The sequence below is a fragment of the Salinicola socius genome, from assembly GCF_001937195.1.
In the GTDB taxonomy this organism is placed as follows: domain Bacteria; phylum Pseudomonadota; class Gammaproteobacteria; order Pseudomonadales; family Halomonadaceae; genus Salinicola; species Salinicola socius.
Map to the genome: position 1 here is coordinate 1 of NZ_MSDO01000012.1, position 115,343 is coordinate 115,343.

Consider the following 115,343-nt stretch of genomic DNA (forward strand, 5'->3'; position numbering starts at 1 on the left):
AGCCGAAGGGGACAGGCCGCGCGCGCGCGCGACACGATCGACCTGGATGGCTGCCGCTTCGGGGCTGATGGCCGGGTCGATGCCTGAGCCAGAAGCGGTCAGCAGGTCCACCGGTATCCGGCCCGGCTCGACGCCGTCGCGGGCGGTGATCTGCCCGGCGTCGGCCTCGGCGCGTTCCCGCAATGCCGGGTTGCTCGGCGCCAGGTTGGAACCGCCAACCGCGCCGGCCGCGTAATCCACCGCCGAAGGTCGACCCTGGAAATAGCGTTCGCTGGTGAATCGCTGACCCACCAGCGACGAGCCGATGACCCGACCCTCCGCATCGGCCAGCAGACTGCCGTTGGCCTGATGCGAAAACCCCAACTGGCCCAATCCGACCACCACCAGCGGATAGAGCAGACCGAGCACCACTGCCATGAGCAGGCTGAAGCGGACTGCCGTCAGCCAGCTGCCGTTGCCGGCGGACCGTTGGGCAGCGTGAGAGGCCTCATGGGGATCACCCTGGGCACCATGAGCGGAAACGTCGTGACGGGAATCAGTGACTGACATGGCAAGTCTCCAGAAATCTCAGAACAGCGGACCGATGAGCAGATCGATCAGCTTGATGGCAGGGAACGGCAGCAACAAGCCACCGAGACCGTAGATCAGCAGGTTGCGTCGCAGCATGGCGCTGGCGGATGCCGCGTGGACGCGAACGCCACGCAGGGCGAACGGAATCAGCGCGGGTATCACCAGCGCATTGAAAATGACCGCCGACAGCACCGCGGACTGCGGCGAGTGCAGGTGGAGCACGTCGAGACCGCCCAGCGCCGGCACGCTGGCGGCGAAGATCGCCGGCAGAATCGCGAAATACTTGGCGACGTCGTTGGCCAGCGAGAAGGTGGTCAACGCCCCGCGGGTGATCAGCAGCTGCTTGCCGATCTCCACCGCGCTGAGCAGCTTGCCGGGATCGGAATCGAGATCGACCATGTTGGCCGCTTCCCGCGCTGCCTGGGTGCCGGAGTTCATCGCCAGCCCCAGATCGGCCTGGGCCAGCGCCGGGGCATCGTTGGTGCCGTCGCCCATCATCGCCACCAGCCGACCGGCGGCCTGCTCCTCACGGATCAGTTCGAGCTTGCGCTCCGGCGTCGCTTCGGCGATGTAGTCGTCGACGCCGGCTTCGGCGGCAATCGCGGCGGCGGTGATCGGGTTGTCGCCGGTGATCATCACCGTCTTCACGCCCATCTCGCGCAGTTGCTGGAACCGCTCGGCGATCCCCGTCTTGATCACATCCGACAGCGCGATCACGCCCAGCAACACGTTGCCCTCCAACACCGCCAGCGGCGTGGCACCATGTCGCGAGATGCGTTCGACCAGCGCCTCGAAACCCCCCGGCACGCGGCCTCCCGCTTCCTGTACCAGCCGGGCGATGGCGTTGGGCGCGCCCTTGCGCCAGCATCGACCATCGGCGAAGTCGAGACCGGACACCCGACTCATCGCGGAAAACGGCACGACCTCGGCGTTCTGCGGCGAATCCAGTGTCGCGCCCTGATCGCGCGCCAGCACGACGATGGAGCGCCCTTCCGGGGTCGGATCCTGCAGCGAGCAGACACCGGCGATCTCCCGCAGTCGTGTCAGGTCGACCCCCTGACACGGCGCGAATTCGGTGGCACGACGATCGCCGAGCGTGATCGTGCCGGTCTTGTCGAGCAGCAGGGTGTCGATGCTGCCGGCAATCTCCACCGCCTTGCCCGATTTGGCGACCAGATTGGCACGCATGGCACGCTCCATGCCGGCGATGCCGATGGCCGGCAGCAGCCCGCCAATGGTGGTGGGGATGAGACACACCAGCAGCGCCACCAGCATCACCGTCGAAGTCTCAATCCCCACGAACAGCGCCATCGGTACCAGCGTGACCACGACGATCAGGAATATCAGCGTCAGCGTCGACAGCAGCACGGAGAGTGCCAGTTCGCTGGGCGTCTTCTGGCGGCTGGCGCCTTCCACCAGCGCGATCATGCGGTCGAGCAGCGACTCGCCGGGGTCGACGCTGACCTCGATGAGCAACTCGTCGGAGAGCAGCTTGGTGCCGGCGCTGACGCCGCTGTTATCGGTGCCCCCCTCACGCAGTACCGGTGCCGACTCGCCGGTGACGGCGGACTCGTTGATCGAACCGGCACCCTGGATGATTTCACCGTCGGCAGGAATCAGCTCTCCGGCGATCACCCGGATCCGATCGCCCCGGCGCAGCTGATCGGCGGCGACCGTCTCTTCGCCGCTCTTGGTCACACGCCGTGCCTTCAATGCACCGCGGGTGGCGCGCAGGCTACCGGCGTGGGCCTTGCCGCGCGCTTCGGCCATCGCTTCGGCCGCGTTGGCGAACAGCACCGTCGCCAGCAGGACCAGGGTCACGATCAGCGCGAACGTTCCCTGACCGCCATCCTCGGCAAACGCCATGCCGGTATAGAGCGCGCAAACCAGGGTGCCGATGGCGACCACCGCCATCACCGGATTGCGCGCGAGACTGCGCGGGTTCAACCGGCGCAGGGATTCCCCCAGCAGGGTCAGCGGTCGAACGCGCAGACCTTGGGAGGCTTCGTGTGTTTGCATCATTGCCATGTCTCTTTCCTCGATCCCGTTTCCACCAGTCCCGCTCCGTCAATTCCGTTTCCGTCGACGCGATTCATCAGGGCAGGGTCAACTGCTCGGCGATCGGACCCAGCACCAGCGCGGGCAGGAAACCGAGCAGGTTGACGATGACGATGACACCCGCGGTCAGGCCGACGAACGCACCACCCTCCAGCGACAGGGTGCCGCGCCCTTGTGGCGCCGTGCGTTTTTCCATCAACCATCCGGCCACCGCCAGCGGCACCAGCATCGGCAGGAAACGGCCGACCGCCAGCGCCAGCACGCAGGCCAGGTTCCACCATGGCGTACCGTCGCCGAGTCCCTCGAAGCCGGAGCCGTTGTTGGCGAATGCCGAGGTGTATTCGTAGAGCACCTGCGAGAGCCCATGAAAGCCAGGATTGGAATTGCCGGTCAGCGCGGGAAACGCCACGGTGATGGCGGTCAATCCGAGGATGATCAGGGGTTGCGCCAGAATCGCCAGCGAGATCCAGCGCATCTCGCGGGTCTCCAGCGGCTTGCCGAACAGCTCCGGCGCGCGGCCGATCATCAGCGACCCGATGAACGCCGCCAGCATCAGATAGAGCAGGTAGCCGATCATCCCCACCCCGATGCCGCCGAAGGTGACATTGACGAACATGTCCATCAGCAGGCCCAGCCCGCCCAACGGATTGAAGCTGTCATGCATGGCATTGACGGACCCGTTGGAGGTCTGCGTCGTCCAGCTGCCCCAAAGGGCAGAGAGATCGCTGCCGAAACGCACCTCCTTGCCTTCGAGATTGGGACTGCCGGCGACGGCGAGTCCGGCCAGCGCGGCGTTGGGCTGGCGTTCCGACACCACGATCAGGGTGGTGGTGATCAACGAGAACGCGATCATCACCGCGCCAATACCCATCATCAGCCGGCGACGGCCGCTGATGACGCCGACGGCGATCAGCGTTGCGACCGGAATCAGCAGCAGCGCGATCGTCTCGACGAGATTCGCCAATCCGGTCGGATTCTCCAGCGGCACGGTCGAATTGGGGCCATACCAGCCGCCACCGTTGGTGCCCAACTGCTTGATCGCCACCATCGGCGCCACCGGGCCGCGTGGAATGACCTGTACCGCGCCTCCATCGAGCATCGTCACGCTCTGCGCTCCCTGATAGGTGGCCGGCACGCCCTGCCACACCAGGACCAGCGCCACCACCAGCGATAGCGGCAGCAGCACCCGCACCACGATCCGCGTGAGGTCGACGTAGTAGTTACCGACCGAGTAGTTACCGACCGAGTCGCGTCCCACCCCGCGCCCGGCGGACGTTGTGGACGTGTTGGTGCTAACGGTCGCGTTGGTGATAACGGTCGCGTTGGCGCCAATCGTCGTGTTTGTGCCAACGATCGGGTTGGTGGTCTGGCGCTTGAGCAGCGTGCGCGTGATGGCGAGCAACACCGCCAGTCCGGTCGCCGGGGTCAGAAACTGCAGCGTGACGATGGCAAGCGTCTGGCTCAGGTAGGAGAGCTGTGCCTGGCCTGAATAGTGCTGCTGATTGGTATTGGTGGCGAACGAGACCGCGGTGTGCAGCGCCGTATCCCAGTTCATGCCGGGGATGCCATCGGGGTTGAGCGGCAGCAAGCCCTGGCTCATGAAGACGATCCAGGCAAGCCCGATCAGCAGCAGGTGAAGTTTCAACACGGCCAGCAGATAGGCCGACCACGTCATCGACGCCCGTCGGTCGACGCCGGCCAGGCGCATCAGGACCGATTCCACCGGCCCGAAGAGACGATCCATCACGGTGGATCGATCCGTATCCAGCGCGCGGCCCATGTAGAGACCCAGAGGCAGCGCCAATCCGATCAGCAGGGCATAGCAGAGCATCATCGCATTCATGGCTAGAATCGCTCCGGCCAGCACAGTGTTGCCAGCAAGTAGACGGCGGTCACCAGGGCGATCGCCAGCATCAGGTAGGACATGAGTCACCTCCTCGTTCGAGAGGCGCTCAGTGTCGAGTCGAGGGGCGTAAAAATGCGATGCGGAAATTCACGCGAAGGCGTAAAGAAAGCGTAAAAGCGGGAATCGACGACGGCGGTGGTGGCATTGCGCGGTGGGGGTCGGCATCATCATCACGATGAGCACGTATTCAGAGGGTATTTACAAATTCGGCGAGCGAAGGCAAGACAAGGCGAAATCGGCTGAAAAAGCGGAGTTTACCAGGGGTAAATGAGCATTTTGATGTCGATTTCAACGCCGTATTGTCGAGCGCAGACATTTTGTAAACACCCTCTCAGCGACAACGACAATCCGGTGACAGGTGGGCCGACCGCATCATGACCAGTCAGGAACTTCTCGGGAAACTCGTCAGCTTCGATACCGTCAGCCGCGAGTCCAATCTCGCGCTGATCGAATTCGTCCGCGATTACTTGAGCCAGCACGGCGTCGACAGCGAACTGATTCATAACGACGAGGGCAGCAAGGCCAATCTGTGGGCAACCATTGGCCCGACCGACCGTGGCGGCGTGGTGCTCTCCGGCCACACCGACGTGGTGCCGGTGGACGGCCAGCCGTGGACAGTGCCTGCATTCGAGATGACCGAGCGCGATGGCAAGCTCTACGGTCGCGGCACGACCGACATGAAAGGCTATCTTGCCTGCGTGCTGGCGGCGGTGCCGAGCCTCAAAGCGGCCGAACTCGAGACGCCTGTACACCTGGCGTTCTCCTACGACGAAGAGGTGGGCTGTCTCGGCGTACGCTCGATCATCTCGATGCTGGAGGACAGACCGCACAAGCCGCTGGCCTGCATCATCGGCGAACCCACCGAGCTCAAGCCGGTACTGGGTCACAAGGGCAAGCTCGGCGTGCGCTGCCGCGTGCATGGTGCGCCCTGCCACTCCGCCTACGCGCCGGAGGGGGTCAATGCCATCGAGACCGCGGCGAAGATGATCACCAGGCTCACCCAGATCGGCGAGCGCCTGGCCGATCCCGCCCATCATGACGAGCGCTTCTATCCGCCGTTCTCGACCGTTCAGACCGGGGTGATAGAGGGCGGTCGCGCGCTCAACATCGTGCCGTCGGAGTGCCGCTTCGACTGGGAAGTGCGCTCGCTACCGGGCTTCGATGCCGGCGAGGTGGAGCGCGAAATGCGTGACTACGCCGACAGCGAGTTGCTCCCCCGCATGCGCGCGGTCGAGGCGAACACCGATATCGTGTTCGAACCGCTGCAAGCCTATCCGGGGTTGACCACCGAGGCCTCGAGCGAAGTGGCGCGCTTGATTGCCATCCTGGCGGACCGCGATGACTTCGGCACCGTCCCCTACGGTACCGAGGGCGGGCTGTTTCACGAAGCCGGCATCCCCACCGTGGTCTGCGGTCCGGGCTGCATGGACCAGGGCCACAAGCCGGACGAGTTCATCGCCATCGAACAGCTCGAGCGTTGCGACGCGATGATGCAGCGGCTGGTGGAGCATCTGAGCGCATGAGGACATTCACGATGATTGCCGGACTTCGCTGGGCACCGGTATTGGGCCTGGCGCTGCTGGTCGGCTGTAGCACCCAGGCACCGCAGCCCGGCTTCGAGCAGCGCCCGGCGAGCGTGAAAAGCGAGCTGGTGACACTCATTCCGGCGAGCGCCGAGGACCGTGACGGCTGGGCGACGGATATCACCGCCGCGTTTTCGGCCCAGAATCTGCCCGCAACCCGGGACAATCTCTGTTCGGTGCTGGCGGTGATCGAGCAGGAGTCGACTTACCGTGCCGATCCCAGCGTGGCGAATCTTTCGACCATCGCCCGGGAAGAGATCGAGCGTCGCGCCAGTGCGCTGCATATTCCGGGCTTTCTGGTCGATGCCGGCCTGAACCTCGAATCGCCCACCGGCGAGACCTACGAGGAGCGCCTCGATCACCTCACCACCGAGCGCGAGATGAGCGAGATCTTCGAGGATTTCATCGATATGGCGCCGCTGGGCCGACAGCTTTTCGGTAGCCTCAACCCGGTGCACACCGGCGGCCCGATGCAGGTCAGCGTCGATTTTGCCGAAGACTATGTCAGAAAACACGCCGACAGCTATCCCTACCCGATCGACGGCTCGATCCGTCACGAGGTGTTCACCCGGCGCGGCGGACTCTATTTCGGCATCGCCCATCTGCTCGGCTATCCCGCGAATTACGACGAGCCAATCTACCGTTTCGCCGACTTCAACGCCGGCTGGTATGCCAGCCGCAACGCCGCGTTCCAGGCCGCGGTGACCCAGCTTTCCGGCATTCCGCTGGCGCTCGACGGCGACCTGATCATTCCCGGCTCGCGCGAGGCCGGTCAGACCGAACTGGCGGTGCGCACCTTGAAGCGTCAACTGAATATGGACGACGGCGAGATTCGCGGTGCGCTGGAGAAAGAGGATGCCCTCGACTTCGAACGGACCGCCCTCTACGAGAAAATCCGTTCATTGGCGGCTCGGCAGGAAAATCATCCGATTCCCTACGCGCGCCTGCCGGGAATCAAGCTCGAGAGCCCCAAGATCACCCGCAACCTGACCACGGCGTGGTTCGCCAAGCGGGTCGACGACCGCTGGCAGCAGTGCATGGGGCGTTGATGTCCAATATTTGAATTCTGAACGGCAAGTTTCTCCAGTCGCCGGAAAGAAACCACCCGATAGCGCCTTCCAGGCTCAACCCGAGCGATCTTCGGCGAGCCGGGTCTAGCGACATGGGTGAGGCGAACCAGACATCTGAGTGATGTCTGGTTCGCCGAACGAGCTGGCCATGGATGGCCAGCTCCGGCCCTGCAAGCGGGACAGGATGTTTTAGCGAAGCAGGACGCTAGAGGCGCGCCGGGACAGGGACGTCCTTGCGCGCCGACCCGAAGCGCTGACGAAAATCGCTCGGGATTTCTTGAGCCTGTGGCGCGAAAAAGGGGAGCGCGAGGGGCTTGCCCCTCGCAATAACGACGACAAGGGTCGTAAGGATCTCGTCAGTCGTGAGCTCTTTTCACTCGAATGAGCGCCAAAGACAATGAATCAAGACTTCGGCATCTTCACTGGCCGCTGCCAGCCCTGCTTGACGACCTGACGACTCCGCCCGATGGCCAGCTCGTCGTCTTTCACCTCGCGCGTGATCGTCGAACCCGCGGCGATGGTCGCGCCGTTGCCGATGGTGACCGGCGCGACCAGCGAGCTGTTGGAGCCGATAAAGACGGCCTCGCCGATCCGGGTGCGATGCTTGTTGGCGCCATCGTAATTGCAGGTAATGGTACCGGCGCCGATGTTGGTGTCGCGGCCGATCTCGGTATCGCCGAGATAGCTCAGATGTCCGGCCTTGACCCCGTCACTTAGGATGGCGTTCTTGGTCTCGACGAAGTTGCCCACATGGGCTCTGGCGCCTAAGCGAGTACCGGGGCGCAGTCGGGCGAACGGGCCGCAGTCGCTGCCCTCTCCCATCTCCGCGCCTTCCAGATGACTGTTGGCCTTCACCACCGCGCCGCGGCGCAGGATAGAGTCCTTGATCACGCAGTTGGGGCCGATCACGACATCGTCTTCCAGCGTCACCTGCCCTTCCAGAATCACGTTGACGTCGATCTGGATGTCCCGACCGACAGTGACGTCGCCGCGCAGATCGAAACGTGCCGGATCCGCCAGACTGACGCCCGCGGTCATCAAACGCTCGGCCTGGCGCCGTTGATAGGCGCGCTCGAGTGCCGCCAGCTGGCGCCGGTCGTTGATCCCTTCGACCTCGACCGGCGAGCTCGGCTGAGTCGCCTTGACCTCGATGCCATCGGCCGCGGCCATGGCGATCACGTCGGTCAGGTAGTACTCGCCCTGGGCGTTCTCGGAGGAAAGCTCGGGCAGCCAGCGACGCAGCCGCTCGGCCGTCATCGCCATGATGCCGGTGTTGCACTCGCGGATGGCACGCTGGCCGGCGTCGGCGTCCTTTTGCTCGACGATAGCGACAACGGCGTCCTTGTCATTGCGTACGATCCGACCGTAGCCGGTGGGGTCGTCGAGCGTCACCGTCAACAGCGCCATGTGCGTATCGTCGACGCCGTCCAGCAGCGTCTCGAGGGTTCGTGCCTGGATCAGCGGCACATCGCCGTAGAGCACCAGCACCTTGCCGTCACCGAGTCCGTCGAGCGCCTGGGCTACCGCATGGCCGGTGCCCTTCTGTTCGGCCTGCTCGCAGAAACCCAGCTGCCGGCCGGGGCCGGTGGCGTTCGAAAGCGCCTCGCGCACCGTCTCGCCGCCGTGGCCGACCACCACGTGCAGCCGGGCATTCTCCAGCCCCGCCGCCGTGTCGACGACGTGTCGAACCAGCGGGCGGCCCGCCAGCTTGTGCAGCACCTTCGGCGTCTTCGAGCGCATGCGGGTGCCTTGGCCGGCGGCCAGTATCACGACGTCGAGGGTCATGGCGTTTATCCTTTTGATCAATGAAAACCGGACGTCATTCTAGCGCGCGAGGAGGTCACGGACAGATCCCTCGAACGCGCTTTCCTGACGACCATAAAAAAGGCGACTCCGGAGAGTCGCCTTTCGGGTCTTGCACGGCGATGCCGTTAGCCGCGACCGCCCTTGCGACGCAATTGCTGCAGCGTGCGCAGCTGAGCGGTGGCTTCGGCAAGCTCCGCCGAGGCTCGCGCGTAGTCGAGCTCGGTCTGCTTCTCGTTGAGCGAGGCCAGCGCATGCTGACGTGCCTGCTCGGCTTCCGCTTCATCGAGATCGCTGGCTCGGGTGGCAGTATCCGCCAGCACCGAGACCACGTCCGGCTGCACCTCGAGGAAGCCGCCGGTGACGTAGTAGAGCTCTTCTTCACCGTTTTCCTGAATCACACGCACCGGACCGGGCTTGAGCTCGGTCAGCAGCGGCGCGTGACCGCGCAGGATACCCAGATCGCCGGCCACGCCGGCAGCGATAAGCTGCTCGACGCTGCCCGAGAAGATCTCCTTCTCGGCACTGACGATGTCACACTGAAATGTGGCCATAGCGATATCTCCCGGGAGTCTGCAGGCTTACTTCATGTTCTTGGCTTTCTCGACGGCTTCGTCGATGGTGCCGACCATGTAGAAGGCCTGCTCCGGCATGTCGTCGTAGTCGCCGTTGAGAATGCCCTGGAAGCCACGAATGGTTTCCTGCAGCGACACGTACTTGCCGGGCGCGCCGGTGAAGACCTCGGCGACGAAGAACGGCTGCGACAGGAAGCGCTGGATCTTACGCGCTCGTGCCACGGCCAGCTTGTCCTCGTCGGACAGCTCGTCCATCCCCAGGATGGCGATGATGTCCTTGAGTTCCTTGTAGCGCTGGAGCACGTTCTGGACACCGCGGGCGGTGTTGTAGTGCTCGTCACCGACGACCAGCGGATCCAGCTGACGCGAGGTGGAGTCGAGTGGATCGACGGCCGGGTAGATCCCCAGCTCGGCGATCGAACGCGACAGCGTCACGGTCGAATCCAGGTGGGCGAAGGTGGTCGCCGGCGACGGGTCGGTCAAGTCATCCGCCGGCACGTAGACGGCCTGGACGGAAGTGATCGAGCCGGTCTTGGTCGAGGTGATGCGCTCCTGCAGGGCGCCCATCTCTTCCGCCAGCGTCGGCTGATAACCTACCGCCGACGGCATACGACCCAGCAGCGCCGACACTTCGGTACCGGCCAGGGTATAGCGGTAGATGTTGTCGACGAACAGCAGCACGTCGCGACCTTCGTCACGGAAGTTCTCGGCGATGGTCAAACCGGTCAGGGCGACACGCAGACGGTTGCCCGGCGGCTCGTTCATCTGGCCGTAGACCAGCGCGACCTTGTCGAGAACGTTGGACTCCTTCATCTCGTGATAGAAGTCGTTACCTTCACGAGTACGCTCGCCGACACCGGCGAACACGGAATAACCGCTGTGCTCGGTGGCGATGTTACGGATCAGTTCCATCATGTTGACGGTCTTGCCGACACCGGCACCGCCGAACAGACCGACCTTGCCGCCCTTGGCGAACGGGCAGACCAGGTCGATGACCTTGATGCCGGTCTCCAGCAGATCGCTGGAAGCGGCCTGATCCGCGTAGCCGGGCGCCTGACGGTGAATCGGCATGCGCACGGCATCGGCGCCCCCGTCTCCACCAATGGGGCCGGCTTCGTCGATCGGCTCGCCCAGCACGTTCATGATACGGCCCAGCGTCTGCGTGCCGACCGGCACGGAGATGGCAGCACCGGTGTTCACCACCTCGATGCCACGCTGAAGCCCTTCACTGGAGCCCATGACGATGGCGCGAACCACGCCGTCGCCGAGCTGCTGTTGCACTTCGAGAACGGCCTCTCTACCCGAGACCGTCAGCGCGTCGTAGACCTTGGGAACGTTGTCCCGCGGAAATTCTACGTCAACCACCGCGCCGATGATTTGTACGATACGTCCGCTCATAGTGGTTCCTCGTATACCTGCAAATGAAACCTGTACGACGCCGCGTGAAGTGACTTCATTCGCGCAACGCCTGGCCAAGCCGTACTCGAGACCGCCGCCGATCGGGCGACGAGGTCGTCATACCGCCGCGGCACCACCGACGATTTCCGAAATTTCCTGGGTAATGGCCGCCTGACGCGCCTTGTTGTACACCAGTTGAAGATCGTCAATCAGATCGCCGGCGTTGTCGGTCGCGTTCTTCATCGCGATCATGCGCGCGGCCTGCTCACAGGCCGCGTTCTCCACCACGGCCTGATACACCTGGGATTCGACGTAGCGAACCAGCAGATGGTCGAGCAGGGTCTTGGCATCCGGCTCATACAGGTAGTCCCAGCTCTTGTGCGTATCACCGGGACTCGGTTGTTCTTCCCCGTCGCCCTCGTCCGCGACTGCCTCGAGAGGCAGCAACTGACGCACGACGGGTTTCTGGCTCATGGTGTTGACGAATTCGTTGTACACCACGTAAAGCCGATCCAGACTGCCTTCATCGAAGGCGTCGAGCATCACCTTGACGCTACCGACCAGATCCTGGGCTTCCGGCGCATCGCCGAGACCTTTCTTGGCTGCCAGCAGATTGCCACCGCGCTTGCGAAAGAAACCACCGGCCTTGCTGCCGATGGCCGCGAAGTCGGCACCGACGCCCTTCTGGTCCCAGTCCCGCGCATGCTTGACCACCGCCTTGAACATGTTGACGTTCAAGCCGCCGGCCAGCCCGCGGTCACTGGAAACGACGATATAACCGACGCGCTTGACGTCGCGCTCGATCATGTAGTCGTGACGGTATTCCGGGTTGGCCTTGGCGACGTGGCCGACCACCCGGCGGATCAGTTTGGCATAGGGCTGACTGGCCGCCATGCGCTCCTGAGCCCGACGCATTTTCGACGCAGCGACCATTTCCATGGCGCTGGTGATTTTCTGCGTGTTCTTGATGCTCCCAATCTGGGACTTGATCTCTTTTCCAGCTGCCATCTCGGATCACCCTGATTCATGCCACTCAGTCGAGCACGGCGACCCGCTCACATCGCATCGCGAAAGAACGGGTCGCGCCGCTTACCAGGTCTGAGTGGACTTGAACGACTCGAGACCCGACTTGAGACCTTTCTGGATCTCGTCGTCGTAGCCGCCGCTCTGGTTGATCTTGTCGAGCAGATCGGCGTGCTCGGACTTCATGTAGTCGTGCAGCGCACGTTCGAAGTCCAGCACCTTGTCGACCGCGACATCGTCCAGGAAGCCTTCGTTGGCGGCGTAAAGCGTGACGCCCATCTCGGCCACGGACAACGGCGAGTACTGTTTCTGCTTCATCAGTTCGGTAACGCGCTGACCGTGCTCGAGCTGCTTGCGGGTCGCCTCGTCGAGATCGGACGCGAACTGCGAGAACGCCGCCAGCTCGCGATACTGGGCGAGGGCCAGACGGACACCGCCACCCAGCTTCTTGATGATCTTGGTCTGCGCCGAACCACCGACACGCGATACCGACAGACCGGCGTTGATCGCCGGACGGATGCCGGAGTTGAACAGGCTGGTCTCGAGAAAGATCTGACCGTCGGTGATCGAGATCACGTTGGTCGGAACGAACGCGGAGACGTCGCCACCCTGGGTCTCGATGATCGGCAGGGCGGTCAGCGAACCGGTCTTGCCTTTCACTTCACCATTGGTGAACTTCTCGACATAGTCGGGATTGACGCGGGCCGCACGCTCGAGCAGACGCGAGTGGAGATAGAACACATCACCCGGATAGGCTTCACGACCCGGCGGACGACGCAGCAGCAGCGAGATCTGACGATAAGCGACGGCCTGCTTGGAAAGGTCGTCGTAGACGATCATCGCGTCTTCGCCGCGGTCGCGGAAATACTCGCCCATGGTGCAGCCGGCATACGGCGCCAGATACTGCATCGAGGCCGGATCGGCAGCGCCGGCGGCCACCACGATGGTGTGCTCCATGGCGCCGTGCTGTTCGAGCTTGCGCACCACGTTGGCGATGGTCGACTGCTTCTGGCCAATGGCGACGTAGATACAGGTGACGCCCTTGCCCTTCTGGTTGATGATCGCGTCGAGCGCCACCGCGGACTTGCCGATCTGGCGGTCGCCGATGATCAGCTCGCGCTGACCGCGGCCGATCGGCACCATGGCGTCGATCGACTTGAGGCCGGTCTGGATCGGCTGGTCGACGGATTGACGCGTGATGACGCCCGGTGCGACTTTCTCGATCGCATCGGTCATCTTGGTGTCGATGTCGCCCTTGCCGTCGATCGGATTACCCAGCGCATCGACCACACGGCCGATCAGCTCCGGGCCTACCGGAACTTCGAGGATACGACCGGTACACTGCGCGGTCATGCCCTCTTCGAGCTCCAGGTAGTCGCCCAGGACCACGGCGCCGACGCTGTCGCGCTCGAGGTTGAGCGCCATGCCGAAGACGCCACCGGGAAACTCGATCATTTCGCCCAGCATCGCATCGGCCAGGCCGTGGATGCGAACGATGCCGTCAGCGACGCTGACGACGGTGCCCTGATTACGGGCTTCGGACGCGACATCCAGCTTTTCGATACGCTGTTTGATGATGTCGCTGATCTCGGAAGGATTCAGTTGCTGCATGCCATGTCCCTCGAACTCAAGCGGTGAGCGCTTCGCGCAGACGTTGCAATCGACCGCGTACCGACCCGTCGATGACGGTGTCGCCGGTACGCAGGATCACGCCGCCTAGCAGCTCGCGGTCCACTTGAGTGGTAATGGAGATTTCACGATTCAGGCGCTTCTTCAGAGCCTCGACGAGGACGTTCTGCTGCGCGTCATCCAGTTCGAAGGCGGAAACGATGGTGACATCGACCCGCTTCTCTTCCTGGGCGCGCAGCGCCTCGAACTCGTCATAGATGTCAGGCAACGCAGCCAGACGTCCCTTTTCGCCGACGAGGTGCAGGAAGTTACCTACTCCCTCGTCGAAGGGTTCGTCACCGCAGACTTCCAGCAGCAGACGCGTCTTGTCGTCAGCCGTCAGCCGCGGGTTGCCGAGAATGCGTTCACGGACATCGATGTCACCGGCCACCTGGGCAACCAGCGACAGACTCTGGGACCACGCTTGGAGCGCCTTTTGATCGCGCGCGAACTCGAACGCCGCTTTGGCGTAGGGTCGAGCGACGGTAGACGATTCAGCCATGGTGCGCCTCCTTAGAGCTCGGCAGCGAGCTTGTCGACGAGCTCACGATGCTTGGCTTCGTCGATGGAGGACTCCAGGATGCGCTCGGCGCCGGCCACGGCCAGCAGCGACACCTGGGCACGCAGCTCTTCCTTCGCGCGATTGATCTCCTGATCGATTTCGCTGCGAGCGCCTGCAATGAGGCGCTCGCCTTCGGCTCGTGCGTTGTCACGGGCTTCTTCGACGATCTGATTGGCCCGCTTGTTGGCCTGTTCCAGGATCTGCTGCGCCTGCTCCTTGCTTTCCCGCAGTGTCTCGTCGGCTTTTTCCTGAGCCAGTTCGAGATCACGGGTCGCACGGCTGGCTGCATCCAGTCCATCGGCAATCTTCTTCTGTCGTTCCTGCAGGGCCTGCATGACCGGCGGCCATACATACTTCATGCAGAACCAGACGAAGACTGCAAAGGCAATGGCCTGACCAATCAGTGTAAGGTTCAGATTCACGCCAGCACCTCTCGCGTCACGGGTTTGGGGTTAGGGTCACCGGAGGCCACGCGGGCCGGGAGGCGACGTTAACCGACAAACGGATTGGCGAAGGTGAAGAACAGAGCGATACCGACACCGATCATGGTCACGGCGTCGAGCAGGCCGGCGACGATGAACATCTTGACCTGCAGCTGCGGAATCATTTCCGGCTGACGCGCAGCGCCTTCCAGGAATTTGCCACCGAGGATACCGAAGCCGATGGCGGTGCCGAGGGCACCCAGGCCGATCAGCAGAGAAACGGCAATTGCGGTCATGCCCAGAACTTGTGCTTCCATGGTTCTCTCCAGTTTCAGTCGAGTCTTGCTCAGTCGAGTTTTACAAGGGTCAGGGGTTAACGGGAAACGCTACTCAATGCTGCTCTTCCGTCGCCATACTCAGGTAGACGATGGTGAGCATCATGAAGATGAAGGCCTGCAGCGTGATGATCAGGATGTGGAACACCGCCCACGGGAAGTGCAGCGGGAGCTGCCACAGTCCGACCATGGCTATCAGGATGAAGATCAGTTCGCCGGCATAGAGGTTGCCGAACAGTCGCAACGCCAGCGAAACCGGTTTGGCCAACAAGGTAACGAGTTCAAGCAGTAAATTGACCGGAATCAACAAGATCTGGGCGAATTTGTTGGGCGTATTGAACGGGTGCAGCGTCAACTCCGCGATAAAACCGGACAGGCCCTTGGAACGAATGGAATAGAAGAGAATCAGTGCGAAAACCGACAGCGACATGCCAAGCGTGGCGTTGATGTCGGTAGTCGGCACGACCTTGAAATAGACATGCGCCGGATCGGCGCCGAACCAGGCACCGACTTTCTGCGCCAGCATCGGCAGAAAGTCCACCGGCACCAGATCCATGATGTTCATCAGGAAGATCCAGCAGAAGATCGTCAGCGACAGCGGCGCGATCAGGCGGCTCTTGCCGTGGAACGTCTCGCGCACGGAGCCGTCGACGAATTCGACCATCATCTCGACGAAGTTCTGCAGCCCGGTAGGAACACCGGTGGAGGCACGCTTGGCTACCGAGCGGAACAGCCACAGGAATACGACCCCGAGTCCGATCGACCACAACATGGTATCGACGTGGATGGCCCAGAACCCCATCGCCTTGGCATCGGCAGCGGAATGAGCCATCGACCAGCCACTCTCCGGATGCAGACCGAACGTCATGTTCTGCAAATGGTGCTGGATGTACTCCGTACTCGTCATGTTGTTGCCAGCCATGGTTCAGCCTCGAGATTGAATGTGTGACGGACGGCGCAGGAGCAAAGGCCCCATCCAATGCGCCAGCAGCGTCACCACATAAGCGCCAAAGAAGAAAGCGGGGTTTGAGGGGGGCACGGCCACGAACACCAGCGTGAACAGTACCGCCGTCAAACCGAACTTGCCGGCCTCGGCGTGGTAGAAACTCTTGACGATGTATCTGGCCTGCGCCGCACCCTGATAGCGAAAGGCACGCCAGGCAAAGAAGGCGTTGGGGATAGCGGCAACAAGGCCACCGGTCACGGCGGAAAACGCCGTTCCTCGATCCCAGACACCCCAGCCGATGAGGGTCAGCCCCATCACCACGCCGCACTGTAACAGGATCAACCCCGCGATTCGCGGTCTTGGAAGCTTGGCCGGTGCCGCTGGTTGCATGGCGTCGGTCTCGCCGTTGATTCCTGGAACGTTCTTGTCGTTGCTAATTCGATGTCTGCGTTTGGCGTCAGCCAGGCAAATCTCGGCGGATTATAGAGAAGCGGTCATGTCGCTTCAACCGAACCTGCACCGAACTGAAGCGTCTTTTCGAGTAAACGATCACGAAAAGCGCGTAAATTCCGTTAACGCGCTAAATGTTTTGACAGCTCGAAACGCCAACGGTCAGTGGTGATTCAACGAATGTGGCCGAGTATGCCATCCAACTCGTCGAGACTGGTGTAACGAATGGTGACGCGCCCTTTGCCGGACGAGTTGTGATGAATCTTGACCGGCGCACCGAGCAGATCGGCCAGGCGATTCTCGAGCCGTCCGACATCCGCCGGCGGCCGCTTGCCTTCAGCCCGGTTCTGGCCGCTGGCAATCTGCTTGACCAGTGCCTCGGTCTGGCGAACGGTGAGTTCTCGGGCCACGACTTCATGCGCGGCATGGCGCTGCTTGGGGGCCGGCAGGCTGAGCAGGGCGCGGGCGTGCCCCATATCCAGGTCACCGCGTTCGAGCAGGGTCAGCACCTGCGGATCCAGCGCCAGCAGGCGCAGCAGGTTGGCGACCTGGGCACGCGACCGCCCCACTGCGTCGGCGACCTGCTGCTGGGTCAGTTCGAACTCGTCGAGAAGACGCTTGAGCGCCATCGACTCTTCGACCGGATTGAGATTCTCGCGCTGGATGTTTTCGATCAGGGCCAGCGCCAATGCGACCTCGTCGCTGACGTCGCGGATGACCGCCGGGATCGTCTCGAGCTCGGCCAGCTGCGACGCTCGCCAGCGCCTTTCGCCGGCGATGATCTCGTAACGCTCTGCGCCAATTTGTCGCACCACGATCGGCTGCATGACGCCCTGCGCCCGGATCGAATCGGCCAGTTCTTCCAGCGCTTCGGGCTGGATATCGCGTCGCGGCTGATACTTGCCTCGAGTCAACTGACGCAATGGCAGGCGTTCGAGCCGCTCTTCGGCAGCTTGGGATTCCGGGGGAACCTGGGCAGGTGACGGCGTCGTCGAACCGGCTTCCGACGACAGGCTGTCGCGGCGACGGGCACTGGAACCGATCAAGGCATCGAGGCCGCGACCCAGGGGGCGTTTGCGCGTCGTCATGGGGTGTTCCTCGCAGCAGTCATCGTCATTACAGCGCCAGCCGGCGAATCAGTTCCTTGGCCAGTACGCGATGCGCCTGGCTGCCGCGCGAGAGTCGCGCATACTTGGTCACCGGCACGCCGTGACTGGGCGCTTCCGCCACGCGAACGTTGCGCGGGATGGTGGTCTTGAGCAGGGAATCGCCGAAATACTGACCGAGCTGCTTGCTGACGTCTCGAGTCAGGCTGTTGCGCGGGTCGTACATGGTTCGCACGATGCCGAAGATCTCGAGCGCAGGATTCACGCTCTCCTGAATCTGTTCGACGGTATCGAGCAGCGCCGACAGCCCTTCGAGCGCATAGAACTCGCACTGCACCGGAATCAGCACCCCATGAGCGGCAGTCAGGGCGTTGACCGTCAACATGTTGAGCGAGGGCGGGCAGTCGATCATGACCACGTCGTAATCGTCGGCGACGCTTTCGATCGCGCTCTGCAGCACCCGCTCGCGGCCATCGCGATCGAGCAGATCGACCTCGGCGGCGGTCAGATCGCCGTTGCCCGGCAACAGCGCGTAACCGGCCACGGCGCAGTCGACGATCACCTCGGCGGCGCTCTTGTCGCCAAGCAGCACATCAAGCACGCTGCCGTCGAGATCATGCTTGTCGACGCCACTGCCCATGGTGGCATGGCCCTGCGGATCGAGATCGATCAGCAGCACGCGGCGATCGAGTGCCGCCAGGCAAGCCGCCAGATTGACCGCGGTCGTGGTCTTGCCCACGCCGCCCTTCTGATTGGTCAATGCGATGATTCTGGTCACTGGCGACTCCCTTCGTCGAGACTGATCCTGTGGATCGCGAGCGATCCGCTAGCGCTAATCCGGCATGGCGTCGCCGCCGCGGTTCATCACCCCTTTGCGGGTGACGAGCGTGCCAAGCCGAGCCTACTGCCGATACTCCGCATCATCGACCCGCCCGAGGCGAAGCAACTGACGTTCGACGTCATCGACACCGGGTACCGCCAACGCGAGCCGTTGATGGACCACGACGGCGGCCGGCAGCGATTCGAGCTCGCGGGCTTCGAGCCCCCCTTTCATCGCCAGCCACTCACCGCCTCTGGCCAGCAACGGCTCGGTGAGTCCGATGAAGTCGCCGAGTGCCGCGAAAGCGCGCGAGATGATCTGATCGAACGAGGCATCGAAAGATTCGACCCGAACCTGCTCGCAGCGCACGTTGTCGAGCCCCAGTTCCATTACCGCCTGACGCTGGAAACGGACTTTCTTGCCATTGCTGTCCAGCAGCGTGACCTGAAGTTCGGGATCGAGAATCGCCAACACCAGGCCCGGAAAACCCGGCCCGGCACCCACGTCCAGCAAGGTGGGCCCTGTTACCGCAAACGCGACGCTGGCACTGTCCAGCAGATGGCGGCTGACCATCGCCTCGGGCGAGCGCACTGCGGTGAGGTTATAGGCGCGATTCCACTTGTGCAACAGCGCGAGCAGCGCAAGCAACCGCTCACGCTGCTGGCGCTCGACATCGACGTTCAGCGTCGCCAGACCCTCGTCCAGCAGGCGTTCGCAGATCGGCGTCATGCGCGCAATGCCTGGCTGTCGTCGATCAGCCGCCGCTTCTTGAGGTGGATCAGCAGAATCGAGACGGCAGCCGGGGTCACGCCGGAAATCCGCCCGGCCTGACCGAGCGTCTGCGGTCGCACCTGTTCGAACTTCTGACGGATCTCGTTGGAGAGCCCATCGACCTTGGCGTAATCCAGCGATGCCGGCAGCGGTGTCGCTTCGTGGCGCCGCAGGCGGTCGATCTCATCCTGCTGACGCGCGATATAACCCTCGTACTTGGCTTCGATCTGGACCTGTTCGGCAACCGGCTCCTCGCTGACGGGCTCGCCCTTGAGCGATGCCACTTCGGCGTAGGTAAGCTCGGGACGCTTGAGCAGCTCCATCAGGCTGTACTCATGCGACAGCGGCTGGCCGAGCTTCTCGGCCACGCGCTCTCCTGCCGGCGTCTTCGGCTGAATCCAGGTCGAACGCAGTCGCGCGCTCTCCTGCTCGATCCTGTCTCGCTTGGTGGCGAAGGCCGACCAGCGATGATCGTCGACCAGACCCAGTTCGCGACCGGTCGGCGTCAGCCGCAGATCGGCGTTGTCCTCGCGCAGCAGCAGGCGATATTCGGCGCGCGAGGTGAACATCCGATAGGGCTCCTGCGTGCCCATGGTGATCAGATCGTCGACCAGCACACCGAGATAGGCCTCGTCGCGGCGCGGCCACCAGGCATCCTCACCTAGCGCCCGCCGAGCGGCGTTGAGTCCCGCCAGCAGCCCCTGGGCACCGGCTTCCTCGTAGCCTGTGGTGCCATTGATCTGACCGGCGAAAAACAGGTTGTGGATAAATTTGGTTTCCAGCGAGTGCTTGAGATCGCGCGGATCGAAATAATCGTATTCGATGGCATAGCCGGGCCGCGTGATATGGGCATTTTCCAGACCGACGATCGAACGCACCACCTGCAGCTGGACGTCGAACGGCAGCGACGTGGAAATCCCGTTCGGGTAGAGCTCGTGGGTATCCAGGCCCTCCGGCTCGACGAAGACCTGATGGCTGGTCTTGTCGGCAAAGCGGTGAACCTTGTCCTCGATCGACGGGCAGTAACGCGGCCCGACGCCTTCGATCACGCCGGAATACATCGGCGAACGGTCGAGATTGGCGAAGATGATCTCGTGGGTGCGTTCGTTGGTATGGGCGATATGGCAATCGACCTGACGCGGATGCTGGTCGCGGCTGCCCAGATACGACATCACCGGCAAAGGCGTATCGCCAGGCTGGCGTTCGAGCTTCGAGAAATCGACGCTCTTGGCATCGATCCGCGGCGGCGTCCCGGTCTTAAGCCGATCGACCCGGAACGGCATTGCCCGCAACCGGTTTGCCAGCGCATTGGCCGGCGGATCGCCGGCTCTGCCACCCGCATGATGATCCAGTCCGATGTGGATCACGCCACCCAGGAAAGTTCCCGTGCACAGCACCACGGTATCCGCCATGAAGCGAATCCCGGTCTGGGTCCTGACGCCAACGACGGTCTCGTTTTCCACAACCAGATCGTCGACACCCTGCTGGAACAGCGTGAGATTGGGCTGGTTTTCCAGCATGCCGCGAATGGCGGCCTTGTAACGAACCCGATCGGCCTGGGCTCGAGTGGCACGAACCGCCGGTCCCTTGCGTGAATTGAGCACGCGAAACTGGATACCGGCCAGATCGGTTGCCTGAGCCATGGCGCCACCCAGGGCGTCGATCTCCTTGACCAGATGGCTCTTGCCGATCCCGCCGATGGCGGGGTTGCAGGACATCTGGCCCAGCGTCTCGATGTTGTGCGTCAACAGCAGGGTGCGGGCGCCGCCGCGGGCCGCTGCCAGAGCGGCTTCGGTGCCAGCGTGACCACCGCCGATCACGATGACCTGAAAACGGTCTGGATATTCCACGTTTTACCTCACGAGGTGCTGAAACGATTAGCTCGAACTGGCACCCGACAGGGAATGGATCTCGAAAAGCCGCCCAGTATAAACCTCCTGTGGGTAACCGTCAGGGGTTTTCCACACCCGATTGGCTGTGAGCCACTGGTCGACAGAGTCATTATTAATAAATGAGAAATATATAAAGAAGTTCTGTTGTGGTAGTAACTAATGGTGTGGACATTTTCAGTGGATAAGTCGAAATACTCTATAGATTCCGAAAGCTTGCATTGTTATTCGATTGCTTGACAAGCATGGGGCATGCTGCTGACAGAGGCGTTGATTCCTGTGGACAGAAGCTCGCTTTGTGCACAGCCCGGTCTGCACACGTGTTATCCACCGCTGCGTACGTTACCTGTTACCGCGGTGGTCAACACCCCCCCGATCGTTCGCCAGCGTCGCGTGAGTCGGGGCTGCAGCAAGATCGTCAAAAAAACTATCCACAGGCGGAAAAAGCCGTTCTGGATAACCTGAAACGACAAATATCGATCTTTCCGAACGGATTTTCTGGTTCTGGAAAGCGGGAATGAGCATCCCGGGTTGGCTGGAAGGTCCAGAATCGGCCCAATCGATGAAGAACGGCGAGTCGGACAGTCGAAGGAAAAGACGGAAATGTGAACGGAAAATGGTTCGAGTCCGAATCGGACTGCAAACGGAACGGAAGGGCGATCGACATCAGGGGACGGCGCTGAGAAAAGCGCCAGGGAAAGGCGAGCGCGAGAAGCGAGACAGGCAGCGTTGCGGCGAGCAGGCAGCGGTCGTGACTCGGTCGTCAAATAGGTATTTGCGGAACTCGATGGAAGGATCGATCCATCAAACAGCGTACAGCGGGCAGGCGGCTTGAAGAGAACCCTCAAGCCGCGCACGGCCCGGTTAATCGATTAGTGCTTGAGAACCCGTGAGAGGAACGCTTGAGTGCGTTCATGCTGGGGCTGATCGAACAGTCGATCGGGCGGCCCCTGTTCGACGATCTGGCCTTCATGCACGAAGACCACGCGGTCGGCGACTTCCCGGGCAAAGCCCATCTCGTGGGTGACGATCATCATGGTCATGCCGTCATTGACCAGTTCGCGCATGGCGTCGAGAACCTCGCCGATCATCTCCGGATCCAGCGCCGAGGTCGGCTCGTCGAACAGCATCAGCCGCGGCTCCATCGCCAGCGCCCTGGCGAGCGCCACGCGCTGCTGCTGGCCCCCGGAGAGCTGCGTCGGATACTTGTCGGCCTGATCGGAGATGCCGACCCTTTCGAGTAGCTTGTCGGCGGTGACCTCGGCCTGCTGACGCGTCATGCCACGGACCTTGCGGGGCGCCAGGGTGACGTTGTCGCGGATCGACAGATGCGGGAACAGATTGAACTGCTGGAACACCATGCCGACTTCGGTGCGCACGGCCTGCAGCGATTTGCCGCTGGCGCCATTGGGCATCAGCGTCTTGCCGTCGACCTCGATGCGGCCGGACTGGAACGGCTCGAGTCCGTTGACGCAGCGAATCAGCGTCGATTTTCCCGAGCCGCTGGCACCGATGATCACGACCACCTCGCCCTGGGCGACGCTGAGATCGATCTCCTTCATCACGTGCAGGTTACCGAAGTGTTTGTTGACCCTGTCGAGCCGCACGATCGGCGATGCCTCGGCCGTCTGAGCGGTGCCCTGGTTGCTTACGCGATCGTTCATCCCACCAACCCCTTGCGTTCGAGCAGACTCAGAGCCAGTGACAGACTCAGAGTGATCGCCAGATAGAGCAGCGCGATCATGAAATAGACCTCCAGCGCGGTGAAGGTATTGGCGATATAGACCTGACCCTGGCGTACCAGCTCACCGACGCCGATCACCGAGAACAGCGAGGTATCCTTGATGCTGACGATGCCTTGATTGCCGAGTGCCGGGATCATGCGGCGCAGCGCCTGTGGCCAGATCACGTAGCGAAAGGTCTGGGGCGGGGACAGCCCCAGCGACAGGCCGGCTTCGCGCTGGCCACGCTCGATCGACTGTACGCCACCGCGCACGATTTCGGAGATGTAGGCGCCGGCATTGAAAGCAATGGCCGCGATACCGGCGGTCAGCGCGTTGATGGGGCCACCGAGCAGCGTGGGCAGGCCATAGAAGATGAACAGCACCTGGACCAGCACCGGCGTACCGCGGAATACTTCGATATAGACCACGGCGGGGAATCGCAGCCAGCGTGTCGGGCTGATCCGCATCAATCCGAAGACGATGCCGACGACAAAGCCGATGGCCAGGCCGGCGAAGGAGATGAGCAGGGTGTAGGGCAGGCCCTTGAGAAGAAAAGGCAGCGAGTCGATCGCCGCCTGCCAGTCGAACTGGAAGTTGAACTCCACGAGGTGTCTCCGTTGGCAACGAGAGCAAAGACCTCAGTGCCGCGCGCCGAGGTCTTTCATGACGGTTTTTGCCGTCAAGGTATCCAAAAACATCAGGGGCCGACGCTGATGGCGCCGGCCCCCGATCAGACATGATCGATCATTCGGCGTCCGGCGCCGCGCCGAACCACTTCTCGTGGATCTCGTCGTAGGTGCCATCCTCGTGCATGGCTTCCAGCGCCTTGTTGGCAGGCTCGACCCATTCGCTGCCCTTGGCGAAGGCGATACCGTACTGCTGGCCTTCATACAGCGGGCCGACGGTCTTGACCTTGCCCTGGCCCTTGGTCTGGGCAAAGTAGCCGACGTTGGGCGCATCGTAGAAGACGGCATCGGCACTACCGCCCATCAGAGCCATGTACATGTCGGAGCTGCCCGGGTATGGCGTGATCTCGGCGTCGTCGCCCAGCTTCTCCTGCAGGTAGTCGTAGCTGGTGGAACCGATCTTGGTGGCGATGCGCTTGCCTTCGAGATCATCCAGCGAGGCGACGTCGCTGCCATCGGATACCAGAATGCGAAGACCGGAATCGTAGTAGGGATCGCTGAAATCGACGATCTCCTGACGTTCGTCGGTGATGGTGATGCCGGCAATGGCCAGATCGACGTTGCCGGTCTGCACCGCCGGGATGATGCCGTTGAAGTCCATGGTGTTGAGGTCGACCTTGAAGCCGGCGCGGTCGGCGATCTCGTGGAGGATGTCCATATCGAAGCCGACCATCTCGCCACTGTCCTGATCCATCATTTCGAACGGCACGAAGCTGGGATCGGTGACGGCCTTGAGCGTGGTGTCCTGGGCAAAGGCCAGGCTCGAAGCGCCCAGGGAGAGGGCGAGGGCGGGAATGGCGAGCCAATGGCTCAGGGTGATGTTGTTTTTCATAAGTTCCTCAGATCTCTGATCGATTAGGACAATCGACGACTACCTTGAGGAATCTTGTTACTGAACGTCAAGTCGACCTAGGTTTCGTTCGACAATGCCTGCGCCCGGCCAGATCGCGTCGGCAATCCACTCGAGAGGCGCATTTACCCCTCGTTGACGCCGATTTTTAACCCCGTATGGGCGAACTCAGGCAGTTTTCAGACAGTGCCTAGACCGAGAACGAGGCCCCGCAGCCACAGGTGGACTGGGCGTTGGGATTCTTGATGATGAATCTGGCCCCGGCCAGGCCTTCTTCGAAATCCACCGTCGAGCCGACCAGATACTGGTAGGAGAGCGAGTCCACCACCAGGCTGACGCCGTCGTTGTCGATCACGGTGTCGTCTTCGGCGGCTTGGTCGCCGAGATCGAAGCCGTACTGAAATCCCGAACAGCCACCGCCGGTGACGTAGACCCGCAGCTTGAGGCTCGAATTGTTCTCTTCGGCAATCAATGCCTTGACCCGCCTGGCGGCGGCGTCGGTGAAGAACATCGGGGTTGGAGCGAAAGACTCCACTGTGCTCATCGTCACGCTCCCGTGCGTGCCGGCCCTGGAATGCGACCGATCTGTCGAAAATGAAATGGGGCGGAAATCCACCCGGTTGGCGACCATTATCGTTAATACCGAGTAAAAGGGTCAACTAATCGCTTGCCTGACGGCGAGTGTCGTTTCGGTAGTGCCGTTTTCATCGTTCCTGCGTTCCCGTCTTGCCAGTCCCCCGTCTGGCAACGCCCGACCCCGATCGGTGTATGATGACATTCCCGTTAACCGCTCGAACGGTATGGCTATCCGTCTGGATGGCCGTCGTGCACGAAGGACGACATGGCGATGTATCGCGCACGAAAGACGAGCGATCCGGATCGGGCAAGGAGATGGGTTTGTCACGCGTGCCGCGGTTCATCCCCCGACGTCCCAGCCTCGAACGCTTTCGGCGTCAGCTGGCGAGCGTCGATGCCATGCCGCAGCTGTGCCTGCTGGGTATTCTTGCCGGTATTCTGACCGGCACCGTCATGGTCGTCTTCCGGCTGTTGCTGGAATTCGGCGCGCTGTTTTTCATCCCCGGCGACAATCCGGAAGCCTTCGAGACCCTGTCGCCCGCGTTTCGTGCGGCATTGCCGCTGGTCGCCGTCACCCTGATCGGTATCTGGCTATGGCCGCAACCCAGCCGCGCGCTGAAGATGGGAATCGGCCATGTCATCGAGCGGCTGGCCTACCATCAGGGCAAGATGCCGCTGCGCAACTGGATCAATCAGTGGTGGGTCGGGGTGATCTCGGTGATCGGTGGGCTGTCGGCCGGGCGTGAAGGGCCGGCGATCCATCTCGGTTCGGCGGCCTCGAGCTGGATCGGATCGCGCCTGCGTCTGCCTCATAACAGTCTTCGCGTGCTGGTGGCGTGCGGTACCGCGGCGGGCATTTCTGCCTCGTTCAATACCCCGATCGCCGGCGTCATCTTCGCCATGGAAGTGGTGATGATGGAATACACCATTGCCGGATTCCTGCCGGTGATTCTCGCCGCCACCATGGGTGCGCTGGTCTCGTGGGCGGTCTACGGGGCCGAGCCGGCGTTCAGCGTGCCGCCGCTGCAGCTCAACTCGCTGCTGGATCTGCCCTGGATCGTGCTGACCGCGCTGGTGGTGGGCATGCTGGCCGGCGGATTCGTTCGTCTTTCGCGGGGGCATCCAGCGATCGTTCGGATTCCTTTTGCCCTGCGCCTGGCGATCATCGGTCTGCTGACCGGCGCCGTGGCGTGGTGGTATCCCCAGGTTCAGGGTATCGGCTACGACAGCCTGGAACAGATGCTCAACGGGCCGATGGCGCTGGATGTGCTGCTGGTGCTGGCGGTGGGCAAGCTGGCGCTGACCGGGCTCTGCATGGCGGGCGGCGTGCCGGTGGGCGTGATCGGACCGATGCTGGTCTCCGGCGCCGCCGTGGGGGCGGTGATGGGGATGATCGGCGGAACGCTGCTGCCAAGCGTGGTCACGACGCCGGACCTGTATGCCGTGCTCGGCATGGCCGCGATGATGGGAGCGGCATTGCAGGCACCGTTGGCCGCATTGCTGGCGCTGCTGGAGCTGACCCGTAATTCGGCGATCATGCTCCCCGGCATGCTGGCGGTGGTGGTGGCGGTACTCACGGCGCGTCAGCTCTGTCGTTGCCAGGGATTTTTCCTGTCCAGCCTCAATCAGCAGGGACTTCACCCGCTGCAGCAGCCACTGATGCAGGCGCTGTCACGAGTCGCCGTGCCGGCCGTGATGGAGCGCAATCTGGTGCGTACACCGCGAGTCATCGATCACGACCGGGCCAAGGCGCTGCTCGATTCCAAGCCGACCTGGCTGGTGATCATCCAGGAGGGCAAGGACAAGCCGCCGCTGGCGATGAAGGCCGCCCATCTGGCACGGGTGCTGCACGACGACGCATGGCTTGCCGAGCACGAGCAGATCGATCTCGAGGAGGTTCCGGGTCAGCGCCTCGATCTGGCGCCGGTTCATCTGGAAGCGACGCTATCCGAGGCCTACGACACGCTCAATGAATCCGGCCTCGACGCGCTCTACGTCGAGCACACCACGGCGCCGATGATCCGCAAGATTTCCGGTATCATCACTCGCGAGGCGATCGAGAACTATTATAGACGTAAACGTTGATATAGACGTAAGCGTTGATATAGACGTAAGCGTTGATATAGACGTAAGCGTTGATATAGACGTAAGCGTTGATATAGACGTAAGCGTTGATATAGACGTAAGCGTTGATATCGACGTAAGCGTTGATATCGACGTCAACGCTCCAGCCGCACAGATGCGACGTCCGAATGCACGTCGTGCAGCGGCTCTGCAGGCCGAACCGGACGTCATACCGAGCGATCGACGAGGAGAGCTTCCATGCGAGAAATGACCGGCTACCTCGCCACAAGGCCCCTGGCGGAGACAGACGTCCCGGGGAGGGGAGCATGATTCGCTATGCCGACAAGCCCGTGGTAATGGTTCTGGCAGGCCACGACCCCACTGGCGGTGCGGGACTGGTCGCGGATGCCGAGGCCGTTCGAGGTTGCGGCGGCTGGCCGGTGACCGTGCCTACCGCGATGACCGTGCAGTCGACCCGCGACGTGATCAGCGTCGAGCCTTCCCGTGGGGATTTCATTCGTCGGGCTGCGCGAGCCCTGTTCGACGATTTCCGCATTGCCGCGATCAAGGTCGGGCTGATTCCCAATCTCGAGGTGCTGGAGGCGGTGATCGATGTCGCGCGCATGAGTCCGGGCACGCCGTTGATCGTCGACCCGGTTCTCCGGAGCGGCGGTGGCTCCGAGTTATCCACACCCGGATTGCTCGAACCCATTCGTCTTCGTCTGCTACCCCTTGTGGATATCCTGACGCCCAATCGACGCGAGTTGACGCTGCTTGCCGCCATCGGCGATACCGATGAAGTGGCGAAGGTGGTCGAGGTGATGTCACTGGGTTGCGCTGCCGTGCTGGTCACCGGCACCGACCCGCTGGACGATGAGTCGATGTCGGGTAACGTGGTGCATACCTTGCATACCCCGGAGCTCAATCGTCAGTGGCAGTGGCCCCGGTTGCCAGCCGACTATCATGGCTCGGGATGCACGCTGGCATCGGCGCTGGCCACTCGGCTGGCCGTTGGCGAAGGGCTGGCCGCGGCCTGTGCCCAGGCTCAGCGATTTACCTGGGATACCCTCGACAACGGTCTGGCGCTGGGTCAGGGCCAGTACCTGCCGGACCGGGTCTGGCGTGCGCCCGACTTCGATGCCACGCTGGAATGATGCAACGGCTTATGAATCAGGGACTTTACGCGATCACCGACAACCACCTGCTGCCGGATGATCGAACCCTGCTCGGGGCCTGCGAAACGGCGCTGGAAGCCGGTATCGTGCTGTTGCAGTATCGCGACAAGTCCTCGGACGCGGATCGTCGTTGGCGCCAGGGGGATGCGCTGGCGGCGCTCTGCCAACGCCATGCGGTGCCGTTGATCGTCAACGATGACCTCGAACTGGCGTTGCGACTGCAGCAGCGCTGGGGCGCGATTATCGGCCTGCATGTCGGGCAGGATGACGTGTCGTTGGCGACCGCGAGACACCGTCTGGGCGAAGGTGCCATCATCGGTGCTACCTGCCATGACGCCCTGGCCCTGGCGAATGCGGCGGCCGACGCCGGTGCCAGTTATCTGGCGTTCGGGCGTTTTTTCGCCTCGCGAACCAAACCGGGGGCGCCGCCGGCGTCGTTGACGATACTCGATGCGGCAGCGCCGTTGGGGCTACCCCGAGTGGCGATCGGCGGTATCGACGCCACCACCGCGGGTCGGGCTCGCGCCGCGGGTGCCGAGATGCTGGCGGTGGTCCATGCTATTTTCGGTATGCCGGATATCGCCCGGGCGGTGCGTGAGCTCAATGTCATTGTTGCCGACGCATCCCACTCGAATTCTGCCATCGATGGCACATCTGTCATCGATCCATGCTAGAGAGAACACCATGACGACATCCGCCGAACTGTTCGAACGCGCCTGCCGACATATTCCCGGCGGCGTCAATTCCCCGGTCCGTGCCTTCAAGGGCATGTTGCAGCCGCCGGTCTTCGTCGAGCGTGCGCAAGGCGCTTATCTGTTCGACGTCGAGGGCAAGCGCTACATCGACTACGTGGGTTCCTGGGGACCGATGATTACCGGTCACGCCGATCCTGAGGTGTTGAACGCGGTTCGCGAGCGACTGGACAACGGCCTCTCCTTCGGCACGCCGACGGCGATCGAGACCACCATGGCCGATCTGATCTGCGACATCATTCCCTCCATCGACATGGTGCGAATGGTCAATTCCGGCACCGAGGCAACGATGTCGGCGATCCGTCTGGCACGCGGCTATACCGGCCGCGACAAGATCGTCAAATTCGAAGGCAACTATCACGGTCATTCAGACTCGCTGCTGGTGAAAGCGGGCTCCGGGGCGCTGACTCACGGCGAGCCCAGTTCCCCCGGCGTGCCTGCCTCGCTGGCGGAGCACACCATCACGCTGGCCTACAACGACATCGAAGCCGTGCACGAATGCTTCGAGGCCATGGGCGAGCAGATCGCCTGTATCATCGTCGAACCGGTCGCCGGCAACATGAACTGCATTCCGCCGCAGCCCGGCTTCCTGGAGGCGCTGCGCGAGGTGTGCGATGGCCACGGCAGCGTGCTGATCTTCGATGAGGTCATGACCGGTTTCCGCGTGGCACTGGGCGGGGCCCAGGCGCATTACGCCATCACGCCGGATCTGACCTGCCTGGGCAAGATCGTCGGTGGCGGCATGCCGGTGGGTGCCTTCGGCGGCAAGCGCGACATCATGGAGCAGATCTCGCCGCTCGGTCCGGTGTACCAGGCCGGCACGCTATCGGGCAATCCGCTGGCCATGGCCGCGGGTATCACCCTGCTCGGCAAGATACGCCAGCCCGGTTTCCATGCGGCGCTCTCCACTCGCGTGGAAACCCTGTGCGAGGGCCTCGAGGCGAGGGCTCACGAGGCCGGTATCGACTTGATCACGCAGCGTGCCGGTGGCATGTTCGGGCTATTCTTCACCGCCCAGCAGCGGGTCGACAATTTCGCCCAGACCATGGCCTGCGACGCGCAGGCCTTTCGCGATTTCTTCGCGCACATGCTGGAATCCGGCGTTTACCTGGCACCTTCCGCGTTCGAAGCCGGATTCATGTCGAGCGCGCACACGCATGACGATATTCAGACGACCTTACTGGCCAGCGAACGCGCGTTCGCCGCCATGCGTCAGCAATGAAACACGAACGCGACTGACAGGGAGACGACGCATGAGCCGAACGCTGATACAGGCGCTCAAGGAGGGTGACGGGTTCGATCATCCGGTGGGCGCCGTCGAAGTGTTCGAAACCCCCATTTCGTGGGTGGTATCGACGGGTGACTACGCCTACAAGATCAAGAAGGCGCTGGATTACGGCAGCTTTCTCGATTTCTCGACCCTGGAGAAACGGCGTCGCCTTTGCGAGCAGGAAGTCGCGCTGAATCGGCGTGTCGCGCCAGCGCTCTACCTCGGCTACGTGGCGATCTCGGGGTCCGAGACGTCGCCGCGGGTCAATGACGACAGCGCGCCGATCGAGTATGCCGTCAAGATGCGCCAGTTCAGCAGCCGCCATCTGTTGAGTTCGCTGCAGGCCAGCGGCGAGCTCTCGGCCGAGCTGATCGACGACTTGATCGATCAGCTCGTGGCGCTGCACGAGTCGGCTGCCAGTGCTTCCGGCGATAATCCGCTGGGTTCGCCGCCGAGCATTCGCGACATGCTGGTCGACGAGTTCGATACGATCGAACCGCTACTGGAAGCGCCGCAGGACCGGGAGCAACTGGCCCAGGTCAGAACGCTGACGCTGGAGAGCTTCGCTCGCCTCGAACCGCTTCTCGAAGAACGTTGGAAAGGCGGTTTCATCCGCGAGAGTCACGGTGACATTCATCTCGGCAATGCCGTGCGCTTCGAAGGCAAGGCGACGCTGTTCAACGGTATCGAGTTCAACGATCGCCTGCGCTGGTGCGACGTCGCCTGCGAACTCGCCTTTCTGATCATGGATCTGGAAGCCCGTGGCGAACACGAGTTTGCCCATTACGCGCTCAACCGATATCTCGAGCTTTCCGGGGATTATCAGGCGGTTCGTCTGCTCAATTTCTACAAGCGTTATCGTGCCCTGCTGCGCGCCAGGATCGAACTGGTCAGGGATCATGACGCGGGGGTCATCGATGACCTGCCCGGGGGCGAGCCGATCGAGGTCTTCCGCCGTTATCTGAGCCTGGCTCAGGCGTACAGTGAATTCCGCTTCCCCTATCTGATTCTGGCGGTCGGCGTTTCCGGCAGTGGCAAGAGCCGATTCACCGAGGAGATCGTGCGCCGTCTGGGTGGCGTACGGATTCGCTCCGATGTCGAACGGAAACGGCTCTTCGACTTCACGGCAGCGCCCGACGAAGCCGATGCCGTCTATAGCGAACAGGCTACCGACCAGACCTATCGCCGTCTCGCCGAGTTGACGGGTACCGTCCTCGAAGCGGGTTTACCGGCTTGCATCGATGCGACCTCGCTGTTGCGGGAGCAGCGCAAGCGACTTCGGTTCGAGGCCGAAAAACGTGGGCTTCCGGTGTTGATCGTCAGTTTCGAAGCGGACAGGGCGACACTGCGAGCCCGCATCGTCAAACGTGCCAGGCGCAGTGGGGAGCCTTCGGAGCGGAGTCTGTCGATTCTGGAGCAGCAACTGGGGCGCTTCGAGCCGTTCGCCAGCGACGAGACGACGCATCTGGTGCATCTGGACACCACGGCGCCGGATGCCAATCTGACGCTGGCATCGTTGATTCAGGAACGGATGCGTCTTAACTGAGAATCCCCGGGGAAACCGCGTTCCAGCGGTTTCCCGGGGATCGAATCAGGGGTTGCCGACCGACCTTTGGCTGGTCTCAGCGGCGTCCGCTGGCGTAACGGGACGCCATGACGGGAATCGTGCCCAGATTCTGTCGCGCCCAGTTGGTGGCTTGGATGCGGTTGTGGACGTTGATTTTGCGGAACAGGTTGTAGAGGTGAGACTTGACCGTGTGCTCGCTCACGAACAGCTTTTCCGCAATTTCCGTGTTGCTGGCACCGGAAACCAGCAGCGTGACGATCTCCAGCTCTCGTCGAGTCAAACCGCATACCGGGCGATAGGTATTGACCTGCTGACGTCGGTAGAAGTCGATCAACATCGCGGAGAGCGGTCGGGAAATCCACAGCTCACCGCCCAGCAGTTTGACGATACCCTTGCAGATCAGTTCGAGATTGTCCTGGCGATAGAACACCCCGCGCAGGTGAATGCCGATCAGCAGTTCCATCACCTGTTTGTTGTCGCGAACGTTGAAGGCTGACAGGATGATTGCGTCGTTTTCTTCGGCTCGGGTGTTCCAGGAAAGCAGGTCCTTTTCCTGAACGTGGTCCCCATCCAGCAGTACGAGGACGCGGCGCCCTTCTGCCACGGGAAACCGCTCCTGCGGGCTGAGCGCCGAGACGCGGCACCCCGTCTTCTGGTGAATGTAGTCCAAAAATAGCACGGACTGGGAGTTACAATCCGTAACCAGTACGATGTCGGTGTGTTCGGTGTTCATGGTCTGATCCCTTCGAAGGATTTTAATTAGTCTTTTAAGATTTTCGTTGCCATCCCCAGCTGGATAATCTACTGCCTGTCCTCGCTTGTTGGAGCTCAATAGTGTTAATAAAACCCATGCGTTGTAAATATAGCGTGTTCAGGTTTTCAAACCGTCACATGTCCGGGAAACTTAAGGAATCTGTAAGATTTTAATATAACCCTGGAAAATCATACTGTTGAAAAGGAAATTTCGAGGTCAAATTAAAGAACGCCGTTTCCATTCCCAGAAAAAGCACGCTTTCTTGTTCTCGACGCCAGAATTTCCAGTAGGCGAATAGTTGGGTTTTCTCATCATGTTCGGTAGTGAGATATTCATGGTCTCACTGACAGGGTTTAGTTTGCCCCCACCGCCACGCCCCGTAGAATGAACGTTTTTTGGCAGGAACCCTATGAGCGTGCAAATGGATAACCTGGTCATTGCCAGTGGCAACCGCGGAAAACTGGCTGAATTTCAGCAGCTTGTGGGTTCCTTGGGCCTTCGCGTCCAGCCGCAGTCGGACTTTGGCGTGACCGATGTGGAAGAGACCGGGCTGACGTTCGTCGAAAATGCCATTCTCAAGGCGCGCGCCGCGGCCACAGCCAGCGGCTTGCCGGCATTGGCCGATGATTCCGGTCTGGCGGTCGATGCGCTGGGCGGGGCGCCGGGTATCTACTCAGCCCGCTACGCCGGGGCGTCCGGAGATGGCAAGTCCCGGGACAAGGCCAATAACGCCAAACTGCTGGCCGCGCTCAGGGACATTCCCGAGGGGCAGCGTACGGCGCGTTACTGGTGCGTTCTGGTTTACCTGCGTCATGCCGACGATCCCGTGCCGCTGATCGTTCAGTGCGACTGGAAGGGCGACATTCTGGCTTATCCAAGGGGTGAGGGCGGCTTCGGCTACGATCCGCTTTTCTGGGTGCCCGAATGCGGCATGAGCGTCGCCGAGCTCAGTGCCGAGGAGAAAAATCGACTGAGCCATCGAGGTCGGGCGCTGCAGACGTTGGCCGCCCAGCTCAAGGAATTGGGGCAGCTCACCCCATGATGGCCTTGCCGCCGCTGGCGCTCTACATCCACGTGCCCTGGTGCGTGCGTAAATGCCCCTATTGCGACTTCAACTCTCATGGCGTGGGCCATGGCGCGGAGCTGCCGGAATCCCGCTATGTCGATACGCTACTGGCGGATCTCGATCAGGATCTCGCCGCCGTTCAGGGGCGGGAGATCGTCAGCATCTTCATTGGCGGCGGCACGCCAAGTCTGTTTTCCGCAGCGGCGTATCAGCGCTTGTTCAAAGGGCTGCGCCAACGACTCGACTTTGCCCCGGACATCGAGATCACGCTGGAAGCCAATCCCGGCACGGTGGAACAGAGCCGCTTCGAAGGCTATCGCCAGGCTGGCATCAATCGGCTATCCATCGGCGTGCAGAGCTTTGCCTCCGAGCAGCTCGAAGCGCTGGGACGCATCCATAGTGGCGAAGAGGCGGTACGCGCGATGCGTAGCGCCCGGAACGCCGGTTTCGACAACGTCAATCTGGATCTGATGCACGGTCTGCCGGGGCAGACGCTGGCGACGGCGCTTGAGGATATCGAGCAGGCGCTGGCGCTCGAGCCCACGCATCTGTCTTGGTATCAGCTGACGCTGGAGCCCAACACCGAATTCTTCTCCCACCCGCCGCCGCTGCCCGACGAGGAGCGGCTGTGGGATATTCAGGATGCCGGCCATGCACGGCTCGAATCGGCCGGGTTCGCGCGCTACGAGATTTCCGCCTACGCCCGGCCGGGGCGACAGGCGCGCCATAACCTCAACTATTGGCGTTTCGGCGATTACCTCGGCATCGGCGCCGGTGCCCATGGCAAGCTGTCCTGGATCGATTCGCCAGGTCAATGGCGCATCGAGCGGCGCTGGAAGACACGCCAGCCCGACGCTTACCTGCGTCGTCTGAATGACCCCCGTGGCTTTATCGGCGGTGGTCAGGAAGTGAGCGACCGGGCGCTGCCGTTGGAGTTCCTGATGAATGCCTTGCGCCTGACCGAAGGTGTAAGAACCGATGACTGGGAAAACCATACCGGTCAGGCGTTGTCTGAACTGACGCCTCGTCTGGAACGGGCGCGACAGCAAGGTCTGTTGATGACCACGTCGTCACGTCTGCAAGCGACCCCCCAAGGGCTGTTATTCTTGAATGATCTGCTCGCGCTGTTGGATGACGAGGATTCGAGAAACGATGTCGAACCTCGCGCGACAGCCGGACAGTGATGGATTCGTCGTCACCAGCCCGTGTCCCGGCACAGGCGTGGCGACTCGCAAGCAAGGAGCTTCTCGAGCATGAAGATGATGAAAAAGACGTTCTGGTTGTCCATTCCGGTTGCCATGGCGGTCGGTATGACCGGCTGTGCTTCCAATGGTGCCGATAATCAGCAGCAGGGTGGCGGCAACACCAAAGCCTGGAGCGGTGCCGGCATCGGTGCCGTGGCTGGTGCGGTTGCCGGTGCGCTGACCGGCGATGGTGGCAGCAGCACGCGGGACCGTGCGCTGATCGGTGCAGCCGCCGGCGCGGCCGCCGGTGGCGGTATCGGTGCCTACATGGACTCCCAGGAGAAAGAGCTGCGAAAAAGCCTGGATGGCACGGGTATCGGCGTCGAGCGTGATGGTAATAACCTGATCCTCAACATGCCGAGCAGCGTCACGTTCGATGTCGATGCCAGCGATCTGCAGACGCCGGCGCGCCAGGCTCTCAATGACGTCAATGCGGTGCTGCGCGCCTATCCGGAAACCCGAATCAACGTGGCTGGTTACACCGACAGCACTGGCGCGGATAGCTACAACCAGAAGCTTTCCGAGCGCCGCGCACAGTCGGTGGCGACCTACCTCGAGCAGGGTGGCGTCGAGGCCGGGCGGATCAACGCCGTCGGCTATGGCGAGACGAATCCGGTCGCCAGCAACGACACCGATGCGGGTCGCGCCCAGAATCGTCGCGTCGAAATTACGCTGACGCCGACGCAGCAGTCCTGAGGTTGGTTTGATCGGCAAGCCGATCTCGAGCGGGCGTGACCTAGGGGTCACGCCCTTTTTGATGGTCGGGCTTTTTGATAACCGTGCGGTTTCGATAGTCGCGCTCCCGCAGAGGGATACACGTTCATGCTTGCCTACCAGCACGCTTACCATGCCGGCAATTTTGCCGATGTCCACAAGCACCTTGGCTTGAGGCGGCTCATCCAGGCCATGATGGGAAAATCTTCCGCGATCAGTTTCGTCGATACCCACGCCGGTCGCGGACTCTATCCGCTGGCCGCGGCGGAAACGCAGAAACTGGGCGAGTATCATCAGGGTGTCGAGCGTCTGTGGCAGCGTCGTCGCGGTCTCTCCGCCGATTCTCCCATTGGCGAGTGGCTGGCGGCGCTGGCGACGTTGCAAGCCGGTGCCGAGCTGAGTCGCTATCCCGGCTCGCCCTGGTGGCTGGGTTCGGCACTTCGGCCCCAGGACCGGCTGACGCTGTTCGAGTTGCACCCGGCCGAGCATCGGCATCTCGTCGATCAGGCCTTTTCGGCGGAGAGCGCCGTGCAGCGGCGGCATGCGGATGGCCTCAAGGGTCTATCCAAACTGGTACCGGTATCCACGCCGCGACTCTGCGTATTGATCGACCCCAGCTACGAGCGCAAGGCCGAATACGAAGAGGTCGCCGAAACGCTGCGTCAGGTTTCGCGCAAGGTGCGTCATGCGGTGGTTCTGGTGTGGTATCCGCTACTGCCGGCAGATCGCCACCGGAGGATGCTGGAAACGCTGCGGGCCGCCGGCATTCCCAAGCTGTGGCGCAGCGAGCTGCAGATCCGCGAGCCGATTGCCGACCGGGGGATGTACGGCAGCGGTCTGCTGGTGATGAACCCCCCGTGGCAGCTCGATCGCGAGCTCGATCAGGTCTTTTCCGCGCTGGCGCCGATGCTGGCCGAGGGCGCGACGCATCGCAGTGAGTGGTGGACCGGCGAGGCGTGACGGCAAACATCGCCATCACGCCTCGCGGTTGCTAGACCAGGTTGGAGGTGGGATTGGCCGGGCTTTCGGTGCCTTCGGGTTCCTCGCCCCGAATGGCGGCGATGAACTCGTCGCCCCAGCGGCGGATGTCGTTGTAGCTGACGATATCGTTCAACTGACGTAGCCGCGCCTCGGCTTCTGCGCGAGGCAGATTGAGCCCCAGATAGCAGGTTCGGGCCAGATCGTGGAGATCGTGCGGGTTGGTCAGGATGGCGCCTTTCAGTTCGGCGGCCGCGCCGGCGAATTCCGACAGCACCAGCACGCCACAGCCCTGGGTCATGCCTTGGGTGGCGGCGAACTCCTTGGCCACCAGATTGAGGCCGTCTCGCAGCGGCGTGATCCACATCACGTCGGCCATGGCGTACCAGGCGACGACTTCCTCGAACGGAAAACCGCGGAAATAGAACTGCACCGGTGTCCAGCCGACATCGGCGAAGCGACCGTTGATGTGACCGATGGTCTGCTCGATCTGGGTCTGCAGCTCGTTGTAGATGGTCATTTCGCGTGCCGCAGGCACGCAGATGCTGACCAGGGTCACCTTGCCGCGCAGCTCGGGGTTCTCGTCGAGCAGCAGTTCATAGGCCTGAAGTTTCTCGAGAATGCCCTTGGTGTAATCGAGTCTTTCGACCGACAGGATCAGCTTGACCCCGCCGAACTCCTGTCGCAGCTCGGCCATGCGCGAGCTGGCACCTTCCTGATCGAGCGCGTTACGGATCCGAGCGAGATCCAGCCCGACCGGATGGGCGCCCAGACGCACCACGCGAGAACCGGTATCCACGGCCGTGGTCATGGTCTCGAGGCCGACGGCGCAGCCATAGGTCAGAAACCGCGGCGCGCAGCTCTGTCTGGATAGCGTGGTCAGCGGCACCACGCCACGGGCCACATCGACGAAGTTCTCGACCTGACGCGGGATATGGAAAGCGACGTAGTCGCACTGCAACAGACTGCCGATGATCTCGCGTCGCCACGGCAGCACGTTGAACACGTCCGCCGAAGGGAAATAGGTGTGGTGGAAGAAGGCGATCCGCAGATCGGGGCGCATCTCCCGAAGATAGGCCGGGACCATCCACAGGTTGTAGTCGTGAATCCAGATCAGCGCGCCTTCGGCGGCCTCTTCGGCGGTGCGTTCGGCAAAGGCGCGGTTGACCTCGCAGTAGACGATCCAGTCTTCCTCGCGGAAATGCGCGCGCTCCCAGAAGGTGTGCAGCGTCGGCCAGAACGCTTCCTTGGAGAAGCGCTTGTAGAAGGTATCGACCTGAACCTTGGTCAGCGGCACCCGGGCGGCGGTCAGCAGCGGATACTGCTTGGCGTCGACACTGGTATGGGTAACGAAATCCTCTTCGTCGTCCTCTTCATGGATCGACCACGCGATCCACGAACCGCGCTGGTCGGCAAAGAAGCTCAACAGCGTCGGAATGATGCCGTTGGGGGAGGTCGGGCGGCGGCGCTGGATCTTGCCATCGACCCGATACTCTTCGTAGGGCAGCCGGTGATAGACCATCACCAGCTCGGCCTTGCCGGTCTGCGTCTCGTCACGGCGATTCTCGGCGGCGACACCGTGGGCGCCGAGAAAGCCGAAATGGGCGAACGCCTCGATGATGCCGGCGCAGCCGGTCTTCTCGGCGTGCATCACTCGGGTCTGGTTCTGGGTCTGCTCGAGCAGAGCCGGCTCCGATCCGCCGACGCAGACCGACTTGAAACCGGCGGTGAGCATGGCGAGGTCGTTCATGGTGTCACCGGCGACCAGCACCTCTTCGCTGTCGATCCCGAGCCACTCGACCAGCTTCTCCAGACTGCTGCCCTTGTTGACGCCCTTGGGCAGGAAGTCCAGATAGCGTCCTGCCGAGTAGAGCATCTCGCAATCCAGCTCCCTGGCCAGCGTGATCAGCGCGTCATCCTGGGCACGCTCGGGCGGGCAGTAATAGGAGCAGCGTCGCAGCTGTGGCTCGTCCTGCCGAACCACGTCCGGAAAACGTTGCAGGGCGGAAGCAATGCGGGACTCGCCCGGCCAGCTCGTGTCGATCTCGTTCTGCAGCGGTTGGATCGGCTGCAGTGTATCGCCGAGATAGAGGCTGGCACCCACGTCGGCCACGATATAGTCCGGCTGCGGTAGCGTGGGATCGGACAGTAGCGGCAGGATCGCCTCCAGGCTGCGACCGCTGATGTAGGCCAGCTTGATATCCGGATGGGCGGCGATGGTCTGATAGAGACTGAGGCGGGCTTCGGCGTCGCCGCCGAGAAAGGTGCCGTCGAGATCGGTGGCAAGTAGCATGTGTGGTTCCTCCTGCCCGGCCTCTGAGGACCGGCGCGATTTTCCCTGCGCGAGCGGTTGGCGCGTTCGTCGAATGACTTTGGCTTCGGATTCAGGCTCAAGCCTTGCCGGCCATCTCGACGATTCGCTGGCGCTCGTGCTCTTCATAGAAACTGGGGTCGGCGAACAGATCCTTCTGAACGTCGTCGTACATCATCTCCAGGGCCTGGCTACTGGTCGGCGTCATGGGCTCGAAATGGGCCGTATCGCCGCTGACCAGGACCGATACGTGACGCCGGCGGTAGATCGCGTAGCCGGCGAGCAGCGCCATCACCACGGCGATGTAGAGCGGTAATCCCTGATCGCCGACGCTGTGCATGATCACCCCGGCCAGAATCGGCGCGACGGCACTGCCGGCGCCTTGAACGACCAGCATATCAGCTGAGCCGGCAACGATTTCGTCGGGATGCAACTGATCGATCAACTGGGCCACGGCAATTGGATAGATCGAGAACGACAAGCCGCCCCACAGGAAATACAGTCCGAGCAGCGTCAACGGGTTGGGCGCGAACGGCATGGCGGCGGCAGCGATCGCGGCCAGAATCACCACGTAGGTCATGACACGGGGACGATCGTGGGTATCGGAGAATCGGCCGATCGGTATCTGCAGCAGCGCACCGCCAATGATGGCGCAGCTCATCACCACGCCGACGCCGGCGACGTCGAACCCGACGCTGCGCGCGTAGACCGGTGTCAGGGTCCAGAACGCGCCCATGGCGAGGCCGGACATCGCCGACGCGGCAACCGCCAACGGGGCGAAGCCCAACAGCGCCTTGAGACTGCTCTTGGGGCGGGCGGGGATGACCGGCTGGCTGCGTTTGGTGATCGTGATCGGCAACAGCGCCCAGCTGATCAGAATCGACGCGAGCGCGAACAGCAGAAAGCCATCGGGGCTGTCCAGCCGCAGGATCTGCTGGGCGATCGCCAGCGCCCCCAGGTTGACCACCATGTAGATCGCGAAAACCCGGCCTCGCTGGTGGCTGGCAGCCTGACTGTTGAGCCAGCTTTCGATCACCGTCATCAGGGTAATGAACGAGAGGCCGTAGATCACGCGAAGACCCAGCCACACCCAGGGATTGATGAAGATCAGGTGAAGCAGAGCGGCAGAGGCACAGAGCCCGGCACAGAACGCAAAGGTACGAATGTGTCCCATGCGCTTGATCAGCCGGCCGCTGATCCAGGTACCGCCGATGAACCCGATGAAATACCCGGACATGATGAGACCGATCAGGCTGGTCGAGAAACCCTCGTCGGCGCCGCGCAGTGTCAACAACGTATTGATCAGACCATTGCCGAGCAGCAGCAACGCCACGCTGCCCAGCAACGCACGAATGGGTCGTAACAACGACCACATAGCTTTCTCCTTGCCATGGCTTGAATTCATTCATGCAGTAAGCGTGCCGAAGCCCCTGGCATTCGGAAAAACCGCCATTATTATAAGATGATATTATCGTTTCTTAAGCATAACCATAATCAAGGTTATTCCATGCTTGCACTCTGGAGGTGCAGTCAGGCTGACCCGATTCAGCTTAGCAGCCAAATGCCATGCTGCCGCCAGAAATCAAGGCACCCGCCGTAGCCAAGCTTCGCTGGCGAATTTCTCCTTCGCCAGTGTCTCGGCGGCGGCCAGCTCGTCCTGGCTGAGAGAATCCGGATCCAGCGTGAAACGTGCGGCAAACGATTCGATCATGCGCTGAATGATCGCCTCGCGTGCGAGCCCGGTCTGACGTTTGAGCGGGTCGACGCGCTTGCCGGCACTGGCGGTGCCCTTGTCGGAGAGCTTCTCGCGGCCGATCCTCAGCACCCGGGTGAGCTTGTCGGCGTCGATGTCGTAGGCCATGGTGACGTGATGCAGCACCGCGCCGTTGATCCGTTTCTGGGCGGCGCCGGCGATCTTGCCGCCGGGGGAAGTGATGTCGTTGATCGGCACGTACCATGCCTTGATACCCATGTCGCCCAGCGCCTGGATGACCCAGTCATCGAGAAAGGCATAGCTTTCGACGAAGGTGAGCCCCTGGACCAGGGTTTCCGGCACGATCAGCGACCAGGTGATGGTGTTGCCCGGTTCGACGAACATGGCGCCGCCGCCGCTGATGCGGCGTACGACCTCGATACCGGCGTTGCGGGCGGCCTCGCCATCGACTTCGTTGGCCAGCGACTGGAATACGCCGATGATGATCGCCGCACGATCCCATTCCCACACGCGCAGCGTCGGGCCGCGCCGTCCCGCCGCCACCTCCCGTGTCAGCACTTCATCCAGTGCCATGTGTAGATGAGGGGGCTCCGGTGTCCGATGAATCAGGCCGAAGCGATGATCGCGCCAATCCGAGGTTCGAGAGAGGGCACGGCGAATCACGGTGGCGATGGCGGGCACCGAAAGCCCGACCATCTCTGTCCGGGGAGGAAGTGCCGCCTGGATACGCGCGATCAGGGTGTCGGCGTCTGTATCGACCGGGGCGCCCTCCAGGGCGCGATCGATCGCTTCCAGCGCGTCGTCGGGCTCGAGGAAGAAATCCCCGGACAGCTGCACCGAGGCCAGCCGTTCATCGCGGACGATGACATCCGCCACCAGCAATTTGCCACCCGGCACCTTGTATTCACCGTGGCAGAGGCTGTCACCACCGTTGGATAATTCCGACATTACCGCACCTTGACCTGGACATTTTCAGCGCCAGTATAGCGCTCGCGGATGACGGGAAGTGTCGGTCGGCGGTCGAGACGAGTGATACTTGTGCGCGTGCTTCCGCCAATCAGCGCCAGAAGGCTTGATGGATCTCTCTATCGACCTGGGCGCGCGTCAGGCCGATATCCTTCAACTGCCGTTCATCCAATTGTGCCAGCTGCTGGCGTGTGCGCCAGCGCTGCCAAGGGCCCAGGCGATAGCTGCGACGCTCGATGGGCGGTGCCATGTCTGGACTGACGCTCGAATCGCACCGTGTCGGCTTCCACCGGGCGAAAGTCAGGGAGAGTGAGGAGAGAAGAGCAAGGCGCATGACGGAACTCCGATCGCTGAACGATGGGTCCAGATTACGGAGGCGCGCTTGGATCATACAGATTCAAGAATACCGAGATTCGATGATACAGATTGGCCCACTGGGCTTCTGTATGCTGAATCTGCGCGTGATCTGTATCGTGTGTTGGAGATTTCCGGCATACACAATGAAGTCACGGATTGACGGAGATGTCTCATGCACCGCTACGAACGATTGGCCGATCATCTGCGCGAGCGTATCCAGACGGGCTATTACCGACCCGCTGATCGGTTGCCCTCGGTCCGGGCGCTGGCGGCTTCGCATGGCGTCAGCCTATCCACCGTGCAGCACGCCTACCACCAGTTGGAAGATGCCCAACTGATCGAGGCGCGGCCCAAGTCGGGCTACTTCGTCTCGCCACAGCGGGAGCGGCCGCTGCTGCCACCGGCCGGTCGAACGGCGCAGCGGCCAGTGGAAGTCTCGCAGTGGGAGCAGGTCCGTGAGGGCACCTGCGTGCTGCCGGATGCCAGCATGCACAATCTGGGCCGCGGGATGCCGGACATCGATGCGCCGACACTCAAGCCGCTGCTGCGGGCGCTGTCCCGCGTCAGCCGGCGTCAGGATCTGATCGGGCTCAACTACGATACGCTGCATGGCCGTCCCGAACTGCGCGAGCAGATCGCGCGACTCGCGACCGGTCACGGCTGCCGGCTGCACCCCGACGACATCGTGGTCACCACCGGCTGTCACGAGGCGATCTCGATCGCCATGCGCGCGGTGTGCGAACCCGGCGGCATCATCGCGGTGGATTCACCGAGCTTCTATGGTGCGCTGCAGTCGATTCGTGCCTACGGCATGAAGGCGATGGAGATCCCCACCGATCCCGACACCGGAATCAGCCTGGAGGCGCTGGAGCTGGCCCTGGAGCAGTGGCCGATCCGCGCCATCCAGGTGACGCCGACCTGCAACAATCCGTTGGGCTATACGCTGTCGCTCGAACGCAAGCGAGCGCTCTACGCCCTGGCGCAGCGCTTCGATGTGGCGATCATCGAAGACGACGTCTACGGCGATCTCAGCTACGCCTTTCCACGGCCGGCGACGATCAAGTCGTTCGACGAGGATGGCCGGGTGCTGTTGTGCAGTTCGTTTTCCAAGACCCTGGCCCCGGGGCTGCGCATCGGTTGGATCGTGCCAGGCCGCTATCACGAGCGGGCGCTGCACATGAAGTACGTCGGTACCGGCGCCACCGCCACCCACGGGCAGATGGCGGTGGCGGAGTTCATCCGCGAGGGGCACCACGATCCGCACCTGCGCCGGATGCGGGCCCAGTATCAGCGCAATCGCAACCTGATGCTGGACGTGATCGCCGACGCCTTTCCGGCCTCGACCCGGGTCAGCTACCCGGCCGGGGGCTTCATGCTATGGCTGCAGTGCGAGGGGGATATCGACACCGTCGCGCTCAACGAGCGGCTGATGGCGGAGGAGATTCGTATCGCCCCCGGCGTGATGTTCTCCGCCACCGGCAAGTACCGCCACTGCCTGCGCTTGAACCACGCCGTGTTCGATGCCGAGATCGCCCATGCGGTGATGCGCGTGGGGCAGCGTGTGACGGAGATGCTGGCGCAGCGGGCCGACGTCGCACGGCCGGAGACGGCCTGATCCTATGCCCTCGATCAGGCCGCTCGGTTGCCGCGCCCGATCTTGGCGCTCAGTCGATCAGGCGAGTCACTTCGGCGGCGATTGCTTCGCCCAGCAGACGCTGCTGATCGGGTTCGAAGTGCACGCCGTCGACTTCACTGACCTGGATCAGGGTGCCGGCGTCGATGAAGCCGACCCCCGCCTCCCGCGCCATCTTGCGGTAGCGGCTCGCCAACTGGCGCGACTTGCGCTCGCCGCCGGCGAAGATACCGGCCAGGGGACCGATCTCACGGATCGGCGCCGGCGCGATCAGCAGCACCTTGGGGGCAGCCACGCCGAACTGGGTGCTGACGGTGTCGATCTCCCACAACAGCCGCTGAATGCTCAGGGCAATATCGTCGGGGGGGACGGAAAAACGCGCCTTGAGATCGTTGGTGCCCAGCATCAGCGTCATCACGTCCAGCGGTAGCTGGCTGAGCAGACACGGGCGCAGGTAGCGCAGACCGTTGAGATGCACCCCTTCGACGGGGTCGTCGTGCAGGGTGGTGCGTGCCGGTAGCCCCTCCTCGATCACCCGCCACTCGCTGCCGAGGGCCGCGGCCACCACCCCGGTCCAGCGTGTCTCGAAGGGGTAGCGTGAAAGCGGCCCCAGCGCCCTGACCGGTTCGGTACCGTGGGTGTTGGAGTCGCCGTAGCAGAGCAGGGTACGCGTGGTCATCGTGGATCTCCGGTATGCGGTGGCGTTCAGTATGAACGCGGTACGCAGACCACGGTACCCTGGGGGCGGCTAACGCGTGCGGAACACCAGCGCCACGCCGCCGAGGATCGCGGCCATGCCGAGGATGGCCAGCGGCGAGAGCGCGTTGCCCAGCAGCAGATAGTCCAGCACTGCGGTGACGATCGGCACCAGATAGAACAGGCTGGAGACGTTGACCAGGTTGCCCTGCCGGATCATGCGGTAGAGCAGAAGCTGTGCCAGTACCGAGATTACCAGCCCTAACCACACCACGGCGACTGGCGGGTTGGTATCTACTCACTTCGCTTTCCGCCATTGATTCGATACCGCGTACTACGCCCGCCACCGGGCATCGGTTCCAGGCAGCCCTTCTCGACTAGATCCTGAAGGTGGCGCGTGGCGGTAGCTTTACTGACCTTGGCAACCTTCTGGTACTGAGAAGCACTGATACCATTTTCGAAGCCACATTCGCCGCCTTCCAGCAGGCGTTCGAGTACTTTGATCTGGGCATCCGACAGCGCTGTCTGGGCGTGTCGTTGCCAGAATCGCTGACGCTGGAGCGTGCGTTCGATCTTGGCGATGGCCTCGCGCATCGCGGTTTCCAGGGTTTCCAGGAACCAGACCAACCACTCGGTGATATCCATACCATCACGCTGGGTGGACTCCAGCACGGTGTAGTAGTCGCTGCGCCTGGCCATGATCGCTTCGGACATAGCGTAAAGCCTGATGCTCTGGGCCTCGGCCTGGGCCAGGGCACGGTCGGTCAGCGCCCGGGTCAGGCGGCCATTGCCGTCCTCGAACGGGTGCAGGGTGATCAGGTGGAGGTGGCACAACCCGGCGCGTATCAGGGGATCCAGGGCGTCGTCGCCGAGACTGGTATTGAACCACTCGACGAAATGCGTCAATTCTGTCCCGAGGCTCGAGGCCGGCGGCGCTTCGAAGTGAACTCTAGGCTGATCGATACGTCCCGAAACCACCTGCATGGGTCTGTCGTCATCCTGGCGTAATTGCCCAGCGGCGATAGGCTGCAACAGCCCAGGTTCCGGGAATAGCAGCGCGTGCCAGCGCAGTAGCGTGTCGAGTGTCAGTGGCTTTTGCAGAGCGGTAACCGCCTCGATCATCAGCTCTGCGAGTCCCTCGGAACGCTGCGAGACGGGATAAGTCGATCCATCGCTCACTCCCAATCGTCTGGCCAGCGAGGACCGTAACGATTGTACGTTGAGCCTTTCGCCTTCGATGGCAGAAGAATTGACGATATTGGTCAGCAGTGTGTCTAGCGCTTGTGCCGGATGCGCTGGATCAGCGGGGTGATTCAAACCCAGCAGCTCTCCTTGGCGCAGCGTGGTTCTACGCAGCACTGGCGCTACGATTTCTGACTGCCAGTGGAATGTTGGCCACTGCGGTTGTTGCCAAATCCAGGTTGGCGATGAAGGTGCTGAGGGAGCGATCATGGCGCTGCTCGCTTATTCGATGAGCCGAAAGCATAGCATATTCGGCTCAGAAAATGAGCCGAATAGAAATCCTATTCGGCTCATTCTCGAGTCACTTGCCGATGCAGAAGCTGCCGAAGATTTCGCCGAGCAGGTCATCGGCGGTGAATTCGCCGGTGATCTCGTTGAGAGCGTGCTGGGCCTCGCGTAGATCCTCGGCAAGCAGTTCGCCGGCAGCGGCGCCTTCGAGCTGCGCCGCGCCGCTGTCGAGCGCCCGGGCGGCGCGCTCCAGCGCATCGAGATGGCGTCGGCGGGCCGAGAAACGGCCTTCGGTAGTGGCATCGAACCCCATTACCGCCTTGAGATGCGTCTTCAGGTTATCCACACCCGCACCGGTCTCTGCCGAGATTCGGATCACCGGAGGCGTTGTGGATAAATCGAAGTCGCTGCCTTCGCCGCTCTGGTCGATCTTGTTGCGCACCAGCGTCAGCCGGCCGGGGTCGGGCAAGCGTTCGACGAATTCCGGCCAGATCTCCGCGGGATCGAGTGACGACGTCTCGCGCCCGTCGACCAGCAGCAGTACGCGATCCGCCTTCTCGATCTCCGCCCAGGCACGCTGAACGCCGATCCTCTCCACCGCATCCGGCGTGTCGCGCAGTCCGGCGGTATCGATGACGTGCAGCGGCATGCCGTCGAGATGAATATGTTCGCGCAACACATCGCGAGTGGTGCCTTCGATCTCGGTGACGATGGCGCTGTCACGCTCGGTCAGGCGATTGAGCAGACTCGACTTGCCGGCATTGGGCCGCCCGGCGATCACCACGTTCATGCCTTCGCGCATCAGCGAGCCCTGATTGGCGGCGGCACGGACGGTTTCCAGCGTCTGCCGCAGCGTTGCCAGCCTGGCGGCAACCACGCCGTCGGCGAGAAAATCGATCTCCTCCTCGGGAAAATCGATGGCGGCTTCGACGTAGAGGCGCAGCTGAATCAGCTCGCTGACCAGCTGCGACACGCGTTGCGAGAACTCGCCCTGCAGTGAGCGCAGCGCGTTTTCAGCCGCGGCGCGGGAGCTGGCATCGATCAGATCGGCGATCGCCTCGGCCTGGGCCAGGTCGAGCTTGTCGTTGAGAAAGGCGCGCTCGGAAAATTCTCCCGGACGCGCCAGCCGTGCCCCCAACTGCACACAGCGTTCCAGCAGCATATCCATCAGCACCGGACCGCCATGGCCCTGAAGTTCGAGTACGTCTTCGCCGGTAAAGGAGTGGGGGCCGGGGAAATAGAGCGCGATCCCTTCATCGATGACGTTGGTGTCACCGTGAAACGCCCCGTAGTGGGCGTAGCGTGGCGTCGGCTGGTGGCCGAGAATGGTCGCCGCCAGCGTTCTCGCCGACGGCCCCGAGACGCGCACGATGCCGACGCCGCCGCGCCCGGGCGGCGTGGCCAGGGCAGCGATGGTGTCCTGACGATAAAGCGGCGCGTTCATGGCAATCTCCGGTCGGTGACTTCGGGGGGCGGGTTCAGGGCGGCAGGGTCATGCCGCTTTGCGATCTCGCCGAAACAGTGTCCGTGGTCAGGTGTTGAAACGCCAGACCCCCGCCGGGGCGGGGGTCTGGGAGTAGCACAGGCAAGCTCGATATCAGCCTTTGGCTTTCACGGCCTTGCCGCTGTCGCCGGCATCTTCCTTCAACACCTTGTTGGTGATGAACCACTGCTGGAGGATCGAGATGCTGTTGTTCACGATCCAGTAGATCACCAGGCCGGCCGGGAACCACAGGAAGAAGAAGGTGAAGACAACCGGCAGCATCTTCATGATCTTCGCCTGCATCGGGTCCGGCGGCGTCGGGTTCAGGAACTGCTGCAGCAGCATTGTGCCGCCCATGATGATCGGCAGGATGAAGTACGGATCCTTGGCCGACAGATCGTTGATCCACAACATGAACGGTGCATGGCGCAGTTCGACCGACTCCATCAGCATCCAGTAGAGCGCGATGAACACCGGCATCTGAATGACCATCGGCAGACAGCCGCCCAGAGGATTGATCTTCTCCTTCTGGTAGAACTTCATCATCTCCTGCGACATGCGCTGGCGATCGTCTCCGTACTGCTCCTTGAGCCGTTTCATCTCCGGGCCCATCTTGCGCATCCGCGCCATCGACTTGTAAGCCTTGGCGGCGAGCGGGAACAGCACGATCTTGACGCAGACGGTCAGCAGGACGATGGACCAGCCCCAGTTGCCGATCAGGCCATGGATCTTCTCCAGCAGCCAGAACAGCGGATTGGCCAGGAACCACAGCCAGCCGAAGTCAACGGTCAGCTCCAGGTTGGGTGCCACGGCCTCGAGACGATCCTGCACTTTCGGGCCCACGAACAGGGTGGCAGCGAGCGTCGCCTGCTGGCCGGGTTCGATGGTCCGGTTGGGGCCGGCAAATGCGGCAACCGTGCGATCGCGGTTGTCGACGTTGCCGTAGTAGAGGTTCTGCTGGTCGGGATTCGGCACCCAGGCGGAAGTGAAGTAGTGCTGGATCATCGCGACCCAGCCGCCTTTCACGTCGCGGTTCTGGAAGTTGCCCTTGCGGATATCCTCGAAGTCGACCTTGCTGTATTTCTCTTCAGGCGAAGAAAATGCGGCGCCCAGGAACGAGTGCATGCCGACGCCCTGGCCGCTGGTCGGATCGGGGCTCTGGTCGCGGGCCAACTGGCCGATGAAGCGGGCGGTGACCGGTTGCTGGCTCTCGTTGTCGATCAGGTATTCGACCTTGACCGCATAGTCGTCACGCTTGATGACGAAGCGCTTGATGATATCGACGCCGTTGACGCTGCCATGCAGGTCGACATTGATCGAGTCCTCACCTTCGCTGAGCTGGTAGCTGTTCTGGTCGGCGGTGAACGGAATGCGACCCGAATGCCCTTCAATCTGCAGCCCGGACTTGGCCACGTAGCTGCGCACGTTGTTGTCGCTGAGCAGCACGAAAGGGGTATTGGAGTCGAGGGCCTGATCATGACCGAACAGCGCTGCGTAGACGATATCGCCGCCGTTGGGATTGATGCGCAGATCCAGCACGTCGCTCTGGACCTGGATCAGATTGCTGCCCTGAGCCGGATCGGCGTCAGCGGGCATGTCGTCCTGAATCGGTTTGGCGTTGCCGTCACTGTCCGTCGGTACGGAAAGCGTTCCGCCTTCGCTGCTGTCGCTGTTACCCGCAGAGGCCGCCATCTCCGGCGCCGGGTTGTTCACGACGTTCTGACCGTAGTCCTGATTCCACTGCATGATCAGCAGATAGGCCAGTACGGCCAGCGGAATCACGAAAAGGAGTCGTTTCAAATCCATATAGAGGTCTGCCCGGTAAGGGAGTGGGTCAGTGGGCGCCGGGCATCGACGGTCGACCGGCGGAGCTCGCCGATGCGTCCTGGCCTTCGGCGCAGGGAGGTCCGATCAGGATGACGAGGCGTCTTGGCGCGTCTGACGGGTGGACTTTTCCAGGCGCTTCCACATGCCATTGAGCTGGCGAGAGAAGCTGGCGTTGTCCAACTCGTGTACCCCTCGTCGAGCGAGGATGACGATGTCCACTGCCGGTAAACGATGCTGTTGATGGCGAATGGATTCGCGCACGAGGCGTTTGAGACGGTTGCGGTCGACGGCACGGCGCACGTTCTTTCTGCTGAAGATCAACCCGATCCGCGGATGGCCCAGAGCGTTGGGTCGGGCCAACGCGAGCAATCCTTTACCATGGACCTTGTAAGGCGCGTGGTCGAAAACGTGCTTGTAGTCCCCGGCGTTCAGCAAGCGAAGCTGCCGGGGAAAACGCTGATCAGACACCCGGTATCCGATCAGGCGCTAAGACGCTTACGACCTTTGGCGCGACGACGAGCAATCACCTGACGGCCGTTTTTGGTGGCCATGCGGGCGCGAAAACCGTGGACGCGCTTACGCTTCAGAACGCTAGGCTGGAAAGTACGTTTCATAGCTGCTGATTCCCAATTAGTTGATTTCTAAAGAAAACGGGTTGAAACGGGATGCCCGATACGTTTGCGGGAAGCGGGCTCGCTCGACTCAAGAGCGGGAATTCTAGTGAATCCGCGGTTCCGGTGCAATTTTTCCTTGAATTATCCACACCCTGTTCGGGGGCTGTCGCCGGCCGAAACGAATCTTGTGGGATGCTGAGGGAGTGCCGAATTCCCGCTGGCTCGCGTGGAACGGACAGCGGTCGAATCCCGAGGTGAGATCGCAGTTCACTGACGGTGTCAATCACACCATGTGGTTAACGATGGGGATAACCTTTGTGTATAAGCCATTTAAATCCTTTATAAACATTGGTTTATAGTAATTCTAAGGTTGTGGGGAAGTTGCGCGTGACCGGTGTACAGACTGGGTACGATGGGCACGGGAATGGGCCGCTCGATACAGGTTATCCCAGGCTGTCACCAAGAAATCCACAGTTTGATGAGCCTGCTCCGCACTCAGTTATCCACAATTTTTCGATTTTATCCCCGTGTGGATAACCTCGTGGGTCGACGCTACACTGTGCGCCCGTTTTTCCATTCTTCTCTCAACGTTCGGTGAGGTCGTGTGTCGGTCGCTCTCTGGCAACAATGTCTGAACTCGCTGCAGGATGAGTTGAGCTCTCAGCAATTCAATACCTGGATTCGTCCCCTGCAGGCAGAGGACGGCGAAGTGGACGAACTCTGTCTATTGGCGCCCAACCGTTTTGTCCGCGACTGGGTCAGCGACAAGTATCTGAAACGGATCAACGAACTGTTGCGGGACGTCGCCTCCAGCAACAAGCCTCCCAAGGTTCGGCTGACGGTGGGTAGTCGTCGGGCCGCGGCGGTTTCCCCACGAGATCTGGGGGCGCCCGTGTCCGCCCCCAGCCGGCCACCGCAACGGCCATCGTCGCCCAGTGTGCAGACGTCTTCGCGCTCCAACGATGCAGCCGAGGAAAGGCATATCGATCGATCGCGCGAACGGGAAGAGAGTGGGCGGCGTGGCGGCCAGCGTCAGGTCCAGGTCGAGGGGAGCCTCAAGCATGGCAGCGGTCTCAATCCCAACTTCACGTTTGAGACCTTCGTCGAGGGTAAGTCGAACCAGCTGGCGCGCGCCGCCTCCCGTCAGGTATCGGAGAATCCCGGCGGTGCCTACAATCCGCTGTTTCTCTACGGTGGCGTGGGTCTGGGCAAGACCCACCTGATGCATGCGGTGGGCAATCATCTGGCGGGGCTTCGCGACAACGCCAAGATCGTCTATCTCCACTCCGAGCGTTTCGTCGCCGACATGGTCAAGGCGCTGCAGATCAATGCCATCAACGACTTCAAGCGCTTCTACCGCAGCGTCGATGCCCTGCTGATCGACGATATCCAGTTCTTTGCCGGCAAGGAGCGTTCCCAGGAAGAGTTCTTCCACACGTTCAACGCGTTGCTCGAGGGCGGCCAGCAGATGATTCTGACCTCGGATCGCTATCCGAAGGAGATCAGCGGTGTCGAGGAGCGCCTGAAATCGCGCTTCGGCTGGGGCCTGACGGTGGCGATCGAACCGCCGGAGCTCGAGACCCGCGTGGCGATTCTGATGAAGAAGGCCGACCAGGCCGAAGTCGATCTTCCGCACGACGCGGCGTTCTTCATCGCCCAAAAGATTCGCTCCAACGTGCGCGAGCTGGAAGGGGCGCTCAAGAAGGTGATTGCCGACTCGCACTTCATGGGCAAGCCGATCACCCAGGACTTCATCCGCGAGTCGCTCAAGGATCTGCTGGCGCTGCAGGACAAGCAGGTCGGGATCGAAAACATCCAGCGCACGGTGGCGGAATACTACAAGATCAAACTTGCCGATCTGCTCTCCAAGCGCCGCTCGCGTTCGGTGGCACGTCCCCGCCAGGTGGCGATGGCGCTGGCCAAGGAGCTGACCAATCACAGCCTGCCGGAGATCGGCGACGCCTTCGGCGGGCGCGATCACACGACCGTGCTGCATGCCTGCCGCAAGGTCGTGGCGCTGAAAGAAGAGAGTGCGGATATCCGCGAGGACTACAAGAATTTGATGCGCCTGTTGACGAGCTGAGTCGCTATCGCGTCATTTCCGCAACCACAGGGATTGCGGGCGGCGCCTGCCGAGGCAAGAATGGGATGGTGCGATCCGGCAGCTTTCGTCACCAGTCCGGCTCGGGTCTATTGATCCGACGATTTTGGTTTATTGACTCAGTTTTATTGACTCAGCTTAGGTGCTGTCTGAAAAGTCGACGAGCGAAGGCCAGGCAAGGCAAAAATCGGCGAAAGCGGACCGGGCTGGCGCACCAGCCGATTTTTAACGCCGCATGGGCGAGCGTAGTACCTTTCAGACAGTGCCTAGGCTTATTGGTCCAGCTTAGATTCATTCCAACTACGGAGCCCCAATGAAATTTTCCATCTCTCGCGAAGCCTTGCTGCGCCCGCTGACGCTGGTGGCCGGGGTGGTCGAGCGCCGCCAGACGCTGCCGGTGCTCTCCAACGTACTGATCGAAGTGCAGAACGAGCAGCTGGCGTTGACCGGTACCGATCTCGAGGTGGAACTGATCGGTCGCGCGACGCCGGCGTTGGTCGACGAACCCGGGTCGGTGACGGTGCCGGCGCGCAAGCTGATGGATATCTGCAAGTCGCTGCCGGATCAGTCGGATATCAGTTTTTCGCTGGAAGACGGGCGGGTCGTGCTGCGAGCGGGACGTTCTCGCTTCACGCTCTCGACGCTGCCGGTAGCCGAGTTCCCCAACATCGAGGACGGTCAGAACGACACTACGCTGTCGCTGCCGCGCGGCACGCTGAAGTATCTGATCGACGCGACCTCGTTCGCCATGGCGCAGCAGGACGTGCGCTACTATCTCAACGGCATGCTGCTGGAGCTGGCCAACCACCTGGTACGCACGGTGGCGACCGATGGCCACCGTCTGGCAGTCTGCGAGCGCAGCGCCGACATCGAGATGGAAACCTCGCGCAAGCTGATCGTGCCGCGCAAGGGCGTGCTGGAACTGACCCGTCTGCTCGACGGCAGCGACGAGCCGGTCGAACTGATGCTGGGCTCCAACCACATTCGGGCCAATACCGGCGAATTCACGTTTACCTCCAAGCTGGTCGACGGCAAGTTCCCCGATTACGACCGGGTCATCCCCAAGGGTGGCGACAAGGTGTTCATCGCCGAACGTGGCGAATTGCGTCAGAACCTTGCGCGTACCGCGATTCTCTCCAACGAGAAGTACCGTGGCGTGCGGCTTCATCTCGAGGAGAACAACCTCAAGGTGATGGCCAACAACCCCGAGCAGGAAGAGGCCGAAGAGAACGTCAGCATCGAATACTCGGGCGACGCGCTGGAGATCGGCTTCAACGTCGGCTACCTGATCGACGTGCTCAACGTGCTGGATGCCGACCGCATGCAGATGACGTTGTCGGATTCCAACAGCAGTGCGCTGATGGAAGAGCCGGGTGGTGGGGATGCGCGGTACGTCGTCATGCCGATGCGCCTTTGACAATCGGTAATGGCTGCGCGCGCGAATCGCGTTGTTGCAGGCCGCCCGTCAAGCTCGCCTAACCCCGTTGTTATGTCTCGCTTTTCGGGCGGCCTGCGTCGCGCGCTTCATCGCGCTCGTCGATTACCCGCCAGCGGCGGTGTGGCCGATCATCGCTCGCCAACGTCTTCCGCGGTGGTCGGGCGTTTCCTCTCGTCTCTTGCCATGAGTTGTCACGTGCCATGCCGCTTGATCGGTTGAGTTTCCACGGCCTGCGCAATCTGGATGTCCTGGAAATGGCGCCGGGGCCGCATATCAATCTGATCAGCGGTGCCAACGGCAGCGGCAAGACGTCGCTGCTGGAGGGGATCCACGTCCTCGGCATGGCGCGCTCCTTCCGGACCCAGAAGCTCAAGTCGCTGATCGACCACGACAGCGATGAGGTCACGCTGTTTGGCCGCCTCGGCGGCGAGCCGCCGCTGCCGCTGGGCGTTCGCCGTCGCCGCGATAGCGCCGAGCTCGATATTCGGGTCAACGGGGAGCGCGCCGCGCGGATTACCCAGTTGGCCGAAGCGCTGCCGCTGCAGTTGATCAACCCTGATGCGTTCCGCCTTCTCGAGGGCTCACCGGCCGCCCGCCGCGAGTTTCTCGATTGGGGCGTGTTCCACGCCGAGCGGGACTTCCTGGATAACTGGAAGCGGGTCAGAAGGGCCCTGAAACATCGGAATGCGCTGCTCAGGCATGATAGAATCGACGTTCAGTCGATACGCGTCTGGGAGCGTGAACTCGCCCACTGGAGCGAGCTGCTGGATGGCTTGCGGGAACGCTACATGGCACGTTTCGCGCCGGTGTTCGAAGAGACTCTGGCGGCGCTGTTACCGTTGCCGGATCTGACTTTGCGCTACTCGCGGGGGTGGGATCGCCAGCGGGCGCTGCTGGAGGTATTCGAGACCGGGCGCGAGACCGATCGCCAGATGGGCTTCACGCAGCAGGGGCCGCAGCGCGCCGATCTGCGCATCCGCCTCGGTCGTCATCCGGCGGTGGAGGTGCTGTCGCGGGGCCAGCAGAAACTGGTGGTCAGCGCGCTGAAACTGGCCCAGGGGCGCCTGCTCGAGCAGTTGACGGGACGCACCTGCCTTTACTTGATCGATGATCTGCCGGCAGAGCTCGACGGCAACCATCGGCGGATCTTCTGCCAGTGGCTCGAACAGCTCAATTGTCAGGTCTTCATCACCAGCGTCGATCACGAGGCGCTGGCCGACGTGTGGCAGCCAAGCACGGATGTGGTGGCATCGCAACTTGCCGGCGGACGGCTGCATTCGGAATGATTTCACCATGGAGTGAGCAATGAGCGAACAGGCCTACGATTCATCGAGCATCAAGGTCCTCAAGGGGTTGGACGCGGTGCGCAAGCGTCCCGGCATGTACATCGGCGATACCGATGACGGCACCGGGCTGCACCACATGGTGTTCGAGGTCGTCGACAACTCCATCGACGAAGCGCTGGCCGGTCATTGCAGCGAAATCCGGATCGTCATCCATCCGGACGAGTCGATTACCGTCTCCGACGATGGGCGCGGCATTCCCACCGACATCCATGCCGAAGGCGTGTCGGCGGCGGAAGTCATCATGACCGTACTGCACGCGGGCGGTAAGTTCGACGACAACTCCTACAAGGTATCCGGCGGTTTGCACGGTGTCGGCATTTCGGTGGTCAACGCCCTTTCCGAGCAGCTCAAGCTGGTCATCTGGCGTAACAACCAGGTTCACGAGCAGGTTTATCACCATGGCGTGCCGCAGGCGCCGCTGGCGATCGTCGGCGATACCGAAAAATCCGGCACCCAGATCAGCTTCAAGCCGTCGAGCGACACTTTCGCCAATATCGAGTTTCATTACGACATTCTCGCCAAGCGCCTGCGCGAGCTTTCGTTTCTGAATTCCGGCGTGGCCATTCGCCTCGTCGACGAGCGCGACGGTCGGGAAGAGCTGTTCCATTACGAAGGCGGTCTCAAGGCGTTCGTCGATCACCTCAACATCAATCGCACGGCGCTCAACCCGGTCTTTCACTTCGAGACGCAGCGCGAAGACGGCATCAGTGTCGAAGTGGCGATGCAGTGGAACGACACGTTCTCCGAGAACGTCTTCTGCTACACCAACAACATTCCGCAGCGCGACGGCGGTACCCACATGGCGGGTTTCCGCGCGGCGCTGACGCGAACGCTGAACAGCTACATCGAAGCGGAAGACATCCAGAAGAAGGCCAAGGTCGCGACGGCCGGTGACGATGCCCGCGAAGGCCTGACGGCGATCATCTCGGTCAAGGTGCCGGATCCCAAGTTCTCCTCGCAGACCAAGGACAAGCTGGTCTCTTCCGAGGTCAAGACCGCCGTCGATCAGGAACTGAGCCGGCAGTTCTCCGACTATCTGATCGAGCACCCCAGCGAGGCCAAGGCGATCGTCAGCAAGATGATCGACGCCGCACGTGCGCGTGAAGCGGCACGCAAGGCTCGCGACATGACGCGGCGTAAGGGCGCGCTGGATATCGCCGGGCTGCCGGGCAAGCTGGCCGACTGCCAGGAGAAGGATCCGAGCCTCTCCGAACTCTACCTGGTCGAGGGCGATTCGGCCGGTGGCAGTGCCAAGCAGGGCCGCGATCGGCGCACCCAGGCGATCCTGCCGTTGAAGGGCAAGATCCTCAACGTCGAGAAGGCGCGCTTCGACAAGATGCTGTCGTCGGCCGAGGTGGGAACGCTGATCACCGCGCTGGGCTGCGGGATCGGACGCGAGGAGTTCAACCCGGACAAGCTGCGTTATCACTCGATCATCATCATGACCGATGCCGACGTCGACGGCTCGCACATCCGGACGCTGCTGCTAACGTTCTTCTTCCGCCAGATGGCCGAACTGATCGAGCGTGGCCATGTGTTCATCGCCCAGCCGCCGCTCTACAAGATCAAGCGCGGCAAGCAGGAGATGTATCTCAAGGACGAGCAGGCGATGACCGACTATCTCACCGCCACGGCGCTGGATGGCGGACGTCTCTACGTCAACGCCGACGCGCCGGGTATTGCCGGTGAACATCTGGAGTCGCTGGTCAACCAGTATCGCGACGTGATGAAGCGTATCGACCGGCTGTCGCGGGTCTACCCCAACGCCGTGCTGCGCAAGATGGTCCATGCCACCAAGCTCGACGAGAGCGATCTCGGCAATCGCGATACCATGCAGACCTGGATCGACGCGCTGCAGAGAGAGATGGACTCGCTGATCGCCCACGAAGGCGGCCCGCGCTACGTCTTCGAGCTTCACGAGGATACCGAACGTGGCCTGTGGTTACCGAGCGTGGCGCTGAAGGCCCACGGCGTGACCTCGGACTACGTCTGGAGCATCGATTTCTTCCGTAGCGTCGACTACCGCGCCCTGGCCAGTCTGGGCGAGACGCTGGATGGTCTGATCGAAGAGGGCGCCTACATCGCTCGCGGCGAACGTCAGAAACCGGTCGAAAGCTTTTATGATGCGCTGGAGTGGCTGATGCTCGAGGCGCAGCGAGGTCTCAGCATTCAACGCTACAAGGGGCTTGGCGAGATGAACCCGGATCAGCTCTGGGACACGACAATGGATCCGCAGTCACGTCGGATGCTGCGCGTCACCATCGAAGACGCCGTCGCCGCCGATCAGATGTTCAACACCCTGATGGGCGACGAAGTCGAACCGCGACGCGATTTCATCGAGCGTTTTGCCTTGGTGGCCAATCTCGACGTGTAGGATGGGGCGCGAAACGGAAGGCGACGCTGACGTTTGATTCCCTTCGACGGGATAGGACAGGTTCGGCGAAAGGCTTGACGAAGCCAGCGGCTCATCCTTTTGGATGGGCCGTTTTTGTATGCCGCTCATCGAGCGGAACATGCGAGTTTCTACAACACCGGCTATTTGTTATCCGCACCAACTCTCCGCATCAAATTTAACTATCCGCATCAACTATTCGCATCAACTATCAGCACCCACTATCAGCACCCACTATCAGCACCCACTATCGGTCCCTGCTATTTCACTATCGGCATCATTATCAGCACCTCGACTAGCTATTGTTTATCAATGATTAGTTGTCAATGATCAATTATCCCGTGATTGGCAGGCAAGTGGGCGGTAGATAAGTCATCGAGACATTGCCCATTGGTCGATGCGACTTAGTGGTTAGACACAAGCGTGATTCAGCGCCAGCCCGCGCCAGCTGTGTAACGAGTTCCTGGTACCCGATTCGAAGTAAGTGGATGTGCGTCCATGGTTGTATTGTTAGGTAAAAGCGGTTGGGTAATAGTCGCGATCAGCCCACGGAAGCGTCGAACGATGTGGGTCGTTTCGTAAAAGAACTAGATGTCGCTCCCCCAACAAGAAGAGGATCGAAGGGATGCACGCCAATCGAAATAAGACCGTCATCAATCGTTTGGGGCTGGCTTTACTACCATTTGCCCTGGCGCTATCCACGAACACGCTGGCTGCCGACACTGCCCCCGATGGCGAGGTCGAGGTGCTCAACTGGTGGACTTCGGGCGGTGAGGCCAAAGCGCTGGGCGCACTTAAAGACGAGCTGTCGGATCAGGGTATCGGCTGGAAAAACATGCCGGTAGCCGGAGGCGCCGGCACCAATGCGATGGCCGTTCTGCGCTCTCGCATCACCTCGGGTAATCCGCCGACGGCGGCCCAGGTACTCGGTTACGATGCCCAGGACTGGGCCGAACGCGATGGCTTGAGTTCGCTCGACGAGGTGGCCAAGGCCGGAAAATGGGACGAGGTCTTCCCGCAGCCGCTTCAGCAGTTCGCCAAGTACGAGGGTCACTGGATCGGGGCACCGTTCGAGATTCATTCGACCAACTGGGTCTGGGCCAATAAATCGCTGATGGATGAATTGGGCATCGAGCAGCCCAAGACCTGGGACGATTTCATTGCCTCATTGAAGAAAGCCAAGGATGCCGGCTACACCGGTCTGGCTTACGGCGGCCAGCCGTGGCAGGACACCACCGTGTTCGAGAACGTGGTACTGGCCACCGGCGGTGCCGACTTCTACCGCAAGGCGTTGATCGAGCTCGATCCCGAAGCGCTCGATTCCGCCACCATGACCCAGGTGTTCGATCATCTGCGCGAACTGTTGAAGTACAAGGATGACAACTCCCCCGGACGTGACTGGAACCTGGCCACGGCGATGGTGATCAACGGCAAGGCGCTCTATCAGATCATGGGTGACTGGGCGAAGGGCGAGTTCCTCAATGCCAACCTCAAGCCGGGCACCGACTTCATGTGCTTCCGCACCCCGGGAACGCAGGATGCCGTGACTTTCAACAGTGATCTGATGATCATGTTCGATACCGATGACGCCCAGCAGCAGCAGATGCAGCAGACCATGGCCAAGATCATCGGCTCACCCGAGTTCCAGATTACCTTCAGTCAGTTCAAGGGTTCGGTGCCGGCACGCATGGACCTCTCTGCAGACAAGCTGGATGCCTGTGCCCAGCGCGGTTACGAGCAGGTCAAGTCGGCCGCGAAGAACCACACGCTGATGGGCAGTATGGCCCATGGCTACGCCGCCCCGGCATCGGTCAAGAATGCCGTTTTCGACATCATCTCCTCCTTCGTCAACAGTGACATGCCCAGCGATGTCGCCGCCGAACAGCTGGCAGCGGCGGTGCAGGGCGCCACGTCCTGATGATCGGCCCCGCCCGTCGGCGGGGCTTCTCATTCACGAATCGAGAGTGATCCGATGTCCAATGCTTCTCCGGATCGGGACGGTGGAGCGCGGGAGCGCCTTCAACGCTGGCTGCCGAAGCTGGTGTTGTCGCCGTCCTGCGTCCTGGTTCTGTTCTTCGTCTATGGTTTCATCGCCTGGACCAGCTACATCTCGTTCAGCGACTCCGGCATGATGCCGGATTACACCTGGGTCGGGTTGCATCAGTGGTCCCGGCTGTGGACTTCCTGGACCTGGGGGATTGCGCTTCACAACATCTGGGTCTTCGGGCTCCTCTACATCGTCTCCTGCATCGTGCTGGGCCTGTTGCTGGCGATTCTGCTCGATCAGCGCATCCGGGCCGAAGGCGTGCTGCGCACCATCTATCTCTACCCGATGGCACTCTCCTTCATCGTCACCGGCACCGCCTGGCAGTGGTTTCTCAACCCCGGCCTGGGGTTGGAGAAGACCATGCACGACCTGGGCTGGCAGAGCTTCAGCTTCAACTGGCTGATCGATTCCGACATGGCGATCTACACGGTCATCATTGCCGCGGTGTGGCAGGCGACCGGTTTCGTCATGGCGATGTTTCTGGCCGGTCTGCGGGGCATCGACGGCGAAATGATCAAGGCGGCGCAGATCGACGGGGCGCCGGTCTGGAAGATCTACGTGCGGATCATCATTCCCCAGCTGCGGCCGATCTTCCTGAGCGCGGTCGTGGTACTGGCGCATCTGGCGATCAAGAGCTTCGATCTGATCGTGGCGATGACTGGCGGCGGTCCGGGCAACGCCACCGCGGTGCCGGCGACCTTCATGTACTCCTATGCCTTCTCGCGTAACGAGATGGGTATTGCCGCGGCCAGCGCGGTATTCATGCTGGCGGTGATCGCGGCGCTGATCATCCCCTATCTCTACTCCGAGCTGCGGGAGTCCCGATCATGAGTGTCGCACCTCCCACCGTACGTCGCGGCATTGCCACGCGTGCGCTGCTCTACGCCATCCTGCTGGTGTTCGCGGTCATCTATCTGATGCCGCTCTATGTGATGCTGACCACCTCGTTCAAGACGCTGGAGGAGATTCATCAGGGCAACATGCTGGCGTTGCCCGTCGACTGGACGCTGGCCCCCTGGCGGGAAGCCTGGGGCAGCGCCTGTATCGGTCTCGAGTGCAACGGCGTGCACGGCTACTTCTTCAACAGCATCAAGATCGTGGTGCCAGCGGTATTGATCTCCGGTCTGTTGGGCGCTTTCAACGGCTATGTACTGACCAAATGGAAGTTCCGCGGCCACAAGATCGTGTTCGGACTGATACTGTTCAGCTGCTTCATTCCATTCCAGATCATTCTGCTGCCGATGGCTCGGGTACTGGGGATCCTGCATCTGGCCAACAGTACATGGGGCCTGGTGCTGGTCCACATCGTCTACGGTATCGGGTTTACCACGCTGTTCTTTCGCAACTTCTACGCCAGCTTTCCGGATGAGCTGGTGCGGGCGGCGCAGCTCGATGGGGCGGGTTTCTTCGTCATCTTCTTCCGGATTCTGCTGCCGGCGTCGATACCGATCATCGTGGTCACGATCATCTGGCAGTTCACCAACGTCTGGAACGACTTCCTGTTCGGGGTCTCGTTCGCCTCCGGCGACAGTGCGCCGATCACGGTGGCACTCAATAATCTGGTCAATAGCTCCACCGGGGTGAAGGCCTATAACGTCAACATGGCGGCAGCGATGGTGGCGGCCGTGCCGACGCTCATCGTCTACATCCTCGCGGGCAAGTATTTCCTGCGCGGGTTGATGTCGGGATCGGTCAAGGGCTGAGGATCACATGAGCTTTCTGCATATCAACAACGTTCACAAGCGCTTCGGCGAGACCCATGTCCTGAAGGGCATCGATATCGCGATCGAGCAGGGCGACTTTCTGGTGCTGGTAGGACCGTCGGGCTGCGGCAAGTCGACACTCCTGAACATGATCGCCGGGCTCGACTCGATCAGCGAGGGCGAGCTGCTGCTCGATGGTCGATGTATCAACGACCTCCATCCTTCGCGGCGCGACATTGCCATGGTGTTCCAGTCCTATGCGCTGTATCCGAGCATGACCGTGGCCGGCAACATCGGTTTCGGGCTGGAGATGCGCAAGGTCCCGCGCAAGGAACGCCGCGAGGCGGTCGACCGGGTCGCCAGGCTGCTGCAGATCGAGAATCTGCTCGAGCGCAAGCCGGGGCAGCTTTCCGGTGGACAGCGTCAGCGCGTGGCGATGGGACGAGCGCTGGTGCGCGATCCGCAACTGTTCCTGTTCGACGAACCGCTATCGAACCTGGATGCCAAGCTGCGCGTCGACATGCGCACCGAGATCAAGCAGCTTCACCAGCGGCTGGGAACCACGATCGTCTACGTTACCCACGATCAGATCGAGGCCATGACCCTGGCATCGCGAATCGCCGTCATGCGCGGCGGCGAGCTGCAGCAGCTGGGGACGCCACAGGCGGTCTACGACGACCCCAACAATCTGTTCGTCGCCGGTTTCATGGGCTCGCCGTCGATGAACCTGGTCAAGGCACGGATCGTCGAACAGAGCGGACTGCCGGTGGCTCAGGTGGCGACGGATGGGGCCACTCTGACACTGCCCATCGTGCGCGACCGTGACGCACTGCGCGGCTGGTGCGACCGCGATGTCATCCTGGGGCTTCGGCCCGAGGCGATCACCGACCCGGCCAGTGCCAATCATGGCGAGGGCAATATTCATGAGGCGGAGCTGCCGGTCGCGCTGGTCGAGCCGACCGGGGCGGATCTGTATGTCGTGACGTCGCTGGGCGGGACCAACGTCAACGCCCGCATGCGCCCCGGCACGCCGTTACGCGCGGGCGAGCGAACCCGGTTCGCCTTCGACGTCTCGCGCATGGTGGTGTTCGACCCCGAGTCAGAGCAGCGAATCCGCGACGCATACACTGCCGACGTCGCGTCGCTGGAAGCGACGGCCTGAGTCACGCCTGTCGCTTCGCGAGGCGTTGGGTCAGCGCTGCTGCTCGACGAACTGGCCGATCCCCTCGGCCAGACGGCGGCCTTGCCGCTCCAGTGTCTCGCTTTCGACCATGCCGACGCCCAGTATCAGGCCGCGCCGGTGATCGCCCTTGCTGCAAACCCGGCTCAGCGGGCGGGCGATCAGCTGATACCGGTTCAGCAGGACCTGTGACAGCCGCTCGTCGTCCAGTGTCGGCGAGAGCGCCAGACTCAGACTGATATTGCCGGCCGGCGGCGAGATGGCGATGACGCCGGGGGTCCCGATGAGCAGGTCATGCAGCCGCTGCTGGCGCTGGAGATAGGCGTTCGCCATGCGCCGACACCACTCATCCAGATCGCCATCATCGATGAATGCCGCGAGTACCGCCTGGTCGAGCAGCCGACCTTCGCGAAAGACACCGGTGCGTACCCGATTGATCGCGTCGCTCAGGCCCCGCGGTACCACCAGATAGCCCAGACGCAAACCGGGAAACATGAGCTTGGAAAACGAGCCGATCAGGATCCGGTTGCCGGCGTCGGGGTCGAACGCCAGCTCCCGGTGGCAGCCGTCACCGAATTCGTAGTCGTCTTCCAGTATCCAATCCGGTTCGAGCTCCCGAACGAGCGATTGCTTGTGGGCGCTTACTGACCTGACGCCCAACGGATAATGGTGAGCGCCAGTAAAGTAGAGCAATCTGGGATGCGTTCGTGGCAGCGTTCCCGCGTAGCCGGCTTGCGGTTCCCAGATAGCGTGCTCGATCTCGAGGCCGCCGGCGTGAAAGACGTTGCGCGCACCCCAGTAAAACGGGGAATCCATGACCACGCGGTCGCCGGTATCGGCCAGTGTCAGGGCGCACAGCTGCAGGCCGTGGTGGGCACCTTCGGTAATCACGATCTGGTCCAGTGAGCAATCGATACCTCGCCACCGGGCCAGATAGCCGGCGATGGCTCGTTTCAATGGCCCATAGCCGCCAGAGGCGTAGGAGAGCAGCAGCGTATTGTGGGGCACGGTGATGCGCGAGTAGAGCTGGCGCCAGCGGGCGATCGGGAAGTGCACGATATCGGGCACGCCCGGGACGAAGGCGCCGCTCTGCAGCGGGCTGGCGCCAACGTCGGCCAGCAGGCCGACCGCACGGCGCGATATCGGTCCGATATCGGCAATCTCGCGCTGACGCGAGAGTAAGCGCTTGCACACCCAGGTACCCCGGCCGTGATCGGTGATCAGGTGCCCCTGTCGGGTCAGGCTCTCGATAACGCCGGCCAGCGTGTTGCGGGCCACGCCGAGCGTGACGCATAGCGCTCGATGACCGGGCAGTCGTTGGCCGTCCTGCCACTGCTGCGCGATCAGCGTCAGCAGGGTCTGTTCCAGGCGGCAACGCTTGGTTAAATGGTCGGGTTGGGCCTGATAGCCCCGTTCGATCCGCTCCAGCGTCTGGCGACGGTCGTCCATGGCCTACCTCACAAGAGACGTAGCGGGAATCCACGGATTATGCGTTGGGCTCATCGAGTGGTCTACAGTCAGAGGGAAGTGGTCTAGCCCCGACGCCGTGTTGGAGTGATAGCGTGGTATCAGGGCCGAGCCCCGCGATGCACTGGCGACGATCTCGGCTTATCAACAACAACCTGAAGAGAATCCCCTATGTCGAACCCCTCTCAACCTCCGGAGTTCGTGCGCGTCCTTGCACGGGCGGATGTCCTCGCCCTGGCCTTTGGCGCCATGATCGGCTGGGGCTGGATCGTCCTGACCGGCAGTGCCATTCTCGACGGTGGCAGCGTGGGCGCGATCCTCGCGTTCGTCATCGGTGGCATTGCCGTACTGCTGGTGGGCCTGACTTACGCCGAACTGGCCTCGGCAATGCCGCAGGTGGGTGGCGAGCATGTCTACAGCTACCGTGCGCTTGGCCATTTTGCCTCGTTCGTCTGCACCTGGAGCATCGTGCTGGGCTATGTCAGTGTCGCATCGTTCGAAGCCGTGGCACTGCCGACGGTGGTCGAGCATCTGTTCCCCGGCTACGCCGTCGGCGATCTATGGACTATCGCCGGCTGGGACGTCAAGGCGACCTGGGTCGCTGTCGGCGTGGCCGGCTCGATCGTGATGATGGCAGTCAACTATCTGGGTATCTCCACTGCCGCGTTGCTGCAGAAAGTCGTTACCGGATTGATTCTGGTGGCCGGGGTGATGTTCGTGACCGGCGCGTTGTTCACCGGTGACGGCGCCAACATGCAGCCACTGTTCGCCAGCGGCGAGCATGGTGCTTTCGGCGGTATCGTGGCGGTACTGGTGCTGGTCCCGTTCCTGTTCGTCGGCTTCGATGTCATTCCTCAGGCGGCAGAGGAGATCAATCTGCCGTTCCGAGACATTGGCAAGGTGCTGGTGCTCTCGGTGATCATGGCGGTTTGCTGGTATACCCTGATCATTCTCGGCACCAGCCTGATGCTCGACAACCAGGCATTGCAGGGCAGCTCGCTCAGCGTGCCGGATGCGATGACCGCGGTCTTCGATGCATCCTGGGCCGGCGATCTGATGGTACTGGCGGGCATCGCCGGGATCATCACCAGCTGGAATGCGTTCTACATCGGCGGGTCGCGCGCAATCTATGCGCTGGCCCATTCCGGCATGCTGCCGGCTTTCCTCGGCAAGCTGCACCCGCGTTACAAGACGCCGACCAACGCGATCATCCTGATCGGCGTACTCTCCACCGCGGCGCCATTCTTCGGACGCCCGGCGCTGGTATGGCTGGTCGATGCCGGCGGGCTGGGCATCGTGCTCGCTTATCTGTTCGTGGCGCTGTCGTTCGTCATTCTGCGCTATCGCGAACCCGACATGCCGCGCCCCTATCATGTCGGTGCCGGCAAACTGGTCGGCGTGCTGGCGGTGCTGCTGTCGCTGGGCATGACCTGTCTGTACCTGCCCGGCAGCCCGTCGGCGCTGACGCCCATCGAGTGGTCCATCTTCGGTGGCTGGATGATCGCCGGATTGGCACTGTACGGATGGGCTCGACGGCACTACGGTCGAGAGATGGGCGATCGCCTCATTCGGGCTGCCTACGAAAAATCCTGATCGCGATTTCATGGCGCGCCGCCTGCCGAACTCGACGACGACGCGCGATCCACGTTAGCGGCACCCGGTGCCGCGCCAGCAGGAGTGTTCCATGGCTAATGCATCCATGACCAATGCAGAACTCAACGAACTCAAGCAGCGCTACGTCGCCAACGGTGCGGCAAGCCCGGCGGTCGAGTTCGCCGCGCGGGCGGAGAACGCCGAGCTCTGGGACGAGGACGGCAAGCGCTTCATCGATTTCGCCGGCGGGATCGGCGTGCTCAACATCGGTCACCGCCATCCCAAGGTGGTCGAAGCGGTCAAGGCCCAGCTCGACAAGGTGATGCACACCTGCCAGACCGTCATGCCCTACGAGGGCTACGTGCGCGTGGCGCAGAAGCTCAGCGAGGTGACGCCGGTGCGCGGCCACGCCAAGGTGATGCTGGCCAATTCCGGTGCCGAGGCGCTGGAGAACGCGGTCAAGGTGGCGCGCGCCGCCACCGGGCGTTCCAGCGTGATCTGCTTTACCGGCGGCTATCACGGCCGCACCTTCATGACCATGGCGATGAACGGCAAGGTGGCGCCGTACCGCAACGATTTCGGCCCGATGCCCGGTCAGGTCTATCGCGCGCCCTATCCGGTGCCGTCCATCGGTGTCAGCGAGGACGAGGCGCTTCGCCACTTGAAGATGACGCTGAAGACCGATGCCAATCCCAATGACACCGCGGCGATCGTGATCGAGCCGGTGCTGGGTGAGGGCGGTTTCCACGCCGCGCCGGCAAGCTTTCTCAAGGCGCTGCGCGAGATCTGCGACGAGCACGGCATCCTGCTGATCGCCGACGAGGTGCAGTCGGGCTTCGGGCGAACCGGCAAGCTGTTCGCGATCGAACACAGCGGCGTCGAACCGGACATCATCACCATGGCCAAGAGCATGGCCGACGGCATGCCGATCTCGGCCGTGGTAGGGACCGACAAGGTCATGGACGCCTCCGGCGGCAATTCGCTGGGCGGGACCTACACCGGTAGCCCGGTTTCGTGTGCCGCGGTGCTGGCCGTGCTGGAGGTGTTCGAGGAAGAGCGCATTCTGGAAAAGAGCCAGGCGCTGGGCGAGAAACTCCGGGTGCGCTTCGACAAGTGGCAGCAGGATTACGCTGGCGTTGCCAACGTGCGCAATCTGGGCGCCATGGCGGCCTTCGATCTGGTCACTGACAAGAAGAGCGGCGTGCCCAATGCCGAACTGGCGGGCAAGCTCTGCAAGACCGCTCGCGAGCGCGGCCTGATTCTGCTCTCCTGCGGTCTTTATGCCAACACGATCCGCTTTTTGATGCCGGTCACCATCAGTGACGAGGTGCTCGAAGAGGGGCTCGACCTGATCGAGAAGATGCTGAGCGAATTCGGCGCCTGATCGGAATGATCTCTTCCCCGCTTGGCGGGTAGACACGCCAACGACAAGCCGACGCTGCGAATCAGCGTCGGCTTTTTATTGGATCGACAATGATTACTGGCGCTCGAGGCTGGATTCGCGCTGCATGTCGATATGCGGGATGCCGTCCTCGACATAAACCCGTGAGACCGCTTCGAAGCCGTGGTGACCGTAATAGCCCTGGAGATGGGCCTGGGCGGACAGCCGGGCGTCGCGGCCGGGCCACAGCGATTCGATGCGCCTCAGCGCGGCTCGCAGCAGTTCATGGCCGAGACCGCCACCGCGGTGATCGGGGTGAATGACCACGCGGCCGATGGAGACCGGCTGGTCAGGCTGCTCCGGTACCAGTAGCCGCAGGGTGGCCGCCAGTTGGCCCGCCGCCCGAACCTGCAAGTGATGTGTCGATGCCGACAGGTCGCGGCCATCCAGTTCCTGATAGGGGCACTGCTGTTCTACCACGAACACGGCCTCACGCAGCGAGAGCAGCGCATAAAGTTCGGCAGGATCGAGTTCGGGGCCCGTCTGCCATATCCAGTCGTATGATGCCATCTGTCTCTTTCCTCGCGGCCATTCAGCCATCATGATCGAAGCCCTGTCCAAGGGCTTCATTTAAGCATTGTGAAGGGCTTTCAATGTAGCGCTGGAAGCGATAACCGCGACAATGACGCCATGACAACGGGAGAACGATGACGGCATGAGCACTCTGGCAATCGATTACGACGACGTGGTAGCGGCGCACCGACGGCTCGAGGGCATCGCTCATCACACGCCGGTGCTGCGTTCGGCGACGGCGGACGAACGCACCGGTGCGAGCCTTCACTTCAAGGCCGAGCATCTTCAGCGCATCGGCGCGTTCAAGTTCCGCGGCGGCTACAACGCCATCAACCAGTTCGACACCAGACAGAAAGCGGGCGGGGTCATCGCCTTTTCCTCGGGCAATCATGCTCAGGCGATCGCGCTCTCGGCCAGGCTACATGGCATCCGTGCCGTCATCGTGATGCCGGAGGATGCGCCAGCCATCAAGATTGCCGCTACTCGGGGTTATGGCGCCGAGGTGGTGCTCTATGATCGCTATACGCAGGATCGTGAGGCGCTGGGCCGGGAACTGGCCGTGGCCGAAGGGCTGACCCTGATCCCGCCCTTCAACCATCCGCATGTGATGGCGGGTCAGGGAACGGCGGCCAAGGAGCTTTTCGATGATGTCGGCGAACTCGATCTGCTGCTCGTGCCGGTGGGCGGCGGTGGCCTGCTCTCCGGCTGTGCCACGGTTGCCAAAGCGCGTTATCCGCGTTGCCACGTGGTCGGGGTCGAGCCGGAGGCCGGCAACGATGCCCAGAGAAGCCTTGCCAGCGGCGAGATCGTCTCTATTGCCACGCCGCGTACCATCGCCGATGGCGCCCAGACCCAGGCCCTGGGCAGTCTGACGTTTCCGGTGCTTCGCGAGTACGTCGACGAGATCGTCACGGTGAGCGATGGCGAGCTCGTCAACGCCATGAGTTTCCTGGCCGGGCGGATGAAGCAGTTCGTCGAGCCTACCGGTTGTCTGGCGGCGGCTGCCGCCCTGAGTGGGCAAGTGGCGATCGAGGGACGTCGAGTCGGAATCATTCTGTCCGGGGGGAATGTCGACCTGAACCGGTTTGCCGAGCTGATCCAGAGCGCGGAGGGCAATCCGCATGAAATACACCGCTGACTGCCTCTTACCGGCCATGTGACGGGCAGCGCGAGGCGACGGACACGCCTGACGTCGATTTCTCAGGGCAATGCCCACGGCGATGACCGATGCTGTCGCCGTCGACCCCAGGCGTTCCGATAGCCTCGGAACGCCTGGTCAGGGGATTAGAAAAACCCCATGGGATTGATGTCGTAGCTGATCAGCAGATTCTTGGTCTGCTGGTAGTGCTCCAGTGCCATCTTGTGCGTCTCGCGACCGACGCCGGACTTCTTGTAACCCCCGAATGCGGCGTGCGCCGGATAGGCGTGATAGCAGTTGGTCCACACGCGGCCGGCCTGAATGCCGCGCCCCATGCGATAGGCGCGATTGATGTCGCGAGTCCAGACGCCGGCCCCCAGGCCGAACTCGGTATCGTTGGCAATGGCCAAGGCTTCCTCTTCATCCTTGAACGTCGTGACCGAGACCACGGGGCCGAAGATTTCCTCCTGGAAGACCCGCATCTTGTTGTTGCCCTTGAGCAGGGTTGGCTGGATGTAATAACCGCGGGATAGATCATCGCCAAGGGACTCCCGTTTCCCCCCGGAGAGGAACTCGGCGCCTTCATCCCGGGCCACATCCATGTAGGACATGATCTTGTCGAACTGCTCCTGCGAGGCCTGGGCGCCAACCTGGGTGTCGGTATCCAGCGGATGACCCCGTTTGATCTTCTTGATTCGCTCGATGACACGCGCCATGAACTCGTCGTAGATGCTCTCCTGAACCAGGGCTCGGGAGGGGCAGGTACAGACTTCGCCCTGGTTGAGGAAGCCCATCACCAGGCCTTCGGCGCATTTGTCGATGAACGCCGGTTCGGCGGACATCACATCCTCGAAATAGATGTTCGGTGACTTGCCGCCAAGCTCTACCGTCGAGGGAATGATATTTTCGGCTGCGCATTTCATGATGTGCGAACCGATGGGAGTGGAGCCGGTGAACGCGATCTTGGCGATGCGTTTGCTGGTGGCAAGCGCCTGACCCGCCTCCTCGCCATATCCGTTGACAATGTTGATGACGCCTTTGGGCAGCAGGTCGTGAATGACCTCGATGACCTTGAAGATCGAGACCGGCGTCTGTTCGGCGGGCTTGAGCACGACGCAGTTGCCAGCCGCCAGCGCTGGCGCCAGCTTCCAGGTCGCCATCAGGATCGGAAAGTTCCAGGGAATGATCTGGCCGACCACGCCCAGAGGCTCGTGGAAGTGATAAGCCACCGTGTTTTCGTCGATCTCGGCAGTCGAGCCTTCCTGGGCGCGGATACAGCCCGCAAAGTATCGGAAATGGTCGATCGCCAGTGGGATATCGGCGGCAAGCGTTTCGCGCACGGCCTTGCCGTTATCCCAGGTTTCGGCGACGGCCAGCATTTCCAGATTCTGTTCCAGACGATCGGCGATTTTCAGCAGCAGTGTCGAGCGCTCCTGGACGGATGTCCTGCCCCACGCGGGTGCTGCCTTGTGGGCCGCATCGAGCGCCAGATCGATATCCTTCTCACTGGAACGTGCGACTTCGCAGAATACTTCACCGGTCACCGGCGTGATGTTTTCGAAGTATCTTCCCTCGACCGGCGGTATCCATTCCCCACCGATGTAGTTGTCGTAGCGTTTCTCGAACTGGGTAATGGCGTCCGAGGTGTTCGGGTTGGCGTAACGCATGATGATACCTCCTGATGGATCGATGCCAGATCGCTGGATTTCCCCACCAATCTGCGCTCTCCGACACGCCCCCGCCATTACGCTTTAGGCGACCCCGCACTCAGGGATCTACCGAGCTTCGACCAATGGCGAACAGTCACCAAAAACCGCAGTGCTACTATGAATTTAGAGATCAGCGATGGGTCTAGAGATCAGCGATCAAACAAGGAGGGCCTGATCATGTGGCAGACTCGAGAAGAAACGGCTCACAATCGCCCAATGACCGACGATAGCGGTTGCTGTCAGATGAGTTCGATCAACCTGCTGGACGACAGTGTCTCTACGCAGAAGGAAGTGCAGGAGCGCAACGTTCTTCAGCTCTACCTGCTGACGGTGCAGGTCAGGGCACTGATGGATGTGGCTTGTCATCAGGGGCATGCGGCGTTTTTGACCGAACGTCTGCGTTATCACACCGAGCAGCTTGAGTCGCAATTCTCCAACCTGGTCAATAAGCACAAAGGCGCCTCATACACCCGTCACTTCTACTCCCAGCAGCAGCAGCGCTTTGATGCTGAAATCGAAAAGCTCATCGGCGCTCTGGAATCACTTGGCGAGCAGTACAAACGGGGCGCGCGCTAGGCTGTGTCTGAGAGGTCGACGAGCAAAGGCAAGACCGGGACGCGTAACTAAGGCAAAAATCGGCGAAGACGGACCGGGCTGGCGCACCCGCCGATTTTTTAACCCCGTAGGGGCAAGCGCAGTACTGTTCAAACATAGCCTAGGTATCCCTTCTCTCTTTCCTCTTACTACCTTGACCCCGATACCGCATCACTGGCGCATCGGGGTCAAATGCTTTTTGATTCCGGTACTTGCCATTTCGGATGGTGCCACGTGGGCGAACACAGCTTATTCTTGCCAGCGCGACAGTGTCTGCGGACAGTGGTGTTTGTGGGCGCAGTGTTTGCGGACAATGTTCCACGTGAAACAATCTACCGTGTCGTTTCACGTGAAACATGACTTCTCATTGGTTGCCCGTCTGAATCTGGCTCAGAAAGTCATTGCATGGCGTCGTCTCATCGGCGCTAGGGGAAACCAGTGCCAGTAGCGCCGCGGCGGGAGTCGCAACGGTCCCGAGGAAAGCGCCAATCGCGCCCCGAGCGAGCAATGACCCCGTATCGACACCAGGCGAAGGGTTCTTGAAGGTACCTTCCACGTAGAGCGGCGAGCGCAAGGTGAACACGCGCGCACCCTTGCTTTCCGGTTCGATGGTCAGGTCCAGCGCTTCGTTGGCGAAGTTGACGGTACCATCGATCTTGATCAGAGCGTTTTCCGTATCGATCAGGAAGAAGCGAGTACTGGCCAACCCATCGGTGACTTCCAGATTAGTGGCTGCACAGTTGATCTTGACCTGCTCGTCTCCGAACAGCTTGCCAACCAGATAGTTACCGACATTGAGACCGGCGAGCTCCATCAGGTTCTGGCTGATGAGGCCATCATTGATCAGCATTTGAAGATTGCCGTCACTCGTCCCCAGCATGCTGGCTACCGAGTTGCCGGTGCCGCTCAGCGTGGCGTCTCCGTTGAGTTCTCCTCGGCTGTTTTGCATCAGCTCCACATCGGGAAACAGACGGCTCAGCATCAAGTGGCGGATATGCATATCGATCCGGCTCTGCATCGGGCTCTGGCTGCCGTCGAGACGTAGTGTCGTATTCAGACTGCCGCCTGCAACGCCGAATCTCAGCGGGTCCAGCAGGATCTCCCCGTCATTCAGCGTGACATGCGTATAGATGTCTTCCAGGGGAAGGGAGTCACCGTGTTCGATGCGTTGTGCGGTGAACTTGACGTCGGCGTCCATCGTTTTCCATTGAGCCGTATCGAATTCCTCGACCGGCAGCAACTTGTCTTCTGGCTGACGACTGGCTTCACCCCGGTCGCTTTTTTCCGCATTCGAGTCAGCGCCTATCAATGGGGCGAGGTCGGCGAAGCGCAACTGCTGCGAGACGACTTCGCCCTTGAGCAAAGGTCGTGGTTCACCCATCCGATAAGTGAGATCGCCATGGATATCGCTGTCACCAATACGGCCATCAAAATCCCGGTAGCGAAAGGAAAGTGCTTCTTGGGTATCCAGATTGGCCGTTAGATGACCCTGTGTGGAGTAGGGTGGGGTATCAGGCAGCGTGACGCCGATGATGTCATAGAGATCGCCCAGGTTCTGACCCGAAAAGCTCAGATCCATGTCGATCTTTTTGGGTGCCAGGGGGTCTACCAAGGTGCCAGTGACGGAAACCCGGGTTGCGCCGGCTTCCACCGAAGCCTGGATCGGATAGGGTGCACCGCGACGTCTCAGGGCGGCCAGGCCGCCGAGCTTACCTTCTCCATCAACATTCTGGCGCTGGTACTCACCCTCGGCTTTCCAGCCAAATGCGTAATCAGCGATGTCCTGGTCGTGGACGGCCTGTTCGGCGGCGCCTTCATTCTCGGTGAGCTCGCTGAACGCGATCGGCTTGCCGAGAAGCGCGATCGTGGCATCGATATTGGCAGCCAAGGGGGCGTCTTCATAATGGACATCGACCGGATCGAAGGCGATGTCCCCGACATCGATCGTCCAGCCACTGCCGTCGTCCACCGGCTCGTCTGCGCCCTGGCTTCCTTTTTCGAGATCGAACGTCCAGTTGTTCTTGCCGTCTTCGAGACGCACCAGTGCCGCCTTGGCTCCCGAAAATTCGATATGAGGAATGGAGACCGTCTTGCCCATGAGCGGTATCAGCGATAGCTTCACATCCAACGAAGCGAGCTCGAGTAAATCCCTGTCAGTGACGGCTTCCGGGCTGCCCAGGTGAATGTCCTCGGCGTGAACGTGAGGCCATGGCACCCAGCTGCGCCACCCGGACTCGCCCTGCGGCGATTCCCACGAGACGGTCAGATCTCCGTCGATGGCGAAGGGTCTGTGAATCGCATTCGAGACTCGTTCATTGATGGTGGGCTTGAGTCGATTCCAATCGAATGTCACAACGATGATGATGAGGGCGATCATCAGCAACAAGACGATCGCCACCACCCATAGCGCAATTTTCTTTCCCAATGTCATGGCCCGGTTCCCGTCCTTGGAGTGACTCTCCAAGGGTAGTCCAAGCGGAGCGCCAGGGTGGTGACCGATCGTAGTGATTGGAAGGGTTCTCGTGTTTCACGTGAAACATGAGAGGTCGGGTCGGCGTCACGTTATTGGGTGACGTTGCTCACACGTCCAGGCTCAGAAGGCGTTTGCTGAACGCCTCGAGGTCATCACAGATCCAGGTGTCGCTATACGCCTCGTCCAGCTCGCGTCGAGTACGCTGCCCCTTTCCGGTGAGAACCAGTGCCGTGCGGCATCCGCCCGCGATTCCTGCTTGTATGTCGCGAAGGCTATCTCCGACCATCCAGCATCCGTCGAGAGTCGGGATGTTCAGGCTCTTGCGTATCCGTATTAACATTCCTGCTCGGGGCTTTCGGCAATCACAGTTGTCGGCAGGCAAGTGAGGACAGTATTCGATGATCGCAATCTCGCCGCCCGCTTCATTGACCAGTGATCGCAACCGGCAATGAATTTGCTCGAGAGTGCGAGTGTCATAGTAGCCGCGCCCGATGCCGGACTGATTCGTGGCAATGGCAATGGTCCAGCCGTTCTGGTGGAGCTGGGCGATCGCGGCGATCGCGTCAGGGTAGGGCTCCCATTCCGACAGCGACTTGATGTAGGCATCGGAGTCCCGGTTGATCACGCCGTCGCGATCGAGAATGATGAGCTTGGCCATGGAGGGAATACCAAAAAAAGAGTCGTGCCTGATTATCGAACGTCATCGCAAGGGACGCAAAGCCGGCGATGTTTCACGTGGAACATGCTCGTGACGGTAAATTGCATTGCAAGAAGGCTAAAAGTTAACAGGCTTTGAAAGGCACAAAAAAGCCCGGCTCCATGGCCGGGCTAGTGTTTCACGTGAAACGTGCCTGTCGATCAGGACTGGAGTTCGGCAATGTCCGCCACTTCGAGGAACAGCGACTGCAGGCTGGCGAGCAGCGCCAGGCGATTGGCCCGAATGGCATCGTTCTCGACCGCGACCATGACTTCATCGAAGAAGTGGTCCACGGGCCCACGCAGTGTCGCCAGGATGTCCAGCGCCTGCGCATACTCGGCCTCGCGGAACAATGGCTCGACCTGATCGCGACAATCCGAAACGGCGTTTGCCAGTGCGACTTCCGCGTCTTCGATGAGTCGATCGCTGTTCACTTCGGTGCCGCCATCATGCTGCTGCTTGGCCAGGATGTTCGATACGCGCTTGTTGGCGGCAGCCAGGGCGCTGGCTTCCTCGCGCTGACTGAAGCGATGGACGGCGCGCAGACGCCGGGCGAAGTCGAGTGGTCGCGTCACCGGACGCGCTCGCACCGCCAGGTAGACGTCGACCGGCAGGCCCTCGTCCTGAGCCCAGGCACGGAAGCGGTCCAGCATATAGGTCAGGACATCATCGACCAGGCCCTCCGACTTGGGCAGCTCCCGATGCTGGGACGCCGCTAGCTCCAGCAGTTCGCGCAGGTCGAGATCCAGCTCACCCTTGATCAGGATGTTGAGTACGCCGATGGTGGCGCGCCGCAGGGCGAACGGATCCTTGGCGCCGGTCGGGCGCTGGCCGATGCCGAAGATACCGGTCAGGGTATCCAGCCGGTCAGCCAGAGCGAGCGCCTGGCCGGTGGGCGTCCGAGGGATCTCGTCACCGGCGAAGCGGGGTAGATACTGTTCGTGAATGGCTTCCGCTACCGATTCCGGTTCACCGTCGTGGCGGGCATAGTAGGTGCCCATGATGCCCTGAAGCTCGGGGAATTCGAGCACCATCTCGGTGACCAGATCGCATTTCGCCAGTTGGGCCGCACGCCCGGCCGCCTGGGAGTCACCGCCGATCTTGCCGGCAATGAAGCGGGCAACGACTTCGCTGCGGGCGGCCTTGTCGGCGAGCGACCCCAGCTCGCGCTGAAACACCACGCTGGCCAGCGATTCACGACGCGCTTCCAGCGTCTGCTTGCGGTCGGTCTCGAAAAAGAAGGCGGCATCGGCAAGTCGTGGACGAATGACCTTTTCGTTGCCGTAAATGACCTGCTGAGGATCTTCGCTGTCGATGTTGGCCAGGGTGATGAACTGCGGCTTGAGCTTGCCGTCGGCATCGAGCAGGTGGAAGTACTTCTGATTGGCCTTCATCGAGGAGATCAGGCACTCGGCGGGCACCTCGAGGAAGCGTTCATCGAATGTGCCGGTCAGCGCCACCGGCCATTCGACCAGCCCGTTGACCTCTTCCAGCAAGTCTTCATCGATGACCGCCCGGGCGTCATGGACTTCCGCCTCGGCCAGGACCTGTTCACGAATGCGCTCACGACGGCGCTCGAGATCCACCAGCACATAGGCGTCTTCGAGCGCGGCCTCGTAGTCGTCGGCGTGACGGAGTTCGATCGGCGTCGGGGCATGAAAGCGATGGCCCAGCGTCGTACGACCGGATGCCAGGCCGAGCACGCTGGCCGGCACGACCTGATCGCCGTAAAGCAGCACCAGCCAGTGAACCGGGCGTGAGAACTCGATGCGCGAGGCACCCCAGCGCATGTTCTTGGGCACGGGCAGGGCGTTGATGGCAGCGTTGAGGATCGCCGGCAGCAGCGTCTCGACCGTTTCTCCCGACTGCCGTTCACGATAGCCAAGCCAGGTACCCTTGTCGGTTTCCAGATGGATCAGCTCTTCCACCGTCACGCCGCAGGAGCGGGCGAAGCCTTCGGCCGCCTTGGTGGGCTGGCCTTCCTTGAATGCGGCGACCAGGGCCGGGCCGCGCTTTTCGACTTCACGGTCCGGCTGCTTGTCTGTCAGTGCCTCGATGCGAACGGCGAGACGGCGCGGAGAGGCGAGTGCGTAGGCTTCGCCATGGGGCACCTCGGCATCGACGAGCCCCTTGACGACACCGTCGCGTAGCGCAAAGGCGAGACTGGAAAGGGCGCCCGGCGGCAGCTCTTCGACGCCCAGTTCGATCAGTAGGGTGTTGGCTGCCATGCTCATGCGTCTCCTGAATGGGTTTCTGGCGTTTTCTGCAACAGCTCGCGGCGCAGCGCTTCCGGCGCCATCGGAAAGCCGGCAGCTTCGCGTGACGCGTAGTAAGCGTGAGCGACCTCTCGCGCCAGCGTGCGCACTCTCAAGATGTAGCGCTGACGTTCGGTGACCGAGATCGCGTGGCGCGCATCCAGCAAGTTGAAAGTGTGTGAGGCCTTGAGCACCTGCTCGTAGGCGGGCAACGGCAGGTTGGCCTCGAGCAGCTTGTTGCATTCGCTCTCGCAGTGGTCGAAGGCTTCGAACAGATAGGGCACGTCGGCGTGTTCGAAGTTGTAGGTCGACTGCTCGCGCTCGTTCTGCAGGTAGACATCACCATAGGTGATGCGGCTACCGTCCGGCGCGATCGTCCACACCAGATCGTAGACGCTGTCGACGTCCTGCAGGTACATGGCGATACGCTCGAGGCCGTAGGTGAGCTCGCCGGTCACCGGGAAGCATTCGATCCCGCCCGCCTGCTGGAAGTAGGTGAACTGGGTCACCTCCATGCCGTTCAGCCAGACTTCCCAGCCGAGCCCCCAGGCGCCGAGCGTCGGCGATTCCCAGTTGTCCTCGACGAAGCGGATATCGTGAACCCGTGGATTGATGCCGAGACGCTCCAGCGAGCCGAGGTAGAGATCCTGCAGGTCTTTCGGCGAGGGCTTCATCACCACCTGAAACTGATAGTAGTGCTGCAGGCGATTGGGGTTTTCCCCGTAGCGACCATCGGTGGGTCGACGCGACGGCTGGACGTAGGCGGCGTTCCAGCTCTCCGGGCCGATCGAGCGCAGGAAAGTCGCCGGATGAAAGGTGCCGGCGCCCACTTCCATGTCGAGTGGCTGCAGCACGACACAGCCTTTTTCCGCCCAGTATTGCTGAAGGGCCAGTATCAGCCCCTGAAAGGTTTTCGCATCTGCCGTCGAGACTGTCATTGACTGCGCACCGTTGCCCATGAATTCGTGAGCCGCCAAGTATACAATTAGCGCTCAATCGGTTATAGGCACCGTCGACCATCGCTCCGGCTTGTTTTAAAGAGTCAGCGAACATCGGATGCGTCGCACGGTCGTAAGCGCCACAAGATAACCGAGTCGATCAAACAGGAGTTACGACATGATCGTTGTCACTGGCGGGGCCGGCTTCATCGGGGCCAATCTGGTCAAGGCACTCAACGCACGCGGCCATCAGGACGTCATGGTGGTCGACGATCTCAGCGATGGCACCAAATTCGTGAACCTGGCGGACTGCACGCTGGGCGACTATCTCGACAAGGACGATTTTCTGGCCCGGGTGAAAGCGGAACTGCGCGGCGAACTCGGCGGTCTGCCCACGATTGACGCCATTTTCCATGAAGGCGCCTGCTCGGATACTACCGAATGGGACGGACGCTTCATGCTGGAAAACAACTTCGAATACTCCAAGGTGCTGCTCGAGTACTGCCAGGCCAGGCGCATTCCATTTCTCTACGCCTCTTCCGCCGCTACCTATGGCGGTAGCGAAGTCTTCGTCGAGGACCCCGCGCATGAGAAGCCGCTCAACGTCTACGGTTACTCCAAACTGCTGTTCGACCAGTATGTACGCGCGCGCTGGGATGATTTCGACAGCCAGGTCGTCGGCTTTCGATACTTCAACGTCTACGGCCCGCGCGAGCAGCACAAGGGCAAGATGGCAAGCGTCGCCTATCACCACCACACTCAGGTCAAGCGTGGCGAGAACCCCAAGCTGTTCGGTGCCTGGGATGGCTATGACGCTGGCATGCAGAGCCGCGATTTCGTCTATGTCGGTGACGTGGTCGACGTCAATCTGTGGTTTCTCGACAACCCCGAGGTTTCCGGCATCTTCAACCTGGGCACCGGACGTGCCGAGCCGTTCAAGGCGATCGCCGAGACCGCCATCGATTTCTATTCCGACAAGGATGGGGCAGAGGTCGGGATCGAGTACATCGACTTTCCCGACGAGCTCAAGGGGCGCTATCAGAGCTATACCCGCGCCGATATCGGTCGACTTCGAGAGGCGGGCTACACCGCCGAGTTCAAGACGGTGCGCGAGGGTGTTTCGGCCTATCTGGAATGGTTGAATGGGTGAAGCCAAGCGGGGCGATACCGCGGCAAGGAACACGCCACGTATCCTCGTCGTCGGCCCCTCCTGGGTCGGCGATATGGTCATGGCGCAGAGCCTGTTCATCACGCTCAAGCGACGTCATCCGGGCGCGAGGATCGGCGTGCTGGCGCCGGGCTGGTCGCTGCCGATTCTCGAGCGTATGCCGGAAGTCGACGAGGCCATTGCACTGGACGTGAAACATGGCGAGTTCGGCTGGAAAACCCGGCGCGATGTCGCGCGTTCGCTGAAAGGTCGCTTCGATCGGGCCATCGTTCTGCCACGCTCGCTGAAGTCGGCGCTGGTGCCGTTTCTCGCCGGCATCCCGCACCGCACCGGTTTTACCGGCGAACAGCGCTACGTGCTGCTCAACGATCGGCGCAAACTCGACAAGACGGTGCTCGATCAGACCGTGAAGCGCTTCGTCGCGCTGGGCCTGGATGCCGACGAGGAAGTCGGCGGCGAGCTGATCACGCCTCATCCGCGGCTCCGTGTCGACGCGGCGCGTCAGGACGCGCTGCGCGCCGAGCTTTCTCTGGGCGAGCGACCCGCCATCGGGATGATGCCGGGAGCGGAGTACGGTCCGGCCAAGCAGTGGCCGCTCGAGTATTTTCGTGAGCTGGCCGCGACGCTGATCGCCCGCGGCCACGCCGTCTGGGTTCTCGGAGGCCCCAAGGATGCCGCCGCGGGCGATGTCATCGCCGAAGGGCTGGCGCATGCCCATAACCTGTGCGGCAAGACCCGTCTGGCGGACGCCGTCGACCTGCTCGCTGCCTGTGAGCAAGTGGTCACCAACGACTCCGGGCTGATGCACGTGGCTGCTGCGGTCGGAACGCGGATTCAGGCGCTCTATGGCTCCTCCTCGCCGGCTTATACACCGCCGCTGACCGACAACGCCGATATCCACTATCTGGCGCTGTCATGCTCGCCCTGTTTCGAACGCACCTGCCCACTGGGGCATCGAAATTGTCTCAAGCAGCTGTCGCCTGCAAGCATTCAGCAGGCGATCCAGGGCTGACGAAGAGAGCGGCAGCCGGTCGGCTAGCCACTGTCCGTGATGTCGATCCTCCGCCATATCTATCGAGAGCGAGCATGCCGCTACTGACTGCCAAGCGAAAACGCAAACTGCGATCAGCGCTTCGTTTCCTGCACTATCGAATGAAGAACCCATGGTCCTCTCGCCGCGTCCCTTCCAGCGGTGATCGGCTCATCATTTCATTGACCACCCACCCGCCGCGTATTCGTCAGGTCTTCGCTACGCTGGAATCCCTCTGCGAACAGGATCTCGACGCCTTCGACATCCACCTTTATCTTTCCCGGCGCGACAGAGAGGCGATCGGTAGCCTGCCAGCATCGCTGCAGCGTTTGGCGCGACGGGGAGTGAGAATCGTCGTGACCGAGGAAGACTACCGCTCCTACGACAAGTTGGTGCACGCGCTGAAGGCTTTTCCGGAAGCCACGATCATCACCGCCGACGACGATATGCTTTATCCCCCGAATTGGGCGCGGCGGCTGGTCGACGGCGTGACCCGATTTCCCGGCTGTATCGTCTGCCACCGCGGTCATATGCTCTGCGAGAGTGCGCCGGGCTCGGGGGAAATTTCCTATCAGATGGTCAAGAGTCGTCGCGACCCCGGTGCCATCCATCCCAACTTCGCGCTGATGCCCACCGGAAGCGGAGGCGTGCTGTACCCGCCTGGCGCACTGAACCCCATGGTCTTCGACGTCGAGGCCTTTCGGGCGCTGGCGCCCAACGCCGACGACATCTGGTTCAAGATGGCCTCTCTCAAGGCCGGCACGCGCTGCGTCAGAATCAACCCGCGTAATGTCGACTTTCTGCCGACCCCGGCAGCGGGGGAGTCGGCGCTGCACGAAGACAATATCAAGCGCGGCGGTAACGACGTGCAGTTCGCCAACTGTCTCGCCCGCTATCCCGAGCTCAAGCCGCTGATCTTCGGTGGGCCACCGGAGCGCGAGTGAACGACATGACACGGATGATGACTTCATGACCCAGAGAGTATTGCTGGTCGTACGCAAGCTGAGTATCGGCGGCATCGAGCGAGTGACGGTGAACCTTGCCAACGTGCTGGCGCGAGAAGGCCACGAGGTTCACGTGCTGGTACTCAAGGGAGGGGAAGAGCTGGCACCGGATCCTGGCGTTACGGTCCACCGGGTGGATTTCGACAAGGCCTTTCGCAAGACGGGGCTGGGGTTGGTGTACGACCTCTTCACGCGGGCGCTATTGAAGCCGTTGCTGCCGGGTTCCGGCTTCCTGTGGCGAGGCTGGTACGGCGGCCGCTATCTCGAGCGTTTCGTGGCCAGGCTCGAACGCGAACGCGGCCCGATCGACCGCGTCATCATGCGCGGACAGGGCGCGTTCGAAACGGTCTGGTCCTGGCGGGATCCGCGTCTGTGGCAGGTGACGGTATCCTGGCCCGGTGAGTACGGGGGGCGGCTGAAGGGCGTCTATCTCAAGCGCCTCTACGAGGGCAAGCAGGTCATCTGCAATACGCCCAACGTTCGCGCCCAGCTGGAGAAGCAGCTCGACCACCATGGGATTCGGCCCCGTCAGTGGGCAACCATCATGAACCCGTGCGATATCGACGCCATCCGCCGCCAGGCTGATGAGCCCGTCGAACTGCCCGCCAAGCCTTTCATCGTTCACGTCTCCCGGCTTTCCGACGTCAAGCGTCAGGAATGGCTGATTCGCGCGTATCTCGAAGCGGAAATCGACGAGGATCTGGTCATCGTCGGCGACGGTCCCAAGCGTGAAAGTCTGGAGCAGCTCGTCAACGAGCTGGGGGCCCGAGGGCGCATTCACTTCATCGGTAGCCGGCCCAACCCCTACCCATGGATGAAACATGGCCGTCTTTTCGTGCTGAGCTCGCGTAGCGAAGCCTTTGGAATCGTGCTGGCGGAGAGCATGATCTGTGGCACGCCCTGTGCCGCTGTCGATTGCCCCGGTGGCGTTCGCAATGTCCTGATCAACGATCAGGCGCGGCTGATCGCCGAGAATTCCATATCCGGCCTTTCGCAGAAGATTCGCGAAGGACTGGCGCATCCGCCGCGATTGGAAGCCGACCCGGAGTTGATTGAACGGTTTCGGGATACACGCATCATGCAGCAGTTTCTCGACCTGCCAACGATCTAGACGCGGGACTGCGAGACAAGGAACTGCAAGACAAGAGTCAACGGGGGACAGAGGAGTCAGTGGCAGCAGCTGTTGATGGTAAACTGTATAGCATGCTCATTAATGTGCTATGCTATGTTGAATCCGAACAGCGTTTGATAACTTCGCTTTTCCTGAACTCCCATGTGTAGGTTCCCCATGGCGCGCGCTTCACATCCCCAGTCGCCTGCCTCTTTGCGCTTGCCCGCCGAGGATGAGGCGTTCAGCGAACTGCTCGATCCTCGCATGAAATGGGGGATTCGGCGTGCGCTCTGGCAGACGAGTCTGCGCGACGGGTTTCAACGTGGCGTGGGTATGCCCCTGGAAGAGGCGCTCTATCGGCGCTGGGCTCATGAGAAAGCGGGCGGCCAATGGGCCGAGCGCCACGGTCTGCCTCGGCGTTCTATCGAGGCGCGGTTAGGGCGTGCGCTGGTCGTGCAGGTCGATCCGCGTGCGTTGATCCGCGATCTCAATGCCAAGGGCATCGATGGCAAACGCCCATCGTCCTCTGCTTTCATCTGGGATGGCGATTGGGACCGGAGTCGCGGTGATCTGCGCCGCGGCTCGCGTTATCGTTTCATCAGCGATCTCGACGAGCATAGAGACGATCTCACTCAGACCGAGCGCTTTCGCCAGTACCGCTCCCGGCTCGAGTCCGGGCATCCCTGGTCTTCGTACCAGCAGGGTATTCTGCTGGATACGGAAGAGAAGATACTTGCCTACCTGCGAACCTATCTCGGCTTCCTCGACGATATGGCGACTCGGGGTTTCGATGCCGAACTGGGCAAGGACGATCTCGGCGTCGCCGTCACGCGCGACGGGCATCTGCTCAAGATCAATCGTGGCCTGCATCGCCTGGCGATGGCACAACGGCTGGGCCTGCGCTCGATACCCGTGGTCGTTCGCGCCGTGCACCGGCAGTGGTGGGCGCGCGTAGTCGAGAAGGCAAGAGGTGAGGCTGCCCTGGCGCGGGTAGCCGACGCGCTGCGGTACACCACCCCGGAAACCCTGCCGGGTGAGCTGGATCCGGGCGAGGATCTGGGGCCCATCGAGTGGCCGGCACCGCGTTAGTTCGCCACTGGCCACGTCTGGCGGTTCAGTTGACGCCGTTCCAGAGTCGCTCCTGCAGGACATTCTCGCTGCGCATGCGCTGGTTCATCTCCTCGAGCGAGTGGCGCTCGACCAGCGTCGGCTTCGCGGAGAGTAGCGACACGCCCAGTCCTGCCCGATGATCGGGGATGGTGTAGCCCATTGCCTCCAGCAAGGTCGGAAGCACGTCCACCATGCTCGCCGGCTGCTCGATGACGCGGGGGCGCAGCCCGTTGCCCAGCATCATCAGCGTGTTTTCGCGGTCTTCGGCGATCAGATCCTCCCACGCCGAGTTCTTCATCGAGAGATGGTCGCTGGCCACCACCACCAGGGTGTTGTCCAGTAGCCCCTCGGCGCGAAGGCGTTCCACGAAATTCTTCACCAGCCAGCCGGTACATTTGACCGAGTAGAGAATATCGGTGCCATCGAACGGGCCCTGATTGTCGATACAAGATTGCGATGGATGGCCGAAGGGCGGGTGTGCCGCCAGCGTCAGGCCGAAGAAGGCGTAGGGCTTGTCACTGGCATGCAGCTGGCGGATTCGCTTCTCGGCAAGACCGAACAGCGTATCGTCGTAGAGTCCCCAGTCGTTGAGATAGCCGGCCGGTGCCTTGCCTTCCAGCTCATCGCGACCGAGCACGGTATCGAAGCCATGACCGCGGTAGAACTTCGCCTTGCCGGCGAATTTCGTGCTGGCGCCGCCCATGTAGGTGAGATCGTAACCGCGTTCGTGCAGCAGATCGCCGAGGCAGTTGACGCCGGGGAGCACGTCCGAGAGCGGCTCGAACTGGTTGTCGTGCATCAGGCCCGCCGGCATCAACGGCACCCCGCACTGGCTGGCCACCATGCCGGCCATCGTCCAACCGGTGTTGTCGAGCTGCTGGACGCCCTGGAAGACCACGCCTTCCTTGCCCAACTGAGCGAGATCCTCGTAGGCGTCACCGAAGCGGCGGGTGTCGCTGTAGGTACGCTCGGTGCTCTCCATGTAGAGATAGATCAGATTAGGCGGCCGACGCGGCGCCGCCACGATCTCCGGTGGCCGATAGCGGTCGTTGAGCCAGGCCTCGTCATCGTCGATCACCGAAGCGCCGCGCAATGACAGTCCGAACAGCAGCGGGTTGAAAGCGAGCAGAAACAGGCTCAGGACCCGCTCCCACAAACGCCAGCGGTGATCCGCCCGGACCAGCCACGTCACCGCCATCAGCATCACGATCGCGGCCACGGTGTAGATCACGCCGGCGATCTGGCGGTCGGTGCTGCCGTTCTCCTCGATACCGGCCTGCAGATGAAAGATCACCGCCCCCAGATCGAGCTGGCCGAAGCTGTCGTCGAGATAGATGTAGACCCACCACAGGATCAACGGCACCAGCGACCAGGGCCACGCCTTGCGCTTCGTGGCACGTTGCGACGGATGGCCCCAGTGGAAGTGGTAGCCGACGGCCAGCCAGGCGAGGGTGGTCACGATGGGGGTCCACCATGGCAGCACCCAGACCACCATGATGGCGTAGCCGATACAGAGGCCGATGTAAGTGAGTGCGCACCAACGTCGAGTATTGAGAGAAATGGGCATGCCGTGCTTCGATCCGTGAACGTCGTGTTCTACCGGTGCCAATTCCGGGCACCGCATGAAGAGTGGTTATGACTCTATCATGACGAATCCAAGACAAGCAGGTTACTGCCGAGTTCCCGGGGACTAGCGGGAATGTCGCAAGCCCAGGTCTTCGGCGTGGCGTGCCATCGCGAGTTCGATCAGGCGCGTCACCAGTGCCGAGTAGGTCAGGCCGCTGGCTTGCCACAGCTTGGGATACATGCTGATACGGGTGAACCCAGGCAGGGTGTTGATCTCGTTGACGACGACCTTTCCCTCGGCCGTGAGGAAGACATCGACACGCGCCAGGCCGGCGCACTCCAGTACCTGGAATGTGCGAACCGCGATGTCGCGAATCGCCTCGCTGGCGCTGGCGTCGATAGCGGCCGGAACGGCAACGGTGGCCGCCTCGTCGTCGATATATTTGGTGTCGTAGGAGTAGAAACCGTTCTCGACCACGATCTCGCCGCAGACGCTCGCTTCCGGGCTATCGTTGCCCAGCACTGCACACTCGATCTCGCGCCCGACGACGGCGGATTCGATCAGCACCTTATGGTCGAACGTCAGGGCCAGTGTCAGCGCCTGATGAAATTCGGCGGCGCTCTCCACCCGACTGACACCGACCGATGAGCCCTGGTTGGCCGGCTTGACGAACAGCGGCGTGCCGAGCTCCGCACGCAGGGCCTCGAAGTCGGCGCTGGCTGCCGTGCGGCGGGTCAGAGTGACGAAAGGCGCCACCGGGATGCCGGCATCGCGCAGCAGGCGCTTGGCGACATCCTTGTCCATGCCGGCGGCCGAACCGAGCACGCCGGAGCCGACGAAGGGCAGATTGGCCATGCGTAGCAGCCCCTGTAGCGAACCATCTTCGCCCAGGGTGCCGTGGACGATGGGGAAAACCACATCCAACTGGCCCAGGGTCCCCTGAGACGTCTCGGTGGCGATCAGCTGGCGCTGTTCACGACCGGGCACGAGGGCGATGTCACCATCGGAAGGATTGAGGGCGATACGCCGGGGATCGTCGGCATGAACCAGAAAGTTGTCGGCATCGTTGACGTGCCACTGGCCCTGTTTGTCGATCCCGATGACCGTGACCTCGAAACGTTCGCGATCCAGCGCATCGACGATATTCCTGGCCGACTGCAACGACACCTCGTGCTCCGCCGATTTGCCGCCACAGATGACGCCAACCCGAATCTTGCTCATAGTTCTGCTCCACTTCGCTTACGATCTCGACGCCGCTCGGGTGCGGCTCATCGGGCGTCATGATGCCACGTTCACGCCATGCAAGTATTGCCTCGAAACCGCCGGATCCTGACGGCATTCGCTGGCCGGGGCCGGGCGTCGCCGAGGTGTCCGGCGCTTCCGTCCGGTGGCTCAGCGGTCGAGGAGTCCGCGGTAGAGGGCAAGGTAGGCCTCCGCCATGGCCGCGGGCGTGAAGGCTTCCAGCTGTCGTCTGGCGGCGGCGACCAGCCGCTGTCGGTGCGCTGGATCGTCCAGCAGGACGGCAAGCGCCGCAGCCAGCGCCTCGGGATCGCCCGTCGGTACCAGCAGCCCACTGACATCGTGCTCGATCAGATCGGGAATGCCGTCGACGTCGCTGGCCACGATCGGTACGCCATGATCCATGGCGTCGAGCAGCGTCGAGCCCAGCCCCTCGTTGCGCGAGGGGAACGCGAACAGCGTCATGATCTCGAGATAGTCGCCGACGTTGGGCCGAAACCCCTCCCAGATCACGTTGTCCAGCCCGGCGCTCTCGGCCTTCAGTGTCTCGCCGTCCTCACCTTCTCCCAGCAACAGGAAGCAGACGTCCGGATGCGTTTCGCGCAGCCGTCGGGCTGCCGCAAGCAGCACTCGCTGGCCCTTGTGGCGATCCACCAGTGCGCCGATATGACCGACCACACGACGCCCGGCAAAGCGCTCGCGTAGCGCCGCGACCTGGGTCGGATCGCTCGGCTGGCCGGAAAGCACGCTCGGGATGCGGACGACGGGGCACCAGCGCCGATCACGAAGATGGGTTTCGATCACCGACGAGATCGCCACGGCAGTCGCGGCGCCACGATAGGTCAATCGATTGAAGCGCTTGTCCTTGACCGGCTGGGGGACGCGACGCGTCAGGATGTAGGGCGTGCCATGCAGGCGGCGTTCGACCCAGGCCCAGTGCACCGCCTTGGCTTCATGAGCGTGAGTCAACGTCGCCCTGGTGCGGTGACCATGCCCGGCCAGCGCATGGTCGGCATCGATCAATTCGACATCCGTCCCCGCCAGCGCCGCGCGCATCGGCGAATCGCGCCGACACACCAGGCTCTGATCGATACCACCCTGGGGTTCTCCCAGTCGTGCCAGCGCCTCGATCAGCAGCAGCGTCTGGCGCTCACCGCCCCGAAAGCCGCGGGCCAGATTGACGTGTCGAATATGCATCGGGCGACCCTTCGTCGTTTCACCAGATCCGGTCGAAATCTTCAGCGTCGCGAACCTTGGGGTCGCGTTGAAGCTCGAGCAGCTTGGCGTACTTCAGGTAAGCGTTGACGGCTGCCGAGAGTGCCACGGAGACGCCGTCGAGCCCGCCGAGAAAGCCGCGCTGGAAAACGTACTTGCGCACGAACGCGTTGGCGCCGTGCAAAAACGGCGAGAAGGCATTGGCGCGTTTGCCCTTGAGATACATGATCTTGGCCGCGCGATTCGAAAAGCGCCCGCTGGCCTTGCCGAAGAGCTCCCCCAGATTGGCGAACGAGTAGTGTTCCAGATCGGCATCGAGGCGCTTGGCGGTTTGCGCCTGCACGGAGGCATGCTGGCGGCTGTCGGAGAATCCGGTCCGTTCGCGATCGAAAAGGCGAATGCAGTAGTCCGGATACCAGCCGCAGTGACGGATCCAGCGGCTGCCGACAAAATTGCGTCGCCGCAGCGCATAAGCGTCGTGGCTGCGCTCTCCGTTGGCGGCGGCATCCAGGTCGAGCGCCTGAATGGCCGCCACGGCGCCATCGGTGAGCCGTTCATCGGCATCCAGCGACAGCACCCAGCGATGGCTGGCGGCCTGCGGACCGACGTTCTTCTGCGGCCCATCGCCCAGATAGGGCTGATGGATCACGCGAGCGCCGAATCTCTCGGCGATGACCACGGTATCGTCGCTGGAGCCGGAGTCGACCACGATCAATTCCTCGCAGACTCGGGCGAGCGAAGTCAGGCAGGCTTCGATGTTATCGGCTTCGTCGAGCGTGATCACCACGCCGCTAATTTGTGACATGTCGAGGTACGCTTGGGTTCTCTTATGGACGGAGGAAGGCGGTGTCACATGACTTTGAATCAATTGGACCACCTAACGGTCTTAGCGTCCATGGCCGAGGTTCTCGTCGGCGAATTCGCTCACGGCGTCGATAGACGCCACGACATCGCATTCATGGTCAACTTTGGAAGAAACCCTTGTGCTAAACGATGACGCCCGAATTGCCTTTGGTACCGATATGGGATTGCTGGCGCCCACGGCTCTGGCGTTGGATTCCGCCCTGCGGACGACCGCGATCTCGCAGATCGAGATCCTGGGGGTATCCCTGACCGCCAACGCCGAATCGATTCTCCGTCGCGTTGCCGAAAATAGAGAGGTTCCGATTCGGTTTCATGCCATCAACGAGTCTGCCTTCGCAGGCGTTGGTGCCAAGGGAAGCCACGTTCCCAACGCCGCGTTGGCTCGTCTTTATCTGCCTCAGCTCGTCGATGGGCGCGTCCTTTATATCGATGGCGACACGCTGGTTCGTCGCGATGTCGGCGACGCGTTTCGCATGTCGATGAATGGCCATTGCATCGCCGGCGTCAGGGATTTTTCGACGTTGAAGAAGGAAGTCAAATTCCAGTCCGGTCGGTCTTGGGTCGATCGCGCGCGGGTGGGCGATATCGTGGCGCCCCTTCCGGTCGAAAGCTATATCAATTCGGGTGTGTTGCTCATCGATTGTGGCGCCATTCGACGCGAGAGAGGCCTGGCGGAAGCGATGCTCGACTTCGAATATGCCGATCGATACCCGCTGGTGGATCAGGACTACATCAACGAGCTGTTCAAAGGACGTATCTTGCATCTCAATCCATCGTGGAACGCGTCCTGGGGGCGTCAGAAGCAGCAGGTCAGCTGGACTCGAGAACTGGGGTACTCGGGAGATGAGGTCAAGCGGGAGCCGGCAAGGATAGTCCACTACCATGGCGCGGAAAAACCTTGGAGAAAGCTACCGCGCAATCGGTGGAAACGTAGTTTCAGTGGCGTTCTCGCCTACAGGATCGCGCTGCGAAACTTTCAGAAGCGATTCCCCGAGGTGTCATTCGATCGATGATCTTCGGGGCCGGGAGATTCGACGAAGTCGAAAATCCCGGCCCCGAACGGAACACCGAAGCAAAGCATGCCGGGGTCGAGTCGGCTTATTGATAAAACTGTCGAAACCACTGCATGGCCTCGAACACCGCCGGCGAGAACTCGGCGCCTTCGATCGGATCGAGCTGGCGATCGACGATATCCCATTGGCCGGTGCCGTCGACCACGGTGATTCGATCCGGTTCGATGATACCGTAGTCGATGTAGCTGCTGGACTGGACCCAGGGGTGATCGATCCCCGGTGTCAGCAGATCCTCGCCCTGGGCGTAGTCGGAGAGCGGATTGCTGCAGCCCAGCGCATGACGCATCAGCATCGGTGCGACGTCGAGATGGCTGGTCATGCCCTCGACGCGCCCGGGTTCGACACCGGGGCCGTTGACGATCATCGGCACGTGGGTCTGAGGCGAGGCGAAGTTGCTGTTGTGGCCCCAGTAGTTCTTGCCGAAATCGTTGAACGACTGGCCGTGATCGGCGGTCACGATCAGCATGGTGTTATCCCACTCACCCTTGGCCTTGAGATCGTCGATCACGCGACCGAGCAGGACGTCGTCGTAATGCACGGCATTGCGATGGCGATTGGCGTAGGGTACCGGGTCGGTATCGGGTCCCAGATCGAGATAGTCCATTCTCTGGACCGACGGCTGATAGGGCTGCTCCGCCCCGTCCGGCACGTCGTAGCCGTGGGGCGCGTCGTAGAACAGCATGCCGAACCAGGGGGCGTCGTCCTTCTGCTCCTGCCGATCGAGCCAGCTCAGCCAGTCCTCGGTCATCTTCTGATCCCGGCCCGCTGGCGAGTCACCCGGCGTGCTCAAGCGCAGCGGATCGACCGACGAGAAAATCGTGCGATCGAAGCCGACACCATCGATGCTGGCCGACGAGAAGATGCCAAGCGCGTAGCCCTGCTTTTGCAGCTGCGTGACCAGCAGCGGTGGCGTCTGGGTGTTGTCCAGATAGGCGTAGTAGTTGCCGGTGAGGCCGTAGAACAGGCTCATGGTGCCGTTGCGCGTGGCATTGCCGCCGCTGTAGTGATCGAGATAGCGACGTCCGCTTGCGTTGAGGGCGGCATAGAGATTCGGAGTGTTTTCGGGGCCGTACTCGTCGGCGCGCCAGGAGTCGATCAGCACCACCATGACATTGGGGGCGTCGTCGGCCTGGCAGCTGAGCGGATTCTTGGGCCAGTCGAGATTCTGCGCCTGCTTGGCATCGATATCGGCACGTTCGGCGCGGGCGGCGCGGGGGTCGAGCCAGCCGTGCTCCTCCATGAAGTCCTTGGCCGTCGCCGGGAACAGCAGCGGATAGATGCCGACCTGCTGGGTCACGCTGCGCTGATAGCGGGCATCGGCGACGATATGCAGCGCATGGCTGGCAATCAGCATCACCAAAATGACGCCGCAGGCGATACCTGCCGGTAGATGTCGTCCCTTGCCGCCCACGATGAGGCGGCGCGCCAGCCAGCCTTCGAGTGCCAGGGCGGCGATCACGCAACCGACGACAATCAGCCAGGTCGTGGGGGCAAAGCTGAAAATCTCGCCGTTCTTGTCGTTCAGGAACAGCGAGATCATGAAGGCATTCACGTGGAAGCGGTACTGGGCGTAGACCACCGTATCCAGCAGCAGCGCGCTCAGCCCTAGCGCACCGAGCAGTGTTGCCGGCAGCCAAAGCCAGCGCGCCTTGATCACCAGCGCCAGAAGGGCGAGCGGTAGCCAGCCAAGCAGGACCAGCATGCCGAAATGGCCGATCCAGGTCAGGATCAGATAGGCGATCCCCATGGCATCGTGCGGCATTGCCAGGTAAGGCGTGTAGCGCAAGGCGATCAGCCAGACGAGCGGCAGTTGGAATAGGGCGAATAGCAGAGTGCTGCGCCAACGGCGCTTCAACGTGTCATGCATGAACAGGAAGAGCCTCAGCGTGGATGAGTGTTGGGCGCGTCGTGATATCCCTCGACGACGAGATCATAGGTGTCTTGGGCACTCGCAGGCGAGAAGCGAACGAAAGAGCGCTTGAGTCGTGACAGGTTGCGCTGACGCCAGTCGCCGGGAGGGCGCAGCCGACAGCGGTCGAAATCTATCAGCCAAACCTTATCATCGGCTGAAACGAGGAGGTTACGCGCGTTGAGGTCGACATGATCGAGTCCTGCATCGTGGAATCGCCGGATGGTGGCGCCGACATCGGCGAGCAATCGTGGCGTCGCGTCGGCTAGGCGTTCTGCCAGTGCCTGGCTACTCGCGAGGCGCTCGGTGATCAGTGCCGCGCGATAGGTGAGGCCGTGACGCACGACGATGGTCGCGACTGGCGCCGGTACCGGCAGGCCTCGCTCGAACAGGGTTCGCGTCAGACGCATCTCGCGGAAGCCACGGGTACGCTCGAGCCCGGTCCAGAGATAATCAGCCTGACTGACCTTGGCGGCAATGCCGCCGCGACGATAGGGCCTTAGCACCCACTGATGCGCATCGATCGTGAGAAACTGGCTGGCGCCGCGACCGGGTGCGGAGCCGACTACCAGGCCCCGTTCGTCCCAGGCTTCCGGATCGAGCCACGCTTCACCGAACGCCGGCAGAACCGGCAGGTCGAGCTGAGCGAGACGCGCAGGATCATATAAGATATGCGCGTTCCGATGATGGTAGGTCGTGAGCGACATTGACCGATCCTTACATTGGGCTGTGCCAGATTGCGCCGCCTGTGCTGGCTGACAAATGAGGCATGGCGTACGGTGATGATCGCCGGATCGCATTGTAACCGGGCGAGCCCATCACCGCATGCGGGCACTACTCACCGCTCGGCATTCATCGTTAACCGCAAGGAAGCTGTCGTGACCGAAGATTTGCAAGCACCGTTGGCCGTGATTGCCATTCGCCAAGTGGAGAAGAGCACCGGTGCCAGTCGCAACGCCTTCGAACAGGCCGCGGCGCTGAAATCGCTTGGCTATCGGGTGGCGATCCTGGCCGAGCGGGGGCGACACGAACTCGCGGAAGCCGCCGGCGCCAAGTTGGTTCGGCTGAAACGCTGGCCGTTCAAGGGTCCCTTCCGGCGCTTCTGGTTCAACCGTCGGGTGCAGGCCTGGTGTCGGCGCCATCACCCCGCCATGCTGGTCAGCCACGGCGATGTGGAGACGCCTGACGTCGTCTACATGCACAACTGCGTGCACCTCGCCAGCCAGCGCATCCACGGCCGGGATCTGCCCGCGGGCCACGAAGTCGCGGCCATTCACGACCAGGTGCTCAAAAGCGGGAAATTCCGCCGAGTTGCGGTCAATTCGCGCATGATGGCGGAAGATTTCCGGGATCGCTACGGCATCGACGAGTCCACAATCGAAATCAGTTATCCCGGCTATGACCCGCACATCTTCAATCTCGAACGGGCCGCGGCAGGCCGAGAGGCGCGTCGGCGCGAACTCGGCGTCGATGACGATACCCGCTTGATCGGCCTGATCACGTCCGGCAACTTCACCAAGCGCAACGTGGCCGGGTTCGTCGACATCGCCGTCGGTGTGGAAAAACGCCTGCCCGGCAAGTGTCGCTTTCTGGTCGTGGGCAAGGATGATTTCTCGCCTTACCAGCGCCAGGCCGAACAGGCCGATATCGCCGAAAGCTTCATCTGGAAAACGACGGTCGCCGATGTCGAAACGCTCTACGGCGCGCTGGATCTGTTCGTGCTGCCAGCCCATATCGAGGAGTTCGGGCGCGTCTGTCTCGAGGCGATGGCCTGCGGGACGCCAGTGGTGTTGTCATCGACCACTGGCGCGGCCGAATTGCTCGAGTCGAATCATGCCGACCTGATTCTGGGTAGTCGCGATACCCTTGCCTGGATCGAACGTCTGGAAACGATGTTGAACGACGATAGTCTCGGTGCCCTGGGATCGAAACTCTCTACCCTGGTGACTGACTACTCCTATCGACGCCAAACCGAAAAGCTGCGGGACTCGTTCGATGCGTTGAGGCGCTCGGTAGGATGATGTTTGATCGATGTCGCCATCTCATCGTTCGTCCGGGAGTCGGCAGATCTGCGTATTCCCTCTTTCGAGACATAAGTGTGGATAGATCATGAAGACGACGGATGCGCTTGCCGAATCGCTCGGAGTTCCCGAGAGCTTGATCGCCAGGCTCAAGGCGACTGACCGCGTCGTGCTGGTGGCGAGTAATCCCAATATCACCAGACGCCATATTCGCCAGGCACAGATAACTCCCCGGTCCCTGGTTTTTAGCTTCAACAAGTGTCGTCAGCTACACAAGCTGCCTTTCGATACCAGTCACTATTTAGTTCATCGTTACGGCGTCAGGGACAAACACTATTTTGGTTATCCCCATAAATTGAGAGTTCGCCTGTTCGAACGCTTCGCTAGAGATACCACCACGTTACTGTTGGATGGGGAGGCAGAGCCTGCCGATGGCAAGCACGTTTACGGTATCCCTATGCTTGGAAAGCTTTCTTTGTTGGAAAACTATCCGTTCGATACTCTGCCCGAGCGAGGCGGTGCCTCCACGGGTTTTTACATGATCGCCTTGTTGGCGGAGCTGAAAACGGCGCTGGGTCTAGACTTTTCCATGGCGCTGATCGGTTTCACCGACGGCGGCGGGGGCCGGCAGTGGTATGGTCATGCCTGGGAGTTCGAGCGCCAAATGACGGCGCGATTGAATCCGGAAATGATCGAGGTGTTTCCTAAAAAGCAGACTTAGCCAGCCGGACGGTTGGCTCGATGGTCGTTGTAGGCTGAGCCGAGCGTTGGACGAAATCCCCCTGCTGTTCCGGTAGACTACGCGTTTTATCCAATGGGAATTCAGTCAAGCCCATGAAGCACTCTCTGCCAGCGTGCCCGCGCCATATCGGCATCCTGCGCCTCTCGGCGCTGGGCGATGTCTGTAATCTGGTCCCCACGGTACGGGCGTTGCAGCGCCAGTGGCCCGAAGCACGAATCACCTGGATCGTCGGCAAGGCGGAATACAGCCTGCTGGATGGACTCGATGGCGTCGACCTGGTGGTCTACGACAAGGCCACCGGGCTCAAGGGCATGCGCGCGATATGGCGTCAATTCGAGGACGTGCGTTTCGACGTGCTGCTGCACATGCAGCAGGCGCTGCGGGCCAGCGTGCTGTCGCTGGGTCTCAAGTGCGACGTACGGGTGGGTTACGACAAGGCGCGGGCCAAGGATTGGCAGCACTGGTTCACGCATCGCCAGCTGGCCCCGCATCCGCGTGCCCACGTGCTCGAATCCTTCATGGATTTCGCGCGGCTGCTGGGCGTCGAGGATACGCGTCTCGACTGGTCGCTGCCGGTACCGGAGGCCGCCTATGAAGAGGCCCGCCAGTTGACCGGCGATCAGCCCTACCTGGTCATCAGCCCCTGTGCCAACCCGCGGCTGCGCAACTTTCGCAACTGGTCGGCGGAAGGTTATGCGGCGATCATCGAGCATGCCTGGCAGCGCCACGGCTTGAAGACCGTCATGAGTGGCGGCGGTAGCCCCCTGGAACGTGACATGGGCGAGCAGATACGACGGCTGTGCCCCGACATCGAGATCATCGACGCCATCGGCCGAACTTCTCTCAAGGGGCTGCTGGCCTTGCTCGATCGGGCCCGCGTCGTGATCGCGCCGGATTCCGGCCCGGTTCACATGGCCAACGCGCTGGGTACACCGACGCTCGGGCTCTACGCCACCACCAACCCGGATCGTGCGGCCCCGTACTGCTGGCGCAATCAGGTGGTCAATCGCTACCCTGACGCCGTACGCCGCTATCTGAAGAAAACCGTCGAGACCGTCAGCTGGGGCACCCGCGTGCGACACGCCGACGCCATGGCGCTGATCACGCTGAACGACGTGGTCGACCACCTGGACAGACTGATGGCCGCGACGGACGATACCGCCCTGGCCGAAGACGCAACGGAGCCGTCGCATGAAGGTTGATCTTTCGCAGTTGGAGCACGCCCGTCTGCTGGTGGTGGGTGATGTCATGCTCGACCGATACTGGCACGGCGCGACGTCACGGATTTCCCCCGAGGCGCCGGTACCGGTGGTCAAGGTGGAAGACGCCGATGATCGTCCGGGCGGGGCGGCCAACGTGGCGCTCAATATCGCCTCGCTGGGCGGTCGGGCCAGCCTGGCCGGCGTGGTCGGGGAGGATGACAACGCCGGCCATCTCGAGCGCGCGCTGGAAGCGGCCAATGTGAGTGCTCACTTTCAGCACAGCCCCGAGATACCGACGATCACCAAGCTGCGGGTCATGAGTCGCAATCAGCAGCTGATCCGCCTCGATTTCGAATCGCCGCTGTGGAACGTCGACACCGCGCCACTGATCGAGAAGGTTCAGGCGGCATTGGGCGACGCGGACGTCGTGATCCTTTCCGATTATGGCAAGGGGAGCCTCAACCGGGTCGAGACACTGATCGCCGCCGCGCGCGCCGCCGGCAAGCGAGTGCTGGTCGATCCCAAGGGCAGCGATTTCAGCCGTTATCGTGGTGCCAGCGTGATCACCCCCAATCTGACCGAATTCGAGGCGATCGTCGGCCCATGCGCGGATGATGCCGAGCTCGCCGAAAAGGGCGAGACGCTGCGGGCGGCGCTGGAGCTCGAAGCATTGCTGGTCACGCGCAGCGAACGCGGCATGACGCTGATCCGTGAGAATCACGCCCCGCTGCATCTGCCGACCCACGCCCGCGAGGTATTCGACGTCACCGGGGCCGGCGATACCGTGATCGGTGTGCTGGGTCTGGCGTTGGCGGCCGGCCACGGCTTTGGCGAGGCGGTGATGCTGGCCAACCTGGCCGCCGGCCTGGTGGTGGCCAAGCCCGGCACGGCCGTGCTCTCGGTGGCTGAGCTCTACACCGCGCTTCACGGCGACAGCCTAGCCGAGTACGGCGTCATCGAGGAAGGTGCGCTCATCGCGGCGGTGCGTGCGGCGCAGGCCCGCGGCGAACGCGTGGTGATGACCAACGGCTGCTTCGATATTCTGCACGCCGGTCACGTGGCGTATCTGGAGCAGGCCAAGCGCCTCGGCGATCGCCTGATCGTCGCGGTCAACGACGACGCCTCGGTGGCGCGGCTCAAGGGTCCCAAGCGGCCGATCAACACCTTGGCGCGACGGTCGCAGGTGCTGGCCGGGTTGGCGGCCGTCGACTGGGTCGTCCCGTTCAGCGAAGACACGCCGGCGCGGCTGATCGAGGCGATTCTGCCGGACCGGCTGGTCAAGGGCGGCGATTATCGGCCCGAGGATATCGCCGGCGGCGAGGCGGTCATCGCCAACGGCGGTGAAGTTCTGGTGCTGGGCTTCGAGGATGGCGTGTCGACCACCACCATGATCAATACCATTCTCGACCGCGAGCGCTGACCGACGGTGCGTGCCCGACCTGGACTATCGTCGCGCCTCGCGCGCTGGCTCTACTCGCTGGCGATCTACCTGCTGTCGCCCCTGATCTGGTGGCGGGTGTGGCGTGAGTGGGCACCCACTCACCCGCGGCTTGAGCGACTCGGGCTCATCCGGGCCAGCGGAGATCGCCCCCGGCTTTGGCTACATGCGGCCTCGGTGGGGGAAGTCGTCACGGCGACCTCGTTGATCCGAGCCCTGCTCGACGATCACCCCGATCACGATCTCGTTGTCACCACCATGACCGCCACCGGGGCCGAACGCGTGCGCCAGACCTTCGGCGACCGCGTCTCCCACCATTTCCTTCCGCTGGATTTCCCCGGTAGTGCACGGCGTTTCATCGCCCGGCTGAATCCGCGCCTGGCGATCATCACCGAGACCGAACTCTGGCCCAATCTGCTGGCGACCTGTCGGCGAAGAAACGTGCCGGTGGTGGTGGCCAACGGGCGTCTTAGCGCTGGCGCCTTTCGCCTCTATCAGCGTTTCGGAGCCCTGAGCCGCGGCATGCTCGAGACGATCAGCTGGATCGGGGCCAAGTCGCCGGTGGATGCCGAGCGGTTCATCTCGCTGGGCGCACCGGCGGCGCGGGTGGCGGTGACCGGAGCGTTGAAGTTCGATCTCGATGTGGACGACGCCACGCGCCAGGCCAGTCGGCGACTGCGGGCGAGCTGGGGCGGGCGGCCGGTCTGGATCGCCGGTTCCACCCATCCGGGGGAAGACGAGCAGGTACTCGCCGCGCACGCTGCGCTCAGACGCCATATTCCCGATGCGCTGCTGATCCTGGTGCCGCGTCACCCGCAGCGCTTCGACGAGGTCTACGCCCGCTGTCTCGACGCCGGGGAGCAGGTTCTGCGATTGAGCGCCAAGCCAACGCTGACCGATGCAACGACGCTGTTGCTGGGCGATACCATGGGCGATCTGATGCGCCTCTACGGCTGTGCCGATGTCGCTTTTGTCGGCGGTTCGCTCACGCCGATCGGGGGACATAACCTGCTCGAGCCGGCGGCGCTCGGCGTCGCGGTGGTCAGTGGCCCCCATCTCGATAACCTGCGCGAAATAGCCGATACGCTGGCGCAGAGCGATGCGCGGATTGAGGTCGGCGATGGTCGATCGCTGGGCGAGATTCTCGTGGCCTTGCTGGGCGATGACGAGCGCCGCCATGCGCTGGGTGAAGCGGGGCGCGCGGTCGTTGCCGCCAACCGCGGTGCGCTGGCGCGGACCCGTGAACAGGTCGCTGCACTGCTGAACGATTCGTAACGTCGTCAACGGAATGATCGAAAGCTCGGTCTGTCAGAGAAGTGTCAGAAATGACTGCGACACTCTTCTCAGGGCACGGACCTTTTGGCTGCTGGACATTCCCGTATGGATCTTCGATTCAAGACTCGCAAGCTGCGATTTTACGCTGGCGGCATCGCCAGCCTGCTCGTTCCCGATGGCCTCTATCGCCGACGCCTGGATCGATTGATGGCCTCGCTGTCTATCGAGGAGATGAACGCCGTCCTGGCGCGGGTCGACTATTACAACCGGCTGGCGAGCCCCTTCGATCCCGGCGAGACTGCCGTGCGCATCGACGATTTCCGCTACGAGAAGCGGAGCGCCTACTATCTCGACGCCAAGCAGGTGATGCGCCATTTCGATCCCGATCTGCGCTTTGCCTATCGCTTTGGCGACGTGACCTGGGTGGCCGACACGCCGACGGTCGTCAAGAGCCGCCCGATCTGCCGCGAGGCGCGGCCCGGTCGGTCGATGCTGCCCAGCCAGTCAACACGGCCCCGGAACGCCAACAACCTGCTGCTGAAACTCAACAGCGTTCGCCACTTCCATTTCGTCGACGATCAACTCGCGTTCGCCGACAAGAAACCGGCGGTCGTCTGGCGCGGCAAGTGTTTCCACGAGCATCGCGCGGCAGTGCTGCGTGAGTATCGCCATCATCCGCGCATGAATATCGGCCAGAGCCACGCCAAGCGCCGCCATCAACCCGATTACCGGCCGTATCTCTCGATCGAGGAGCAGTTGCAGTACCAGTTCGTGCTCAGTCTCGAAGGCAAGGACGTCGCCACCAACCTGAAGTGGATCCTGTCGTCGAATTCGCTTTGCCTGATGCCGACGCCGCGTTACGAGACCTGGTTCATGGAAGGAACGCTCGAGCCCTATGTCCACTACGTACCGCTGGCCGATGACTGCAGCGATCTGGAGGCCAAGATGGACTACTACACCGCTCATCCCGAGGAGGCGGAAGCGATCGTTCGCAATGCCAACTCTCACGTGGCGCAGTTTCTCGATGGGCGTCGCGAACGGCTGATTTCACTGCTGGTGATGCACAAGTACTTCGTGCTGTCCGGTCAGCTTGCGGCTCAGCCTTTGCCGCTGCGGCAGCACTCGGGATTCAGCGCCAGTGCGGCGAGAAACAACTGGGCGTGACGATCCGCCAGTGCCTGGAGATCGCGGTCGTAACCTCCGCCGATGACTCCCGCGACGGGAATGCCGAGGTCGCGACACCGTGCGAGGACGAAGCGATCCCGGCGGTAGAGCCCCGCGGTACTCAGCGAGAAATGCCCCAGCCGATCACCGGCATGCACGTCGGCGCCGGCGTCGAACAGCACGAACTGCGGTCGGAAATCGCTCAGGATCGGATCGAGTTCCCGGGCGAGACAGCGCAGGTAGGCGTCGTCGTCAGTCCCTCTGGGAAGTGCGACGTCGCGATCGCCCCGGACTTTCTCGAAGGGAAAATTGGCCTCGCCATGGATCGAGAATGTGAAGACTCGCGGCTCGTGGCGGAAGATCCAGGCGGTACCATCGCCCTGATGGACATCGCAGTCGACGATCAGAATTCGCTCGAGACGATGTTCGGCCAGCAGGTAATGCGTCGCGACCGCCAGATCGTTGAGCAGGCAGTAGCCACTGGCACGATCGGCATAGGCGTGATGGGTGCCGCCGGCACTGTTGAGCGCCAGGCCGTTCTCCCGCGCTGCCTCCACGGTGGCCAGCGTGCCGCCGACTTCCAGCAGGGTGCGTTCGACCAGCGCCGGCGACCAGGGGAAGCCGCTGGGCGTGCGCCTTGTGTTGGCGATGTCGCCCAGATAGAACCGCTGCAGGTAGTCGGCGGTATGGGTCCGCAGCAATGCGTCACTGCTGGCCGGGTGCGGCGTTATCCAGCGGACGTCATCGCGGCTATCGAACCCCAGCGCCGACAGGCGCTCCCGCAGGGCGCGGAATTTCGCCATCGGGAACGGATGGCGCTCGGGCCAGTCGATGCTGTAGCCCGGGTGATGAACGATGGGTAGCACGCTCGAGTGATCTCCGCTGGGTCGATGGAAGCGCCGTTGCTGCCGGGCCGCGGCAATTGGTCCCTGGCGGCGGTGCCAGGGGGCACTACGCTGGGAGATGTCTCCCGATGCCGCGAGTTTTTCGCCATGCGAGTTACCGTTTTCAGTGCCCAGCCCTATGATCGCCGCTTTTTCGACGAACTCGCTGTCGTGCAAGATGCCGATGACGACATCGAGTGGCACTATCAGGAGGCCAGTCTCGATGCCGGCACCGTAGCGCTGGCGGCGGGCAGTGATGCGGTCTGCGTATTCGTCAACGACTGCCTCGACGCCGCCGTGCTCGACATGCTGGCCGCCCTCGGGATCCGCGCGATCGTGTTGCGCTGCGCCGGTTTCAACAACATCGATCTCGCGGCTGCCCATCGGCTCGGGCTGTTCGTGGCGCGGGTGCCGGCCTACTCGCCGGAGGCGGTGGCCGAACACGCGCTGGCGATGATCATGACCCTGAACCGCAAGACTCACCGGGCCTTCAACCGCGTGCGCGAGGGCAACTTCGCACTCGATGGGCTGCTGGGGGTCACGCTGCATGGCAAGACGGCAGGCGTGATCGGGACGGGGCGGATCGGACTGTGCATGGCACGTATCCTGAAGGGACTCGGCTGCGATGTGCTGGGCTACGATCCCTATCCTGCCGACGCGTTCCAGGCCTACGGGGAAGCGGTCCCGCTCGAGGCGCTGCTGGCACGCTCCGATATCGTCTCGCTGCACTGTCCGCTGACCGAGCAGACCCATCACCTGATCGATGACGGGACCCTGGCGGCGATGAAGCCGGGCGCCATGCTGGTCAATACCTCGCGAGGGGCGCTGATCGATACCCCCGCGGTCATCGGTGCGCTGAAATCACGTCAGTTGGGGGCGCTGGCCATCGACGTCTACGAGCAGGAGAGCGAACTGTTCTTCCGCGACCACTCGGCGGAGATCATCGACGATGACGTGTTCGCGCGCCTGGCGAGTTTCCCCAATGTGCTGATCACCGGGCACCAGGGTTTCTTCACCGTCGAGGCGCTGCGCGAGATCGCCCAGGTGACCCGGGCCAACCTGATGGCCTTCGCCGAAGGCATCGAGTGCCCCAATCGGCTGTAGCGGGTCGGGTCAGCGGGTCATGCGCTCCACGCCACCGCCGGTACCCAGCAGCAGCACGTCGGCGGGGCGGCGGGCGAAAAGCCCGTTGGTGACCACGCCGACGATGGCGTCCAGCGCGGCTTCCATCGCTTCCGGATCGTCGAACAGCCTGTCGTAGCCATCGAGGATACGGTTGCCGTTGTCGGTCAGCACGCCATCCCGATAAACCGGGGTGATGCCGAGTTTGACCATTTCGCGGGCGACGTAGGAACGCGCCATCGGAATCACCTCGATCGGCAGCGGGAATCCGCCCAGTATCTCGACACGCTTGCTGGCATCGGCGATGCAGATGAAGCGCTCGGCGCAGGCCGCCACGATCTTTTCGCGCGTCAGCGCCGCGCCACCGCCCTTGATCATGCGCAGTCTGGCATCGATTTCATCGGCGCCATCGACATAGACCGGTACCGTGCCGACATGATTGAGCTCTAGCACATCGATACCATGGGATTTCAACCGCGCTTCGGTCGCATCGGAACTGGCCACCGCACCGCGGAAATCGTGTCGGCGAGCGGCCAGCAGGTCGATGAAATGATTGGCCGTGGAACCTGTGCCCACGCCGATCACCGCGTCCGGTGTCAGTAGATTGTCGATGTCATCGAGGGCTGCGGCGGAGACGGCGCGTTTGAGATCGTCCTGGGTCATGTCGGTTCCGGCAGGCTGAAAGAGGAGACAGATGTGGATTTTCACGAGGTGCGGCCAGTATAGAGTAAGCGAGGCGCGCTGCCGATGGCGCTGGACGCTCGGGGTCGGGGTCTGCTAACAATACGGGTCCACAATTATTACACACCGTTCTCGTGCCCGCCGATTCCGAGGCGGGAGCGCTGCGCCCCAGCTGTTCGCCAGGACATACCCGAATGCAACTCGAAGACATCGTCAAGAAGATCCTCCAGGCCCGCGTCTACGAGGCGGCCCGGGAGACGCCGATCTCCCCGCTGCCCGCGCTTTCCCGTCGTTTCTCCAATCGCATCCTGATCAAGCGCGAAGACCTGCAGCCGGTCTTCTCGTTCAAGATTCGCGGCGCCTACAACAAGATGGCGCAGCTGAGCGAGGAACAGAAGGCCAACGGCGTGATTGCGGCCTCCGCCGGCAACCATGCCCAGGGTCTGGCGATGGCGGCCAAGCAGATGGGGGTCAAGGCGGTGATCGTGATGCCGCGGGTCACACCGGATATCAAGGTATCTGCGGTGCGTGGCTGGGGTGCCAAGGTCGTATTGAAAGGCGATGCCTTCGGTGAGGCCTTGAGCCACGCCCGGGAGCTGATCGCCGAGCACGGTTACACCTACATTCCGCCCTATGACGATTTTGACGTGATCGCCGGTCAAGGCACCGTGGCCATGGAAATCCTCCGTCAGCACACCGGTCCGCTCGATGCGATCTTCGTGCCGGTGGGTGGCGGCGGCCTGCTGGCGGGTATCGCTGCTTACGTCAAGTATCTGCGCCCGGAGATCAAGGTGTTCGGCGTCGAGGCCGAAGACTCCGCGTGTCTCAAGGCGGCGCTGGAGGCGGGCGAACGGGTGACGCTGGATCAGGTCGGCGTGTTTGCGGAAGGGGTCGCGGTCGCTCAGGTTGGCGAAGCGCCGTTCGAGATCCTGCGCCATCACGTCGACGGTGTCATCACCGTCAATACCGATGAAATGTGCGCCGCGGTCAAGGATACCTTCGACGACACGCGGGCGATGGCGGAGACGTCCGGCGCGCTGTCGCTGGCGGGGCTGAAGAAGTATATCCAGCAGACCGGGGCGCATGATCAGACGCTGATGTGCATCAACTCCGGCGCCAATATCAATTTCGACCGCCTGCAGCATATTGCCGAACGCACCGAGCTGGGCGAACAGCGCGAAGCGATTCTGGCGGTGCAGATTCCCGAACGGCCGGGCAGCTTCAAGCAGTTCTGCCGGGTGATCGGGCGGCGAATGGTGACCGAGTTCAACTACCGCTACGCCGACCCTGACGGCGCGCATATCTTCGTCGGTGTACAGGTCAAGCCGGGCGGCGAAGATCGCGAAGAGGTCATTCGCCGGCTACGCGACGCGGACTATCCGGTCGAGGATCTCACCGATAACGAACTGGCCAAGCTGCACATTCGCCACCTGGGCGGTGGACGACCGCGGGAGCGTTTCGAGGAAGAGGTCTATCGTTTCGAGTTCCCCGAGCGGCCCGGTGCGCTGATGAACTTCCTCACCCACCTGCCGGCGGACTGGAACATCTCGCTGTTCCACTATCGCAACCATGGCGCTGCCTACGGGCGCGTGCTGGTCGGGCTGCAGATGCCCAATGGCGATCGCGCCCATGCCGAGGAGCATTTCGATCGCATCGGCTACCGTTATTGGAAGGAGACCGACAATATGGCGTATCGGCTGTTCATGGCCTAGCAGCGTACGATAGCGGTTACAAAAGTGTGAAATAGGCTGTAAAAGTGTCTGAAACCGACTTAAATCTTTTTGTGTAAATGCCGATACTATCGGGTAACGAAAAAGGTGTCATCTGGGCCGGAAACGCTCTTGTCAAGTTTTTGGCCTGACCCTATAGTCGTGCGCGTCGCTGCGGGGGGCAGCGGCCGAACCCAACGCAGCGGAGTCGACATGAAACGCAAGCCCGACTTGGTAATGGCATTGGTATTGATCTTTGGTGTCGGCGTGGTGGCCACGGGCTACGCGCAGACATTGCTGGGCGCCTGAGGCCCGCGAACACTCCGCATCCACCGGCTGGTGACAGACGTGAGATCAGGGAGTGGCGAAGAGAGTGAAAAGCCAATGGGGTGTGGCTGACGACGGCCGGTAGCGGAAACGCTGCCGGCCGTCGTCGTTTCGGACTCCATTTCCGGCGCGGGCTGGCGTTATGGCGTCAGCGGTCATTAGCGTCGTGGCTGGATGACTCGCCGGTCGCTGACGATCGCATCCAGCGGCACGTCCCAGCTGGCCACGGGCAGCGCCTCGACGCGCTGGCAGTCGTGGGCAAGCCCGATCAGTGCCGGCCTGGGGCGACGGCGCCGGGCGAAGGCAAAGGTCCGGTCGTAGAAACCGCCACCCATGCCGATCCGCTGACCGTCATCGTCGAACCCTACCAGTGGCATCAGCACGGTATCCAGCGCCCAGGCCGGCAGCCGGTTGGCTCGTCGGGCGCCGAATCGGGTGTCCGGCTCGGCAATGCCGAAACGGTTGTGCGTCATTCGGGTGCCGGCGTGATAGCGCACGAACCACAGCCGGTTCTCGGAAAGAGGCCGCAATACCGGCAGATAGACCTGGGCACGACGCGCCGTCAGCCAGTCGATCAGCGGTCGGGGATCGATCTCGCCATCATTCGGCAGATAGAGCGCCACGCGTCGGGCACGTTGAAGTTCAGGCAACCGCGTGAGGCGGCGACAGAGTTCCCGGGAGGCCAGGCGTCGTTGATGCGGGGTCAGTGCGCGTCGACGTCGGCGCAATTCTCGCCGAAGTTCGCGTCTATCGAAGCTGCCATCGACGCCGGATACGGCGATTGACGATGCCGTCGCGGCCTGGGCAGATTCGGTGGTGATCGTTGCGGTGGTCTCGTTGAAAGACAAGAGAGTTCCCCAGAGTGCCGCTGTCATTCTGGCCCTGAACCTACTGGTTCAAGGTGGGTGGCCGCAGGCAGGCCTTCAGGCTTTCCGTCGCGCGGACATGCACACGGGCCTGCCTAGCATTTGGCCCCCTGGGTACTGCGCATAGGCTCGAGGGACTTTAATGACTGGCGCACACTCCAGGAAACACCACCATCGTAGCAGAGCGGCCCTGCATGCCCAATGACGGATTGAGATATGCGTTGAAGGAATCAGGAAGAAGGCGTGTTCTGGCCGGGTTCGCCGACCCGGGCCAGCGCGCGCTCGAGTCTTTCGCTCAAGTCGTTCAGGCTCTGTTCGCCGGCGCGATGGGAGTCCAGCGCGGTCAGCAGCTCATGGGTGATATTGAGGGCAGCCATGATCGCGATCTTGTCGGCACCCAGCACCTTGCCGCGGGAATGGATGCCGTGCATGGCCCGGTCCAGGTAGCGGGCGGAGCGCTTCAACTGCTCCTGCTCTTCGGGTGGACAGGCGATCACGTAGGGTTTGCCCAGCAGGGTGACTTCGGTCGTCGGGCGAGACGTGTCGCTCATGGTGTCGCTCCGGGGTGGGCGGTGAAGATCGATGCGGTAAGATGGCAGGCATTCGCGTCGTGAGCCGAGCGGCCATCGCCTGGATTCGACACTCTGCCTGCGGTCGGTGATCGACCAGGCTGGGCAACCTGACAACGCCCGGGCCGCTCGCCGCCGCGATTGATCCGTCACTATAGAGAGCCGATTATGGGCGGTCAACGCGATGCGCAGCCTTGGCTGCCGCGCTGCTCGTCCGCAATCGCTCGCGATCACCCAATCATGGATGCCGACATGTCGATCATCAACGACCAGCTCGATTTTTCCACCGTTGCCAACGTCTTCCTGGTGCATGGCAGTCTGCAGTCACCGGCGTTTCTCGACGGTCGTCTGTGTGCCGAGCTGGGCCTGCATGACGTAAGCGCCGAGGGCTGGCTGGAGGAAGTCTGCCTGGCGCTCAACGTCGAACAGCCGGAAAGCCGTGACGATGCCGACGTGCTGCTGGGCTGGCGTCGCCAGACGCTGGACGCCTTGTCAGCTGCCGAGCTCAACTTCGAGCCGCTGTTGCCGGACGAGCTGTTCTCGCTCTCCGAGCGGGCCCAGGGCCTGAAGGAGTGGACCCACGGTTTTCTCGAGATCGTCAACGAAGTGGACGGCGAAACCTACGAGAACTGGTCGTCGCCCCTGAAAGAGGCGCTGGAGGATCTGGGCCAGCTGTCGGCGATCGATGTCGAGATCACCGACGACCCCGAGAACGAAAATGACCTGTTCGCGTTGACCGAGCACGCCCGCATGGCGGCGATGCTGCTCTACACCGAGCAACATCCCGGCCAGCCCCAGGTAGAACAGCCCGAGGGCGAACAGGCCGAGAGCGGTGATCCCGCCGCCAATGACGCTGAAAAGCCGTCGTCGCTGCATTGAAGCCGCTCGCGTCTCGGGGCCGAAAGCCACCGGACGCGACGCGAATCGCCAATATCCCAGGCGTCTCTCTCGACTCTCGAGGCGCCTCGCTCAAGGAGAGAGGCATGTTACCCGAGCCGTTACCGCGCCCAGCCCCCATCTCGGCGGAAGAGTTTGCCGCCCGCCGCGAGCGTCTGATGGCCGAATTGCCGGAAGGCAGCGCCGTGCTGCTGCCGGGAGCCGCGCTCAAGACGCGCAATCACGACAGCGAATACGCCTTTCGCCAGAACAGCGATTTTCACTATCTCTGTGGATTTCCCGAACCCGACGCCCTGCTGTTGTTACTGCCCGGCCGCGACGCCGGAGAAGCCATTCTCTACTGCCAGGAGAAAGATCCGGAGAAAGAGGCCTGGACCGGTATTCGCATCGGTCCCGAAGGCGCCGTGAGCGATTACGGCATGGACGAGGCGTTCGACAACACCCAGCGGCACAACCTGACCGAACTGCTTGACGGTCGGCAGGCCCTCTATCTGCCGCTGGCCGACACCACCGCCATGGGGATTGCCGAGCGCGTGCGTGCCCAGCTGAGTGCGCGAGCGCGGCGGGGCGCGGTCGCTCCCACCCGGTTTGCCGATGTCAGCGCCTTGATTCACGAGCTTCGTCTGACCAAGAGCGAGGCCGAACTGGCGTTGATGCGCCACGCAGCGCACATCAGCGCGCTGGCACACCGGCGGGCCATGCATGCCAGCCGCCCGGGGCGCTTCGAATATCAGCTGCAGGCGGAAATCGAGCACGAATTCGTCTGGCACGGCGCCCGGGCGCCCGCCTACGGCACCATCGTCGGTGGCGGAACCAACGCCTGCGTGCTGCATTACGTCGAGAATGCGGCGCCACTGGCAGACGGCGACCTGGTGCTGATCGACGCTGGCGGCGAGTTCGATCTCTACGCCGGCGACATCACCCGCACCTTCCCGGTCAACGGCCGCTTCAGCGATGCCCAGCGCGCGCTCTACGACATTGTACTGGCAGCAGAAGAACGCGCCGTGGCGGCGGTCAAGCCCGGCGTCACGCTGGAAGCCATCCATCAGGGTGTGGTGCGGGATCTTACGGCCGGCCTGATCGAACTCGGCCTGCTGGAAGGTGAGCTGGAAAAGAACATCGAGTCCCAGCATTTCCGACGATTCTATCTGCATTCGACCTCGCACTGGCTCGGTCTGGACGTTCACGACGTCGGCAGCTATCGGGTCGACGGTGAGCCACGGCCGCTGGAGCCGGGCATGGTGTTGACGGTGGAACCCGGCCTGTACATTCCCGACGCTGAAGACATTCCCGTGGCTTATCGGGGCATTGGCATTCGTATCGAGGATGACGTGGTCGTGACCGACTCTGGCGGGGAGGTGTTGACCTCGCAGGTGCCTAAAGCAACCGCCGAGATCGAAGCGTTGATGCAGGGCCAAAATTGATCATTTTTTGATCGCTTCTGAATCGGGTCAAAATATTACGTAATCGGTGTAACCGATATGTAGGTCGCGTGATGGCTGGATTCTGAATTTTCAATCGTAACGCAATGGCGGATGCGGATGTCTCAGACACAGCAAGCAACCACGGTCGACGTGGCGATCATCGGCGGTGGCCTGGTGGGTGCCAGCCTCGCCTGTGCGCTAGGCGGCCTGATAGAGACCGAGCGAGCACGGGTGGATGGGCGAGAATCTGACGCTGAGCCGCGCGCGCCGCTGCGCGTCGCGATCATCGAGCCCAATTCGCTACCCAGCGTGGACGACGCGAGCACTTACCAGCCCAGTTTCGACGCCCGGGCCAGCGCGATTGCTTATGGCTCGCGCCGCCACTTCGCACGGTTGGGCGTGTGGCCGGCGATGGCAACGGAAGCGGCGCCGATTCGACACATCCACGTCAGCGAGCGTGGCCGCCTGGGCGCGACACGGCTGCATGCCGAGGAGCTTGGTGTCGAGGCGCTGGGTTACGTCATTCCCAACGCCTGGATGGGGCGAACGCTGCATGCGCGGCTCGGCTCACTGCCGATCGACTGGCGCTGCCCGGCGCGCGTCGAGTCGCTGGAAGCCGAGAGCGGCGGCTACCGCCTCACGCTCGATAGCGGCGAGGTCATTCACGCGGGCCTGACCGTGCTGGCCGACGGTGGCCGGGCCGGTTTCAAGGAGCGCCTGGGGATCGAGAGCGACCATCATCCCTACGAGCAGACCGCGCTGATCGCCAACGTCGAGGTCAGCCAGGCGCATGCCGGCTGGGCGTTCGAGCGCTTCACCCGAGAGGGTCCGATGGCCTTGCTGCCACTTGCCGGGCGCCGGATGGAGCTGGTCTGGACCCACCAGCAGGGCGCGGTCGACAGCACCCTGGCGCTTTCCGACGGCGCGTTTCTCGAGCGCTTGCAGCAAGCGTTCGGTGATCGCGCCGGCCGCTTCCGACGGGTGGGGCAGCGGCACACCTATCCGCTGTCGCTGGTCACGGCGCGGGAGACGATCCGCCCGCATCTGGCCATACTGGGCAATGCGGCCCACGCGCTGCACCCGGTCGCCGGCCAGGGCTTCAATCTGGCACTGCGAGGTGTCATGGATCTGGCAGCTGCCATCGAAGAGGCCCGGGCGAACGGGCGCACGGCCGGTGATCCACGGACCCTGGCAAGCTTCGAGGCGCGGCGGGCGGCCGATACGCACCAGATCGTACGCTTCAGCGATGGTCTGATCCGGCTGTTCGGCATCGATCATGCGGGCCTGGGGCATGCCCGCGCCGCCGGCTTGATCGGGCTCAATGCGGTGGGACCATTGCGGCGAACGTTGGCGAGGCGCGCCATGGGGATCGAACGTTAGATCCTGGCCTGGATGAACGCCCAGTCTGGCCTCGATCTGACCTTCTCGCCGACGTTGCAAAGAACGCTGGGCCGCGCGATACGCGCGTTCACGGGCCGAATCAGAGAGGAGACGCGTTATGGATGACAGCGATGTACTCATCGTGGGCGGCGGGGTGGTCGGCTCGACCCTGGCCTTGCTGCTGGGTGAAGCCAACTGGCGAGTGACGATCATCGATGCCTCGCCGGCGCCGGAAGGCAATGAAACCGTGGGCCAGGGGAAACCGGCGCTGCGTGTCAGTGCCTTGACCGCGACCTCGCAGCGTCTGCTGATGGCGCTGGACGTCTGGCCCTGGCTCGCTTCGCGCCGCGTGTCGGCCTACCACGGCATGCAGGTCTGGGACGCCGAGGGTAGCGGCGAGATCGGGTTCGACGCCGACGAGGTGGGAGTCGATGCGCTGGGGCATATCGTCGAGAACGAGCTGCTGCTGGCGGCGCTGGCGCGACGTCTCGAGTCGTTGCCCAACGTGGAATGGCTGCGGGAAGCCACACTGACCGGCTATACGCGCGACAACGATGTTGACCGCGAAGGCGCTCGCAACGCCGGCCATGCCGTGATCACGCTGGACAATGGCGAGCAGCGACGGGCACCGCTGATCGTCGGCGCCGATGGCGCCAATTCTCCGCTGCGCACGATGGCCGGTATTCCGGTCAGTGAACGCGACACCGGTCAGGCAGCCGTGGTGACCACCGTGCGCACCGATGTCGGTCATGGTGGCGTCGCTCGTCAGGCGTTTCTTGCCACCGGCCCGCTGGCGTTCCTGCCGCTGACTATCGATGGCCGGGACGACCACTGCTCGATCGTCTGGTCGACCACGCCCGGCGAGGCCCGGCGGCTGACGGCGCTGGGCGATAGCGACGAGGGTCGGGCGCAGTTGGGAATCGAGCTGGCGCGAGGGTTGGGCGGACGGCTGGGCGACGTCGAAGTGATCGACGCCGCACCGCATTTCCCGATTACCCAACGCCATGCCCAGCGTTATGTCGACGAGGGCCTGGCGCTGATCGGCGATGCGGCTCACAGCCTGCACCCGCTGGCGGGTCAGGGCGTCAATCTCGGGTTGATGGACGCCGCCGTCCTCGCCGAGGAGTGGATTCGCGCCCGACAGCGGGGCGCCCCGCCGGGAGACCGACGTATCCTGGTTCGCTACGAGCGTCGCCGGCGCGGCGAAAATGCGGCCATGCTCGCCGCCATGCAGGGATTCCAGCGGCTGTTCGGCAGTCGTCAGCCGGCGCTGCGGCTCGCCCGCAACTGGGGCCTTAGTGGCGTCGATCGGCTGATGCCGATCAAGCGGCTGCTGATTCGTCAGGCGCTGGGAGAATACGGCGATCTGCCCGAGCGATGTCGGTAGCTCGGAGCCGGCCATCACTGTCTCGTCAAAACGGCTGCCCATTGGGCAGCCGTTTCGCCTTTCCCGTTACGAGAACATCATCAGGGAGCGGAATCGGTACTCTTTTCAGTCTGAGTGCGCTTGCCAGTATCAGCGCCTTGCCCCGCCCGAGGCCGCTGCACCACGTTGAGTGCCTTGAGCAGGTTCAACGCTTCACCCAGCTGATAGTCGTCGGCAGCGATCGGGGTGTCGATGCTGTCCGTCGCCTGGTCGGGATCGCCGTTCAGCAGATGGCCGCGAAGGTTGGATTCTCGCAGCTGGAAGCCGCTGTTGTCCTCGACTTCCAGGCGTCCACGAACCACGCGGACATCGGGCGCGATGCCTTCGGCCTGGATCGAGCGCCCACTGGGCGTGTAATAACGCGCGGTGGTGAGCTTGAGGCCATCCCCGTTGCCGAGCGGCATGACCTGCTGCACCGAACCCTTGCCGAAGCTCCGCGTGCCCATCAGCACGGCGCGGCCCTGATCCTGCAGTGCGCCGGCGACGATCTCGGCGGCGGATGCGCTACCACCATTGATCAACACCACCAGCGGCACATCGGGGGCCGTCGTCCTGGCATGGGCGGTGAAGCGCATGTCGTCGTCGGTCAGCCGGCCCTTGGTGTAGACCACCAGACCGCTGGAGAGAAACTGATCGGCCACGTCGACGGCGCTGGAAAGAACGCCGCCGGGGTTGTTGCGCAGATCCAGCACCAGGCCCTGCAGCGGGCCCGATGTCGTCAATGAATCCAGCGCGTCCCGGGTCTGCTCGCCGGTCCGACTCTGGAACTGGCTGATCCGCAGATAGCCGTAGCCTGGCTCCAGCAGGCGGCTGGACACGCTCTCGGACTGGATCGACTCGCGGGTCAGCGTCACCTTGCGAGGCTCCTGTTCGCCGTCTCTCAGCAGCAGCAGTTCGATATCGGTGCCGGCTTCGCCACGCATCAGGTCCACGGCTTCCTGCAGGCTCAGATCGTTGGTCGGGGTGCCGTCGATGGCGACGATGCGGTCGCCCGGCTGGACGCCGGCGCGAGCGGCAGGCGTATCGTCGATCGGTGCGATCACGGTGAGCTGGTCGTCACGCAGGCCGACTTCGATGCCGACGCCGCTGAACTCCCCCTCGGTGCTTTCCCGCAGATTCTGGAAGGCATCGGCATCGAGGTATTCGGAGTGAGGATCGAGCTGACTGAGCATGCCGCGCATGGCGTTGCGCAGCAGCGTCTTGTCGTCGACCTGTTCCACATAGGTGCGTTTGATCCGCTCGAAGACTTCGGCGAAGGTCTGGACATCCTCGACCGGCAAGCCGTTGGCGGCATCCTGCTCGGCCTGACTGGGCGTGCTGCCAGCGTTGTGGCTTTGTGCTTCGGCGGTAGGAGCCAGCCCCATGGCCAGTGCCAGCGCGAATAGCAGCGCGCCGACGCTCGGGCGAGCGAGCTCGGCCACCGGTGTGCGAAGTCGTCTGGCAGTTGCCCCTTTGGCGAGGAGACCTGTGACGAAAGGCCGTTGGTTCAGGCGGCTTGAATTCATGCAGTCTCCGCGACTCGAGCTGGGTAGATTGGTGGGTGCCGTTGAGCTTGATCCGCTGATCCCGGCACGGTAGCAACGAAGAAAATGGTGAGAAGACATCTGACGGCACTGAGCCGCCCCCGTGAAGGAACGGCGTTTGATAACCCAGCATAGCGGTTCGACGGGGCGATGATCCAGCTTGCCGATCAGCGTTTGCCAATCCAGTTGCCGGGATTGATCGGATTGCCGTTCTGGCGCACCTCGAAATAGAGCGCCGGACGCGACTGGCCACCGGTATTGCCGACGGCGCCCACCGTCTGGCCGTTGGCGACCTGCTGTCCGGGATCGACATCGATCTGCTGCAGATGGGCATAGAGGGTGAGGATGCCGTCGCCGTGATCGAGAATCAGCAGGTTGCCGAAGCCGCGCATCCAGTTGGCAAAGACCACCCGGCCCGCGTGCACCGCCTTGATCGCGGTTCCTGCCGGTGCACCGATCAGGATCCCGTTGCGATTGACCCCGTCGCCGCTGCCATAGCTCGACAGCATCGATCCCTGAACCGGCCACGGCAGATCGCCCCGCGTCTTGCTGATGGCGGTCGAGGGTGGCGGCTTCTTGAGGTTGGCGAGCTCTTTCTGCATGCGGCTCAGCAGGCGTTCGACGTGCGCTCGATCCTGGTTGAGATCCTCGAGACGGGCCTGTTCGCTGTCATAGCGACCGTCGAGCTTGGCCACCAGCGCCTGCCGGTCCTTCAGGCTCGCGGCCAGTTTCTGACGCTGCTGCTCGAGGTCGGCTTGCACCTCATCCAGTCGCGAGCGGCGCTGATCGATCGCCGCCAGATTGTCATCCAGCTCTCGGTTGAGCGCACGCAGCGCCTCGAGCCGTTCCCGACGCGCCGACGACAGCGCGTTGAGATAATGCTGCAGCCGATCGACCTCGGCCGGGTCGTCCTGGTTGAGCAGCAACTTCAGCTGGGGCGTGGTGCCGAGACGATAGAGCGCGTCGAATTGCCGTGCCAGTGCCTCGCGTTGTCGTTCGCGCTCGGCAGCCAGGGTCTGGCGCTGCTGCTGGAGCTTGTCGACTTCGCCATCCAACCGACCGCGCTCGGCCTGCAGCGAATCCAGGCGCTTGTGAGTCTGGCCGATGGCGGTCTCGACCTGCTCCAAGGCCTCCTGGGCGTCGCCGCGGGCCGCCTGGGTATTGCCCAGCTTGCCCTGCAGCGCCTGAATGTCGGTCGCCAGGCTGTCCAGTCTGGCACGCGCCTCCTGGGGGTTGGCCTGACCCAGGGCCGGGCCAGCCAGCACCAGGCTGCCGGCCAGCAAGAGAGAGTATCCACCACTGCCTAGCCGGCACCGCGGGCGTCGCCTGCCTTGCCTATGCATCACGTCGGGCACGCTCCATCGTGCTGGGCAGCGACAGGCGAGCGGACATCATGCATCGTCGATCAGCACGTTACCGGTCATCTCCTCGGGAGCGGGTTGTCGCAGCATATGCAGCAGTGTCGGTGCCAGATCGCACAGCCGACCGTCCGGCTTGAGCCTGACGGGCTTGTCGCGGCTGCCCTGACTTTGACAAACGTAGACCAGCGGCACCATGAAGGTGGTATGAGAGGTATGCGGATTGCCGGTTTCGGGGTCGACCATCATTTCAGCGTTGCCGTGATCCGCCGTGACCAGACATTCGCCACCGACTTTCTCGATCGCCTCGACCACGCGTCCCAGACAGGTATCGACGGCCTCGATCGCCTTGGTGGCGGCGCCCAGGTCGCCGGTATGGCCAACCATGTCGCCGTTGGCGTAGTTGCAGATGATCAGGTCGTACTTGTCGTCCTCGATCGCCTTGACCAGCGTGTCGGTCAGTTCGAAGGCGCTCATCTCCGGCTTCTCGTCGTAGGTCTTGACGTCCTTCGGTGACTGGATCAAGGCCCGATCCTCACCCTTGAACTTGGCCTCGCGTCCGCCGGAGAAGAAGAAGGTGACGTGGGCGTACTTTTCCGTTTCGGCAATGCGCAGTTGAGTCAGCCCATGGCTTTCTGCCACTTCGCCCAAGGTGTTGACCAGATCCCGGGGCGGGAAGGCGGCGGGCGTATCGATGTCGTCCGCGTACTGGGTCAACATCACCAGACCGTTGCCGGCCAGCTTGATGCGCTCGCCGCGATCGAAACCGTCGAATGCCGGATTGACGAAAGCGCGGGTCAGTTCGCGCGCGCGGTCGGAACGGAAGTTCAGAAACAGCGCGGCATCGCCCTCGGCCATGACGATCTTGTCGCCGTTGGGCCGCACGGCGGTAGCGGCGACGAATTCATCGGTTTCGCCCCGCTCGTAAGCGGCGCTCAGGCCGGCCTCGGCACTCTCGGCGACGTGCTCGCCCTCGCCGAAGCGCACCACGCGGTAGGCTTTCTCGACACGATCCCAGCGGTTGTCACGGTCCATCGCGAAGTAGCGACCGACCACCGAGGCGACGAAGCCGTTCTCGGCGCCCACCAGCTCGGCCAGTTTGGCGTTGGCACGCTCGATCGACGCACCGGCGCTCTTGGGAGCAGTATCCCGGCCGTCGGTGAACGCGTGGAGATAGATTCGCTTGGCGCCGCGATCGGCGGCCAGCGCTGCCACGGCCAGCAGGTGATCTTCATGGCTGTGTACGCCGCCGGGTGAGAGCAGGCCCATCAGATGGACGGCCTTGCCGTTGGCGACCGCATCGTCGATTGGCAAGGTCAGCGCTTCGATCGTTTTCAGCTCGTCATCCGTAATCGCCTTGGTGATACGGGTGAAATCCTGGTAGACGATCCGGCCGGCACCGATGTTCATGTGACCGACTTCGGAATTCCCCATCTGGCCCTCTGGCAGACCCACGTAATTGCCATCGGTATGAATCAGGGTATTGGGGTAATCGCGCTTGAGGCGATCCATCACCGGCGTGTCGGCGGCGGCGACAGCGTTGTTGGCGCTGTTGTCGTTCTGGCCGTAGCCATCGAGAATCAGCAGTGCGACGGGGCGCGGAGTGCGGGAAGTATCTGCCATGACAAGCCTCGAAAAATCGGATGGACGGGATGAGTCGTGTCGAAAACCTATCGTTCGGCACCAGAGATGCTGGAATCTGTCGCTCTAGAATTCGTCGTTTTGAAACGAAGGTCTCAAAGGATAGCGCACCGGGCGAGTCGGGTCAGCCGTCCGCCTCGCGCTTGCCTCGTTTCACCGACGCCCTTGTGTATAATGGCGGGCCAGGATTTTCAGCCGTTCGCGCCCCTAGCAACGAAGGCTTCCATGCCGGATTGCAAGACGCGGTTTGACGCAGACGCGCCAAGGGCGGAGTCGCACGCCATGACGGCGTTTCGCGATCCCATTGGCCCCAGAATTAGAGTGCCGGCAGACCCATGATCGATCAGTTGTTCGAATTCGTCGAAAACCATCCGCTGCTGGTCAGCGCCTTTCTGGTCGTGCTGCTTGCGTGGTTGGCGTTCGAGGCCAAACGCGGCGGTGCTTCCGGCGTCTCCACCACCGAGACCACGTCTCTGATCAACCGCGAAGACGGCGTGGTGATCGATATCCGCGAGAGCAGCGAGTTCAAGGCCGGGCACATCGCCGGGGCCAAGAACATTCCGCAGTCGCGCCTGAAGGAGCGACTGACGCAGATCGAGAAGCACAAGGACACGCCGGTCATCGTGGTCTGCAAGCAGGGCCAGACATCGGCAGCCGCGGTTACCGAACTCACCCAGGCCGGCTTTTCGCGCGTCTACAAGCTCAAGGGCGGCATGGCACAGTGGCAGGCCGACGGCCTACCGGTCGTGCGTCGCTGATCGCGGCTCGGGCATCGCGTCGGCCAGTCACGCCGATCAATCATTCCGGCAGTCATTCAGGAACATAAAGGAAACGCACCATGGCGGAAGACAACAATCAGCAGGGTTCTCAGGGCGGCTCCCAGGATAAGCCGCAGCTGCAGTTCTCCCTGCAGCGCATCTACGTGAAGGACATCTCGTTCGAATCGCCCAATGCGCCCAGCGTGTTTCAGCAACCGTTCAAGCCCAAGGTCGGCCTGGACCTCGACACCACCAGCCAGTCGATCAGCGAAGATCTGTACGAGGTCGTGGTCAAGGTGACCGCGCAGGTCTCGAACAACGAAGACGGCGCCACGGCGTTCCTGGTCGAAGTCGAGCAGGCCGGGCTGTTCCGTATCTCCGGCCTTGCCGGTGATCAGCTGGACCACACGCTGGGCGCCTTCTGCCCCAACGTGCTGTTCCCCTACGCTCGCGAGTGCATCGACAACCTGGTCAGCCGCGGCAGCTTCCCTCCGCTGATGCTGGCGCCGGTGAACTTCGAGGCGATGTACGCCCAGAAGAAGCAGCGCACCGCCCAGGCCAGCGAAACCACGCAGTAAGCCAGCCATGGCCAATCCGCGCATTCACGTCGCCGTCAGCCTTGTCGTTGGCGGCGACGTCGTTCTGCCCGAGGGGGCGGCGCGCCACGTCGCGCTGGTCCTGAGACTTCGTGAAGGCGCACGGCTGACCCTGTTCGATGGCGAGGGCCACGAGGCGCAGGCCCGGCTGATCGAGGTGGGCCGCAAGCGCGTCGTCGCCCAGATCGATACGATGACGGCGGGCGGCGGCGAATCTCCGCTGGCCGTTCACCTGGGACAGGCGATCTCCAAGGGCGATCGCATGGACTACGCGATCCAGAAGTCGGTGGAGCTCGGCGTGGCGACCATCACGCCGCTCTATGTCGAGCACGGTGACGTGCGCCTGAAGGGCGATCGCGAGGCCAGGAAATTGGCCCATTGGCAGGGGGTGGCCGTCAGCGCCTGCGAACAGTGCGGACGCGCCCGCGTACCGACGATCCATCCGCCGCGATCCCTGTCCGAATGGCTCGGCGAACGGGACGAGGCGCTGCGCCTGGTGCTGCATCCCGCCACCGACGACAGCTGGCAGCAGGCGGATTCGGTCGAATCCGCGGCACTGCTGATCGGGCCGGAAGGCGG

At 62.4% G+C, this 115,343-nt stretch carries 99 protein-coding genes and 1 other RNA gene (1 of these 100 running past the window's edge); 45 read left to right on the top strand and 55 right to left on the bottom strand.

All coding sequences use genetic code 11. The annotated features are described in order from the left end of the window. The 3 genes from kdpC to kdpA all read right to left on the bottom strand — a co-directional run. The coding region (gene kdpC, locus BTW07_RS09925; RefSeq protein WP_075570025.1) for a K(+)-transporting ATPase subunit C at nucleotides 1-549 on the bottom strand (549 nt) is incomplete at its 3' end. 18 nt (nucleotides 550-567) lie between these two features. Beyond that, nucleotides 568-2,598, bottom strand: a complete 2,031-nt coding sequence (kdpB, locus tag BTW07_RS09930) for a potassium-transporting ATPase subunit KdpB (protein ID WP_279626532.1) — start codon at nucleotides 2,596-2,598, stop codon at nucleotides 568-570. A gap of 67 nt (nucleotides 2,599-2,665) precedes the next feature. Then, on the bottom strand, nucleotides 2,666-4,471 hold the full coding sequence (gene kdpA, locus BTW07_RS09935; protein ID WP_075570027.1) for a potassium-transporting ATPase subunit KdpA: 1,806 nt from the start codon (nucleotides 4,469-4,471) through the stop codon (nucleotides 2,666-2,668). A 437-nt stretch (nucleotides 4,472-4,908) separates the two neighbouring features. Between kdpA and argE the strand changes: the two genes are divergently transcribed. Next, a complete protein-coding gene (gene argE, locus BTW07_RS09940; protein ID WP_075570028.1) occupies nucleotides 4,909-6,057 on the top strand; it encodes an acetylornithine deacetylase in 1,149 nt (382 codons plus the stop codon). Then, nucleotides 6,054-7,166: a DUF1615 domain-containing protein gene (locus BTW07_RS09945; protein WP_075570029.1), complete on the top strand. Its 1,113-nt coding sequence runs from the start codon at nucleotides 6,054-6,056 to the stop codon at nucleotides 7,164-7,166. The genes argE and BTW07_RS09945 overlap by 4 nt, the downstream gene beginning before the upstream one ends. 423 nt (nucleotides 7,167-7,589) lie before the next feature. Here BTW07_RS09945 and glmU read toward each other — a convergent pair whose 3' ends face one another. The 18 genes from glmU to erpA all read right to left on the bottom strand — a co-directional run bounded on the left by glmU (nucleotide 7,590) and on the right by erpA (nucleotide 24,759). After that, nucleotides 7,590-8,972 carry a bifunctional UDP-N-acetylglucosamine diphosphorylase/glucosamine-1-phosphate N-acetyltransferase GlmU gene (gene glmU, locus BTW07_RS09950; protein ID WP_075570030.1) on the bottom strand — a complete coding sequence of 461 codons (1,383 nt, stop codon included), beginning with the start codon at nucleotides 8,970-8,972 and terminating at the stop codon, nucleotides 7,590-7,592. A 146-nt stretch (nucleotides 8,973-9,118) separates the two neighbouring features. Further along, entirely contained in the window at nucleotides 9,119-9,544 is a 426-nt protein-coding gene (locus tag BTW07_RS09955; RefSeq protein ID WP_075570031.1) for a F0F1 ATP synthase subunit epsilon, read from the bottom strand. 27 nt (nucleotides 9,545-9,571) lie between these two features. Further along, nucleotides 9,572-10,963, bottom strand: coding sequence for a F0F1 ATP synthase subunit beta (atpD, locus tag BTW07_RS09960; protein ID WP_075570032.1), 1,392 nt, complete (start codon nucleotides 10,961-10,963; stop codon nucleotides 9,572-9,574). Between the two features lie 117 nt (nucleotides 10,964-11,080). Continuing rightward, a complete protein-coding gene (gene atpG / locus BTW07_RS09965; protein ID WP_075570033.1) occupies nucleotides 11,081-11,971 on the bottom strand; it encodes a F0F1 ATP synthase subunit gamma in 891 nt (296 codons plus the stop codon). A gap of 81 nt (nucleotides 11,972-12,052) precedes the next feature. Beyond that, nucleotides 12,053-13,597 carry a F0F1 ATP synthase subunit alpha gene (gene atpA, locus BTW07_RS09970; protein ID WP_075570034.1) on the bottom strand — a complete coding sequence of 515 codons (1,545 nt, stop codon included), beginning with the start codon at nucleotides 13,595-13,597 and terminating at the stop codon, nucleotides 12,053-12,055. A gap of 16 nt (nucleotides 13,598-13,613) precedes the next feature. Then, nucleotides 13,614-14,156 (bottom strand): F0F1 ATP synthase subunit delta, encoded by a 543-nt coding sequence (locus tag BTW07_RS09975; RefSeq protein ID WP_075570035.1) that lies wholly within the window; start codon nucleotides 14,154-14,156, stop codon nucleotides 13,614-13,616. A gap of 11 nt (nucleotides 14,157-14,167) precedes the next feature. Then, nucleotides 14,168-14,638, bottom strand: a complete 471-nt coding sequence (locus tag BTW07_RS09980; protein WP_075570036.1) for a F0F1 ATP synthase subunit B — start codon at nucleotides 14,636-14,638, stop codon at nucleotides 14,168-14,170. Nucleotides 14,639-14,706: 68 nt separating this feature from the next. Continuing rightward, entirely contained in the window at nucleotides 14,707-14,955 is a 249-nt protein-coding gene (atpE, locus tag BTW07_RS09985; protein ID WP_011508579.1) for a F0F1 ATP synthase subunit C, read from the bottom strand. 73 nt (nucleotides 14,956-15,028) lie between these two features. Continuing rightward, nucleotides 15,029-15,895 (bottom strand): F0F1 ATP synthase subunit A, encoded by an 867-nt coding sequence (gene atpB / locus BTW07_RS09990; RefSeq protein ID WP_075570037.1) that lies wholly within the window; start codon nucleotides 15,893-15,895, stop codon nucleotides 15,029-15,031. 3 nt (nucleotides 15,896-15,898) lie between these two features. Further along, nucleotides 15,899-16,309 carry a F0F1 ATP synthase subunit I gene (locus BTW07_RS09995; RefSeq protein WP_075570038.1) on the bottom strand — a complete coding sequence of 137 codons (411 nt, stop codon included), beginning with the start codon at nucleotides 16,307-16,309 and terminating at the stop codon, nucleotides 15,899-15,901. Nucleotides 16,310-16,542: 233 nt separating this feature from the next. Continuing rightward, nucleotides 16,543-17,457 (bottom strand): ParB/RepB/Spo0J family partition protein, encoded by a 915-nt coding sequence (locus BTW07_RS10000; protein ID WP_075570039.1) that lies wholly within the window; start codon nucleotides 17,455-17,457, stop codon nucleotides 16,543-16,545. Nucleotides 17,458-17,485: 28 nt separating this feature from the next. Continuing rightward, nucleotides 17,486-18,253 (bottom strand): ParA family protein, encoded by a 768-nt coding sequence (locus BTW07_RS10005; RefSeq protein ID WP_075570040.1) that lies wholly within the window; start codon nucleotides 18,251-18,253, stop codon nucleotides 17,486-17,488. Nucleotides 18,254-18,376: 123 nt separating this feature from the next. Beyond that, on the bottom strand, nucleotides 18,377-19,024 hold the full coding sequence (gene rsmG / locus BTW07_RS10010) for a 16S rRNA (guanine(527)-N(7))-methyltransferase RsmG (protein WP_075570041.1): 648 nt from the start codon (nucleotides 19,022-19,024) through the stop codon (nucleotides 18,377-18,379). Then, nucleotides 19,021-20,916, bottom strand: a complete 1,896-nt coding sequence (gene mnmG / locus BTW07_RS10015; RefSeq protein WP_075570042.1) for a tRNA uridine-5-carboxymethylaminomethyl(34) synthesis enzyme MnmG — start codon at nucleotides 20,914-20,916, stop codon at nucleotides 19,021-19,023. Before mnmG ends, rsmG begins: the two co-directional genes overlap by 4 nt. A 911-nt stretch (nucleotides 20,917-21,827) precedes the next feature. Beyond that, the gene (locus tag BTW07_RS10020) at nucleotides 21,828-22,619 is read right to left on the bottom strand and encodes an amino acid ABC transporter ATP-binding protein (RefSeq protein WP_075570043.1); all 792 of its coding nucleotides are present in this window, start codon (nucleotides 22,617-22,619) and stop codon (nucleotides 21,828-21,830) included. After that, nucleotides 22,616-23,284 carry an amino acid ABC transporter permease gene (locus BTW07_RS10025; RefSeq protein ID WP_075570044.1) on the bottom strand — a complete coding sequence of 223 codons (669 nt, stop codon included), beginning with the start codon at nucleotides 23,282-23,284 and terminating at the stop codon, nucleotides 22,616-22,618. The genes BTW07_RS10020 and BTW07_RS10025 overlap by 4 nt, the downstream gene beginning before the upstream one ends. 139 nt (nucleotides 23,285-23,423) lie before the next feature. Then, on the bottom strand, nucleotides 23,424-24,197 hold the full coding sequence (locus tag BTW07_RS10030) for a transporter substrate-binding domain-containing protein (protein ID WP_075570045.1): 774 nt from the start codon (nucleotides 24,195-24,197) through the stop codon (nucleotides 23,424-23,426). A 208-nt stretch (nucleotides 24,198-24,405) separates the two neighbouring features. Further along, on the bottom strand, nucleotides 24,406-24,759 hold the full coding sequence (gene erpA / locus BTW07_RS10035) for an iron-sulfur cluster insertion protein ErpA (RefSeq protein ID WP_075570046.1): 354 nt from the start codon (nucleotides 24,757-24,759) through the stop codon (nucleotides 24,406-24,408). 362 nt (nucleotides 24,760-25,121) lie between these two features. Here erpA and BTW07_RS10040 point away from each other — a divergent pair, with 362 nt between their 5' ends. After that, nucleotides 25,122-26,876 carry a chloride channel protein gene (locus tag BTW07_RS10040; RefSeq protein WP_425272032.1) on the top strand — a complete coding sequence of 585 codons (1,755 nt, stop codon included), beginning with the start codon at nucleotides 25,122-25,124 and terminating at the stop codon, nucleotides 26,874-26,876. Here the strand turns inward: BTW07_RS10040 and BTW07_RS19635 are convergent. After that, nucleotides 26,833-27,183 carry a hypothetical protein gene (locus BTW07_RS19635; protein WP_144076888.1) on the bottom strand — a complete coding sequence of 117 codons (351 nt, stop codon included), beginning with the start codon at nucleotides 27,181-27,183 and terminating at the stop codon, nucleotides 26,833-26,835. The genes BTW07_RS10040 and BTW07_RS19635 overlap by 44 nt on opposite strands. Here BTW07_RS19635 and thiD point away from each other — a divergent pair. From thiD to BTW07_RS10065, 4 genes are read left to right on the top strand one after another with little or no spacing between them, the layout of a single operon-like run. Then, complete coding sequence (gene thiD, locus BTW07_RS10050) at nucleotides 27,182-28,009, top strand: bifunctional hydroxymethylpyrimidine kinase/phosphomethylpyrimidine kinase (protein ID WP_075570047.1); 828 nt, start codon at nucleotides 27,182-27,184, stop codon at nucleotides 28,007-28,009. The genes BTW07_RS19635 and thiD overlap by 2 nt on opposite strands. 11 nt (nucleotides 28,010-28,020) lie before the next feature. After that, complete coding sequence (gene thiE / locus BTW07_RS10055) at nucleotides 28,021-28,704, top strand: thiamine phosphate synthase (RefSeq protein WP_244158344.1); 684 nt, start codon at nucleotides 28,021-28,023, stop codon at nucleotides 28,702-28,704. A gap of 10 nt (nucleotides 28,705-28,714) precedes the next feature. Next, nucleotides 28,715-30,004, top strand: coding sequence for a glutamate-1-semialdehyde 2,1-aminomutase (hemL, locus tag BTW07_RS10060; RefSeq protein ID WP_075570049.1), 1,290 nt, complete (start codon nucleotides 28,715-28,717; stop codon nucleotides 30,002-30,004). A 31-nt stretch (nucleotides 30,005-30,035) separates the two neighbouring features. Then, on the top strand, nucleotides 30,036-31,598 hold the full coding sequence (locus BTW07_RS10065; protein WP_075570050.1) for a bifunctional aminoglycoside phosphotransferase/ATP-binding protein: 1,563 nt from the start codon (nucleotides 30,036-30,038) through the stop codon (nucleotides 31,596-31,598). Between the two features lie 76 nt (nucleotides 31,599-31,674). Here the strand turns inward: BTW07_RS10065 and BTW07_RS10070 are convergent, their stop codons facing one another. Then, nucleotides 31,675-32,352: a LuxR C-terminal-related transcriptional regulator gene (locus BTW07_RS10070; protein WP_075570051.1), complete on the bottom strand. Its 678-nt coding sequence runs from the start codon at nucleotides 32,350-32,352 to the stop codon at nucleotides 31,675-31,677. 430 nt (nucleotides 32,353-32,782) lie between these two features. Between BTW07_RS10070 and rdgB the strand changes: the two genes are divergently transcribed. The 4 genes from rdgB to BTW07_RS10090 all read left to right on the top strand — a co-directional run bounded on the left by rdgB (nucleotide 32,783) and on the right by BTW07_RS10090 (nucleotide 36,357). Next, nucleotides 32,783-33,415 carry an RdgB/HAM1 family non-canonical purine NTP pyrophosphatase gene (rdgB, locus tag BTW07_RS10075; RefSeq protein WP_075570052.1) on the top strand — a complete coding sequence of 211 codons (633 nt, stop codon included), beginning with the start codon at nucleotides 32,783-32,785 and terminating at the stop codon, nucleotides 33,413-33,415. After that, nucleotides 33,412-34,623: a radical SAM family heme chaperone HemW gene (gene hemW / locus BTW07_RS10080; RefSeq protein ID WP_425272030.1), complete on the top strand. Its 1,212-nt coding sequence runs from the start codon at nucleotides 33,412-33,414 to the stop codon at nucleotides 34,621-34,623. Before rdgB ends, hemW begins: the two co-directional genes overlap by 4 nt. Nucleotides 34,624-34,701: 78 nt before the next feature. Further along, the gene (locus BTW07_RS20265) at nucleotides 34,702-35,379 is read left to right on the top strand and encodes a YiaD family glycine zipper/OmpA-like lipoprotein (protein ID WP_075570127.1); all 678 of its coding nucleotides are present in this window, start codon (nucleotides 34,702-34,704) and stop codon (nucleotides 35,377-35,379) included. A gap of 126 nt (nucleotides 35,380-35,505) precedes the next feature. Then, nucleotides 35,506-36,357 carry a 23S rRNA (adenine(2030)-N(6))-methyltransferase RlmJ gene (locus BTW07_RS10090; protein ID WP_075570053.1) on the top strand — a complete coding sequence of 284 codons (852 nt, stop codon included), beginning with the start codon at nucleotides 35,506-35,508 and terminating at the stop codon, nucleotides 36,355-36,357. A 31-nt stretch (nucleotides 36,358-36,388) separates the two neighbouring features. Here BTW07_RS10090 and ggpS read toward each other — a convergent pair whose 3' ends face one another. The 4 genes from ggpS to BTW07_RS19640 form a co-directional block, all read right to left on the bottom strand. After that, nucleotides 36,389-38,668, bottom strand: a complete 2,280-nt coding sequence (gene ggpS, locus BTW07_RS10095) for a glucosylglycerol-phosphate synthase (protein WP_075570054.1) — start codon at nucleotides 38,666-38,668, stop codon at nucleotides 36,389-36,391. Between the two features lie 97 nt (nucleotides 38,669-38,765). Continuing rightward, nucleotides 38,766-40,061, bottom strand: a complete 1,296-nt coding sequence (locus BTW07_RS10100; RefSeq protein ID WP_075570055.1) for an MFS transporter — start codon at nucleotides 40,059-40,061, stop codon at nucleotides 38,766-38,768. 207 nt (nucleotides 40,062-40,268) lie between these two features. Beyond that, nucleotides 40,269-41,348 carry a lipoate-protein ligase LplAB gene (lplAB, locus tag BTW07_RS10105; RefSeq protein WP_075570056.1) on the bottom strand — a complete coding sequence of 360 codons (1,080 nt, stop codon included), beginning with the start codon at nucleotides 41,346-41,348 and terminating at the stop codon, nucleotides 40,269-40,271. Nucleotides 41,349-41,457: 109 nt separating this feature from the next. Continuing rightward, nucleotides 41,458-41,700: a DUF1127 domain-containing protein gene (locus BTW07_RS19640; protein ID WP_232823809.1), complete on the bottom strand. Its 243-nt coding sequence runs from the start codon at nucleotides 41,698-41,700 to the stop codon at nucleotides 41,458-41,460. Between the two features lie 195 nt (nucleotides 41,701-41,895). On the opposite strand from BTW07_RS19640, the gene BTW07_RS10115 reads away from it, so the two are divergent. Further along, nucleotides 41,896-43,338 carry an aminotransferase-like domain-containing protein gene (locus BTW07_RS10115; RefSeq protein ID WP_075570057.1) on the top strand — a complete coding sequence of 481 codons (1,443 nt, stop codon included), beginning with the start codon at nucleotides 41,896-41,898 and terminating at the stop codon, nucleotides 43,336-43,338. A 49-nt stretch (nucleotides 43,339-43,387) separates the two neighbouring features. Here BTW07_RS10115 and BTW07_RS10120 read toward each other — a convergent pair whose 3' ends face one another. The 7 genes from BTW07_RS10120 to rpmH all read right to left on the bottom strand — a co-directional run bounded on the left by BTW07_RS10120 (nucleotide 43,388) and on the right by rpmH (nucleotide 49,446). Beyond that, nucleotides 43,388-44,035 (bottom strand): SGNH/GDSL hydrolase family protein, encoded by a 648-nt coding sequence (locus BTW07_RS10120; protein ID WP_075570058.1) that lies wholly within the window; start codon nucleotides 44,033-44,035, stop codon nucleotides 43,388-43,390. Nucleotides 44,036-44,104: 69 nt separating this feature from the next. After that, nucleotides 44,105-44,323 (bottom strand): DMT family transporter, encoded by a 219-nt coding sequence (locus tag BTW07_RS10125; RefSeq protein ID WP_244158345.1) that lies wholly within the window; start codon nucleotides 44,321-44,323, stop codon nucleotides 44,105-44,107. A 23-nt stretch (nucleotides 44,324-44,346) separates the two neighbouring features. After that, nucleotides 44,347-45,504 carry a Fic family protein gene (locus BTW07_RS10130; RefSeq protein WP_075570059.1) on the bottom strand — a complete coding sequence of 386 codons (1,158 nt, stop codon included), beginning with the start codon at nucleotides 45,502-45,504 and terminating at the stop codon, nucleotides 44,347-44,349. Nucleotides 45,505-45,595: 91 nt separating this feature from the next. Continuing rightward, on the bottom strand, nucleotides 45,596-46,966 hold the full coding sequence (gene mnmE / locus BTW07_RS10135; RefSeq protein WP_075570060.1) for a tRNA uridine-5-carboxymethylaminomethyl(34) synthesis GTPase MnmE: 1,371 nt from the start codon (nucleotides 46,964-46,966) through the stop codon (nucleotides 45,596-45,598). 153 nt (nucleotides 46,967-47,119) lie between these two features. Then, on the bottom strand, nucleotides 47,120-48,811 hold the full coding sequence (gene yidC / locus BTW07_RS10140; protein ID WP_075570061.1) for a membrane protein insertase YidC: 1,692 nt from the start codon (nucleotides 48,809-48,811) through the stop codon (nucleotides 47,120-47,122). A 105-nt stretch (nucleotides 48,812-48,916) separates the two neighbouring features. Beyond that, entirely contained in the window at nucleotides 48,917-49,300 is a 384-nt protein-coding gene (gene rnpA / locus BTW07_RS10145; RefSeq protein WP_075570062.1) for a ribonuclease P protein component, read from the bottom strand. Between the two features lie 11 nt (nucleotides 49,301-49,311). Beyond that, nucleotides 49,312-49,446 carry a 50S ribosomal protein L34 gene (gene rpmH / locus BTW07_RS10150; protein ID WP_019019264.1) on the bottom strand — a complete coding sequence of 45 codons (135 nt, stop codon included), beginning with the start codon at nucleotides 49,444-49,446 and terminating at the stop codon, nucleotides 49,312-49,314. 604 nt (nucleotides 49,447-50,050) lie between these two features. On the opposite strand from rpmH, the gene dnaA reads away from it, so the two are divergent. The 8 genes from dnaA to BTW07_RS10190 all read left to right on the top strand — a co-directional run bounded on the left by dnaA (nucleotide 50,051) and on the right by BTW07_RS10190 (nucleotide 61,635). Next, nucleotides 50,051-51,529 (top strand): chromosomal replication initiator protein DnaA, encoded by a 1,479-nt coding sequence (gene dnaA / locus BTW07_RS10155; protein WP_075570063.1) that lies wholly within the window; start codon nucleotides 50,051-50,053, stop codon nucleotides 51,527-51,529. Between the two features lie 331 nt (nucleotides 51,530-51,860). Next, entirely contained in the window at nucleotides 51,861-52,964 is a 1,104-nt protein-coding gene (dnaN, locus tag BTW07_RS10160) for a DNA polymerase III subunit beta (protein ID WP_075570064.1), read from the top strand. 221 nt (nucleotides 52,965-53,185) lie between these two features. Next, nucleotides 53,186-54,271, top strand: coding sequence for a DNA replication/repair protein RecF (gene recF / locus BTW07_RS10165; protein WP_075570065.1), 1,086 nt, complete (start codon nucleotides 53,186-53,188; stop codon nucleotides 54,269-54,271). 19 nt (nucleotides 54,272-54,290) lie between these two features. Then, nucleotides 54,291-56,705, top strand: coding sequence for a DNA topoisomerase (ATP-hydrolyzing) subunit B (gene gyrB / locus BTW07_RS10170; RefSeq protein WP_075570066.1), 2,415 nt, complete (start codon nucleotides 54,291-54,293; stop codon nucleotides 56,703-56,705). Between the two features lie 643 nt (nucleotides 56,706-57,348). After that, on the top strand, nucleotides 57,349-58,641 hold the full coding sequence (locus BTW07_RS10175; RefSeq protein WP_075570067.1) for an ABC transporter substrate-binding protein: 1,293 nt from the start codon (nucleotides 57,349-57,351) through the stop codon (nucleotides 58,639-58,641). Nucleotides 58,642-58,695: 54 nt separating this feature from the next. Next, nucleotides 58,696-59,601, top strand: a complete 906-nt coding sequence (locus tag BTW07_RS10180; RefSeq protein WP_075570068.1) for a carbohydrate ABC transporter permease — start codon at nucleotides 58,696-58,698, stop codon at nucleotides 59,599-59,601. After that, nucleotides 59,598-60,473 carry a carbohydrate ABC transporter permease gene (locus tag BTW07_RS10185; RefSeq protein ID WP_075570069.1) on the top strand — a complete coding sequence of 292 codons (876 nt, stop codon included), beginning with the start codon at nucleotides 59,598-59,600 and terminating at the stop codon, nucleotides 60,471-60,473. Before BTW07_RS10180 ends, BTW07_RS10185 begins: the two co-directional genes overlap by 4 nt. A gap of 7 nt (nucleotides 60,474-60,480) precedes the next feature. Beyond that, nucleotides 60,481-61,635, top strand: a complete 1,155-nt coding sequence (locus BTW07_RS10190) for an ABC transporter ATP-binding protein (protein WP_075570070.1) — start codon at nucleotides 60,481-60,483, stop codon at nucleotides 61,633-61,635. Nucleotides 61,636-61,665: 30 nt separating this feature from the next. On the opposite strand, the gene BTW07_RS10195 is transcribed toward BTW07_RS10190, so the two are convergent. Beyond that, nucleotides 61,666-63,102, bottom strand: a complete 1,437-nt coding sequence (locus tag BTW07_RS10195; protein WP_075570071.1) for an aminotransferase-like domain-containing protein — start codon at nucleotides 63,100-63,102, stop codon at nucleotides 61,666-61,668. A 189-nt stretch (nucleotides 63,103-63,291) separates the two neighbouring features. On the opposite strand from BTW07_RS10195, the gene BTW07_RS10200 reads away from it, so the two are divergent. Both BTW07_RS10200 and gabT read left to right on the top strand, forming a co-directional pair. Further along, nucleotides 63,292-64,713, top strand: coding sequence for an APC family permease (locus tag BTW07_RS10200; protein ID WP_075570072.1), 1,422 nt, complete (start codon nucleotides 63,292-63,294; stop codon nucleotides 64,711-64,713). Nucleotides 64,714-64,819: 106 nt separating this feature from the next. Continuing rightward, complete coding sequence (gene gabT / locus BTW07_RS10205; protein WP_075570128.1) at nucleotides 64,820-66,097, top strand: 4-aminobutyrate--2-oxoglutarate transaminase; 1,278 nt, start codon at nucleotides 64,820-64,822, stop codon at nucleotides 66,095-66,097. 93 nt (nucleotides 66,098-66,190) lie between these two features. On the opposite strand, the gene BTW07_RS10210 is transcribed toward gabT, so the two are convergent. Then, the gene (locus BTW07_RS10210) at nucleotides 66,191-66,664 is read right to left on the bottom strand and encodes a GNAT family N-acetyltransferase (protein WP_075570073.1); all 474 of its coding nucleotides are present in this window, start codon (nucleotides 66,662-66,664) and stop codon (nucleotides 66,191-66,193) included. Between the two features lie 145 nt (nucleotides 66,665-66,809). Between BTW07_RS10210 and BTW07_RS10215 the strand changes: the two genes are divergently transcribed. Beyond that, nucleotides 66,810-67,805, top strand: coding sequence for a threo-3-hydroxy-L-aspartate ammonia-lyase (locus tag BTW07_RS10215; protein ID WP_075570074.1), 996 nt, complete (start codon nucleotides 66,810-66,812; stop codon nucleotides 67,803-67,805). A gap of 146 nt (nucleotides 67,806-67,951) precedes the next feature. On the opposite strand, the gene exaC is transcribed toward BTW07_RS10215, so the two are convergent. Beyond that, a complete protein-coding gene (exaC, locus tag BTW07_RS10220; protein WP_075570075.1) occupies nucleotides 67,952-69,472 on the bottom strand; it encodes an acetaldehyde dehydrogenase ExaC in 1,521 nt (506 codons plus the stop codon). Between the two features lie 219 nt (nucleotides 69,473-69,691). On the opposite strand from exaC, the gene BTW07_RS10225 reads away from it, so the two are divergent. Next, a complete protein-coding gene (locus BTW07_RS10225; RefSeq protein ID WP_075570076.1) occupies nucleotides 69,692-70,090 on the top strand; it encodes a hypothetical protein in 399 nt (132 codons plus the stop codon). A gap of 382 nt (nucleotides 70,091-70,472) precedes the next feature. Here BTW07_RS10225 and BTW07_RS10230 read toward each other — a convergent pair whose 3' ends face one another. From BTW07_RS10230 to glyQ, 4 genes are all read right to left on the bottom strand, one after another. Further along, on the bottom strand, nucleotides 70,473-72,539 hold the full coding sequence (locus BTW07_RS10230; RefSeq protein WP_075570077.1) for an AsmA family protein: 2,067 nt from the start codon (nucleotides 72,537-72,539) through the stop codon (nucleotides 70,473-70,475). Between the two features lie 148 nt (nucleotides 72,540-72,687). Continuing rightward, nucleotides 72,688-73,239: a D-glycero-beta-D-manno-heptose 1,7-bisphosphate 7-phosphatase gene (gene gmhB, locus BTW07_RS10235; RefSeq protein ID WP_075570078.1), complete on the bottom strand. Its 552-nt coding sequence runs from the start codon at nucleotides 73,237-73,239 to the stop codon at nucleotides 72,688-72,690. A gap of 200 nt (nucleotides 73,240-73,439) precedes the next feature. Continuing rightward, nucleotides 73,440-75,506 (bottom strand): glycine--tRNA ligase subunit beta, encoded by a 2,067-nt coding sequence (gene glyS / locus BTW07_RS10240; RefSeq protein WP_075570079.1) that lies wholly within the window; start codon nucleotides 75,504-75,506, stop codon nucleotides 73,440-73,442. A 2-nt stretch (nucleotides 75,507-75,508) separates the two neighbouring features. Then, complete coding sequence (gene glyQ, locus BTW07_RS10245) at nucleotides 75,509-76,471, bottom strand: glycine--tRNA ligase subunit alpha (protein ID WP_075570129.1); 963 nt, start codon at nucleotides 76,469-76,471, stop codon at nucleotides 75,509-75,511. A 178-nt stretch (nucleotides 76,472-76,649) separates the two neighbouring features. On the opposite strand from glyQ, the gene rfaD reads away from it, so the two are divergent. The 5 genes from rfaD to BTW07_RS10270 all read left to right on the top strand — a co-directional run bounded on the left by rfaD (nucleotide 76,650) and on the right by BTW07_RS10270 (nucleotide 81,873). After that, a complete protein-coding gene (rfaD, locus tag BTW07_RS10250; RefSeq protein ID WP_075570080.1) occupies nucleotides 76,650-77,621 on the top strand; it encodes an ADP-glyceromanno-heptose 6-epimerase in 972 nt (323 codons plus the stop codon). After that, entirely contained in the window at nucleotides 77,614-78,651 is a 1,038-nt protein-coding gene (waaF, locus tag BTW07_RS10255; protein WP_075570081.1) for a lipopolysaccharide heptosyltransferase II, read from the top strand. The genes rfaD and waaF overlap by 8 nt, the downstream gene beginning before the upstream one ends. Before the next feature lie 74 nt (nucleotides 78,652-78,725). Then, nucleotides 78,726-79,613: a glycosyltransferase family A protein gene (locus BTW07_RS10260; RefSeq protein WP_075570082.1), complete on the top strand. Its 888-nt coding sequence runs from the start codon at nucleotides 78,726-78,728 to the stop codon at nucleotides 79,611-79,613. 25 nt (nucleotides 79,614-79,638) lie between these two features. Further along, complete coding sequence (locus BTW07_RS10265; RefSeq protein ID WP_075570083.1) at nucleotides 79,639-80,784, top strand: glycosyltransferase; 1,146 nt, start codon at nucleotides 79,639-79,641, stop codon at nucleotides 80,782-80,784. 177 nt (nucleotides 80,785-80,961) lie between these two features. Beyond that, a complete protein-coding gene (locus BTW07_RS10270) occupies nucleotides 80,962-81,873 on the top strand; it encodes a hypothetical protein (protein ID WP_244158346.1) in 912 nt (303 codons plus the stop codon). Between the two features lie 25 nt (nucleotides 81,874-81,898). Here BTW07_RS10270 and BTW07_RS10275 read toward each other — a convergent pair whose 3' ends face one another. The 4 genes from BTW07_RS10275 to BTW07_RS10290 form a co-directional block, all read right to left on the bottom strand. Next, complete coding sequence (locus BTW07_RS10275) at nucleotides 81,899-83,461, bottom strand: sulfatase-like hydrolase/transferase (protein WP_075570085.1); 1,563 nt, start codon at nucleotides 83,459-83,461, stop codon at nucleotides 81,899-81,901. 123 nt (nucleotides 83,462-83,584) lie between these two features. Beyond that, nucleotides 83,585-84,682, bottom strand: a complete 1,098-nt coding sequence (gene ddlA, locus BTW07_RS10280; RefSeq protein WP_075570086.1) for a D-alanine--D-alanine ligase — start codon at nucleotides 84,680-84,682, stop codon at nucleotides 83,585-83,587. A 171-nt stretch (nucleotides 84,683-84,853) separates the two neighbouring features. Further along, nucleotides 84,854-85,897: a glycosyltransferase family 4 protein gene (locus BTW07_RS10285; RefSeq protein ID WP_075570087.1), complete on the bottom strand. Its 1,044-nt coding sequence runs from the start codon at nucleotides 85,895-85,897 to the stop codon at nucleotides 84,854-84,856. A gap of 19 nt (nucleotides 85,898-85,916) precedes the next feature. Beyond that, complete coding sequence (locus BTW07_RS10290) at nucleotides 85,917-86,720, bottom strand: glycosyltransferase family 2 protein (protein ID WP_075570088.1); 804 nt, start codon at nucleotides 86,718-86,720, stop codon at nucleotides 85,917-85,919. Between the two features lie 178 nt (nucleotides 86,721-86,898). Here BTW07_RS10290 and BTW07_RS10295 point away from each other — a divergent pair, with 178 nt between their 5' ends. Next, nucleotides 86,899-87,792, top strand: coding sequence for a glycosyltransferase family 8 protein (locus tag BTW07_RS10295; protein WP_144076890.1), 894 nt, complete (start codon nucleotides 86,899-86,901; stop codon nucleotides 87,790-87,792). An 85-nt stretch (nucleotides 87,793-87,877) separates the two neighbouring features. Here the strand turns inward: BTW07_RS10295 and BTW07_RS10300 are convergent, their stop codons facing one another. Both BTW07_RS10300 and BTW07_RS10305 read right to left on the bottom strand, forming a co-directional pair. Continuing rightward, nucleotides 87,878-89,719, bottom strand: coding sequence for a DUF3413 domain-containing protein (locus BTW07_RS10300; RefSeq protein WP_075570090.1), 1,842 nt, complete (start codon nucleotides 89,717-89,719; stop codon nucleotides 87,878-87,880). Nucleotides 89,720-89,733: 14 nt separating this feature from the next. Beyond that, the gene (locus BTW07_RS10305) at nucleotides 89,734-90,468 is read right to left on the bottom strand and encodes a 3-deoxy-D-manno-octulosonic acid kinase (RefSeq protein ID WP_075570091.1); all 735 of its coding nucleotides are present in this window, start codon (nucleotides 90,466-90,468) and stop codon (nucleotides 89,734-89,736) included. Between the two features lie 171 nt (nucleotides 90,469-90,639). On the opposite strand from BTW07_RS10305, the gene BTW07_RS10310 reads away from it, so the two are divergent. From BTW07_RS10310 to BTW07_RS10335, 6 genes are all read left to right on the top strand, one after another. After that, complete coding sequence (locus BTW07_RS10310) at nucleotides 90,640-91,782, top strand: glycosyltransferase family 4 protein (RefSeq protein ID WP_075570092.1); 1,143 nt, start codon at nucleotides 90,640-90,642, stop codon at nucleotides 91,780-91,782. 88 nt (nucleotides 91,783-91,870) lie between these two features. Then, nucleotides 91,871-92,503, top strand: a complete 633-nt coding sequence (locus tag BTW07_RS10315; RefSeq protein ID WP_075570093.1) for a hypothetical protein — start codon at nucleotides 91,871-91,873, stop codon at nucleotides 92,501-92,503. A 113-nt stretch (nucleotides 92,504-92,616) separates the two neighbouring features. Next, nucleotides 92,617-93,726 carry a glycosyltransferase family 9 protein gene (locus tag BTW07_RS10320; protein ID WP_075570094.1) on the top strand — a complete coding sequence of 370 codons (1,110 nt, stop codon included), beginning with the start codon at nucleotides 92,617-92,619 and terminating at the stop codon, nucleotides 93,724-93,726. Further along, nucleotides 93,716-95,146 (top strand): bifunctional D-glycero-beta-D-manno-heptose-7-phosphate kinase/D-glycero-beta-D-manno-heptose 1-phosphate adenylyltransferase HldE, encoded by a 1,431-nt coding sequence (gene hldE / locus BTW07_RS10325; protein WP_075570095.1) that lies wholly within the window; start codon nucleotides 93,716-93,718, stop codon nucleotides 95,144-95,146. The genes BTW07_RS10320 and hldE overlap by 11 nt, the downstream gene beginning before the upstream one ends. Before the next feature lie 6 nt (nucleotides 95,147-95,152). Next, on the top strand, nucleotides 95,153-96,439 hold the full coding sequence (gene waaA / locus BTW07_RS10330; protein ID WP_075570096.1) for a lipid IV(A) 3-deoxy-D-manno-octulosonic acid transferase: 1,287 nt from the start codon (nucleotides 95,153-95,155) through the stop codon (nucleotides 96,437-96,439). Between the two features lie 105 nt (nucleotides 96,440-96,544). Next, nucleotides 96,545-97,603: a glycosyl transferase family 90 gene (locus BTW07_RS10335; protein WP_075570097.1), complete on the top strand. Its 1,059-nt coding sequence runs from the start codon at nucleotides 96,545-96,547 to the stop codon at nucleotides 97,601-97,603. On the opposite strand, the gene BTW07_RS10340 is transcribed toward BTW07_RS10335, so the two are convergent. Then, a complete protein-coding gene (locus BTW07_RS10340) occupies nucleotides 97,537-98,469 on the bottom strand; it encodes a histone deacetylase family protein (protein WP_075570098.1) in 933 nt (310 codons plus the stop codon). The two genes, BTW07_RS10335 and BTW07_RS10340, sit on opposite strands and share 67 nt — an antisense overlap. 126 nt (nucleotides 98,470-98,595) lie before the next feature. On the opposite strand from BTW07_RS10340, the gene BTW07_RS10345 reads away from it, so the two are divergent. Then, nucleotides 98,596-99,591 (top strand): 2-hydroxyacid dehydrogenase, encoded by a 996-nt coding sequence (locus BTW07_RS10345; protein ID WP_075570130.1) that lies wholly within the window; start codon nucleotides 98,596-98,598, stop codon nucleotides 99,589-99,591. Nucleotides 99,592-99,600: 9 nt separating this feature from the next. Here the strand turns inward: BTW07_RS10345 and rpiA are convergent, their stop codons facing one another. Then, on the bottom strand, nucleotides 99,601-100,272 hold the full coding sequence (gene rpiA, locus BTW07_RS10350; protein ID WP_075570099.1) for a ribose-5-phosphate isomerase RpiA: 672 nt from the start codon (nucleotides 100,270-100,272) through the stop codon (nucleotides 99,601-99,603). Nucleotides 100,273-100,484: 212 nt separating this feature from the next. On the opposite strand from rpiA, the gene ilvA reads away from it, so the two are divergent. After that, nucleotides 100,485-102,002, top strand: coding sequence for a threonine ammonia-lyase, biosynthetic (gene ilvA, locus BTW07_RS10355; protein WP_075570100.1), 1,518 nt, complete (start codon nucleotides 100,485-100,487; stop codon nucleotides 102,000-102,002). Nucleotides 102,003-102,484: 482 nt separating this feature from the next. Here the strand turns inward: ilvA and BTW07_RS10360 are convergent, their stop codons facing one another. From BTW07_RS10360 to BTW07_RS10370, 3 genes are all read right to left on the bottom strand, one after another. Further along, nucleotides 102,485-103,108, bottom strand: coding sequence for a 5-formyltetrahydrofolate cyclo-ligase (locus BTW07_RS10360; RefSeq protein ID WP_075570131.1), 624 nt, complete (start codon nucleotides 103,106-103,108; stop codon nucleotides 102,485-102,487). A gap of 68 nt (nucleotides 103,109-103,176) precedes the next feature. Continuing rightward, nucleotides 103,177-103,360: non-coding RNA, 6S RNA (gene ssrS / locus BTW07_RS10365), on the bottom strand. A 62-nt stretch (nucleotides 103,361-103,422) separates the two neighbouring features. Then, nucleotides 103,423-103,743 carry a cell division protein ZapA gene (locus BTW07_RS10370; protein WP_075570101.1) on the bottom strand — a complete coding sequence of 107 codons (321 nt, stop codon included), beginning with the start codon at nucleotides 103,741-103,743 and terminating at the stop codon, nucleotides 103,423-103,425. 270 nt (nucleotides 103,744-104,013) lie between these two features. On the opposite strand from BTW07_RS10370, the gene BTW07_RS10375 reads away from it, so the two are divergent. The 4 genes from BTW07_RS10375 (at nucleotide 104,014) to BTW07_RS10390 (ending at nucleotide 108,849) form a co-directional block, all read left to right on the top strand. After that, nucleotides 104,014-104,640: a UPF0149 family protein gene (locus BTW07_RS10375; protein WP_075570132.1), complete on the top strand. Its 627-nt coding sequence runs from the start codon at nucleotides 104,014-104,016 to the stop codon at nucleotides 104,638-104,640. 104 nt (nucleotides 104,641-104,744) lie between these two features. Next, nucleotides 104,745-106,082, top strand: a complete 1,338-nt coding sequence (gene pepP / locus BTW07_RS10380; RefSeq protein WP_075570102.1) for a Xaa-Pro aminopeptidase — start codon at nucleotides 104,745-104,747, stop codon at nucleotides 106,080-106,082. A gap of 117 nt (nucleotides 106,083-106,199) precedes the next feature. Then, nucleotides 106,200-107,462 (top strand): 2-octaprenyl-6-methoxyphenyl hydroxylase, encoded by a 1,263-nt coding sequence (gene ubiH, locus BTW07_RS10385; RefSeq protein WP_075570133.1) that lies wholly within the window; start codon nucleotides 106,200-106,202, stop codon nucleotides 107,460-107,462. A gap of 118 nt (nucleotides 107,463-107,580) precedes the next feature. Then, nucleotides 107,581-108,849, top strand: coding sequence for a UbiH/UbiF/VisC/COQ6 family ubiquinone biosynthesis hydroxylase (locus BTW07_RS10390; protein ID WP_075570103.1), 1,269 nt, complete (start codon nucleotides 107,581-107,583; stop codon nucleotides 108,847-108,849). 80 nt (nucleotides 108,850-108,929) lie between these two features. On the opposite strand, the gene BTW07_RS10395 is transcribed toward BTW07_RS10390, so the two are convergent. The 3 genes from BTW07_RS10395 to gpmI all read right to left on the bottom strand — a co-directional run bounded on the left by BTW07_RS10395 (nucleotide 108,930) and on the right by gpmI (nucleotide 113,392). Next, nucleotides 108,930-110,252, bottom strand: a complete 1,323-nt coding sequence (locus BTW07_RS10395) for a S41 family peptidase (RefSeq protein ID WP_075570134.1) — start codon at nucleotides 110,250-110,252, stop codon at nucleotides 108,930-108,932. A gap of 326 nt (nucleotides 110,253-110,578) precedes the next feature. Then, nucleotides 110,579-111,694 (bottom strand): murein hydrolase activator EnvC family protein, encoded by a 1,116-nt coding sequence (locus BTW07_RS10400; protein ID WP_232823815.1) that lies wholly within the window; start codon nucleotides 111,692-111,694, stop codon nucleotides 110,579-110,581. Nucleotides 111,695-111,802: 108 nt separating this feature from the next. Further along, nucleotides 111,803-113,392: a 2,3-bisphosphoglycerate-independent phosphoglycerate mutase gene (gene gpmI / locus BTW07_RS10405; RefSeq protein WP_075570105.1), complete on the bottom strand. Its 1,590-nt coding sequence runs from the start codon at nucleotides 113,390-113,392 to the stop codon at nucleotides 111,803-111,805. A 353-nt stretch (nucleotides 113,393-113,745) separates the two neighbouring features. On the opposite strand from gpmI, the gene BTW07_RS10410 reads away from it, so the two are divergent. From BTW07_RS10410 to BTW07_RS10420, 3 genes are all read left to right on the top strand, one after another. After that, nucleotides 113,746-114,168 (top strand): rhodanese-like domain-containing protein, encoded by a 423-nt coding sequence (locus BTW07_RS10410; protein ID WP_075570106.1) that lies wholly within the window; start codon nucleotides 113,746-113,748, stop codon nucleotides 114,166-114,168. Nucleotides 114,169-114,248: 80 nt separating this feature from the next. Further along, nucleotides 114,249-114,746, top strand: a complete 498-nt coding sequence (gene secB / locus BTW07_RS10415; RefSeq protein WP_075570107.1) for a protein-export chaperone SecB — start codon at nucleotides 114,249-114,251, stop codon at nucleotides 114,744-114,746. Nucleotides 114,747-114,753: 7 nt separating this feature from the next. Beyond that, nucleotides 114,754-115,343: the 5' portion of a 16S rRNA (uracil(1498)-N(3))-methyltransferase gene (locus tag BTW07_RS10420; RefSeq protein ID WP_075570108.1), read on the top strand. 136 nt of this gene lie beyond the right edge of the window; only the first 590 of its 726 coding nucleotides appear in the window; its start codon is at nucleotides 114,754-114,756; the stop codon falls past the right edge of the window.

Bases quoted from the DNA above. Each gene is read 5' to 3' on its own strand.
- kdpB (WP_279626532.1), bottom strand. From the start codon at position 2,598: ATGGCAATGATGCAAACACACGAAGCCTCCCAAGGTCTGCGCGTTCGA.
- kdpA (WP_075570027.1), bottom strand. From the start codon at position 4,471: ATGAATGCGATGATGCTCTGCTATGCCCTGCTGATCGGATTGGCGCTG.
- argE (WP_075570028.1), top strand. From the start codon at position 4,909: ATGACCAGTCAGGAACTTCTCGGGAAACTCGTCAGCTTCGATACCGTC.
- BTW07_RS09945 (WP_075570029.1), top strand. From the start codon at position 6,054: ATGAGGACATTCACGATGATTGCCGGACTTCGCTGGGCACCGGTATTG.
- glmU (WP_075570030.1), bottom strand. From the start codon at position 8,972: ATGACCCTCGACGTCGTGATACTGGCCGCCGGCCAAGGCACCCGCATG.
- BTW07_RS09955 (WP_075570031.1), bottom strand. From the start codon at position 9,544: ATGGCCACATTTCAGTGTGACATCGTCAGTGCCGAGAAGGAGATCTTC.
- atpD (WP_075570032.1), bottom strand. From the start codon at position 10,963: ATGAGCGGACGTATCGTACAAATCATCGGCGCGGTGGTTGACGTAGAA.
- atpG (WP_075570033.1), bottom strand. From the start codon at position 11,971: ATGGCAGCTGGAAAAGAGATCAAGTCCCAGATTGGGAGCATCAAGAAC.
- atpA (WP_075570034.1), bottom strand. From the start codon at position 13,597: ATGCAGCAACTGAATCCTTCCGAGATCAGCGACATCATCAAACAGCGT.
- BTW07_RS09975 (WP_075570035.1), bottom strand. From the start codon at position 14,156: ATGGCTGAATCGTCTACCGTCGCTCGACCCTACGCCAAAGCGGCGTTC.
- atpE (WP_011508579.1), bottom strand. From the start codon at position 14,955: ATGGAAGCACAAGTTCTGGGCATGACCGCAATTGCCGTTTCTCTGCTG.
- atpB (WP_075570037.1), bottom strand. From the start codon at position 15,895: ATGGCTGGCAACAACATGACGAGTACGGAGTACATCCAGCACCATTTG.
- BTW07_RS09995 (WP_075570038.1), bottom strand. From the start codon at position 16,309: ATGCAACCAGCGGCACCGGCCAAGCTTCCAAGACCGCGAATCGCGGGG.
- BTW07_RS10000 (WP_075570039.1), bottom strand. From the start codon at position 17,457: ATGACGACGCGCAAACGCCCCCTGGGTCGCGGCCTCGATGCCTTGATC.
- rsmG (WP_075570041.1), bottom strand. From the start codon at position 19,024: ATGACGCCGATCTGCGAACGCCTGCTGGACGAGGGTCTGGCGACGCTG.
- BTW07_RS10020 (WP_075570043.1), bottom strand. From the start codon at position 22,619: ATGAACGATCGCGTAAGCAACCAGGGCACCGCTCAGACGGCCGAGGCA.
- BTW07_RS10030 (WP_075570045.1), bottom strand. From the start codon at position 24,197: ATGAAAAACAACATCACCCTGAGCCATTGGCTCGCCATTCCCGCCCTC.
- erpA (WP_075570046.1), bottom strand. From the start codon at position 24,759: ATGAGCACAGTGGAGTCTTTCGCTCCAACCCCGATGTTCTTCACCGAC.
- thiD (WP_075570047.1), top strand. From the start codon at position 27,182: ATGATTCGCTATGCCGACAAGCCCGTGGTAATGGTTCTGGCAGGCCAC.
- BTW07_RS19635 (WP_144076888.1), bottom strand. From the start codon at position 27,183: ATGCTCCCCTCCCCGGGACGTCTGTCTCCGCCAGGGGCCTTGTGGCGA.
- thiE (WP_244158344.1), top strand. From the start codon at position 28,021: ATGAATCAGGGACTTTACGCGATCACCGACAACCACCTGCTGCCGGAT.
- hemL (WP_075570049.1), top strand. From the start codon at position 28,715: ATGACGACATCCGCCGAACTGTTCGAACGCGCCTGCCGACATATTCCC.
- BTW07_RS10065 (WP_075570050.1), top strand. From the start codon at position 30,036: ATGAGCCGAACGCTGATACAGGCGCTCAAGGAGGGTGACGGGTTCGAT.
- BTW07_RS10070 (WP_075570051.1), bottom strand. From the start codon at position 32,352: ATGAACACCGAACACACCGACATCGTACTGGTTACGGATTGTAACTCC.
- rdgB (WP_075570052.1), top strand. From the start codon at position 32,783: ATGAGCGTGCAAATGGATAACCTGGTCATTGCCAGTGGCAACCGCGGA.
- hemW (WP_425272030.1), top strand. From the start codon at position 33,412: ATGATGGCCTTGCCGCCGCTGGCGCTCTACATCCACGTGCCCTGGTGC.
- BTW07_RS20265 (WP_075570127.1), top strand. From the start codon at position 34,702: ATGAAAAAGACGTTCTGGTTGTCCATTCCGGTTGCCATGGCGGTCGGT.
- BTW07_RS10090 (WP_075570053.1), top strand. From the start codon at position 35,506: ATGCTTGCCTACCAGCACGCTTACCATGCCGGCAATTTTGCCGATGTC.
- ggpS (WP_075570054.1), bottom strand. From the start codon at position 38,668: ATGCTACTTGCCACCGATCTCGACGGCACCTTTCTCGGCGGCGACGCC.
- BTW07_RS10100 (WP_075570055.1), bottom strand. From the start codon at position 40,061: ATGTGGTCGTTGTTACGACCCATTCGTGCGTTGCTGGGCAGCGTGGCG.
- lplAB (WP_075570056.1), bottom strand. From the start codon at position 41,348: ATGTCGGAATTATCCAACGGTGGTGACAGCCTCTGCCACGGTGAATAC.
- BTW07_RS19640 (WP_232823809.1), bottom strand. From the start codon at position 41,700: ATGCGCCTTGCTCTTCTCTCCTCACTCTCCCTGACTTTCGCCCGGTGG.
- BTW07_RS10115 (WP_075570057.1), top strand. From the start codon at position 41,896: ATGCACCGCTACGAACGATTGGCCGATCATCTGCGCGAGCGTATCCAG.
- BTW07_RS10120 (WP_075570058.1), bottom strand. From the start codon at position 44,035: ATGACCACGCGTACCCTGCTCTGCTACGGCGACTCCAACACCCACGGT.
- BTW07_RS10130 (WP_075570059.1), bottom strand. From the start codon at position 45,504: ATGATCGCTCCCTCAGCACCTTCATCGCCAACCTGGATTTGGCAACAA.
- mnmE (WP_075570060.1), bottom strand. From the start codon at position 46,966: ATGAACGCGCCGCTTTATCGTCAGGACACCATCGCTGCCCTGGCCACG.
- yidC (WP_075570061.1), bottom strand. From the start codon at position 48,811: ATGGATTTGAAACGACTCCTTTTCGTGATTCCGCTGGCCGTACTGGCC.
- rpmH (WP_019019264.1), bottom strand. From the start codon at position 49,446: ATGAAACGTACTTTCCAGCCTAGCGTTCTGAAGCGTAAGCGCGTCCAC.
- dnaN (WP_075570064.1), top strand. From the start codon at position 51,861: ATGAAATTTTCCATCTCTCGCGAAGCCTTGCTGCGCCCGCTGACGCTG.
- recF (WP_075570065.1), top strand. From the start codon at position 53,186: ATGCCGCTTGATCGGTTGAGTTTCCACGGCCTGCGCAATCTGGATGTC.
- gyrB (WP_075570066.1), top strand. From the start codon at position 54,291: ATGAGCGAACAGGCCTACGATTCATCGAGCATCAAGGTCCTCAAGGGG.
- BTW07_RS10175 (WP_075570067.1), top strand. From the start codon at position 57,349: ATGCACGCCAATCGAAATAAGACCGTCATCAATCGTTTGGGGCTGGCT.
- BTW07_RS10180 (WP_075570068.1), top strand. From the start codon at position 58,696: ATGTCCAATGCTTCTCCGGATCGGGACGGTGGAGCGCGGGAGCGCCTT.
- BTW07_RS10185 (WP_075570069.1), top strand. From the start codon at position 59,598: ATGAGTGTCGCACCTCCCACCGTACGTCGCGGCATTGCCACGCGTGCG.
- BTW07_RS10190 (WP_075570070.1), top strand. From the start codon at position 60,481: ATGAGCTTTCTGCATATCAACAACGTTCACAAGCGCTTCGGCGAGACC.
- BTW07_RS10195 (WP_075570071.1), bottom strand. From the start codon at position 63,102: ATGGACGACCGTCGCCAGACGCTGGAGCGGATCGAACGGGGCTATCAG.
- BTW07_RS10200 (WP_075570072.1), top strand. From the start codon at position 63,292: ATGTCGAACCCCTCTCAACCTCCGGAGTTCGTGCGCGTCCTTGCACGG.
- gabT (WP_075570128.1), top strand. From the start codon at position 64,820: ATGACCAATGCAGAACTCAACGAACTCAAGCAGCGCTACGTCGCCAAC.
- BTW07_RS10210 (WP_075570073.1), bottom strand. From the start codon at position 66,664: ATGGCATCATACGACTGGATATGGCAGACGGGCCCCGAACTCGATCCT.
- BTW07_RS10215 (WP_075570074.1), top strand. From the start codon at position 66,810: ATGAGCACTCTGGCAATCGATTACGACGACGTGGTAGCGGCGCACCGA.
- exaC (WP_075570075.1), bottom strand. From the start codon at position 69,472: ATGCGTTACGCCAACCCGAACACCTCGGACGCCATTACCCAGTTCGAG.
- BTW07_RS10225 (WP_075570076.1), top strand. From the start codon at position 69,692: ATGTGGCAGACTCGAGAAGAAACGGCTCACAATCGCCCAATGACCGAC.
- BTW07_RS10230 (WP_075570077.1), bottom strand. From the start codon at position 72,539: ATGACATTGGGAAAGAAAATTGCGCTATGGGTGGTGGCGATCGTCTTG.
- gmhB (WP_075570078.1), bottom strand. From the start codon at position 73,239: ATGGCCAAGCTCATCATTCTCGATCGCGACGGCGTGATCAACCGGGAC.
- glyS (WP_075570079.1), bottom strand. From the start codon at position 75,506: ATGGCAGCCAACACCCTACTGATCGAACTGGGCGTCGAAGAGCTGCCG.
- glyQ (WP_075570129.1), bottom strand. From the start codon at position 76,471: ATGACAGTCTCGACGGCAGATGCGAAAACCTTTCAGGGGCTGATACTG.
- rfaD (WP_075570080.1), top strand. From the start codon at position 76,650: ATGATCGTTGTCACTGGCGGGGCCGGCTTCATCGGGGCCAATCTGGTC.
- waaF (WP_075570081.1), top strand. From the start codon at position 77,614: ATGGGTGAAGCCAAGCGGGGCGATACCGCGGCAAGGAACACGCCACGT.
- BTW07_RS10260 (WP_075570082.1), top strand. From the start codon at position 78,726: ATGCCGCTACTGACTGCCAAGCGAAAACGCAAACTGCGATCAGCGCTT.
- BTW07_RS10265 (WP_075570083.1), top strand. From the start codon at position 79,639: ATGACCCAGAGAGTATTGCTGGTCGTACGCAAGCTGAGTATCGGCGGC.
- BTW07_RS10270 (WP_244158346.1), top strand. From the start codon at position 80,962: ATGGCGCGCGCTTCACATCCCCAGTCGCCTGCCTCTTTGCGCTTGCCC.
- BTW07_RS10275 (WP_075570085.1), bottom strand. From the start codon at position 83,461: ATGCCCATTTCTCTCAATACTCGACGTTGGTGCGCACTCACTTACATC.
- ddlA (WP_075570086.1), bottom strand. From the start codon at position 84,682: ATGAGCAAGATTCGGGTTGGCGTCATCTGTGGCGGCAAATCGGCGGAG.
- BTW07_RS10285 (WP_075570087.1), bottom strand. From the start codon at position 85,897: ATGCATATTCGACACGTCAATCTGGCCCGCGGCTTTCGGGGCGGTGAG.
- BTW07_RS10290 (WP_075570088.1), bottom strand. From the start codon at position 86,720: ATGTCACAAATTAGCGGCGTGGTGATCACGCTCGACGAAGCCGATAAC.
- BTW07_RS10300 (WP_075570090.1), bottom strand. From the start codon at position 89,719: ATGCATGACACGTTGAAGCGCCGTTGGCGCAGCACTCTGCTATTCGCC.
- BTW07_RS10305 (WP_075570091.1), bottom strand. From the start codon at position 90,468: ATGTCGCTCACGACCTACCATCATCGGAACGCGCATATCTTATATGAT.
- BTW07_RS10315 (WP_075570093.1), top strand. From the start codon at position 91,871: ATGAAGACGACGGATGCGCTTGCCGAATCGCTCGGAGTTCCCGAGAGC.
- BTW07_RS10320 (WP_075570094.1), top strand. From the start codon at position 92,617: ATGAAGCACTCTCTGCCAGCGTGCCCGCGCCATATCGGCATCCTGCGC.
- hldE (WP_075570095.1), top strand. From the start codon at position 93,716: ATGAAGGTTGATCTTTCGCAGTTGGAGCACGCCCGTCTGCTGGTGGTG.
- BTW07_RS10335 (WP_075570097.1), top strand. From the start codon at position 96,545: ATGGATCTTCGATTCAAGACTCGCAAGCTGCGATTTTACGCTGGCGGC.
- BTW07_RS10345 (WP_075570130.1), top strand. From the start codon at position 98,596: ATGCGAGTTACCGTTTTCAGTGCCCAGCCCTATGATCGCCGCTTTTTC.
- rpiA (WP_075570099.1), bottom strand. From the start codon at position 100,272: ATGACCCAGGACGATCTCAAACGCGCCGTCTCCGCCGCAGCCCTCGAT.
- ilvA (WP_075570100.1), top strand. From the start codon at position 100,485: ATGCAACTCGAAGACATCGTCAAGAAGATCCTCCAGGCCCGCGTCTAC.
- BTW07_RS10370 (WP_075570101.1), bottom strand. From the start codon at position 103,743: ATGAGCGACACGTCTCGCCCGACGACCGAAGTCACCCTGCTGGGCAAA.
- BTW07_RS10375 (WP_075570132.1), top strand. From the start codon at position 104,014: ATGTCGATCATCAACGACCAGCTCGATTTTTCCACCGTTGCCAACGTC.
- pepP (WP_075570102.1), top strand. From the start codon at position 104,745: ATGTTACCCGAGCCGTTACCGCGCCCAGCCCCCATCTCGGCGGAAGAG.
- ubiH (WP_075570133.1), top strand. From the start codon at position 106,200: ATGTCTCAGACACAGCAAGCAACCACGGTCGACGTGGCGATCATCGGC.
- BTW07_RS10390 (WP_075570103.1), top strand. From the start codon at position 107,581: ATGGATGACAGCGATGTACTCATCGTGGGCGGCGGGGTGGTCGGCTCG.
- BTW07_RS10395 (WP_075570134.1), bottom strand. From the start codon at position 110,252: ATGGGGCTGGCTCCTACCGCCGAAGCACAAAGCCACAACGCTGGCAGC.
- gpmI (WP_075570105.1), bottom strand. From the start codon at position 113,392: ATGGCAGATACTTCCCGCACTCCGCGCCCCGTCGCACTGCTGATTCTC.
- BTW07_RS10410 (WP_075570106.1), top strand. From the start codon at position 113,746: ATGATCGATCAGTTGTTCGAATTCGTCGAAAACCATCCGCTGCTGGTC.
- secB (WP_075570107.1), top strand. From the start codon at position 114,249: ATGGCGGAAGACAACAATCAGCAGGGTTCTCAGGGCGGCTCCCAGGAT.